95 protein-coding genes, 6 tRNA genes, 1 rRNA gene, 2 pseudogenes and 2 riboswitches (2 of these 106 running past the window's edge) are annotated in these 115,343 nt (G+C 44.2%); of the genes and pseudogenes, 84 read left to right on the forward strand and 20 right to left on the reverse strand.

The features are described from left to right. A 23S ribosomal RNA gene (locus tag CCC17_RS03005) occupies positions 1-1,116 on the forward strand; it begins 1,773 nt to the left of the window's first position. A 466-nt stretch (positions 1,117-1,582) separates the two neighbouring features. Then, a complete protein-coding gene (locus CCC17_RS03010) occupies positions 1,583-2,194 on the forward strand; it encodes an ECF transporter S component (RefSeq protein WP_129976152.1) in 612 nt (203 codons plus the stop codon). 239 nt (positions 2,195-2,433) lie between these two features. Here CCC17_RS03010 and CCC17_RS03020 read toward each other — a convergent pair whose 3' ends face one another. Then, complete coding sequence (locus tag CCC17_RS03020; protein ID WP_287082490.1) at positions 2,434-2,736, reverse strand: helix-turn-helix transcriptional regulator; 303 nt, start codon at positions 2,734-2,736, stop codon at positions 2,434-2,436. A 309-nt stretch (positions 2,737-3,045) separates the two neighbouring features. Between CCC17_RS03020 and CCC17_RS03025 the strand changes: the two genes are divergently transcribed. Further along, on the forward strand, positions 3,046-4,452 hold the full coding sequence (locus CCC17_RS03025) for an MATE family efflux transporter (RefSeq protein ID WP_144095119.1): 1,407 nt from the start codon (positions 3,046-3,048) through the stop codon (positions 4,450-4,452). Here CCC17_RS03025 and CCC17_RS03030 read toward each other — a convergent pair. The 3 genes from CCC17_RS03030 to CCC17_RS03040 form a co-directional block, all read right to left on the reverse strand. Continuing rightward, complete coding sequence (locus CCC17_RS03030) at positions 4,434-5,576, reverse strand: RluA family pseudouridine synthase (protein WP_173734578.1); 1,143 nt, start codon at positions 5,574-5,576, stop codon at positions 4,434-4,436. The genes CCC17_RS03025 and CCC17_RS03030 overlap by 19 nt on opposite strands. A gap of 65 nt (positions 5,577-5,641) precedes the next feature. Further along, the gene (locus CCC17_RS03035) at positions 5,642-6,262 is read right to left on the reverse strand and encodes a response regulator (RefSeq protein ID WP_173734577.1); all 621 of its coding nucleotides are present in this window, start codon (positions 6,260-6,262) and stop codon (positions 5,642-5,644) included. Positions 6,263-6,395: 133 nt separating this feature from the next. Beyond that, positions 6,396-7,577, reverse strand: a complete 1,182-nt coding sequence (locus CCC17_RS03040) for a sensor histidine kinase (RefSeq protein ID WP_173734576.1) — start codon at positions 7,575-7,577, stop codon at positions 6,396-6,398. 346 nt (positions 7,578-7,923) lie between these two features. On the opposite strand from CCC17_RS03040, the gene CCC17_RS03045 reads away from it, so the two are divergent. The 8 genes from CCC17_RS03045 (at position 7,924) to CCC17_RS03075 (ending at position 14,447) form a co-directional block, all read left to right on the forward strand. Beyond that, on the forward strand, positions 7,924-8,853 hold the full coding sequence (locus CCC17_RS03045; protein WP_059086850.1) for an ABC transporter ATP-binding protein: 930 nt from the start codon (positions 7,924-7,926) through the stop codon (positions 8,851-8,853). Positions 8,854-8,865: 12 nt separating this feature from the next. Beyond that, a complete protein-coding gene (locus CCC17_RS03050) occupies positions 8,866-9,990 on the forward strand; it encodes an ABC transporter permease (protein WP_147603481.1) in 1,125 nt (374 codons plus the stop codon). Then, positions 9,977-11,122 (forward strand): ABC transporter permease, encoded by a 1,146-nt coding sequence (locus tag CCC17_RS03055; RefSeq protein WP_287082491.1) that lies wholly within the window; start codon positions 9,977-9,979, stop codon positions 11,120-11,122. The genes CCC17_RS03050 and CCC17_RS03055 overlap by 14 nt, the downstream gene beginning before the upstream one ends. Before the next feature lie 71 nt (positions 11,123-11,193). Next, on the forward strand, positions 11,194-12,165 hold the full coding sequence (locus tag CCC17_RS03060) for a D-2-hydroxyacid dehydrogenase (RefSeq protein ID WP_278604092.1): 972 nt from the start codon (positions 11,194-11,196) through the stop codon (positions 12,163-12,165). Positions 12,166-12,194: 29 nt separating this feature from the next. Next, positions 12,195-12,794 (forward strand): NUDIX hydrolase, encoded by a 600-nt coding sequence (locus CCC17_RS03065; protein ID WP_287082492.1) that lies wholly within the window; start codon positions 12,195-12,197, stop codon positions 12,792-12,794. A 48-nt stretch (positions 12,795-12,842) separates the two neighbouring features. Beyond that, positions 12,843-13,037 carry a PF20097 family protein gene (locus tag CCC17_RS15160; RefSeq protein ID WP_442859762.1) on the forward strand — a complete coding sequence of 65 codons (195 nt, stop codon included), beginning with the start codon at positions 12,843-12,845 and terminating at the stop codon, positions 13,035-13,037. Positions 13,038-13,190: 153 nt separating this feature from the next. Beyond that, positions 13,191-13,982 (forward strand): uridine phosphorylase, encoded by a 792-nt coding sequence (gene udp / locus CCC17_RS03070; protein WP_059085420.1) that lies wholly within the window; start codon positions 13,191-13,193, stop codon positions 13,980-13,982. A gap of 36 nt (positions 13,983-14,018) precedes the next feature. Then, positions 14,019-14,447: a cytidine deaminase gene (locus CCC17_RS03075; protein ID WP_015524321.1), complete on the forward strand. Its 429-nt coding sequence runs from the start codon at positions 14,019-14,021 to the stop codon at positions 14,445-14,447. A gap of 172 nt (positions 14,448-14,619) precedes the next feature. On the opposite strand, the gene CCC17_RS03080 is transcribed toward CCC17_RS03075, so the two are convergent. Both CCC17_RS03080 and CCC17_RS03085 read right to left on the reverse strand, forming a co-directional pair. Then, positions 14,620-14,690 (reverse strand) — tRNA-Trp (locus CCC17_RS03080). 128 nt (positions 14,691-14,818) lie between these two features. Continuing rightward, positions 14,819-14,906, reverse strand: a tRNA-Ser gene (locus CCC17_RS03085). 156 nt (positions 14,907-15,062) lie between these two features. On the opposite strand from CCC17_RS03085, the gene epsC reads away from it, so the two are divergent. The 3 genes from epsC (at position 15,063) to CCC17_RS03100 (ending at position 16,255) form a co-directional block, all read left to right on the forward strand. Then, entirely contained in the window at positions 15,063-15,983 is a 921-nt protein-coding gene (gene epsC / locus CCC17_RS03090) for a serine O-acetyltransferase EpsC (protein ID WP_015524322.1), read from the forward strand. Positions 15,984-16,108: 125 nt separating this feature from the next. Beyond that, positions 16,109-16,179, forward strand: a tRNA-Gly gene (locus tag CCC17_RS03095). A gap of 3 nt (positions 16,180-16,182) precedes the next feature. Then, positions 16,183-16,255 (forward strand) — tRNA-Gly (locus CCC17_RS03100). Positions 16,256-16,360: 105 nt separating this feature from the next. Here the strand turns inward: CCC17_RS03100 and CCC17_RS03105 are convergent. Further along, positions 16,361-16,576, reverse strand: a complete 216-nt coding sequence (locus CCC17_RS03105; protein ID WP_015524323.1) for a DUF378 domain-containing protein — start codon at positions 16,574-16,576, stop codon at positions 16,361-16,363. Between the two features lie 211 nt (positions 16,577-16,787). After that, positions 16,788-17,951 carry a DUF5067 domain-containing protein gene (locus tag CCC17_RS03110; protein ID WP_244095926.1) on the reverse strand — a complete coding sequence of 388 codons (1,164 nt, stop codon included), beginning with the start codon at positions 17,949-17,951 and terminating at the stop codon, positions 16,788-16,790. A gap of 240 nt (positions 17,952-18,191) precedes the next feature. Between CCC17_RS03110 and CCC17_RS03115 the strand changes: the two genes are divergently transcribed. From CCC17_RS03115 to CCC17_RS03125, 3 genes are all read left to right on the forward strand, one after another. Beyond that, complete coding sequence (locus tag CCC17_RS03115; RefSeq protein ID WP_022426630.1) at positions 18,192-19,130, forward strand: alpha/beta fold hydrolase; 939 nt, start codon at positions 18,192-18,194, stop codon at positions 19,128-19,130. Positions 19,131-19,227: 97 nt separating this feature from the next. Next, on the forward strand, positions 19,228-20,772 hold the full coding sequence (gene malQ, locus CCC17_RS03120; RefSeq protein ID WP_118609046.1) for a 4-alpha-glucanotransferase: 1,545 nt from the start codon (positions 19,228-19,230) through the stop codon (positions 20,770-20,772). Positions 20,773-20,809: 37 nt separating this feature from the next. Further along, positions 20,810-21,238: a hypothetical protein gene (locus CCC17_RS03125; protein WP_092071388.1), complete on the forward strand. Its 429-nt coding sequence runs from the start codon at positions 20,810-20,812 to the stop codon at positions 21,236-21,238. 129 nt (positions 21,239-21,367) lie between these two features. Here CCC17_RS03125 and CCC17_RS03130 read toward each other — a convergent pair whose 3' ends face one another. Next, positions 21,368-21,898, reverse strand: coding sequence for a VanZ family protein (locus tag CCC17_RS03130; RefSeq protein ID WP_022426633.1), 531 nt, complete (start codon positions 21,896-21,898; stop codon positions 21,368-21,370). Positions 21,899-22,122: 224 nt separating this feature from the next. Here CCC17_RS03130 and thyA point away from each other — a divergent pair, with 224 nt between their 5' ends. Together thyA and CCC17_RS03140 are read left to right on the forward strand one after the other, a co-directional pair. Next, positions 22,123-22,971 carry a thymidylate synthase gene (gene thyA / locus CCC17_RS03135; RefSeq protein ID WP_092071400.1) on the forward strand — a complete coding sequence of 283 codons (849 nt, stop codon included), beginning with the start codon at positions 22,123-22,125 and terminating at the stop codon, positions 22,969-22,971. A gap of 23 nt (positions 22,972-22,994) precedes the next feature. Beyond that, on the forward strand, positions 22,995-23,489 hold the full coding sequence (locus CCC17_RS03140; protein ID WP_015524334.1) for a dihydrofolate reductase: 495 nt from the start codon (positions 22,995-22,997) through the stop codon (positions 23,487-23,489). 146 nt (positions 23,490-23,635) lie between these two features. Here CCC17_RS03140 and CCC17_RS03145 read toward each other — a convergent pair whose 3' ends face one another. Beyond that, positions 23,636-24,661 carry a branched-chain amino acid aminotransferase gene (locus CCC17_RS03145; protein WP_118609044.1) on the reverse strand — a complete coding sequence of 342 codons (1,026 nt, stop codon included), beginning with the start codon at positions 24,659-24,661 and terminating at the stop codon, positions 23,636-23,638. 149 nt (positions 24,662-24,810) lie between these two features. On the opposite strand from CCC17_RS03145, the gene CCC17_RS03150 reads away from it, so the two are divergent. The 6 genes from CCC17_RS03150 to CCC17_RS03175 all read left to right on the forward strand — a co-directional run bounded on the left by CCC17_RS03150 (position 24,811) and on the right by CCC17_RS03175 (position 35,784). Further along, entirely contained in the window at positions 24,811-26,046 is a 1,236-nt protein-coding gene (locus CCC17_RS03150; RefSeq protein ID WP_118609043.1) for a 5-bromo-4-chloroindolyl phosphate hydrolysis family protein, read from the forward strand. 71 nt (positions 26,047-26,117) lie between these two features. Beyond that, the gene (locus CCC17_RS03155; RefSeq protein ID WP_118609042.1) at positions 26,118-27,266 is read left to right on the forward strand and encodes a toxic anion resistance protein; all 1,149 of its coding nucleotides are present in this window, start codon (positions 26,118-26,120) and stop codon (positions 27,264-27,266) included. Between the two features lie 84 nt (positions 27,267-27,350). Further along, on the forward strand, positions 27,351-28,415 hold the full coding sequence (gene ispG / locus CCC17_RS03160) for a flavodoxin-dependent (E)-4-hydroxy-3-methylbut-2-enyl-diphosphate synthase (RefSeq protein WP_287082494.1): 1,065 nt from the start codon (positions 27,351-27,353) through the stop codon (positions 28,413-28,415). Further along, on the forward strand, positions 28,415-32,908 hold the full coding sequence (locus tag CCC17_RS03165; RefSeq protein WP_287082495.1) for a PolC-type DNA polymerase III: 4,494 nt from the start codon (positions 28,415-28,417) through the stop codon (positions 32,906-32,908). Before ispG ends, CCC17_RS03165 begins: the two co-directional genes overlap by 1 nt. Positions 32,909-33,006: 98 nt before the next feature. Next, positions 33,007-34,965 (forward strand): fructose-bisphosphatase class III, encoded by a 1,959-nt coding sequence (locus CCC17_RS03170; protein ID WP_021651819.1) that lies wholly within the window; start codon positions 33,007-33,009, stop codon positions 34,963-34,965. 60 nt (positions 34,966-35,025) lie between these two features. Continuing rightward, positions 35,026-35,784, forward strand: a complete 759-nt coding sequence (locus CCC17_RS03175) for a hypothetical protein (RefSeq protein ID WP_049947001.1) — start codon at positions 35,026-35,028, stop codon at positions 35,782-35,784. 105 nt (positions 35,785-35,889) lie between these two features. Here the strand turns inward: CCC17_RS03175 and CCC17_RS03180 are convergent, their stop codons facing one another. Then, positions 35,890-36,105 carry a helix-turn-helix domain-containing protein gene (locus CCC17_RS03180; protein ID WP_287082496.1) on the reverse strand — a complete coding sequence of 72 codons (216 nt, stop codon included), beginning with the start codon at positions 36,103-36,105 and terminating at the stop codon, positions 35,890-35,892. Positions 36,106-36,325: 220 nt separating this feature from the next. Between CCC17_RS03180 and CCC17_RS03185 the strand changes: the two genes are divergently transcribed. From CCC17_RS03185 to CCC17_RS03235, 11 genes and pseudogenes are all read left to right on the forward strand, one after another. Further along, positions 36,326-37,861, forward strand: coding sequence for a YifB family Mg chelatase-like AAA ATPase (locus tag CCC17_RS03185; RefSeq protein WP_227945533.1), 1,536 nt, complete (start codon positions 36,326-36,328; stop codon positions 37,859-37,861). A gap of 25 nt (positions 37,862-37,886) precedes the next feature. Next, positions 37,887-38,774: a DNA-processing protein DprA gene (dprA, locus tag CCC17_RS03190; protein WP_110103465.1), complete on the forward strand. Its 888-nt coding sequence runs from the start codon at positions 37,887-37,889 to the stop codon at positions 38,772-38,774. Between the two features lie 75 nt (positions 38,775-38,849). Then, positions 38,850-40,922: a type I DNA topoisomerase gene (gene topA / locus CCC17_RS03195; RefSeq protein WP_021651815.1), complete on the forward strand. Its 2,073-nt coding sequence runs from the start codon at positions 38,850-38,852 to the stop codon at positions 40,920-40,922. 146 nt (positions 40,923-41,068) lie between these two features. Then, a pseudogene (codY, locus tag CCC17_RS14970) lies at positions 41,069-41,853 on the forward strand (GTP-sensing pleiotropic transcriptional regulator CodY). Between the two features lie 297 nt (positions 41,854-42,150). Next, positions 42,151-42,435: a co-chaperone GroES gene (gene groES / locus CCC17_RS03205; protein ID WP_021651813.1), complete on the forward strand. Its 285-nt coding sequence runs from the start codon at positions 42,151-42,153 to the stop codon at positions 42,433-42,435. A gap of 47 nt (positions 42,436-42,482) precedes the next feature. After that, the gene (gene groL, locus CCC17_RS03210) at positions 42,483-44,102 is read left to right on the forward strand and encodes a chaperonin GroEL (protein WP_021975898.1); all 1,620 of its coding nucleotides are present in this window, start codon (positions 42,483-42,485) and stop codon (positions 44,100-44,102) included. A gap of 117 nt (positions 44,103-44,219) precedes the next feature. Beyond that, positions 44,220-44,723 (forward strand): DUF6106 family protein, encoded by a 504-nt coding sequence (locus CCC17_RS03215; protein WP_021975899.1) that lies wholly within the window; start codon positions 44,220-44,222, stop codon positions 44,721-44,723. 67 nt (positions 44,724-44,790) lie between these two features. Beyond that, positions 44,791-46,245, forward strand: a complete 1,455-nt coding sequence (gene guaB, locus CCC17_RS03220; protein WP_021975900.1) for an IMP dehydrogenase — start codon at positions 44,791-44,793, stop codon at positions 46,243-46,245. A gap of 112 nt (positions 46,246-46,357) precedes the next feature. After that, positions 46,358-47,074, forward strand: coding sequence for a peptidoglycan recognition protein family protein (locus CCC17_RS03225; RefSeq protein WP_044961668.1), 717 nt, complete (start codon positions 46,358-46,360; stop codon positions 47,072-47,074). Between the two features lie 97 nt (positions 47,075-47,171). Next, a riboswitch (ZMP/ZTP riboswitch) is annotated at positions 47,172-47,253 on the forward strand. An 86-nt stretch (positions 47,254-47,339) separates the two neighbouring features. Beyond that, complete coding sequence (locus tag CCC17_RS03230) at positions 47,340-48,053, forward strand: IMP cyclohydrolase (RefSeq protein ID WP_015524355.1); 714 nt, start codon at positions 47,340-47,342, stop codon at positions 48,051-48,053. A 38-nt stretch (positions 48,054-48,091) separates the two neighbouring features. Beyond that, positions 48,092-49,276 carry a phosphoribosylaminoimidazolecarboxamide formyltransferase gene (locus tag CCC17_RS03235; protein WP_110103451.1) on the forward strand — a complete coding sequence of 395 codons (1,185 nt, stop codon included), beginning with the start codon at positions 48,092-48,094 and terminating at the stop codon, positions 49,274-49,276. A gap of 164 nt (positions 49,277-49,440) precedes the next feature. Here the strand turns inward: CCC17_RS03235 and CCC17_RS03240 are convergent. Together CCC17_RS03240 and CCC17_RS03245 are read right to left on the reverse strand one after the other, a co-directional pair. Beyond that, positions 49,441-49,513 (reverse strand) — tRNA-Gly (locus CCC17_RS03240). A gap of 166 nt (positions 49,514-49,679) precedes the next feature. After that, positions 49,680-50,369, reverse strand: a complete 690-nt coding sequence (locus tag CCC17_RS03245; protein WP_287082498.1) for a lysozyme family protein — start codon at positions 50,367-50,369, stop codon at positions 49,680-49,682. A gap of 162 nt (positions 50,370-50,531) precedes the next feature. Here CCC17_RS03245 and CCC17_RS03250 point away from each other — a divergent pair, with 162 nt between their 5' ends. Then, the gene (locus CCC17_RS03250) at positions 50,532-51,611 is read left to right on the forward strand and encodes a 3D domain-containing protein (RefSeq protein ID WP_287082499.1); all 1,080 of its coding nucleotides are present in this window, start codon (positions 50,532-50,534) and stop codon (positions 51,609-51,611) included. A gap of 104 nt (positions 51,612-51,715) precedes the next feature. Here the strand turns inward: CCC17_RS03250 and CCC17_RS03255 are convergent. Continuing rightward, positions 51,716-51,788 (reverse strand) — tRNA-Phe (locus CCC17_RS03255). Positions 51,789-51,918: 130 nt separating this feature from the next. Next, the gene (locus tag CCC17_RS03260) at positions 51,919-53,103 is read right to left on the reverse strand and encodes an iron-containing alcohol dehydrogenase (RefSeq protein ID WP_092071430.1); all 1,185 of its coding nucleotides are present in this window, start codon (positions 53,101-53,103) and stop codon (positions 51,919-51,921) included. Positions 53,104-53,415: 312 nt separating this feature from the next. Between CCC17_RS03260 and CCC17_RS03265 the strand changes: the two genes are divergently transcribed. The 3 genes from CCC17_RS03265 (at position 53,416) to CCC17_RS03275 (ending at position 56,593) form a co-directional block, all read left to right on the forward strand. Next, on the forward strand, positions 53,416-54,318 hold the full coding sequence (locus tag CCC17_RS03265; protein WP_021651805.1) for an NAD(P)/FAD-dependent oxidoreductase: 903 nt from the start codon (positions 53,416-53,418) through the stop codon (positions 54,316-54,318). A 49-nt stretch (positions 54,319-54,367) separates the two neighbouring features. Next, positions 54,368-54,667 carry a thioredoxin gene (gene trxA / locus CCC17_RS03270; RefSeq protein WP_021651804.1) on the forward strand — a complete coding sequence of 100 codons (300 nt, stop codon included), beginning with the start codon at positions 54,368-54,370 and terminating at the stop codon, positions 54,665-54,667. A 102-nt stretch (positions 54,668-54,769) separates the two neighbouring features. Continuing rightward, positions 54,770-56,593, forward strand: a complete 1,824-nt coding sequence (locus tag CCC17_RS03275; protein ID WP_118752499.1) for a DUF6020 family protein — start codon at positions 54,770-54,772, stop codon at positions 56,591-56,593. Here CCC17_RS03275 and CCC17_RS03280 read toward each other — a convergent pair. Then, positions 56,590-57,270, reverse strand: coding sequence for a Crp/Fnr family transcriptional regulator (locus CCC17_RS03280; protein ID WP_021651802.1), 681 nt, complete (start codon positions 57,268-57,270; stop codon positions 56,590-56,592). The two genes, CCC17_RS03275 and CCC17_RS03280, sit on opposite strands and share 4 nt — an antisense overlap. 223 nt (positions 57,271-57,493) lie before the next feature. On the opposite strand from CCC17_RS03280, the gene CCC17_RS03285 reads away from it, so the two are divergent. The 3 genes from CCC17_RS03285 to trmL all read left to right on the forward strand — a co-directional run bounded on the left by CCC17_RS03285 (position 57,494) and on the right by trmL (position 60,468). Beyond that, on the forward strand, positions 57,494-59,179 hold the full coding sequence (locus CCC17_RS03285; RefSeq protein WP_118752500.1) for a B12-binding domain-containing radical SAM protein: 1,686 nt from the start codon (positions 57,494-57,496) through the stop codon (positions 59,177-59,179). A 104-nt stretch (positions 59,180-59,283) separates the two neighbouring features. Next, complete coding sequence (locus CCC17_RS03290; protein WP_243874182.1) at positions 59,284-59,895, forward strand: AIR synthase-related protein; 612 nt, start codon at positions 59,284-59,286, stop codon at positions 59,893-59,895. A 72-nt stretch (positions 59,896-59,967) separates the two neighbouring features. Beyond that, a complete protein-coding gene (trmL, locus tag CCC17_RS03295; RefSeq protein ID WP_015524365.1) occupies positions 59,968-60,468 on the forward strand; it encodes a tRNA (uridine(34)/cytosine(34)/5-carboxymethylaminomethyluridine(34)-2'-O)-methyltransferase TrmL in 501 nt (166 codons plus the stop codon). A gap of 101 nt (positions 60,469-60,569) precedes the next feature. On the opposite strand, the gene CCC17_RS03300 is transcribed toward trmL, so the two are convergent. Genes CCC17_RS03300 through CCC17_RS03310 form a run of 3 tightly spaced genes read right to left on the reverse strand, consistent with a single transcriptional unit; the run spans position 60,570 to position 65,074 of the window. Further along, entirely contained in the window at positions 60,570-61,979 is a 1,410-nt protein-coding gene (locus CCC17_RS03300; RefSeq protein ID WP_287082500.1) for a sensor histidine kinase, read from the reverse strand. Beyond that, positions 61,976-62,677: a response regulator transcription factor gene (locus CCC17_RS03305; protein ID WP_015524367.1), complete on the reverse strand. Its 702-nt coding sequence runs from the start codon at positions 62,675-62,677 to the stop codon at positions 61,976-61,978. The genes CCC17_RS03300 and CCC17_RS03305 overlap by 4 nt, the downstream gene beginning before the upstream one ends. A 15-nt stretch (positions 62,678-62,692) precedes the next feature. Then, entirely contained in the window at positions 62,693-65,074 is a 2,382-nt protein-coding gene (locus CCC17_RS03310; RefSeq protein WP_287082502.1) for an endonuclease MutS2, read from the reverse strand. 307 nt (positions 65,075-65,381) lie between these two features. On the opposite strand from CCC17_RS03310, the gene CCC17_RS03315 reads away from it, so the two are divergent. From CCC17_RS03315 to CCC17_RS03425, 23 genes and pseudogenes are all read left to right on the forward strand, one after another. Next, positions 65,382-66,329: a 3'-5' exoribonuclease YhaM family protein gene (locus CCC17_RS03315; protein WP_022426377.1), complete on the forward strand. Its 948-nt coding sequence runs from the start codon at positions 65,382-65,384 to the stop codon at positions 66,327-66,329. Positions 66,330-66,332: 3 nt separating this feature from the next. Then, positions 66,333-67,703 carry a 23S rRNA (uracil(1939)-C(5))-methyltransferase RlmD gene (rlmD, locus tag CCC17_RS03320; protein ID WP_173723180.1) on the forward strand — a complete coding sequence of 457 codons (1,371 nt, stop codon included), beginning with the start codon at positions 66,333-66,335 and terminating at the stop codon, positions 67,701-67,703. Between the two features lie 246 nt (positions 67,704-67,949). Then, positions 67,950-68,225, forward strand: coding sequence for a helix-turn-helix domain-containing protein (locus CCC17_RS03325; protein WP_334295243.1), 276 nt, complete (start codon positions 67,950-67,952; stop codon positions 68,223-68,225). 44 nt (positions 68,226-68,269) lie between these two features. Next, positions 68,270-68,437, forward strand: a complete 168-nt coding sequence (locus CCC17_RS03330) for a hypothetical protein (RefSeq protein ID WP_161206374.1) — start codon at positions 68,270-68,272, stop codon at positions 68,435-68,437. Positions 68,438-68,445: 8 nt separating this feature from the next. After that, complete coding sequence (locus CCC17_RS03335; RefSeq protein WP_129975646.1) at positions 68,446-69,102, forward strand: type I restriction endonuclease; 657 nt, start codon at positions 68,446-68,448, stop codon at positions 69,100-69,102. A 12-nt stretch (positions 69,103-69,114) separates the two neighbouring features. Then, the gene (locus tag CCC17_RS03340) at positions 69,115-69,696 is read left to right on the forward strand and encodes a hypothetical protein (protein WP_173723178.1); all 582 of its coding nucleotides are present in this window, start codon (positions 69,115-69,117) and stop codon (positions 69,694-69,696) included. Positions 69,697-69,983: 287 nt separating this feature from the next. Next, a complete protein-coding gene (locus CCC17_RS03345; protein WP_129975648.1) occupies positions 69,984-70,712 on the forward strand; it encodes a hypothetical protein in 729 nt (242 codons plus the stop codon). Further along, positions 70,709-71,128: a hypothetical protein gene (locus CCC17_RS03350; protein WP_278635594.1), complete on the forward strand. Its 420-nt coding sequence runs from the start codon at positions 70,709-70,711 to the stop codon at positions 71,126-71,128. The genes CCC17_RS03345 and CCC17_RS03350 overlap by 4 nt, the downstream gene beginning before the upstream one ends. Before the next feature lie 272 nt (positions 71,129-71,400). Beyond that, positions 71,401-71,757: pseudogene (locus CCC17_RS03355) on the forward strand (23S rRNA (uracil-5-)-methyltransferase RumA); the annotation flags it as partial. Positions 71,758-71,957: 200 nt separating this feature from the next. Beyond that, positions 71,958-72,449 carry an IS110 family transposase gene (locus CCC17_RS03360; RefSeq protein WP_161215699.1) on the forward strand — a complete coding sequence of 164 codons (492 nt, stop codon included), beginning with the start codon at positions 71,958-71,960 and terminating at the stop codon, positions 72,447-72,449. A 289-nt stretch (positions 72,450-72,738) separates the two neighbouring features. Further along, positions 72,739-72,829, forward strand: a riboswitch (cyclic di-GMP riboswitch). Between the two features lie 232 nt (positions 72,830-73,061). Beyond that, on the forward strand, positions 73,062-76,268 hold the full coding sequence (locus tag CCC17_RS03365) for a hybrid sensor histidine kinase/response regulator (RefSeq protein ID WP_129974421.1): 3,207 nt from the start codon (positions 73,062-73,064) through the stop codon (positions 76,266-76,268). A 180-nt stretch (positions 76,269-76,448) separates the two neighbouring features. After that, complete coding sequence (locus tag CCC17_RS03370) at positions 76,449-77,549, forward strand: glycerol dehydrogenase (protein ID WP_044961632.1); 1,101 nt, start codon at positions 76,449-76,451, stop codon at positions 77,547-77,549. Positions 77,550-77,710: 161 nt separating this feature from the next. Beyond that, positions 77,711-78,646 carry a helix-turn-helix domain-containing protein gene (locus tag CCC17_RS03375; protein WP_287082503.1) on the forward strand — a complete coding sequence of 312 codons (936 nt, stop codon included), beginning with the start codon at positions 77,711-77,713 and terminating at the stop codon, positions 78,644-78,646. An 87-nt stretch (positions 78,647-78,733) separates the two neighbouring features. After that, positions 78,734-79,246 (forward strand): hypothetical protein, encoded by a 513-nt coding sequence (locus CCC17_RS03380; RefSeq protein ID WP_021651763.1) that lies wholly within the window; start codon positions 78,734-78,736, stop codon positions 79,244-79,246. A 320-nt stretch (positions 79,247-79,566) separates the two neighbouring features. Further along, positions 79,567-80,856: an ABC transporter substrate-binding protein gene (locus CCC17_RS03385; protein ID WP_015524390.1), complete on the forward strand. Its 1,290-nt coding sequence runs from the start codon at positions 79,567-79,569 to the stop codon at positions 80,854-80,856. 90 nt (positions 80,857-80,946) lie between these two features. Beyond that, on the forward strand, positions 80,947-81,846 hold the full coding sequence (locus CCC17_RS03390) for a carbohydrate ABC transporter permease (RefSeq protein WP_129974422.1): 900 nt from the start codon (positions 80,947-80,949) through the stop codon (positions 81,844-81,846). Further along, positions 81,839-82,669, forward strand: coding sequence for a carbohydrate ABC transporter permease (locus CCC17_RS03395; protein ID WP_173723223.1), 831 nt, complete (start codon positions 81,839-81,841; stop codon positions 82,667-82,669). Before CCC17_RS03390 ends, CCC17_RS03395 begins: the two co-directional genes overlap by 8 nt. 181 nt (positions 82,670-82,850) lie before the next feature. Then, complete coding sequence (locus CCC17_RS03400; protein WP_129974423.1) at positions 82,851-84,875, forward strand: beta-galactosidase; 2,025 nt, start codon at positions 82,851-82,853, stop codon at positions 84,873-84,875. An 88-nt stretch (positions 84,876-84,963) separates the two neighbouring features. Continuing rightward, entirely contained in the window at positions 84,964-86,079 is a 1,116-nt protein-coding gene (locus tag CCC17_RS03405; protein ID WP_015524392.1) for a phosphotransferase enzyme family protein, read from the forward strand. A 33-nt stretch (positions 86,080-86,112) separates the two neighbouring features. Further along, positions 86,113-88,275, forward strand: a complete 2,163-nt coding sequence (gnpA, locus tag CCC17_RS03410) for a 1,3-beta-galactosyl-N-acetylhexosamine phosphorylase (RefSeq protein WP_092072880.1) — start codon at positions 86,113-86,115, stop codon at positions 88,273-88,275. Positions 88,276-88,612: 337 nt separating this feature from the next. Then, a complete protein-coding gene (locus CCC17_RS03415; RefSeq protein ID WP_287082504.1) occupies positions 88,613-89,473 on the forward strand; it encodes an alpha/beta hydrolase in 861 nt (286 codons plus the stop codon). Positions 89,474-89,556: 83 nt separating this feature from the next. Next, positions 89,557-90,546 carry a Guanosine polyphosphate pyrophosphohydrolases/synthetase gene (locus CCC17_RS03420; RefSeq protein ID WP_015524396.1) on the forward strand — a complete coding sequence of 330 codons (990 nt, stop codon included), beginning with the start codon at positions 89,557-89,559 and terminating at the stop codon, positions 90,544-90,546. A gap of 11 nt (positions 90,547-90,557) precedes the next feature. Continuing rightward, complete coding sequence (locus CCC17_RS03425; RefSeq protein WP_110103020.1) at positions 90,558-91,889, forward strand: MATE family efflux transporter; 1,332 nt, start codon at positions 90,558-90,560, stop codon at positions 91,887-91,889. Between the two features lie 125 nt (positions 91,890-92,014). On the opposite strand, the gene CCC17_RS03430 is transcribed toward CCC17_RS03425, so the two are convergent. Then, on the reverse strand, positions 92,015-92,506 hold the full coding sequence (locus CCC17_RS03430; protein WP_110103019.1) for a DUF2798 domain-containing protein: 492 nt from the start codon (positions 92,504-92,506) through the stop codon (positions 92,015-92,017). Positions 92,507-92,994: 488 nt separating this feature from the next. Between CCC17_RS03430 and eno the strand changes: the two genes are divergently transcribed. From eno to CCC17_RS03520, 18 genes are all read left to right on the forward strand, one after another. Then, positions 92,995-94,290, forward strand: coding sequence for a phosphopyruvate hydratase (gene eno / locus CCC17_RS03435; RefSeq protein ID WP_287082505.1), 1,296 nt, complete (start codon positions 92,995-92,997; stop codon positions 94,288-94,290). A 139-nt stretch (positions 94,291-94,429) separates the two neighbouring features. Continuing rightward, positions 94,430-95,206, forward strand: a complete 777-nt coding sequence (locus CCC17_RS03440) for an ABC transporter permease (protein WP_059086856.1) — start codon at positions 94,430-94,432, stop codon at positions 95,204-95,206. A 12-nt stretch (positions 95,207-95,218) separates the two neighbouring features. Beyond that, on the forward strand, positions 95,219-95,956 hold the full coding sequence (locus CCC17_RS03445) for an ABC transporter ATP-binding protein (RefSeq protein WP_092072899.1): 738 nt from the start codon (positions 95,219-95,221) through the stop codon (positions 95,954-95,956). Between the two features lie 149 nt (positions 95,957-96,105). Further along, complete coding sequence (larB, locus tag CCC17_RS03450; protein WP_022426321.1) at positions 96,106-96,849, forward strand: nickel pincer cofactor biosynthesis protein LarB; 744 nt, start codon at positions 96,106-96,108, stop codon at positions 96,847-96,849. Next, the gene (larC, locus tag CCC17_RS03455) at positions 96,850-98,226 is read left to right on the forward strand and encodes a nickel pincer cofactor biosynthesis protein LarC (RefSeq protein WP_129974426.1); all 1,377 of its coding nucleotides are present in this window, start codon (positions 96,850-96,852) and stop codon (positions 98,224-98,226) included. Positions 98,227-98,364: 138 nt separating this feature from the next. Then, the gene (locus CCC17_RS03460; protein WP_022426319.1) at positions 98,365-99,393 is read left to right on the forward strand and encodes a LacI family DNA-binding transcriptional regulator; all 1,029 of its coding nucleotides are present in this window, start codon (positions 98,365-98,367) and stop codon (positions 99,391-99,393) included. A gap of 407 nt (positions 99,394-99,800) precedes the next feature. Beyond that, positions 99,801-100,835 (forward strand): 5-dehydro-2-deoxygluconokinase, encoded by a 1,035-nt coding sequence (gene iolC / locus CCC17_RS03465; RefSeq protein ID WP_015524405.1) that lies wholly within the window; start codon positions 99,801-99,803, stop codon positions 100,833-100,835. An 18-nt stretch (positions 100,836-100,853) separates the two neighbouring features. Continuing rightward, positions 100,854-102,785 (forward strand): 3D-(3,5/4)-trihydroxycyclohexane-1,2-dione acylhydrolase (decyclizing), encoded by a 1,932-nt coding sequence (iolD, locus tag CCC17_RS03470; protein ID WP_256163685.1) that lies wholly within the window; start codon positions 100,854-100,856, stop codon positions 102,783-102,785. Positions 102,786-102,801: 16 nt separating this feature from the next. Beyond that, a complete protein-coding gene (locus CCC17_RS03475; RefSeq protein ID WP_147603457.1) occupies positions 102,802-103,587 on the forward strand; it encodes a 5-deoxy-glucuronate isomerase in 786 nt (261 codons plus the stop codon). Positions 103,588-103,682: 95 nt separating this feature from the next. Beyond that, positions 103,683-104,834 carry an iron-containing alcohol dehydrogenase gene (locus CCC17_RS03480; RefSeq protein WP_270389032.1) on the forward strand — a complete coding sequence of 384 codons (1,152 nt, stop codon included), beginning with the start codon at positions 103,683-103,685 and terminating at the stop codon, positions 104,832-104,834. 119 nt (positions 104,835-104,953) lie between these two features. Beyond that, a complete protein-coding gene (locus CCC17_RS03485; RefSeq protein WP_287082507.1) occupies positions 104,954-105,901 on the forward strand; it encodes a substrate-binding domain-containing protein in 948 nt (315 codons plus the stop codon). A gap of 305 nt (positions 105,902-106,206) precedes the next feature. Next, on the forward strand, positions 106,207-107,574 hold the full coding sequence (locus CCC17_RS03490; RefSeq protein WP_287082509.1) for an MFS transporter: 1,368 nt from the start codon (positions 106,207-106,209) through the stop codon (positions 107,572-107,574). Positions 107,575-107,708: 134 nt separating this feature from the next. Continuing rightward, the gene (locus CCC17_RS03495; RefSeq protein ID WP_287082511.1) at positions 107,709-109,448 is read left to right on the forward strand and encodes a cache domain-containing sensor histidine kinase; all 1,740 of its coding nucleotides are present in this window, start codon (positions 107,709-107,711) and stop codon (positions 109,446-109,448) included. Next, positions 109,448-111,034 carry a response regulator transcription factor gene (locus CCC17_RS03500; protein ID WP_287082513.1) on the forward strand — a complete coding sequence of 529 codons (1,587 nt, stop codon included), beginning with the start codon at positions 109,448-109,450 and terminating at the stop codon, positions 111,032-111,034. Before CCC17_RS03495 ends, CCC17_RS03500 begins: the two co-directional genes overlap by 1 nt. Positions 111,035-111,049: 15 nt before the next feature. Further along, positions 111,050-112,093: a LacI family DNA-binding transcriptional regulator gene (locus CCC17_RS03505; protein ID WP_287082515.1), complete on the forward strand. Its 1,044-nt coding sequence runs from the start codon at positions 111,050-111,052 to the stop codon at positions 112,091-112,093. Positions 112,094-112,949: 856 nt separating this feature from the next. Continuing rightward, positions 112,950-113,963: an inositol 2-dehydrogenase gene (iolG, locus tag CCC17_RS03510; RefSeq protein WP_015524414.1), complete on the forward strand. Its 1,014-nt coding sequence runs from the start codon at positions 112,950-112,952 to the stop codon at positions 113,961-113,963. Positions 113,964-113,989: 26 nt separating this feature from the next. Further along, the gene (iolE, locus tag CCC17_RS03515; protein WP_021650721.1) at positions 113,990-114,889 is read left to right on the forward strand and encodes a myo-inosose-2 dehydratase; all 900 of its coding nucleotides are present in this window, start codon (positions 113,990-113,992) and stop codon (positions 114,887-114,889) included. Between the two features lie 160 nt (positions 114,890-115,049). Continuing rightward, a protein-coding gene (locus CCC17_RS03520; RefSeq protein ID WP_015524416.1) for a class II fructose-bisphosphate aldolase crosses the window boundary here: on the forward strand, positions 115,050-115,343 show its 5' portion. It continues 552 nt past the right edge of the window; 294 of the gene's 846 nt are visible here — the first part of the coding sequence; it begins with the start codon at positions 115,050-115,052; the stop codon falls past the right edge of the window.

Here is a 115,343-nt window from a genome sequence, read left to right on the forward strand (position 1 = left end):
AAAACACAGGTCTATGCGAAACCGAAAGGTGAGGTATATGGGCTGACGCCTGCCCGGTGCTGGAAGGTTAAGAGGAGAGGTTAGCAGCAATGCGAAGCTTTGAATTTAAGCCCCAGTAAACGGCGGCCGTAACTATAACGGTCCTAAGGTAGCGAAATTCCTTGTCGGGTAAGTTCCGACCCGCACGAAAGGCGTAATGATTTGAGCGCTGTCTCGGCAATACATCCGGTGAAATTGAAGTGCCAGTGAAGATGCTGGCTACCCGCGCCAGGACGGAAAGACCCCATGGAGCTTTACTCCAGTTTGGCACTGGGGTCCGGTGTTGCATGTACAGGATAGGTGGGAGGCTGAGAAACGGTAACGTCAGTTGCCGCGGAGCCGCTGTTGGGATACCACCCTTGTGATATTGGGCTTCTAACCAGCCGCCGTGAACCGGCGGTGGGACAATGCCAGGCGGGGAGTTTGACTGGGGCGGTCGCCTCCGAAAGGGTATCGGAGGCGCCCAAAGGTTCCCTCAGAATGGACGGAAACCATTCGAAGAGTGCAAAGGCAGAAGGGAGCTTGACTGCGACACCGACGGGTGGAGCAGGTACGAAAGTAGGGCTTAGTGATCCGGTGGTATTAAGTGGGAATGCCATCGCTCAACGGATAAAAGCTACCCTGGGGATAACAGGCTTATCACTCCCAAGAGTTCACATCGACGGAGTGGTTTGGCACCTCGATGTCGGCTCATCGCATCCTGGGGCTGTAGTAGGTCCCAAGGGTTGGGCTGTTCGCCCATTAAAGCGGTACGCGAGCTGGGTTCAGAACGTCGTGAGACAGTTCGGTCCCTATCCGGCGTGGGCGCAGGATATCTGAGAGGAGCTGTCCTTAGTACGAGAGGACCGGGATGGACGGACCGCTGGTGGACCGGTTGGCTTGCCAAAGCCATGGCCGGGTAGCCAAGTCCGGAAGGGATAAACGCTGAAGGCATCTAAGCGTGAAGCCCCCCTCAAGATGAGATATCCCATTCTTATGAAGTAAACCCCCTTGAAGACGACGAGGTAGATAGGGCAGAGGTGGAAGTGTGGTAACACATGGAGCTGACTGTTACTAATCGGGTGAGGGCTTGACCAACCAGCCGAGGAAGCGGGCAGGATGTAACAGAAATGGGGCGGAACAAGCTTGCTTGTGGAGAATCATTTATGGTACAGACTGGACATTTGCGAAGCAAATGACATCGAGCAACGGAGTTGCGAGATGACCCCCGCTGGAGTAGCCTACAAAACAGGCGATGCAGCTTTAGCTGCGAGCCCGTGAAAAAAGGCGAATCGGTACGCAGGTTAAAATTGATTCAACAAACGATTAATGATTATCAACAAAACATGTATGTAGTTTTGAATATACAATCATGAAAGAGTGGCTTAAACAGCCACTTTTTTATTACCCATAAAAACTGTCCCCTAAAAAAACATAAAAATTGCCCCTTGTAATATACCCAAACAAGCGGTACTATAACATCCAAGTTATTACATTCCTACATTAATACAATCATACATTAAAGTAATAACAAAGGTAATAACGAAACGAGAGGGGAATCATTATGAACACACAGAACAACACAGTAGTTAAACTTGCAGAAACTGCGTTATTAGCAGCTTTATGTTATGTATCCTTCACATTTCTGCAGATTAAGATCCCGGTGCCGGGCGGAGACGCAACATCCATTCATATCGGAAATGCTTTCTGCGTACTTGCAGCACTGCTTCTGGGTGGCGTATATGGCGGACTTGCCGGAGCTATCGGAATGGGAATTGCAGATATCATGGACCCTGTTTATATCACAGGCGCACCGAAAACCTTTGTACTGAAATTCTGTATCGGTCTGATCGTAGGTCTTGTGGCACACAAGGTTGCAAAGATCAATGAGAGTACAGATAAAAAATATGTTTTCAAATGGAGTGTGATCGCATCTGTCGCAGGACTTGCATTTAACGTAATTGCAGATCCTATCGTAGGATATTTCTACAAACAGTACATTTTGGGACAGCCACAGGAACTGGCACAGGCACTTGCAAAAATGAGTGCGGCGGCAACCTTTATCAATGCAGTTGTATCTGTAATTTTGGTAGCGATCATCTATAATGCAGTACGTCCGGTACTGATCAAAAGTCATCTGATCACAGTTACCAACAACAAAAATCAGGTTGCGTAAAACGACATACTAAAAAAATAATAAAAAACAAGAAATAACACAAGACAGCGAAATGGAAGTTAAAATTCATTTCGCTGTTTTTTTATGCGTGTATAGGATCATTTTTTATATGGTTATCCTCACATAGAAAACAAATTTCGGAACAACCAAGATCTGTTTTGACGTATCCATGGCAGTGATTGCTGCGGTACTTTCCTTCGTATTTGCGGGAAGACTGGATGGTGTAAGAGAAGGTACTGTTATTTCCGCATATTCTCCCGCATCTTCGTAGGTGTGCACCCGAAGTGCTCCTGGAACATCCGTCGAAACAGCTTATAATTGGTGAACCCATGGCATTCTAGGATCACATGCACGGGGTCTTTCGTATTGATCAGATTTTTGTAGATAAAAGAAAGTCTGTATTCATTCTGATATTCCAGAAATGTAACCCCCATCTTTTTCTTGAAAAAACGGCAGAAATATCCAGTCTGGAGATAAGCAACACCTGCGATCTCATCCAGAGAAATAGGCCGTTTGTAATTCTCAGAAATATAATTCAGCACCAGATTCAGTCGGTCCAGATCTTTTTTCTGCCGGCTTAGATCACTTTGAAAAATTTTGACACTGAAATTGTGACACAGCTGGAACAAAAGTTCAAAGATCAGGATATTGCAGACGAGAGTCGTATGGTGGAGTAAAAAGATACAAAAAAAGCGGAGATTTATCGTTATAAAGACTATTGAAAATAAAAGAAGTTTGTAGTAAGGTAGTAGCTACAACGCTTACGAAAGGGAAGAATGTTTCAGGTGGGCAGTCTCCTTTTTGTGGAGAATTTTGGATGAAGGAAAACGAAAAACAAGGGGGAAGAATTTATGGAGAAGGTAAAAGAGAAATCTTCTTTTTTCCGAAAGTTCGTAGGAGATAAGAGGTTTTATCTGATGGTCCTGTCTATTGCAGTACCGATCATGGTACAGAACGGGATCACAAATTTTGTCAGTCTTCTGGACAATATTATGATCGGTCGTATCGGTACCGAACAGATGTCTGGAGCGGCGATCGTCAATCAGCTGATCTTTGTATATAATCTATGTATTTTCGGCGGGGTGTCCGGAGCGGGAATTTTTACAGCACAGTATTTCGGACAGAAGGATCATGAGGGTGTCCGCCAGACACTTCGTTATAAACTGTGGATGGCAGTGATTCTGACAGCGATCACCATTATACTGTTTCTGACAGCAGGGGGTTCACTGATCAGCATGTATTTAAAAGGTGACGGAACCGCACAGGAGATCAGGGATACTCTTATTTATGGGAAACAGTATTTATGGATCATGCTTCTGGGACTTCCGCCATTTATGATGGTGCAGGTCTATGCAAGTACCTTACGTGAATGCGGTGAGACCGTACTTCCAATGAAGGCCGGGATCGTGGCAGTGCTGATCAATCTGATATTTAATTATCTTCTGATCTATGGAAAATTCGGATTCCCGGAAATGGGAGTAAGAGGTGCGGCTGTTGCCACAGTGCTCTCCAGATATGTGGAAGCCTGCATTGTCTTGAGTTGGACACATAAGCATACAGAAAAGAATATTTTTGCACAGGGTCTGTATTCAACATTAAAGGTTCCGGCGAACCTGACAAAGAAGATACTTATTAAGGGAACCCCGCTGCTTCTGAATGAGACTTTATGGGCAGCCGGAGTGGCCATGCTGACACAATGTTATTCAGTCCGTGGACTGAACGTGGTTGCGGGATTAAATATTTCCAATACCATCAACAATGTATTTAATATCATATTTATCGCACTTGGAGATTCGGTAGCCATTGTTGTAGGACAGCTTCTGGGGGCAGGTAAGATGAAGGAAGCCAGAGATACGGACAACAAGATGATCGCATTCTCTGTGTTCTGCTGTACCTGCGTGGCAGCTGTGATGTTTGTAATGGCACCACTGTTTCCAAGGCTTTACAATACCAATGCTGAGGCACGTACTCTGGCGAAATATTTTATTATGCTCACAGCATTTTTCATGCCGCAGAATGCATTCTTGCATGCAACATATTTTACTTTGCGTTCCGGTGGAAAGACCATCGTTACATTTCTGTTTGACAGTGTGTTTATCTGGGTGGTAAGTGTAACGATCGCATTTACCTTAAGCCGTTTTACAGGTCTGCCTGTACTTGTGATCTACGCAATGGTCCAGGCAGCGGATATGATGAAATGTGTCATTGGATTTATCCTTGTAAAAAAAGGCGTATGGCTTCAGAATATCGTTTCATAGAATTTTTTGAAATCTTCCGGGAGGGGTGCTTCCAGGGAGATTTCTTTTTTGGCATTTTTGTCATGATGCATGGAAGCCCGGGTGTCGGAAGCAGATTCATCAATTGAAAATGGAAGTTGAAATTTAAGCTTCCATGCGTGGAGTGCAGCCCGGGAAAACGGATTCGATATGTCCGATAAACAGTACAGAGAATCACCCAGAAGAGGATGCCCGAGAGATGCCATGTGTACACGGATCTGATGGGTACGGCCGGTTTTCAGACGGAGCATTACAAGAGAAGCCGGAGCTGCTACGTCAGGGCCGGTAGATTTCAGAACAGAATAAAGGGTTTCTGCATGTTTGCTTCCGGGAAGCGTGCCATCTGTGGATACGACCATTTTCAGACGGTTATCCGGGTCAGGTGCAAGGGGAACGGAGATCCTGTGAAAAGCTCCATCTTCATCCACAGGCATGAAACCGGAAACTGCAGCCAGATAGGTTTTCTCTGAAATCCCTTCTTCACGCTGGTTCTGTAATCTGGCGGCAGCAGTCTGGTTCCTGGCAAAGAGCAGGATACCGGAGGTTTCTTTATCCAATCGTCCGATAGACCGGACTTTGGTAGGCTCTCCTTTGGAACGGAAATAGGAAGCCACCTGGTTGGAGAGACTGTCACTGTAGTGAGAACCGGAAGGGTGAGTGACAATCCCGGCAGGTTTATTTATGGCGAGGATATCCTGGTCTTCGTATATAATCGCCAACTCAGGAAGAAACTGTGACGTTGCAGACAGTGAATGATAAATGTGAGAATTGACATCAGAACCTGCAAATTCTGAAGTTGCGGAATCAGAATATGAAATTGCGTCTGCGGAGAACTGGAAATTGTGATTGGACAAATTGACAGTAAAGGATGAAGATTCCAGCTGGGTAGAATCCACATCGTCCGCTTCCAGGCATACTATGATCTGATCCCCGGGATAAGCGGTTTCCGTTACCCGGCACTGTTGTCCGTTTTTTCGGATACCACCGGGACGAAACTTCGCCTGGCTGATCTGCTTTTTTGTAAGACCTGCCTGCGTGCGAAGAAAGCGGGAGACAGGTGCCGGAACAGCTGTTTTCGGGATATAGATAGTAAGATAGCGGTTCATTGTGAGGAATCCTCCGATTCTATTAAATTAATAAATATTTACAGGAATTTGGATGCAGGAGATTTTTACTTATGCTGATAATAAAAAACAGCAACTTGAGTCCGATCCCTCAGCTGCAGTTTATCCAGAATGGAACTGAGATAATTTCGTACCGTTCCCTCACTGAGAAACAGTTCTGCGGCAATCTCCTTATTACTGTATCCGTTGGCGATCAGCCGGATGATATCCAGCTCCCGTTCGCTAATGTTTCTGGAAGCATAATCAAATCCGTCGGAAGACTGCAGGAGTTCAGGGATTTTGGATATGATCTCTGTGCCGAATACGGTCTGGCCGGAGTAAACCGCCTGAAGAGCCGGAAGAATGCTGGTATGTTCCTGCTTCAGAAGATAACCCTTTGTGCCGAGGCGGAGGGCTTTTACAATATATTCATCATCGGAAAAAGTAGTCAGAAGAAGAATTTTTGCCTCCGGAAATTCGCCCAGGATCTTTCTGGAAGCTTCCAGTCCGTCCATTCCTTTCATACGGATATCCATCAGAAGAATATCCGGAAGATACTCTCTGTACAGAGAGCAGGCTTCTTCACCATCAGAGCCGGTGGCAGTCACTTCGATATCCGGGTTTGCCTCAAGAATGGTTTTTAGTGCTCCTGCAACCAGGCAGTCGTCGTCTACGATTATAATTTTCATGTCAAAATCTCCTGTTTATGAGTTATAAAAAATAAATTTACAGATCAGAAAAAACAGACGGATCTAATATGCCGGGAAAGTACTTTGATCAAATCAGGAAGGTTTCCGGCAAAGTGAGAAATATCTGTCTGATTCAATTAGAAACAGATTTCGGGATCGTCACAAAGATCCGAAAACCGTTCTCCTGCGTAATCTGGACCGTACCGCCCAGCGCCTTTGCACGGTCACGGATATTGGACAGTCCCATACCACTGGAAATATTTTTGGCCTTATTGCTGTCTGATCCAGTTTGAATATCCGGAATTCCATTTTCCGGTGTCCCATTATCCTCAATGCACAATTGATAAAGTGCAGGATGCTCCCGCAGAAGAATATTCACAGAATCCGCATTACTATGCCGCATCACATTGGAAAGCCCTTCCTTTGTAATACTGATCAGACTGTATTTCACCTCTCTTGGAATATGCCTGGACATATCATAAGTAAGATTCACCGGGCAGAAGGTGAAATCCTTTACAAGTCTTTTTATGGCATCTTCCAGATCTATCGCATCGTCATGAAGATCATGTACACTGGAACGGATGCTGTTCATAGCACCGTTCAGGGATTCTTCCAGATTTCCAAGCAGAGGATCAAGAGAATCATTTTTGTTGATGGTTTTGCAGGCAGCAGTCATAAGGATAGAACGGGATAGTACATGTCCCACATTATCATGGATCTCTCTGGCAATTCTGTTTCGCTCGCGCAATGTAGCAGCATAAATCTCGTAATCCTGTTTTTCCAGAAGTGCCTTGTTTTTTTCAGAAAGAAGAAGCGTATGTTCCTCACTGTCATCCCGGATTTGATGAAAATCCTGGTAAAGAGCCTGATATTTTCCGGCATAGAGCCAGAGAAAAAATGAGAGAACGAAACCAAAAATCCCAAGCAGACAAAGAACTGCCGGAAATCTATTGATCTGAAAAACCAGAAATCCCCAAAGTGGAAGCGCAGCCACTGCCAGAGGAAAAAGCCCAGCAGATAAGGTCTGATACAGCAGCAGCGGGAAAAATAGAAGAAGATCCGAAAACCACAGGGAACATAATCCAAAGATCACATAGCTTCCTGCAAGAACCGGAATGATATTTCCGGCGGGTTTCAATACTGGCAAAGAATTGTGTGAACAGGATTCTGTTTTACATACCCTGCACAGATAAGTAATGCAGCAAAGGATCACCGCAAAAAGGAGGGCAAACACAAGAGCCTGATCTGCAGGCACATAAAAAAATGTTAAAGTACTGTATAAAAGCAATAGTATGGAATCTGTAAAATAACGCATAAAAAATATACCCTCCTTTCTCAGAATTACAGCATTTTCCGAAAGTCAGGCAGATAACCGGCTAAAATTATCGTATCCTGTTCCGGGAGAACCCCTTTTGCTGCACAAATTTCTGAAATCAATGTGCCTTTATTATAATATACCGGTTCCTTCCCTGCAAAGAAAAATCTATCCTTCTGAAAAAGACATGACATTTGTCATTCGCAGGTGGTGACATTCAACACTTGGAGCAGACAGAAGAAAAGGATATAATGTCATCATCGAAGAAATATGAATTTCTGCGAAAAAGACATAAAAGTCCTGCTTAACGGACTGTAAAAAAGGAGGAAAACATATGCCACAGAGTATGGTCCACATAGAAAATCTGGTAAAACGATACGGTGATCTTACCGCACTGAATCATCTGGAATTGGATATCCGGGAGGGTGAGATCTTCGGATTACTTGGCCCCAACGGATCGGGAAAGACAACGGCCATCAGCTGCCTCTTGTCACTTCTGAAATATGACAGAGGTGAAATAAAGATATTCGGAGAAGAGATGAAGCCGGACAGCTATAAGCTCAAGGAACAGATTGGGATCGTGCTTCAGAATGTAGCCGTTTTTGATGAGCTGACAGTGCAGGAAAATATCGATTATTTCTGCGGCCTTTACATACGGGACAGGAAACGGAGAAAAGAGCTGGTGGAGGATGCCATTGAATTTACAGGTCTTGAAGATTTTCGCAAAATGTACCCGAAGAAGCTTTCCGGGGGCCTTTTACGAAGATTGAACATTGCCTGCGGGATCGCCCACAAGCCAAGACTGATCATTATGGATGAGCCGACGGTAGCTGTAGACCCACAGAGCAGAAACAAGATCCTGGAAGGGATCCAGACGCTGAACCACCAGGGCTCCACCATTATCTACACATCCCATTACATGGAAGAAGTGGAGCAGATCTGTACCAGGATCGCCATCATGGATCACGGAAGAGTCATCGCTCAGGGAACAAAGGAAGAATTGAAGCAGATGATCAAAACAGGAGAGACCATTACCGTAGAAGCCATTGCCCTGGAAGAAAAAAATCTCCGGGATATCCGCACACTGGAGCATGTGTTTGATGTGCAGTATGAAAAACAGGTGCTGGTCGTGCGCTGTACCGATGCGAAGCATAACCTGATCCGTCTTCTTAATTATCTGCAAAGCCAGGATATTTCTTTTGGAAGAGTCTTTTCCGAACTGCCTACATTAAATGATGTCTTTCTGGAGATCACCGGAAAACAGCTGAGAGATTAGGAGGGATGGGAGATGTTGCATTTACTGAAATACAGTTTTCTTTCCAAGATCCGGAATTTTAACATTGTATTCTGGCCGCTTGTCTTTCCGCTTGTGCTTGGAACTTTTTTCTATTTTGCATTCGGAAATATCAATGAGGCAGATTTTCAGACGGTTCCGGTGGCAGTGGTGAAGGAAGCTTCTGCGGATACGTTTTTTATGACCTATCTGGATGAAGTGGAAAAAAGCAGTCCGGATCTTTTAAAAGCAGAAGAAATGTCGGAAAAGGAAGCGCTGGAAGCACTGCAGGATAAAAAAGTAGAAGGGATTTATTATGTGGGAAAAGAGCCTTCCCTTACAGTAGCAGGAACCGGAATAGAAGAAAGTATCCTTCAGACAGTTCTCGACAGCTGCGAAAACACCAGAACGACCATCACCAATATCATGAAAAAAAATCCGCAGATGGATATGGAAACCATGAAATCCTTGTTAAGTTCCGACAGCCTGGTAAGGGAAGTCTCCCTTGGTGGCCGGACCATTGACGGAAATGTGCAGTTCTTTTACGCACTGATCGCCATGGCCTGCCTGTATGGATGCTTTATCGGATTTGGTTCTGCGATCGGGATCCAGGCCAATATCACACCTCTGGCAGCCAGACGGTGTGTAACGCCGACCCACAAGCTGAAGCTGATCCTTACAGACCAGCTGACATCTTTTGCTCTGGGCTATGTGGACGTGATCATTCTGATCCTGTATCTCCGGTATATTCTCAATCTGGATTTTCAGGGACAGATGGGAAAAATGCTGGTGGTATCTTTTTTCGGAAGTCTTATCGGTGTATCTATGGGAATGTTTATAGGCAGCTTCGGAAAAATGCAGGAAGGCGTCAGAATCGGGCTCATGCTTGGAATCTCTATGGTAAGCAGCTTTCTTGCCGGACTGATGAACGGAAATATGAAGGATATCGTGGAAAAAAGTGTTCCGTTTGTGAACCGGATCAATCCTGCATCACTGATCTCAGATGCGTTTTACTGTATCAATGTATATGATGATATGACCAGATACTATAGAAATCTGATCACACTGGCGGTAATGTGCGTGGTGCTGGTGACGGCATCCTTTTTCATGGTCAGGAGGGAACGTTATGACAGTATTTAAAGGCTATATGAGGATCATGAAAAAAAATACAGGTCTGATCCTCCTGTATCTGGGCATTTTTTTCGGAGTGACAATGGCACTTCAGGCAGCGGCCGGTAAGGAAACTTATACCAGCTATGAAAGCGAAAAAATAAAGATCGGAGTGGTGGATAAAGACAACGGACCACTTGCAGAAGGACTGGTAAAATGGCTTGAAGGTACGCATCACGTGACCATGCTGGAGGATAACAGGGAGAAGCTTCAGGAAGAGCTTTTTTACAGAAATGTAGAGTACATCGTGGTGATTCCTGAGGATTTTTATGAGAGCTGTATGGTAAACGGCGAAAGTATTTCTGTGACCAAGGTGCCCGGATCTTATTCGGCATATTATGTGGATCAGCAGCTTGAGAGCTGTCTGAATACAATGCGGACATATCTGAAAGCCGGTTTTTCCCAGAAGGAAGCGGCAACAGCGATCCTGGATAAAAAAAGAGGAGAAGTCACTATGCTGGATACAGATGAAAACAGTGGTACGTCCGGATGGCTCTATTATTTCCGATATATTCCATATCTGTTTCTTGCATTACTTTGCTATGTGATGGGATATGTTCTGATGGCTTTCAAAAAAGACGATATACCAAAGAGAATGCAGGCATCTGCGATCTCTGCAAGACGACAGAGTCTGGAAGGGCTTCTGGCCATGTTTATCATGGGCGGGGGCTTATGGGGAATCGGTATGGCTGGAGCCATCCTTATGTATGGAAAAACATTTCTCGGTTCAGAAAATTTAGGATACTATGTACTGAACACTCTGGTAATGATGGCAGTGGCACTTTCACTTTCCTATCTGATCGGTCTTTTTGTAAAAAACAGCAATATGTTAAGCGGGATCGCAAATATCCTGTCGCTTGGAATGTGCTTTCTGTGTGGTGTGTTTGTTCCCATGAATATTATGGATAGAAACGTCCTGAAGGTGTCTCAGTTTCTTCCTGTGTACTGGTATGAAAACGTAAATGAGACTCTTGGAAGTTATAGCCACCTAACAGGTGAGGCAGCTGTATCGGTGTGGAAAGGCATTGGACTGGAAGCTATGTTTGCGGTAGTTTTTGTCTGCATGATCCTGGCAGTGACCAGGTATCAGCGGCAGAAATAACAGAAAATAATAGCAGATGGCTGTTAATTATGGTAGGATATAGCTGATAAAGATGATTTGCGGAGAAAAACATGAAAAAAATACAAGTTTTACTAAAACCACAATGCAATGCAGAAATTCAAAATCAGTTTGCAACAAAATTCGGAGATCAGTGCGAATTTACATTTCAGGGCAAAGAAACTGAGGATGCGATCGCAGCAGCAGAAGTAGTGATTGGAGAGCCAGAGGAAGAAGAAATCCTGAAAGCAGAAAATCTTCGCTGGATCCAGCTGACTTGGGCCGGTGCGGACAAATATACAAAAATGAAAGCATTCCCGACAGGAGTTACATTAACCAATGCTTCCGGCGCTTTTGGAAAGATCATATCAGAATATGTGATCGGGAATATCATTGCGCTGTACCGTGAACTTCCGAACTACTGGAAGAACAAACAGAAACACCTCTGGGTACAGAATCGATCATCAGAAACCATATATGGAAAAAACATTCTCATCCTGGGAACCGGGGATATAGGAAGAAATATTGCCCATAGAATGAAAGCGTTTGAAACGCATGTGACTGGAATAAAAAGAACTGCAGTCCCGGAGCATTTGCAGCAAATGAAAGAGTTTGATGAGGTATATGATCTGACAGCGCTGGATCAGCAGCTTCAGAAAGCGGACATTGTGATCGGCTGTCTCCCGGGAACACCGGAAACAAAAGGCCTTCTGAATTACGAACGGCTGTATTCCATGAAAAAAGATGCAATTCTGGTTAATGTAGGAAGAGGAAGCCTCATTCCAACAGAAGACCTGATCAGAGTACTGGAGGAAGGCCACTTAAAAGGAGCGGTCCTGGATGTATTTGAAACAGAACCATTGCCGGAGACATCACCTCTTTGGAATATGGAAAACGTCCTTATCACTCCACACATTGCAGGACCGAGTTTCGGTGGAAACGCTGAAGTCCAGGATATGATCTGGAACATCTGCATGGAAAATCTGGAACGATATCTGAATGGAAAAAAATTAAAAAATATTGTCCGGTTAAAGGACGGGTATTAAATAAATTTAAGAAAGAGGCAGAGCGCATAATGATAACACGCCAGAAACTGATCGATCAGATAGAAAAATACAAGCCATATAATGAGCAGGAAGAAAAAGATAAAATCCTGATCCTGGACTGGATCAGAAATAATGAGAATGCTTTTTTCAGGGAAAATGCAGTAGCCCATATGACAGCTTCTGCCTGGGTAGTAAACAGAGAACGGACGAAAGTCCTTATGGTATATCACAACATATACAATTCCTGGTCCTGGCTTGGAGGACATGCAGATGGTGAGACGGATTTACTGTCCGTTGCTGTCAGAGAAGTAAAAGAAGAGGCAGGGATTTCCAATGTTCATCCGGTGTCAGAAGAGATTTTTTCCCTGGAATCCCTGACTGTAGACGGCCATGTGAAAAAAGGAAAATATGTATCCAGCCATCTGCACTTTAACCTAACATATCTCCTTGAGGCAGATTCAGAAGAGGCTGTTTCCATAAAAGCAGATGAAAACAGCGGTGTAGCCTGGTTTTCACCGGAAGAAGCATTGATGAGATCAACAGAACCGTGGTTTGTGGAACATGTTTATATTAAGCTTTTGAAGAAAATGAATCTATGTTATAATGGGATAAAGACAAAAGAGGTTTGACATTGACTGAGTAAATACGAAAAGCCGGAGGAGGCATAGAAAAATAAGATGAAATGTCCATATTGCGGAGGCGAAATGTGTGAAGGCCAGATCCATTCCTTCAATTCAGGAATAGAATGGAGGAGCAGAGGTGAATCTATGCGATTAAACACCGAAAAAGGTCTGTCGAAAATGCTATATGGTGATCGGATCGGGGCTTATCGCTGCGAGCATTGTAAGAAGATCCTTATATCTTATGAATGATCTTCTTATTGTAATGCAGGATATAGTTTTGCAGGGATCGACGGGAAGCAAGGTTAAAATAAAAGAATAAAGGACTGGATTGTATGAAAATGCAGTCTTTTTTTTATTCATAAGGAACAGGGAAACTGTTAGCTGAGAAAGGGGGAAACAAACATGAAAAATTATTCAGAGGATGCGGACAGACAGTATCACATTCAGGTAGCAAAAGGAGAAGTGGGACGTTACGTTATTTTACCGGGAGATCCGAAACGCTGCAAAAAGATCGCACAGTATTTTGATGATCCGGTTTTGGTAGCAGATAACCGGGAATACGTAACATACACTGGAACACTGGACGGAGTGAAGGTAAGTGTGACATCTACTGGAATCGGCGGACCGTCCGCTTCTATCGCAATGGAAGAGCTTTATCGGTGCGGGGCTGATACATTTGTACGCATCGGAACCTGCGGTGGAATGCAGCCGGAGGTAAAAAGTGGTGATATTGTTGTTGCAACGGGCGCAATCCGTATGGAGGGCACCAGCAAAGAGTATGCACCTATTGAATTCCCGGCAGTGGCAAATCTGGAAGTGATCAATGCACTTGTGGAAGGAGCAAAGAAAGAAGGATGTGAATTCCACACAGGTGTGGTACAATGCAAAGATTCCTTTTATGGCCAGCATGAGCCGGAAACCAAGCCGGTCAGCTATGAACTGATGAATAAATGGGAAGCGTGGAAACGTCTCGGCTGTCTTGCGTCGGAGATGGAATCCGCTGCTCTTTTTATAGTGGCAAGCCATTTAAAAGTACGTGTGGGCTCCTGCTTCCTGGTGCTTGCAAATCAGGAAAGAGAGAAGCTGGGTCTGGATAATCCTGTGGTACATGATACCGATAAGGCAATCCAGGTTGCAGTACAGGCGATCCGTGAACTGATCCGTGCAGATCAGGCACAGAAAAAAGAAGAATAACGTATACATGCCTGATTCAGGAAAGGTGGGAAAATTATGGAAGAAAAACAGATCAAAGAAATGATCGATCTGGCGATCAGACAGATGGACTATTCCTATGCGCCATACTCACATTTTCATGTAGGGGCGGTACTTCTTGCAAAAAACGGTACCTATTATACCGGATGTAACATAGAAAATGCTGCCTATACTCCAACAAACTGTGCGGAAAGAACTGCTTTTTTCAAAGCGGTCAGTGAAGGCATGAGAGACTTTCAGGCAATCTGTATCGTTGGCGGCAAGGATGGTGTTCCTACAGAGTATGCAGCACCCTGTGGAGTATGCAGACAGGTTATGATGGAGTTCTGTGATCCGGAAACCTTTCAGATCATACTGGCAGTCAGCAGAGAAAAATATGATATCTTTACGTTAAAGGAACTGTTGCCATTTGGATTTGGACCGGATAATCTGAAGAAACTGAAGTGATAAGCGCATGTGGATACGTGCAGAGATTTTCACGATATGAATGCAGTGAGAAGTAAAATATTGAAAAGTGATCGCCCGGATGTTGATATGACAGGCCGGGCGATCACTTTTTCTGCCATACAATAAAAAACGCTGAAAATCCTTAACTAAGATTTTTCAGCGATTCTAATAGCAGGGGATGAGAGAATCGAACTCCCACCAAAGGTTTTGGAGACCCCTATCATACCATTTGACCAATCCCCTATATTAAATTGTGTTTTCATCACTGTTGCAATTATACATATAAAATATACAATTGTCAAGGGATGAGAGTGCTTTTTGTATAATAAAATATAAATAAAAATTCTTCCTGTCATAAATCGGCAGAAAAGCGGAGATGGAGGGATTTGAACCCTCGCGCCGGTTGCCCGACCTACCGCATTTCGAGTGCGGACCCTTCAGCCACTTGGGTACATCTCCGGATGCAAACCTTTATTATTATATAAGGTATCAGGAGAAAGGTCAATCTTTTTTAAAACTTTTCTTTTTTGTATTATTGACGAATCTTCCAGACTATAATATGATAATGAGATAAAGTGTACAGACAGAAGTGGATGTGCAGAAATGGAGGGAATTATGAGCGATAAGAAATCAGCGATTCTCAGAGTGGCGAAGGGTCTTACTGAGAATTATGCTTCAGAAGAACTTTTTATGCCGAAGAGCGGTAGACGTCTGCCGAACCGTTCGGTGATCATTGATATAGTAAGAGATCTGAAATCTATTGTATTTCCGGGATATTTCAGTACGGATACCAGTGCTACCGTATTTCCGGAGTATTATGTGGGACACAGACTGAATGATCTTTATGACAGATTGAAGAATCAGATCGAGATCGCACTTCTTTATCACGGAGAGGAACCGGAAGAAGCAGCAGCTCATGCAGACAGAACTGCCTGTGGATTTTTTGAGCAGCTTCCTGAGATCCAGAGACTGCTTCTGACAGATGTACAGGCTGGTTTTGATGGTGACCCCGCAGCCAAGAGCAAGGAAGAGATCATTTTTTCATATCCGGGATTATTTGCTATCTACGTGTATCGTCTGGCACATGTTCTTTATAAAGAAGAGATCCCATTTATCCCGCGCGTGATGTCGGAATATGCTCATGGCCGTACAGGAATCGATATCAACCCGGGAGCGACCATCGGAGAGTATTTCTTTATCGATCATGGTACCGGTGTGGTTGTAGGTGAGACTACAGAGATCGGAAATAATGTAAAACTGTATCAGGGAGTGACACTGGGAGCGCTTTCCACAAGAAAGGGACAGCAGCTTGCCAATGTAAAACGTCATCCGACGATCCGTGATAATGTAACGATCTATTCTAATTCCACAGTGCTCGGTGGTGAGACGGTTGTAGGAGAGAATACGATTATAGGTGGTAATACCTTTATCACAGAATCCATTCCTGCAAATACCAAGGTCAGTGCCAAAAGTCCGGAGCTTGTGATCAAGAAACCGAAGGCCCAGGTTTCTGCCACAAATGTATGGGAGTATTGATAAAAAATCCAATAAATAAAAAAATTAAAAAAAATAAAAAAACCTGTTGACAAATAAAACAGCATGCTATATACTAATCATCGTTGCAGCGGTCAAGCGATCGGTAATCACCGAAGCGACGATGCGCGGGTGTAGTTCAATGGTAGAACACCAGCCTTCCAAGCTGGATACGTGGGTTCGATTCCCATCACCCGCTTATGCGATAGTGGCGTAGTTGGTAACGCGCGACCTTGCCAAGGTCGAGACCGCGGGTTCGAGCCCCGTCTATCGCTCTTCGGAACTCTGAGGATGATCAGAGTTCTTTTTTATTGCGAAAAAATCCTCTGCTTTATTTTTATGCAGCAGAGGATTTTTCGCGTTATGTGTTACTGCGTAGCTTATTCAGTTGTTTCACCCTGATCGATCAGAGTATAGAAGGTCAGAAGATAAAGCCCGCATAAGCCTACAAGTCCGTAGATGATCCGGGAGAGCCAGCTCATGCTTCCGAACAGGAATGCTACCAGATTAAAATTAAAGAAGCCGATCAGACCCCAGTTTATGGCACCGACCACAGCAATGGTCAGGGTGAAGTACTGCAGACATTTATTTGACATAAGTCACCATCCTTTCGTTATACAGGAAATAGTTTTTCATGGAATCGAAAAAATATACACAGGAATGAGAAAAAGAAAAACGGAAATTTCTGCCAGCCATGAAAAAATCATGAAGGAGAAATTTCCGTTTTCTTTTCATATGCAAGATAAAATGTAAATTTCCGGTTTATCGAATTTGGATCGTAAATATCCGCCAGGCGATTCCGATATCTTACTTCAGCTTCAGAATCTGAGAGGTTGTCTGTCCGCCGCTTACATTCAGAGTTTCTTTGCCCTGAAGCGTTACATCACTGGTAGTATCCTTCAGAAGAAATACCTGGCATACAGTGACGGTTTTTCCGGGATCAATGGTGCTCATGTAGTTATCTACAGCATCATCGCTGGCTTCCGGATAAGTTCCTTCCAGAACTTCTCCGTTCTGGGAAGCCTGCAGGGTGAAGTCTACAAATGCACTGGACTGGGAATCGCCGGAGTTTGTATAGTCGTAGTAGATCATCAGACAGGGATTTCCGCCGTAGTCCTTGGAAATCGCAAACTGTTTGAAACGGACGGAGAATTTGTCAGTTGTAATATCAATGGATGCACTTGTGCCCTCAGCAGAGGCCGTGCTGCCTGGGGTGGAAGAATCCTCTGCAGCGGCAGAACTGCTATCTGTGCTGTCATCCGTAAGCTGGGATGATATTTCGTCTTTTACGCTTTTGAAGTTTGCGCACATAACCTTGACTGTGGTGTCATCCAGAGAAACGATCTTCCAGTCGCTGCCGATTTTGATCAGAGGATAGGTAATATCGATCTCACTGTATTTCTCATCAGCTGTGGAAGCATTTTCGGCAAGAAGTGCAGCGAGCATTTCCTGGATATCATCCTGTGTCATTTCCTTTCCGGCATAGGCTGCGACAGCAACCTTACGGGTGTATTCCTGAATAGTTGCTGCATAGATATTGGTTCCGTCAATATATTTCATGTGAACCGTTATCCTGGCAGTTCCGTTCTGGATGTCAAATTTGTTTTTGGTGATCTTGTAGGTCATTTTTTTGTTGACGGTAGTGAAGAAATCTGTGTAAGCAGAATCACGGATATCTGCATCATCCAGAGCGCTGAGATCATGACTCTGGAGAAGGTTCTCCATTGTGGTAAAATCCATGTTCTGCATTCCTGTGAGAAATTTTTCTGTGGCTTCTACCGGTTTATGGCGCTGCATCATATACCAGGCGGTTCCGCCGGCTGCGGCAGCGATCAGAAGGATGATCAGACAGATCACGAGAGGCTTTTTGCTTTTTTTCTTTCTGTGGGGAGTGTCGCCTTCAAAATCATTGGAGATCAATGATCTGGAGAGCTCATCGTCATAAAAATCATTATTGTCTTCTGTATTCATTATTCCTCCTTACAATAAGTCATTCTGGTTTTCGGGTGGGTAAGTCAGAGGATATCTGTTTGCATTTGCGGGCAAACAGCATCACCCTGTGTTACCGTAACGATTATATCATAGGTTTACTGTTTGAGAAACCCCCTGTGTTATGATATACTGGAAGACACAGAAAAAGTGGTTGAGTACAGGTGACAAAGCGGAATGCGAATGCCCGCTTTATGCAGCAGAAAAGGTGAGGTGAAATATATGTTACGGACAATTCAGTATTCATTTCCTTCAAAAGCAGACGGATTGGAAATTTCCTGCCTGGCAGTAGTGCCGGAGTTGGAACGTAATGAGAAATACCGTGGGATCATACAGATCGTTCACGGAATGAGTGAGTACAAGGAACGCTACATTCCTTTTATGGAATATATGGCAGAGCGAAAATATATAAGTGTGATCCATGATCACCGTGGCCATGGGAAAAGCGTACGCAGTAAAGAGGATCTTGGGTATATGTACGGTGGTGGGGCGGATGCCATGCTGCAGGATATCCATACGGTGAACTGCTTGATCAAGGATCATTTCCCAGGTATTCCGCTGATCCTTTTCGGACACAGCATGGGCTCTCTGGCAGTTCGTGCCTATGCAGCTCATCATGACAGCTGTATGGATATGCTGATCGTCTGCGGCTCACCCAGCTATAATGTATTTCGTCCGGTCGGAGTAGCTCTGGCAAAAGCGGGAAAGACTGTTTTCGGGCCTAAACACAGTGCGGGTCTGATCGAGATGATGTCTTTTGGAAGCTATGCAATGCACTTTAAAAAAGAAAAAAACCGTTTTTCCTGGATCTGCTCTGATCCGCAGGTTGTGCAGGATTATTCGGATTCAGAATACTGTGGATTTACCTTTACGGATGATGCATATCTGGCACTTTTTGACCTGATGAAAAGAGCCTATGATGTGAAGCACTGGAAGTGTACAAAGCCGGAAATGCCGGTGCTGTTTATTAGTGGGGCGGAGGATCCCTGCATGGGAAATGTGAGACAGTTTGCGAAGTCTGTCCGTGCCATGCGTTGTGCAGGATACCGGGATGTCCGGGGAAAATTATATCCGGGAATGCGCCACGAGATCCTGAATGAGAAAGACAGGGAAAAGGTTTATCATGATATATTTACATATATCTGCAAAAAAGGACTTTGAACGCTCTGTGACAGAGTGATATAATAAAAATCTGAGTGCTCCTGCAGACATCTGTGAGAGGGCGCAACTACTGAGAAAACAGGAGGATTCGTAAATTATGAGAGCAAGTGGGATTTTACTTCCAGTGTCCAGTCTGCCATCGAAATATGGGATCGGATGCTTTTCTGAGGAAGCATATGAGTTTGTAGACCAGCTGGCAAGAGCAGGACAGAAATACTGGCAGATTCTTCCTCTCGGACCTACCGGATATGGAGATTCACCATACCAGTCTTTTTCTACCTTTGCGGGAAATCCGTATTTTATTGATCTGGAGGCTTTTGTAAAAGAGGGATATCTGGATAAAAGTGATTGCGAGGACTGTGACTGGGGTACAAACGAGAGCTATGTGGATTATGAGAAGATTTATAATTCCAGATTTCGGCTTTTGAGAAAAGCCTTTGAAAATTATGACTGTGAGACAGACCAGGAGTACCGTAAGTTTGTAAAAGAAAATGCTGCCTGGCTGGAAGATTACAGCCTGTATATGGCAATCAAGGACAGCCTGAATGGGATCAGCTGGATCGAATGGCCTACGGAACTTAAAAACAGAGAAAAAGCTGCATTGGCTGAAGAAAGAGAGAAGCTTGCAAAAGAAGTGGGATTTTACTGTTTCCAGCAGTTCTGCTTTTTTAAACAGTGGACAGCACTGAAAGCTTATGCAAATGCTAAGGGAGTGGAGATGATCGGAGACATCCCGATCTACGTTGCGTTTGACAGTGCGGATGCCTGGGCACAGCCGGAATTGTTCCAGTTTGATAAGGAAAATATTCCGATCGGCGTTGCCGGATGTCCGCCGGATGCTTTTTCCGCCACAGGGCAGCTCTGGGGAAATCCGCTTTATGACTGGGAATATCACAAGAAAACAGGCTATGCATGGTGGACACGCCGAATGGCAAATTGTATGAAGCTTTATGATGTGGTAAGGATCGACCATTTCAGAGGCTTTGATGAGTATTATTCCATTCCGTACGGAGATAAAACTGCCCAGTTCGGTCACTGGGAAAAGGGACCGGGAATGGATCTGTTCCGTGCGCTTGAAAAGAATCTTGGAAAGCTGGATGTGATCGCAGAGGATCTTGGTCTCCTTACAGACAGTGTGATCGAGATGGTGGAAGAATCCGGATTCCCGGGAATGAAGGTATTGCAGTTTGCTTTTGACGAGAATGAGGACAGTCCGTATCTGACGCACAGATATGAAAGGAATTGCATTGTTTACACAGGTACTCATGACAATGAGACAACAAGAGGATGGTTCCGCAATCTGAGCCAGCATGACCGAAATTTTGCCAGGGCCTATATTGGCTGTGAGGGCAAGCATGAGACTGCGGCAGTGTGGAGCATGATACGTGCGGCGATGTCCAGTGTTGCAGATCGCTGTGTGATCCCGGTACAGGATTATCTCTGCCTTGGAAATGAGGCAAGGATCAATGAACCGTCAACTCTTGGTGACAACTGGAAGTGGCGTATGAAAAAAGGCCAGCTCAATGAAACAATTATTCAGAAGATTTATAAAATGACAAAGCTTTATGGAAGACTTGTAAAAGAAGAAACGGAAGAGAAGGAAAAAACAGAAGCTGACAGGGAAAAGATATCTGACAAATAGAGAAATATAAGGATATCAGAAAGGACAGAAATACATCATGGAAGAACAGAAAAGAGAAAATAAGGAAGAGCTGCAGCAGGAAACTGCTGAGGAAAAGAATTCCGGACAGGGAAATTCTTCCACAAGAAGCAGTCTTCTGTGGATCTTTGCAGGAGGCTATCTTGTGTATACAGGATATCGTCTCTGCGCCAGTGTCATAAGCGGAGCAGAAGACTCCGGTGTGGTATTTCTGGCAGCGGGAGGTATTTTTGTTGTGATCGGAGCAGTGCTTTTGATCATGGCGATCCGTAATCTTGCAAAGGCTGGCGCACAGAAACATGAGCTGGAAGAAGCTGCTGCGAAAAAAGCGGCAGAGGAAGCTTCTCAAAATCCGGAAACCGTGGCAAAGAAAAAAATGTCAATTGCGGAGCGGGCGCATCTTGCGGAAAATCTGGATGACGCACCGGAGGAGAAAGACGAAAAATAAAACTGGATGCAGGTGAGAGTAAAATGCCTGCTGAGATATGACGATTAGTAATAGCAAAAACGGAACATCATAAGGCCCAAAAATCCTTATGTATGTTCCGTTTTTTAGATCAGGCAGATCGCAAAACAGTTATCTGCGTCTTTGCGCGTTTCTGCGTTTTTTTCGAGATTTTTTTCTGTTGGGGGTATGTAAGGTAGACCAGCAGAATGCCTGTACCAGCAAAATTCCGATCATTGCTCCGCAACTGTCGATCCCTACATCCCTTACGGAAGGTCCGCGGGCCTCTACAAAAGACTGATGGTATTCATCCAGTCCAGCAAATCCCACACATACAAATCCGGCAAGGAGCATCAGCCAGATTCCCCGAACTCCGTATACATAGAGGGGGAAGGAAATAGATATGGCCAACAGGCAGTATTCTGTCATGTGAGCAGCCTTACGGACATAAAATTCGATACCTGCAGCTTCCTGGGAAAGCTGTTCCAGGCTTTTGCCGGAAGCTAATATTTCGTTTTTGGTTTCTACGATCTGGTAGCTGATCTTATAGCTCAGGGCACCGGAAACATCTCCGGTCTGTGCGGAAAAAGAGTAGATCACGCACATCATCAGGATCGCAGGTGCAAAAGAAAAAGGTTTTAATAATGTAATCAGTATTTTCATGGCTCTTAATATAGCACTCCCGCATGGAAAAGTCCAGAAAAATACAGAAAAAGAACAGGGAAAAGGAAAAACAGGGAGAGAAGGTTAAATGGGATAGGAGGTTAAAGGGGAAGTGGACAGTAAGGACTGAAATGTGTTAGAATATAAAATAAATTTCAGGGGCATTTTTAAGAAAAAAGCAGCCCGGGATCGAATAGAAGAAAATTACAGGAGGAAATCAACAAATGAGTCTTGCAGATAATATATTCATTGACATGTGCAAAGATGTCATAGAAAACGGAACCAGCACAGAAGGTGAGAAGGTACGTCCTGTGTGGGAGGATGGAACTCCGGCTTATACCATCAAGAGATTTGGTGTTGTGAACCGTTATGATCTCCGGAAGGAGTTTCCGGCACTGACTTTAAGAAAAACAGCGTTAAAGAGTGCAATGGATGAGATTCTATGGATCTGGCAGCAGAAATCCAATAATATCCATGATCTTCACAGCCACATCTGGGACAGCTGGGCAGATGAGAAGGGCTCCATCGGAAAAGCCTACGGCTATCAGTTAGGTGTGAAGCATCAGTATAAAGAGGGAATGATGGATCAGGTAGACAGAGTTCTTTTTGATCTTAAGAACAATCCGTACAGCAGAAGGATCATGACCAATATTTATGTACATCAGGATCTCCACGAGATGAATCTTTACCCATGTGCCTATTCCATGACTTTCAATGTAACCAAGGAACCCGGAAAAGACAAGCTGGTCCTTAATGCGGTGCTGAACCAGAGATCGCAGGATATCCTGGCTGCAAACAACTGGAATGTGTGTCAGTATTCTCTTCTTCTCATGATGATCGCACAGGCCTGCGATATGGAAGCCGGAGAGCTTGTTCATGTGATCGCAGACTGCCATATTTATGATCGTCATATTCCGGTAATTAAAGAACTGATCTCCAGAAAACCGTATCCTGCACCGACAGTAAAACTGAATCCGGAGATAAAGGATTTTTATAAATTCACCACCGATGATCTGATCGTGGAGAATTATGAGACATGGCCACAGATCAAAAATATTCCCATTGCAGTATAATTGCATAAAGAAAGGAAGAAAGAATGAATATTATTGTTGCAGCAGATAAAAACTGGGGAATCGGAAGAAATAATGAACTTTTGGTAAGTATTCCGGCAGATATGAAGATGTTCCGTGAGGAAACTACAGGAAAAGTGGTTGTTATGGGAAGAAAAACACTGGAGTCTTTTCCAAACGGACTTCCTCTGAAAAACAGAACCAACATTGTGATCACCGGCAACAGGGATTATCAGGTAAAAGGTGCGGTGATCGTTCACAGCATCGAGGAAGCACTGAAGGAAGTGGAGAAATATCCGGCAGAGGATGTGTACTGTATCGGCGGAGACAGTATTTACAAACAGATGCTCCCGTACTGTGATACAGCTCATGTGACAAAAATCGATTTTGCATATGAAGCGGATGCGTATTTTCCAAACCTGGATGAGGACCCGGACTGGGAGATCACAGCGGAGAGTGAAGAACAGACATACTTTGATCTGGAATATGCGTTTGTAAAATACGAGAGAAAAGATAGGTAATGTGAGCACAGATCATAAAGCAGAATGAGAATGCCCGCTTTGTACAGAAAAACAATGAAGAAATAATAAAAAAACAGACCACCGAAAAAAATACGGCGGTCTGTTTTTTGTACTTAATGTTATGTATAATGACGAAAATCTGGTAATTACTCGATTACGTGGATCCATCCCTTCGGTGCTTCGATGCGTCCCATCTGGATACCGGTCAGTGTGTCGTACAGCTTCTGGATAACCGGTCCCATCTTCTCCATTCCGCTTGGGAAGCAGATTTCCTTGCCGTGATCATTGATCTTTCCGACAGGAGAGATAACTGCAGCAGTACCGCAAAGACCACACTCTGCAAAATCTTTAACCTCATCGAAGTAGACCTCACGCTCTTCAGCTTCCAGTCCAAGGTACTCCTTTGCAACGTAGATCAGAGAACGACGTGTGATGGAAGGAAGGATGCTGTCAGACTTCGGTGTTACAACCTTGCCGTCTTTAGTAACGAAGATGAAGTTTGCTCCGCCTGTCTCCTCAACTTTTGTACGAGTCTTGGGATCAAGGTACATGTTCTCATCAAAGCCCTGTTTGTGAGCATCTACGATAGCATGAAGGCTCATTGCGTAGTTCAGGCCAGCCTTGATGTTACCGGTTCCGCAAGGTGCGGCACGGTCATAGTCGCTGACACGGATCGTGATCGGTTTGGCGCCGCCTTTAAAGTACGGACCAACCGGTGTTGTAAGGATACGGAACTGATATTCGTCAGCCGGTTTAACACCGATCACGGCGTTGGAACCAAACATGTACGGGCGAAGATAAAGTGTTGCGCCGGAACCATATGGCGGAACCCATGCAGCATTTGCCTTAACAACCTGCTCAACAGCGTCGATAAATCTTTCCTTCGGGAATACCGGCATTTCAAGTCTTGCTGCAGATGCAGCAAGACGCTCTGCGTTCAGGTCAGGACGGAAAGTAACGATATGTCCGTCTTCTGTTGTGTATGCCTTCAGACCCTCGAATACACTCTGAGAATACTGAAGCACACCAGCACACTCATTGAGTACGATATTAGGGTCTGTGCTTAAAGTACCCTCATCCCATTTTCCATCTTTAAAATTAGACACGTATCTGTAGTCGGTTGGCATGTAAGCGAATCCGATGCTGGACCAGTCGATGTTCTTTTTTTCCATAACGATTCCTCCGTTTACAATTTTTACTTTTTACCATTGTAAAACTTTTACGTGATGACTTCAATAGTTTTTTGTTCCTTTTTTTCATTTGCTTGTAATTTTAATATGATTTCGATATAATAAAAATTATCTATGGACTGGAGGGAAAAATGGACAATCACGAATTTGAAGACCTTGGAAAAAAGATTCAGGATATTGTAGATAATGCAGTGAATTCAAACAGCTATCACGAATTAAGCCATACGATCAACCAGACAGTAAATAAGGCCATTGATTCCGGAAGCGAAGCGCTGAAAAATGCGCTGAATTCCGTGTTTGATCCGGGTGCTGATCCGGAATTCCGTAAGAAAAGCTATACATACCAGAGCCCTTATTACGGAAGAAGCAGAAAAGCAAAGCAGCAGGCTGCAAGGAAACAGTCGGAACTGCTCTACGGAAAGACTACCGGTGAAAATCTCAAAGGCATGATGATGGCAGTTTCCGGTGGGATACTTTTAAGTGGCATGGGGCTTGGAGCCATGGTGCTTCTGATCTGGATGGGCATTGGACACAGCGGTGCACTTGCAGCAGGTGTGCTTGGAGTGATGTGTGCAGGCGCAGCAGGTGGCGGTGCTCTTTTGGGAGCAGGAACAAGCCGTCTCGGAAGACTGGGACGTTTCCAGAAATATATCCGTGCGCTGGGAGACCACACCTACTGTAATTTTCAGAAGCTTGCCCAGGCAGCAGGAAAGAACGAGAAATTTGTAAAAAAAGATATCAGCAGAATGATCCAGAAGGGCTGGTTTCTGGAAGGCCATGTGGATGAGCAGGGAACCTGTCTGATCACCAGTAATGAGACCTATCAGCAGTATCTGGAAACACAGAAGCAGCTGGAGCTTCGTAAACAGGAAGCAGATCCTAAGGTTCAGCTGGAGGAGAATATGAGTCCGGAAGCCCAGGAAGTCCTGAGAAAAGGAAATGAATTTCTGGTAAAGATCCGTGAGAGCAATGACGCCATTCCCGGAGAAGAAATTTCTGCAAAGATTTCCAGGATGGAAATGATCGTTCAGAAAATTTTTGAGCGTGCAGGAGAGCATCCGGAGGTGATTCCGGATCTTAAGAAAATGATGGACTACTATCTGCCTATGACTGTGAAGCTTCTGGATGCTTATGAGGATATGGATGGACAGCCTGTACAGGGTGAGAATATCACGGCTTCCAAGAAAGAAATTGAAGAAACCATTGATACACTGAATATTGCATTTGAGAAACTTCTGGATTCCATATTCCGGGATACCGCGTGGGATGTATCCACCGATATTTCTGTGCTGCATACGGTTCTGGCACAGGAGGGGCTGACAGAGGATGATTTCAAAAAAATGAAACAGAATGCGGAAATGAAATAAGTACAACGAGCAGATAAGAAGCTGGAATACAGACATCTGCCGGAAGGTACAGCTGATCAAGGAGAATGCTTATGGGAGAAGAATTTAAAGACTTTGAGGTAGAAGCACCGGTGCTGACTCTGGAACCGGATCTCACGGAAGAAAAAGAAGAAATTACAAAAAAAGAACCGGAGAAACCCCAGGAGCCGGCAGTAGAGGAACCGGTGTTATCTCCCCAGGAACAGAAAATCGTAGAAGATTTTGCAGCAAAGATCGATATTGAAAATACAAACCAGATCCTGCAGTACGGAGCCGGCACTCAGAAGAAGATGGCAGATTTTTCTGATGCAGCGCTGGTAAATGTGAAGACACAGGATCTTGGGGAGGCAGGGGAGCTTCTTGCAAATGTGGTAGGAGAATTGAAGGATTTTGATGCCACAGAGGAAAAGGGATTTTTCGGCTTTTTCAAAAAACAGACAGCGAAGGTGGAAACTCTGAAAAACCGTTACACAAAGGCCGAGGGAAATGTGACGAAGATCACGGAAGCTCTGGAGCAGCACCAGATGCGTCTGATGAAAGATTCTGCCGTGCTGGATAAAATGTATGAGCAGAACCTTGCATACTTTAAAGAACTTTCCATGTACATTCTTGCGGGTAAAAAGAAGCTTAGGGAAGTCAGAGAAGGCAAGCTCAACGAATTGCATCAGAAGGCAGCGGCAAGCGGACTTCCGGAAGATGCACAGGCTGCCAATGATCTGGAAAGCAAATGTGACCGCTTTGAGAAAAAGCTTCATGATCTGGAGCTTACCAGAACCATTTCTATGCAGACTGCACCGCAGATCCGCATGATCCAGAACAATGATACGACGATGATCGAGAAGATCCAGACAACCATTGTAAATACCATTCCTCTCTGGAAAAGCCAGATGGTGCTGGCTCTAGGGATCGCGCACTCCACAGAAGCCGCACAGGCACAACGGCAGGTTACGGATTTTACCAATGAACTTCTGAAGAAAAATGCGGAAACGCTTCACCTGGCATCTGTGGAAACGGCAAAGGAATCCCAGCGTGGTATTGTAGATATTGAAACTTTGAAAAAAACCAATCAGGAACTGATCCAGACACTGGATGATGTGATGAAAATCCAGCAGGAAGGCCGTGAAAAACGTCAGGCAGCAGAGGCAGATATGAGACGTATGGAAAACGAACTGAAAACAAAGCTGCTGGAGATCCGACGTTAGGAGTAAGAGTAAAAAGATAGTTCGGAAAGGAAAGGCAGGGCGTTTGAAGACACCTGCCTTTCAGGATTCATAAAGGAGATTTTTATGTACAGAGATCATACAAAAGTAATAAAAATTGGAAATCGTGTTATCGGAGGAGGAAATCCGATCCTTATCCAGTCCATGACCAATACGAAAACTGAAGATGTGGAAGCAACGGTTGAGCAGATCCTTTCACTGGAAAAAGCAGGCTGTGATATTATCCGCTGCGCAGTTCCTACTATGGAAGCTGCGAAGGCTTTATCCCAGATCAAAAAACAGATCCATATTCCGCTGGTTGCGGACATCCATTTTGATTATCGCCTTGCCATTGCAGCCATGGAGAACGGTGCGGACAAGATCCGTATCAATCCGGGAAATATCGGTTCCAAAGAGAGAATCCAGGCAGTTGTGGATACAGCAAAGGAACGGAATATCCCTATTCGTGTAGGAGTAAACAGCGGTTCCCTTGAAAAAGAACTGGTAGAAAAATATCACGGTGTTACAGCCGAAGGACTTGTGGAGAGTGCTCTTGATAAGGTGCACATCATTGAAGAGATGGGATATGACAATCTTGTGATCAGCATCAAATCTTCTGATGTTCTCATGTGCGCCAGAGCCCATGAACTGATCGCAGAAAAAACACAGTATCCTCTTCATGTGGGAATTACAGAAGCAGGAACTCTGTATTCGGGAAATATCAAATCAGCTATCGGACTTGGGATCATCCTGTATCAGGGAATCGGAGATACCATCCGTGTTTCTCTGACAGGCGCGCCGCTGGAAGAAGTGAAATCAGCCAAAAGGATCCTGAAAACGCTGGGACTTCGCAAAGGAGGAGTGGAGGTTGTTTCCTGTCCGACCTGCGGAAGAACAAAAATCGATCTGATCGGCCTTGCAAACCAGGTAGAGACCATGGTACAGGATATTCCTCTTGATATTAAGGTTGCAGTTATGGGCTGTGTGGTAAATGGACCGGGAGAGGCGAAGGAAGCAGATCTTGGAATTGCAGGAGGCGATGGTGTTGGTCTTCTGATCCGGCATGGAGAGGTTGTAAAAAAAGTACCGGAAACGGATCTTCTGGATACACTTCGTCAGGAACTTCTTACCTGGAATGAGCAGGAGTCATAATGGAGAAAGATTTTTTTGATGTATTTCCGCATCTTAAAGTGAAGAAAGAGCTGGAAGAACTTCTGGACATGGTATTTGTGACAAAGGTTTCCATGAACCCCGGAAGAACTCATCTGAGGGTTTATATTGAAAGCAGCCGCTGGATACACAAGAAGAATATTTTTGCGCTGGAGGATGAGATCGAACGGCAGTGCTTTCCGGGGATTCCCATGACTGTAACAGTTGTGGAAAAATTTCATCTTTCCGAGCAGTATACACCGGAGAACTTTCTGGAAAGCTACCGTTCCAGTATGGAGATGGAGCTGCGCAACTATAACATGCTGGAGTACAATCTGTTCCGCAGATCAAAAATCATTTTTACAGGAAAAGATACCTTGCGTATGGAGCTTCCGGATACGGTTATTTCCAGACAGAAAAGCGAAATACTTGTTGAATATTTTCATAAGGTTTTCTGTGAACGCTGCGGTATGGATCTGAAAGTGGAACTGGATTTTGTGGAAGTGAAAGAGAGTAAATACCGGAAAAATGCTGCACTTCAGATCAAACAGGAAGTGGAAAATGTCCTGAAGCATGCCAAACTCAGCGGGGATCAGGAAAGTGAACCGAAGCAGGAGGATACAGCCAAGGAAGAGACAAAGAAAACCTCAGGAGATAAGAAGGGCGAAAAGACAAACGAGAAGAAATCCGTTGACAAAAAACAGCAGAAGGTTCAGAAGGGAGATTTCCGCGGCAGCTTCGGATTTCGCAGGGACAGCAATCCGGATGTGGTTTACGGCAGAGATTTTGATGGAGAAACGATTCCGCTGGAGAGCATTACCGGTGAGATGGGGGAGGTTATCATCCGATGTCAGGTTATGGATGTGGAAGCTCGTGAGATCCGAAATGAGAAAACGATCCTGATCTTCCCTGTGACCGATTTTACGGACAGTATTGTTGTGAAGATGTTTCTGCGTAACGAGCAGGTTCCGGAAGTGATGGAAAGTGTAAAAAAAGGCGCATTCCTGAAGCTGAAGGGAGTTACCACCATTGACCGTTTTGACAGTGAGCTTACTATTGGAAATATTACAGGTATCAAGAAAATCGCCAATTTTACTAGCACAAGAATGGATACCAGTCCTCAGAAGCGTGTGGAGCTTCACTGTCACACCAAGATGAGCGATATGGATGGTGTCAGCGATGCAAAGGCATTGGTAAAACGTGCCTATGAGTGGGGACATAAGGCTATCGCTATCACGGATCATGGCGTGGTGCAGTCCTTCCCGGAGGCAAATCACTGCTTTGATGCCTGGGGCGGTTGTGTTCCAAAGGAGTCTGATTTTAAGGTGCTCTATGGAATGGAAGCGTATCTGGTAGACGATCTGAAGGGTATGGTCACCAATTCCAAAGGGCAGCGGCTGGATGGAGATTTTGTTGTTTTTGATATTGAGACTACGGGATTCTCAGCACTAACCTGCAGGATCATTGAGATTGGCGCGGTAAAAGTGGAAAAAGGACAGATCACAGATCGTTTTTCCACCTTTATAAACCCGGAAGTGCCCATTCCGTTCCGTATTGAGCAGCTGACAAGCATCAATGATTCCATGGTCCTGGATGCACCTGTGATAGAGGAAGTACTGCCGAAATTCCTGGAATTCTGTGAGGGCTGCGTAATGGTGGCCCATAATGCGGACTTTGATATGAGCTTTATTATTGAAAACTGTAAACGGCAGGGGATTTCGGATGATTTTACTTATGTGGATACCGTTGGTATGGCTAGATTCCTTCTTCCTGCCCTGAACCGTTTTAAACTGGACACGGTAGCCAAGGCAGTAGGTGTTTCTCTTGATCATCACCACAGAGCTGTGGATGATGCGGCATGTACCGCAGAGATTTTTGTGCGGTTTGTAAAGATGCTGGAAGAAAGAGATATTTTTGATGTGGATGAGATGAACAGGCAGGGTGCGGTTTCACCGGATACCATCCGAAAGCTGCCCACATACCATGCTATTGTTTTTGCAAGAAATGAGACCGGAAGGATCAATCTGTACAAGCTGGTAAGCCAGTCCCATTTAAAGTACTATCACAGAAGACCAAGGGTTCCCAAAAGTGTGCTGGAAAAATACAGGGAAGGCCTTCTGGTGGGAAGTGCCTGCGAGGCAGGAGAGCTTTATCAGGCACTTCTTCGCAATGCACCGGATCAGGAGATCGCCAGACTGGTAAATTTTTATGACTATCTGGAAATCCAGCCTCTTGGGAACAATGCGTTTATGCTTGCGGATGAAAAACATGATATGATCAATTCAGAGGAAGACTTAAAAGAGATAAACCGGAAGATCGTAAAACTTGGAGAACAGTTCAAAAAACCGGTGGTTGCCACCTGTGATGTGCATTTTATGGATCCTCAGGACGAGGTTTACCGACGGATCATCATGGCAGGAAACGGATTTTCTGATGCAGATAACCAGGCCCCGCTTTATCTTCGTACAACGGAGGAAATGCTGGAGGAATTTTCCTATCTGGGAAGTGAAAAGGCGGAAGAGGTGGTGATCACCAATACCAATAAGATCGCGGATATGATCGAGAAGATATCACCGATTCATCCGGATAAATTTCCACCGGTCATTGAGAACTCCGAGCAGGATCTTAAGAATATCTGTTTCACGAAGGCCCACGAAATGTACGGAGATCCGTTGCCGAAGATCGTGGAGGACCGCCTGGACAGGGAGCTGAATTCTATTATCTCCAATGGTTATGCGGTAATGTATATCATTGCACAGAAGCTTGTGTGGAAGTCCAATGAGGACGGCTATCTGGTTGGATCCCGTGGTTCTGTAGGTTCTTCTCTGGCAGCGACCATGTCCGGTATCACGGAGGTAAACCCTCTGCCGCCTCATTATCTCTGTCCGAATCCGGACTGTAAATACAGTGATTTTGATTCCCCTGAGGTGAAAAAATACGCGGGTATGGCAGGATGTGATATGCCGGATAAGATCTGTCCGAAATGCGGTGCCAGGATGAACAAGGAAGGCTTTGATATTCCTTTTGAGACATTCCTTGGTTTTAAAGGTGATAAGGAGCCGGATATCGACCTGAACTTTTCCGGTGAATATCAGGCCAATGCCCACCGGTATACGGAGGTTATCTTCGGAAAAGGGCAGACCTTTAAGGCGGGAACCATTGGTACCCTTGCGGAAAAAACCGCATTTGGTTATGTGAAGAACTATTATGAGGAACGGGGGCAGCACAAGCGTTACTGTGAGATCAACCGTATCGTGAAGGGCTGTACCGGTGTCCGCCGTACCACTGGCCAGCATCCGGGAGGTATCATCGTACTGCCTATGGGTGAGGAGATTGAGAAATTTACACCTGTGCAGCACCCGGCCAATGATGTGAACAGTGATATCATCACCACACATTTTGATTACCATTCCATTGACGGAAATCTTCTGAAGCTTGATATACTTGGACACGATGATCCGACCATGATCCGTATGCTGGAGGATCTGACCGGCATCAGTGCAAGAACAGTTCCGCTGGACCAGAGAGATGTCATGTCCCTGTTTGCGGGAACGCAGGCTCTGGGGATCAGTCCGGAGGATATCGGCGGCTGCAGGCTGGGATGCCTCGGGATCCCGGAGTTTGGTACAGACTTTGCCATGCAGATGTTGATCGATACCAAGCCGAAATATTTTTCCGACCTGGTACGTATTGCTGGACTTTCCCACGGCACGGATGTATGGCTTGGAAATGCCCAGGTATTGATCCAGAATGGTACAGCTACCATTTCCACAGCAATCTGTACGCGAGATGATATTATGATCTATCTCATCGGAAAAGGAGTGGAAAGTGGTCTGGCGTTTACCATCATGGAGAGTGTCCGTAAGGGAAAGGGTCTTCGTGAGGAATGGATCCAGACTATGAAAGAGCATGATGTTCCGGACTGGTATATCTGGTCCTGTAAGCTGATCAAGTACATGTTCCCGAAAGCCCATGCGGCAGCCTATGTTATGATGGCGTATCGTATCGCCTGGTATAAAGTGTTTCATCCACTGGCTTATTATGCAGCATTTTTCAGTATCCGTGCCACTTCCTTTTCCTATGAACTGATGTGCATGGGAAAAGAACGTCTGGAATATTATATGGCGGAGATCCGGAAAAAAGGTGATGAGGCATCCAAGAAGGAACAGGATACACTGAAGGATATGAGGATCGTACAGGAAATGTACGCCAGAGGTTTTGATTTTGTGCCGATCGATCTTTATAAGGCAAAGGCACACCGGTTCCAGATCATCGGAGATAAACTGATGCCTGCTCTGGATACCATAGAGGGTCTTGGAGATAAGGCAGCAGAGGCAGTTGTGGATGCTGCCGCAAAAGGCAGATTCCTTTCCAAGGATGATTTCCGTGATCGTACCAAGGTCAGCAAGACCGTTATCGATCTGATGGATGATATGGATCTTTTTGGAGATATCCCGCAGTCCAATCAGATGTCACTGTTTGATTTTACGGGTTGATATATGATACCGGAAGGGCTTACAATAAATAAAAAATACTGCCGTTTATCCTGAAGGCTGATCTGGCAGTGAGAACTCCCAGGAGGATACCAGATACTATGAAAAAAGAAGAATTAAGATACCTGCAGCGACTTGCGGAGCTATATCCTACTATAGCAAAGGCTTCAACAGAGATCATCAATCTGCAGTCTATATTAAACCTTCCGAAAGGTACCGAGCATTTCATGTCGGACATTCATGGAGAATACGATGCGTTTTCCCATGTTCTTCGGAATGGATCAGGGGCTGTACGAAAAAAGATCGATGATGTATTCGGACATACCTTAAGCAACAGCGACAAACGTTCTCTTGCCACACTGATCTATTATCCGAAGGAAAAGATGGAGGTTGTAAAAAAACAGGAAGAAGACATGGAGAACTGGTACAAGATCACACTTTATCGTCTGATCGAAGTATGCAAGACAACGGCATCCAAATATACCCGTTCCAAGGTCCGTAAGGCACTTCCTGCAGACTATGCATATGTGATCGAGGAGCTGATCACAGAGAAAGCGGAAGTTCTGGACAAAGAAGCATATTACGATGCCATCGTCAATACGATCATTGAGATCGGCCGGGCAGAGAATTTTATCATTGCCCTGGCAGAACTGATCCAGCGTCTTGTTGTGGATCATCTTCATGTGCTGGGAGATATTTATGACAGAGGTCCGGGCCCGCATTTCATCATGGATCGTTTGATGAAATATCATTCGCTGGATATCCAGTGGGGAAATCATGATGTGGTCTGGATGGGAGCTGCTACAGGACAGAAAGCCTGCATTGCAACGGTGATCCGGAACAGCATCCGTTACCGAAATATGGATATTCTTGAGGATGGATATGGGATCAATCTCATGCCCCTGGCAACCTTTGCAATGGAGGCTTATAAGGATGATCCATGTACTGCTTTTGAGATGAAGGGAGATGCCAATAACTATAGTATTCTGGAAGAAGAGCTTGGACGGAAAATGCACAAGGCTATTGCCATTATCCAGTTTAAGCTGGAGGGGCAGCTGATCCGCCGGCACAAAGAATTCCATATGGAAAATCGTTGTTTGCTTCATAGGATCGATCCGAAAAAGGGAATGATCACACTTCCGGACGGAAAAGAATATCCGCTGACCGATACATATTTTCCTACTATTGACTGGAAAAAGCCATATGAACTTACTACAGAGGAAAAGGATGTAATGGAACGCTTGGATTCCGCGTTCCGAAACTGCGAGAAACTGCAGAATCATGTCCGGCTTCTTCTGGACAAGGGAGGCCTTTATAAAACTTATAATGGAAATCTTCTGTTCCATGGAAGTATTCCGCTTAATGAGGATGGAAGTCTGAAAGAAGTCCAGATTTATGGAAAAACCTACAAAGGAAAAGAATTGTACGATGTTCTTGAGACTTATGTGCGCCGGGCGTTTTTCTCTGTAAATGAGGATGAAAAGCGTAAAGGCAGAGATATTATGTGGTATATCTGGGCAGCTCCGAATTCACCGCTGTTCGGAAAAGACAAGATGACCACCTTTGAGCGTTATTTTATTAAAGATAAGGAAACACATAAAGAAACTAAAAATGCCTACTATCATCTTCTGGAAAATGAGGATGTTGTAGATGATCTGCTCCGTGAATTCGAACTGGATCCGGAAAAAGGTCACATCATCAACGGGCATGTGCCGGTTCACCAGAGTGAGGGAGAGAGTCCTGTAAAATGCAATGGCAAAGTTCTTGTGATCGACGGCGGTTTTTCCAGACCATATCAGAAGGTTACGGGGATTGCCGGTTATACACTGGTTTATAATTCCTACGGGCTGATCCTGTCTGCTCATGAGCCTTTTACTTCTGCGGAAGAAGCGGTAGCCAAGGAGCAGGATATTGTTTCCAACAGGGTGGCAGTTCACTACAATAACAAACGTACTCTGGTCGGTGATACCGATACCGGAACTGCTCTGAAGGAAAGGATCAGTGAGCTGATCCAGCTTCTGGAAGTTTACAGAAAAGGTATCATCAAAGAGAAAAAATAAGCAGAATTGAGAAATACAAGAAGGGTTTCCTGTATGCTATAGTAAACAGAGGTAATGCAGATGAGAAAAAACAAAAGAAGAAAAAAACGGCTGAGAGCAGTTCTGATCCTGTTGATCATTCTGTTTATTCTGGCAGGACTGGGAGGGATGCTGTATGTTTCCCACAGGGATAAAGTGGAAAAAGAACAACGAAGAGAGGCCGCATTGGCTGCATTGGACAGTATTCCGGAGGTGACAGCAACTCCGGCAGCAACAGCAACACCGGTTCCGACAGCGACGCCGACACCGTCATTGACACCGGTCCCGACAATCCTTCCGGCATTTGAACCGGAAAATTATCAGGGAATCTGGTACAGCGAAGACGGGCTGACAACGATCGATATTTATGATATCAGTCTGAAATCTGTTTCCTTTACCTATAAGAGAGTGAATGGAAAAGATCCTTCCATGACCGCAGAAGCAGATGTGACTGCAGAGGTAGCAGGAAATGCCACACAGTTCCGTTTTAAGGATTCCGAAGGGAATAAGGCAAAAGGAGAGTTTGTTTTCGATAAAAGTGGTGAGCTTTATGTGAAGGTAAAAACATATGAACGGGGAGATGGATCTCTGACCTATCCGAAAACAGAGTCTATTATGACCCGGCAGGAGCCATCCCTGGAAGTATCCGAAAATTCCGAAGAAGATGCTTCCTATAATGAAAGCAACGAAAGTTCCTATGAACAGGAATCCTACAGCGAAAGCAGTGAAGATTCTTCTGATGAAAATACAGAAGAATATGAGATTCCCTACGGAGAAGAAGAAACCTATTATACAGAATGATCAAAAAAAATAAAACACGGTAAAATAAAGAATCCCCGGATTTTGGCAATCAGGGAATCCCGATACAGGAATTCCCGAAACTGTTCCACATTTCCGGGGATCTCTTTATTTGATCATTTTTTTGCGGTCTGTGCGGCCGACGAGATAATCGATGCTGGTGTCGTAATAATTTGCCAGCAGGATAAGCATTTCGATAGGAATATTACGGGATCCCGTTTCATAATGGGAATAAGAACGCTGACTGATATGAAGAATCTCACTTAATTCTCTCTGGGACAGATCCGCGTCTGTACGTAAATCCTGAATACGCTGAAATTTCATTGTGCTCACCTCTTCTTTCTATTGAAAGTATAAAACAGAACGAAATGCACCCTTGCAAAAGAGAGCAAAATGGACTATACTAAATTTATTATCTTCTAAAATTCAGAAAATGTCTATCTGAAAATTCCCTTGTTTTTAACCAATGCGGATTTCGAATATCCGCCTGACCTGAAAAGACGAAAAGATGGAAGATCGGGATCCGTTTTTTTCGCAGAAAGGAATGTATTTGTTTGCGAGTGTTTTATCAGCAGCGATCTACGGAATGGAAGTACGTGAGATCCAGGTTGAGGCAGATGTCAGTGATGGTCTGCCTTCTTTTGCTATGGTAGGATTTCCCTCTGCCCAGGTGAGAGAGGCCCAGGAAAGAGTCCGGACTGCATTTAAGAACAACCGGCTTTGTCTGCCACCAAAAAAAGTAACTGTAAATTTTGCACCTGCCGATATGAAAAAGGAAGGAGCCGGTTTTGACCTGCCTGTGGCGGCTGCAGTACTTGCGGCTGCCGGAATTCTGGAACCGGATCTTCTGGAAGGAGTTATGATCGTAGGAGAGATCAGTCTGAATGGAGAGATCCATGGGGTTGCCGGAGTTTTGCCACGGGTGATCCGCGCAAGAGAGATGGGCTTACGCTTTTGCGTTATTCCGGAGGAAAATATCCGGGAGGGGAATCTGGTGAAGGATATGCCGGTGTTTGGAGTAAAAAGTCTGAATGACATGATCCGATGTCTGAGAGACCCAAACACTTATACAAATGAGTATCAGGAAAAAGAAAAAACAGAAAATAAACCGGAAAAACCAAATGTTGATTTTGCGGACATCTGCGGGCAGGAAGGAGCCCGGCGCGCGGCCGAGATCGCAGTGAGCGGTTTTCATAATATTCTTTTTATCGGACCGCCAGGATCCGGAAAGACCATGCTGGCAAGACGTCTGCCTACTATTATGCCGGAGATGACATTTGAGGAAAGCCTGGAAATCACCAAGGTATACAGTGTGGCAGGACTTCTCACGGAAAAAGATCCGCTGATCCGGCAGAGGCCTTTTCGAAGTCCGCATCATACCAGTTCCCCTCAGGCTCTGGCAGGTGGCGGCAGGATACCGGGACCGGGGGAGATCACTCTTGCACACAGAGGTGTGCTTTTTCTGGATGAGATGCCGGAATTTTCCAGAAAAAGCCTGGAGATCCTGCGTCAGCCGCTGGAAGATAAGGAGATCCATCTGTCCAGAGCTGCCGGAACTTATATTTTTCCGGCCAGTTTTATGCTGGCGGCAGCGATGAATCCCTGTCCCTGCGGATTTTACCCGGATATGAACAGATGTCGCTGTACATCAGGGGAGATCACGCATTATCTTGGAAAGATCAGCCAGCCTCTCCTGGAGCGTATTGATATCTGCACGGAAGTTCCGGCAGTGAGTTTTTCAAAAATGAAAAAGAAAATTGCAGGGGAATCCTCTGCTCAAATAAGAAAGAGGGTGGAAGCAGTACAGGAGATCCAGAGAGAACGTTACAAAAAGGAAAAATTTTGCTTCAATGGGGAGCTTGACGGAAGAAAACTGGAGAAATACTGTGTAATGACGGGAGGGGCAGACAAACTTCTGGAGCAGGCATATGAGCAGTTTCAATTCAGTACCAGAGCATATCATAAGATCCTGAAAACGGCCAGGACCATCGCGGATATGGAATCTTCCGAAAAGATAAAGGAAGAACATATCTGCGAGGCGTTGGCTTACCGGGCATATGACAAGAAATACTGGTCATAAAACAGAAAAAAGGAAGGTATTTTATATGGAAGAAATACAGCAAACAAGGATCCGGTGTGCCCGGAAGGACAGTAGTGTTTATCCGGCAAGACTTAAGGAACTTCCCGGTATGCCAAAACAATTATATTACATTGGAAGCTTTCCGGATGATGCCAAACCTACAGCGGCGATCGTGGGAGCAAGGCTGTGCAGTCCTTACGGACGGATACAGGCCTTTAATTACGGAAAATTCTTAAGCGAACATGGTGTACAGGTGATCAGCGGTATGGCGGCCGGCATTGATGCTGAGGGCCACAAGGGTGCTCTGGAAGGTGGTACCCCGACCTTTGCCGTGCTGGGAAATGGTGTGGACATCTGTTATCCTTCATCCAGCAGAGGTATTTACCGGAGGATCCCCGAAAAAAACGGAGGGATCATCAGCGAATATGAACCAGGTACCAAAGGCAGGGCATATTATTTTCCGGCAAGGAACCGGATCATCAGCGGACTGGCAGATCTGGTGCTTGTGGTGGAAGCAAAAGAAAAGAGCGGATCACTGATCACAGCTGCCTGTGCACTGGAACAGGGGAAGATGGTATACGCCATTCCAGGAGCGGTAAATGATGCGCTGAGCAGAGGCTGTCACAAGCTGATCTACGACGGAGCAGGAATTGCATACTCTCCGGAAATACTTCTGGATGAGTGGGGATTATCTGTGAAAAAAAAGACAAATTTGTCTGAAAAAAGCAAGTTAGGACTTGCAACGGATTTGGATTTGGTGTATAGTTGTCTCGATTTACGACCAAAAAATCTGGATCATATTATCAGAAAAACCGGTTTTTCACCGGGAAAAACAGCCGGGATCCTGGGACAGCTTATTTTGATGGGGCTTGTGAAGGAAACCGGGAGACAGTATTATATCAGACTTGAATAAATGCTTTTTTGCCCGGAGATTTAGCAGGAGTTTTTAAGCCGGACAGGAAGGCAGAATGAGATTAGGAGAGGTAAAATGGCCAAAAATCTGGTGATAGTAGAGTCACCTGCTAAAATGAAGACAGTAAAGAAATTTCTGGGGGCAAATTATACAGTAGAAGCGTCCAACGGTCATGTGAGGGATTTTCCCAAGAGCCAGTTTGGTATTGACGTGGACAATGATTTTGAACCGAAGTATATTACAATACGGGGAAAGGGTGAGCTTCTTGCAAAACTTCGTAAAGAAGCAAAAAAAGCAGATAAGATCTATCTTGCAACTGACCCTGACCGTGAGGGAGAAGCAATTTCCTGGCATCTGATGCAGGCTTTGAAGACAGATACTGCAAAGATGCACAGGATCACATTTAATGAAGTAACAAAAACAGCAGTTAAGGCGTCCATCAAGCAGGCCAGGGAACTGGACATGAATCTGGTAGATGCACAGCAGGCCAGGCGTATGCTGGATCGTATGGTAGGTTATACCATCAGTCCGCTGCTCTGGGCCAAGGTAAAAAGAGGCTTAAGTGCAGGCCGTGTACAGTCTGTGGCACTGCGTATCATCTGTGACAGAGAAGATGAGATCAATGCATTCATTCCTGAAGAATACTGGAGCCTGGAGGGTGAATTTCAGGTAAAGGGTGAGAAGAAACCGTTGACAGCCAAGTTCTATGGAACAGATAAAAAACTTCCGATCAGAAACCGTCAGGAAATGGATGAGATCCTGAAAAGTCTGGAAGACTGTAAATATGAGATCACAGAAGTAAAAAAAGGTGAGAGGATCAAAAACGCTCCCCTTCCGTTTACCACAAGTACTCTGCAGCAGGAAGCTGCCAAGACACTGAATTTTTCTACGCAGAAGACTATGCGCCTGGCACAGCAGTTATATGAAGGTGTGGATGTAAAAGGCAGTGGTACGGTAGGTCTGATCTCCTATCTGCGTACAGATTCTACTCGAATTTCAGAGGAAGCAGATGCAGCAGCAAGAACTTATATTTCTGAGCAGTATGGTTTGGATTATGTTTCTCAGACAGAGAAGGCGATCAAAAACGGACAGAAGATACAGGATGCTCATGAGGCGATCCGTCCTACAGATATTGCGAGGACACCAGTTCTGGTGAAGGAATCCCTGACCAGGGATCAGTTCCGTTTATATCAGCTGATCTGGAGACGTTTTGCGGCGAGCAGAATGGCACCGGCACGTTATGAGACCACGTCTGTCAAGATCGGAGCAGGTGAGTATGTGTTCACGGTTGCAGCATCCAAGGTTGCCTTTGATGGCTTTATGTCTGTGTACACAGAAGAGGGCGATGACAAAAAGGGCAATGTTTTAAGTCAAAGTCTGGAAAAGGGTATGGAGCTGAAGCTGAAAGAACTGAAGCCGGAGCAGCATTTTACACAGCCGCCGGCACATTACACAGAGGCTTCACTTGTAAAGACTATGGAAGAGCTTGGAATCGGACGTCCAAGTACGTATGCGCCGACCATCACAACGATCATCAGCAGACGCTATGTATCCAAGGAACAGAAAAATCTTTACGTCACAGAGCTTGGAGAGGTTGTTAATAATATTATGAAACAGGCTTTTCCAAGTATTGTGGATGTAAACTTTACAGCAACTATGGAGGGACTTTTGGACTGCGTGGAAGCAGGTACCGTACAGTGGAAAACGGTTGTACGTAACTTCTATCCGGATCTGAAGCATGATGTGGATGAGGCTGAGAAAGAGCTTGAGAAAGTTGATATACAGGATGAGGTTACGGATGTGATCTGCGACAACTGTGGCCGCAACATGGTGATCAAGTACGGTCCTCATGGAAGATTTCTTGCATGCCCCGGATTTCCGGACTGCCGTAATACAAAACCATATTATGAGAAGATCGGTGTTGCATGTCCGAAGTGCGGCGGCGAAATTGTCATGAAAAAAACGAAAAAAGGCAGAAAATATTACGGATGTGAGAATAATCCGGAATGTGATTTTATGTCCTGGCAGAAACCTTCTGCAAAGAAATGTCCGAAATGTGGTAATTATATGCTCGAAAAGGGAAATAAGCTGGTTTGCAGCCAGGAAACCTGCGGATATGTGGAACAAAAACCAAAAGATGAAGATTGATTGAATAAATGCTTTTCTATTAATTTTCAGAAAATCCCGTTAAAAATAAAAAAAATATAAAAATGTCTTGTAAATTTCCAGAATAACGTGTAATATTAGACTAGAAAAACGATTTCTTTCAAGGTACGAAAGTGAAAGGAGGAAAAATGAGCGTTCAGTTGCTAGATAAAACTAGAAAAATCAATAAGCTTCTGCATAACAGCAGCTCAAGCAAGGTAGTGTTTAACGATATTTGCCAGGTGCTCATGGAAACCTTAAGTTCCAATATCCTGGTACTCAGTAAGAAAGGTAAGGTTCTGGGAGTCAGTATCTGCCCGGGTGTGGATGAGATCACAGAGCTGATCGATGACAAGATCGGCGGACATATCGACCCGTTATTGAATGAGAGATTTCTTGGTGTTCTTTCCACAAAGGAGAATGTCAATCTCCAGACACTTGGCTTTGAGCATGTACCCGGAAATTATCAGGGAATCGTGAATCCGATCGATATTGCAGGTGAGAGACTGGGAACGTTATTCATGTACCGCAATGATCATCCCTATGATATTGAGGATATTATGTCAGCGAGTATGGTACAACAGTTGTTGGCCTGGAAATGATGCGTGCGGTTCATGACGAGAACGCAGAAGAAGACAGAAAACAGCAGATCGTTAAATCGGCATTCAGTACACTGTCCTTCTCAGAACTTGAGGCGATCATCCATATTTTTGATGAGCTGGATGGTGATGAGGGTATCCTGGTTGCCAGCAAGATCGCTGACCGTGTAGGTATCACCAGATCCGTGATCGTAAATGCACTGCGTAAATTCGAGAGCGCAGGTGTGATCGAATCCCGTTCGTCCGGTATGAAGGGAACTTACATTAAAGTTCTTAATGAAGTGATCTTTGATGAGCTTGAGGAGATAAAAGCACAGAGAAGCAAGAAGGCATAATGTGATCAGCACTGTCAGATGCTTGATATAAGATAAAGAACGTGACAAAAGAGACTTCCCGCTAGCGTGGGAGTCTCTTTTTTGTCTGTTTCATAAAATCAAAATAAATAATGAAATTGAGAAAACAAGAGAAAACAAGAGTATAAAAGAGATAAAATCAGAATAATATAGAAAAACCATATCTTAAAAGGGTTGCGAAAATATGTGAAATTCACTAATATAGCCATAGTGATTAGCACTCGTATAAAGTGAGTGCTAGCAGACGAAGATGGAACTTATAAAGGAGGAACATAGATCATGAAGTTAGTACCTTTAGGCGACAGAGTAGTATTAAAACAGGTTGAAGCAGAAGAGACAACAGCATCCGGAATCGTACTTCCGGGACAGGCACAGGAGAAACCACAGCAGGCAGAAGTTATCGCAGTTGGTCCTGGCGGAGTTGTAAATGGCAAAGAAGTAAAGATGGAAGTAGAAGTCGGAAACACTGTTATTTACTCCAAATATGCAGGAACAGAAGTTAAGATGGATGGTACGGATTACATCATTGTAAAACAGGAAGATATCCTGGCAGTTATTAAATAATATAAACATCTTATCGTATATCAATATAAATAGGAGGTCATTTTATCATGGCAAAAGAAATTAAATATGGCGCAGAAGCAAGAGCAGCACTTGAAGCTGGTGTAAATAAACTTGCAGATACAGTAAGAGTAACACTTGGACCGAAAGGAAGAAACGTAGTACTTGACAAATCTTTCGGTGCTCCGCTTATCACAAACGATGGTGTTTCCATCGCAAAAGAGATCGAGCTTGAGGACGGATTCGAGAACATGGGTGCTCAGATCATCAAGGAAGTTGCATCCAAGACAAACGATGTAGCAGGTGATGGTACTACAACAGCGACTGTACTTGCTCAGGCAATGGTTCATGAGGGAATGAAGAACCTGGCAGCAGGTGCCAACCCGATCATCCTCAGAAAAGGTATGAAAAAAGCAACAGATGTTGCAGTAGAAGCGATCAAGAACATGAGCCAGGCAATCAACGGCAAAGAGCAGATCGCTAACGTAGCAGCAATCTCTGCAAGTGATGAGCAGGTTGGACAGCTTGTTGCTGATGCTATGGAGAAAGTTTCCAAAGACGGTGTTATCACTGTTGAGGAGTCCAAGACCATGCATACAGAGCTTGACCTTGTAGAAGGTATGCAGTTTGACCGTGGATATATTTCCGCATACATGTCCACAGATATGGAGAAAATGGAGGCAACTCTTGATGATCCGTACATCCTGATCACAGACAAGAAGATCAGCAATATCCAGGAGATCCTTCCACTTCTTGAGCAGGTTGTTCAGGCCGGTGCGAAACTTCTCATCATCGCTGAGGATGTTGAGGGTGAGGCCCTTACAACTCTGATCGTCAACAAACTGAGAGGAACCTTCCAGGTAGTAGCTGTAAAAGCTCCTGGCTATGGTGACAGAAGAAAAGAGATGCTTCAGGATATCGCGATCCTGACAGGCGGACAGGTGATCTCCGATGAGCTTGGTCTTGACCTGAAAGAAGCTAAGATGGAGCAGCTTGGACGTGCAAAATCTGTTAAAGTTGCAAAAGAGAACACAGTTATCGTTGATGGTCTCGGTGACAAAGATGCCATTGCAAAACGTGTTGCACAGATCCGTGCGCAGATCGAGGAGACAAAATCCGAGTTCGATAAAGAGAAACTTCAGGAGAGACTTGCAAAACTGGCTGGCGGCGTAGCTGTTATCCGTGTAGGTGCTGCTACTGAGACAGAGATGAAAGAAGCAAAACTTCGTCTTGAGGATGCTCTTGCAGCAACAAGAGCAGCTGTTGAGGAAGGTATCATCGCAGGTGGCGGATCTGCTTACATCCATGCTTCCAAAGAGGTTGCAAAACTTGCAACAACACTTGAAGGAGATGAGAAGACAGGTGCTTATGTGATCCTGAAAGCTCTTGAGGCTCCGCTGTTCCACATCGCTGCAAACGCAGGACTGGAAGGCGCTGTTATTATCAACAAAGTAAGAGAGTCTGAGATCGGTACAGGCTTCGATGCTCTCAATGAGAAATACGTAAACATGGTTGAGAACGGAATCCTTGATCCGGCTAAGGTTACAAGAAGTGCTCTTCAGAATGCTACAAGTGTTGCATCTACACTCCTTACAACAGAGGCTGTAGTTTCCACAATCAAAGAAGATACTCCGGCTCCGGCTGCAAACCCGGGAATGGGAATGATGTAATTATCAGCTGAGCAGGTGAAATAATTAATTCACAAAATGAGAGGGCCTGCGCCATAGACGCGGCTCTCTTTTTGTGTTATAATCAAAAAGTCAGTAAATTACGAAAGGAAGAAACAAATGAGTGACTTATATTCAGAGCTTCTGGTAAAAAAGAAGCAGACAGCGAAAGATCTGGTTGTGAAATACGGTCTGATAGCGCTGACGGTGATCATGGTCCTGGGAGGCCTTGTGCTGAATGTACTTTTGCTGGTACCGGCTATTGCACTTGGTATTGCATGTTATTTTGTAATACCGAAGACAGATCTGGAGTACGAGTATCTGTTTGTTAACGGAGAACTGGACATTGATATGATCATGTCAAAATCAAAAAGGAAAAGAGTGAAATCGCTCCAGCTTGCGGAGGCAGACCTTGTGGCACCATTAAAGTCCCACAGAATGGACTATTATAATGGCAATCAGAAGATGAAAGAGTATGATTTTTCATCAGGAATTGAGGATCATAAACGCTATGCAATGATCATAAGAGACAGTGGAGAAACCTGCAAAGTGATCCTGGAACTGGATGACGCACTTGCAAATACCATGAAAAATTCTGCACCAAGTAAAGTTTTTTTGGATTGACATGAATCTTGTTTTTTGTTACACTAGTTCACAAATTTAAAATATCTTACACAAGGGAGGAAATGCAATGGGTACTATTATTGGTGAAGGCATTACGTTTGATGACGTCCTTCTGGTTCCGGCTTATTCTAAAGTGATTCCGAATCAGGTAGATGTTTCAACGTATTTAACCAAGAAAGTAAAGCTGAATATCCCCATGATGAGTGCGGGAATGGACACAGTTACAGAGCACAGAATGGCAATTGCCATGGCCAGACAGGGTGGTATCGGTATCATCCACAAGAATATGTCCATCGAAGCACAGGCAGAAGAGGTTGATAAGGTTAAACGTTCTGAGAACGGTGTTATTACAGATCCATTTTATCTTTCACCGGAGCATACACTGAAAGATGCCAATGATCTGATGGCGAAATACCGTATTTCCGGTGTTCCGATCACAGAAGGCAGAAAGCTTGTAGGTATTATCACAAACCGTGATCTTAAATTTGAGACAGATTTCAGCAGAAAGATCAAGGAGTGCATGACTTCTGAAGGACTGATCACAGCCAAGGAAGGAATCACACTTGAGGATGCCAAGAAGATCCTTGCGAAATCCCGTAAGGAGAAATTACCCATTGTAGATGACGACTTTAATTTAAAAGGACTCATTACCATCAAGGATATCGAGAAACAGATCAAATATCCGCTTGCAGCCAAGGATGCACAGGGACGTCTTCTCTGTGGTGCGGCAGTTGGTATCACAGCCAATGTACTTGCACGTGTAGATGCACTTGTGAAAGCGAATGTGGATGTAATCGTAATTGATTCCGCACATGGTCATTCTGAGAATATCTTAAAAGCAGTCCGCGAGATCAAGGCTGCATATCCGGAACTTCAGGTTATCGCAGGTAACGTTGCAACAGGAGCAGCTACCAAGGCACTGATCGAAGCTGGTGTAGATGCAGTTAAAGTTGGTATCGGACCTGGATCTATCTGTACCACACGTGTTGTTGCAGGTATCGGTGTACCGCAGGTTACTGCTGTTATGGATTGCTATGAAGTAGCCAACAGCTACGGAATCCCGATCATCGCAGATGGTGGAATCAAGTATTCCGGAGACATCACCAAGGCTATCGCGGCAGGCGCCAATGTCTGCATGATGGGCAGCATGTTTGCTGGATGCGATGAGAGCCCGGGAACATTCGAGCTCTATCAGGGAAGAAAATATAAAGTATACCGTGGAATGGGATCTATTGCAGCTATGGAGAACGGCAGCAAGGATCGTTACTTCCAGGAGAACGCCAAGAAGCTTGTTCCAGAAGGTGTTGAAGGACGTGTTGCATACAAAGGACACGTTGAGGATACCGTATTCCAGTTAATTGGCGGTTTAAGATCCGGTATGGGTTACTGCGGAGCAGAGAACATTGAGAAGCTGAAAACAACAGGCAGATTCATTAAGATCTCCGCTGCATCTCTCAAGGAGTCACATCCACATGACATCCATATCACAAAAGAGGCTCCAAACTACAGTGTAGATGAATAATAAAGGAAAAAAAGGTAAGACCGGTAAAAAGTCACCCAGGCCGTCCCATAGCGGGCGGCCTGTTTCCGTAAAGAAAACTTCCTCCGGGTCTTCCAGAAGAAAAAAGAAGTCTTTGAGAAAAAAGAACCCGATCAAGATCCTGCAGAGGATTGTGCTGATATGTATCATTGTGATCGTTGCTTTTGCTGCGTGTGCGTTAGGATACGCATTTTTTGAGATGCGCATGGAACAGAGTGAAACTCAGTCCGGACAGGAAGAAATATCCGGGAATGCCAGCGGAAATGGCGGACCGGAACAATGGCAGGCAGAAGGAGCACCTTTTATTGATGTGGAGCTTCTGACACCGAATTCCTATTCCAGACCACAGATTTCTATCGAACAGGTAAATTATATAGCCATTCATTATACGGCCAATCCGGGATCTACTGCCATATCCAACCGGAATTATTTTGAAAATCTTGCGACAACGCAGGACAACAAAGTCAGCAGTCATTTTGTGATAGGTTTGGAGGGAGAAGTGGTACAATGTATTCCCACTTCAGAAATATCCTATGCCACAAATTCCAGAAATGTAGATACCATATCCATTGAATGCTGCCATCCGGATGAAACAGGGCAGTTTAATACAGCAACCTATGATTCGGCGGTAAAGCTGACAGCGTGGCTTTGTACACGCTTTGGACTGACTTCGGATCAGGTGATCCGTCATTATGATGTCACAGGTAAAGACTGTCCGAAGTATTACGTGGAAAATCCCGATGCATGGATCCAGATGAAATCAGACATTGCAGCACAGATCCAGACAGATTATGCATTACAGGGGAAATAAAGTGTTATTGTTTATTTTGTGAGCAACAAGAAGTCTGGAAAAATAATTTCTGAAAATAGGGGCTTGAAAATTAAGAAGAAGTATTGTAGTATAACAGCAGAAGCTGCATGACTGGCGGAAAGTAGGATTACCTACAGGGAGTGCAGTGAAGTGAGAAGCCGACCGCCTGGGCAGCCTGATAAGGGGTGTCCAGGCGGTTTTTTGTTACCGTTCATATCCTGGGATAAGCCCCGGGCCTTACATTAGACAAGGAGGACTGTGAAAAATGACGACATTTTCACTTGAAAAAGAACTGAAAGAAAATTCCTATCCGGGAAGAGGAATTGTGATCGGACGTTCCGCTGACGGGAAACATGCAGTTACTGCATATTTTATTATGGGAAGAAGCGAGAACAGCAGAAACCGTATTTTTGTTGAGGATGGGGAAGGAATCCGTACACAGGCTTTTGATCCGTCCAAGCTTACAGACCCGAGCCTGATCATTTATGCACCGGTACGTGTCCTTGGAAATAAGACCATCGTAACAAACGGTGATCAGACAGATACGATCTATGAGGGAATGGACAGACAGCTCACCTTTGAACAGTCTCTCCGCAGCAGAGAGTTTGAGCCGGATGCGCCGAACTATACACCTCGTATTTCAGGTGTTCTTCATGTTGAAGACGGTAAATTCAATTATGCGATGTCTATTTTAAAGAGCAATAACGGAAATCCGGATTCCTGTCTTCGTTATACATTTGCCTATGAGAATGCGGCGGCAGGACAGGGACGTTTTATCCATACTTATAAATGCGATGGAAATCCACTTCCAAGTTTCGAGGGAGAGCCGAAGCTGGTAGAGATCCCAAGCGATATTGATGAGTTTACGGATCTCCTCTGGAAGAGCCTGAACCAGGATAATAAAGTTTCTCTCTTTGTTCGTTTTATTGACATTGAGACAGGAAAATATGAATCCAGGATCGTAAACAAGAATAAATAAGAAAATAGGGATATCACAGAGAACGGAGGAGCTTTTTCATGAAAGAATTACAGTTAAAATACGGATGTAACCCAAATCAGAAACCATCAAAGATCTATATGGCAGATGGAAGTGAGCTTCCGATCCAGGTACTCTCCGGAAGACCAGGATACATCAACTTCCTGGATGCCTTTAATGGCTGGCAGCTGGTACGTGACCTTAAGAAAGCAACCGGACTTCCGGCAGCAACTTCATTTAAGCATGTATCTCCGGCAGGTGCTTCCATCGGACTTCCGCTGAATGAGACACTGGCAAAGATCTACTGGGTAGGTGATATGGACTGGAAGAATTTTTCCCCGCTTGCATGTGCGTATGCAAGAGCAAGAGGTGCAGATCGTATGTCATCATTTGGTGATTTTATTTCTCTTTCTGATGTCTGCGACAAAGATACCGCAATGCTGATCAAGAGAGAGGTTTCTGATGGTGTGATCGCACCAGGATATACAGAGGAGGCTCTTGAAATTCTGAAGCAGAAGAAAAAAGGCAATTACAATGTGATCCAGATCGATGAAAACTATGTTCCAGAACCTTTGGAGCACAAACAGGTATTTGGAGTCACCTTTGAGCAGGGCCGCCAGGAGCTGGCAATTGATGATGCGCTGATCTCCAATATTGTAACAGAGAATAAAGAGCTTACGGAAGAAGCCAAGAGAGATATGAAGGTTTCTCTGATCATCCTGAAATATACACAGTCCAATTCTGTATGCTTTGTTAAGGACGGACAGGCTATCGGCGTTGGTGCAGGACAGCAGTCCCGTGTACATTGTACACGCCTTGCAGGTCAGAAGGCAGATAACTGGTATCTCCGTCAGTGTCCGAAAGTACTGGAGCTTCCGTTTAAAGACACGATCACACGTGCGGAGAGAGATAATGCCATTGATGTTTACATTGGTGAGGAATATATGGATGTCCTTGCAGATGGTGCATGGGAAAAGACATTCACAGAGAAGCCGGAAGTGTTCACAAAAGAAGAGAAGAGAGCATGGCTGGATGGTCTTACCGGCGTGACACTGGGATCCGATGCATTCTTCCCATTCAGTGATAATATCGAGCGCGCATATAAGAGCGGTGTAAAATATATTGCAGAGCCGGGTGGATCTGTACGTGATGACGCAGTTATCGATACATGTAATAAGTATGGAATGGTGATGGCATTTACAGGAATCCGCCTTTTCCACCACTAAAAGATGCATGCCTTGGCCATGATATGCAGCTGAAATAAAAGATAAAAAATATAAAGTCCCGAATCTGAATTTCTGGAAAAAAGAGATCAGACCCGGGACTTTTTGATCGAAAAAGGATAGTTTTAAAAATAAAAAAGAACTCTGAAAAACTCAGAGTTCTGAAGAGCGATAGACGGGGCTCGAACCCGCGGTCTCGACCTTGGCAAGGTCGCGCGTTACCAACTACGCCACTATCGCATATGTCTTATCGTTTCAAGTGTTTCCCTCAGCGACAAGACATATATTAGCATAGATTTTATATTCTGTCAAATGTTTTTTGGAATTTTTTTGAAATTATACACAACATATAAAGTTTATTCCAGACGTCTGAAATAGAACTTGTATATGACAATATTTCGGTGGTTTATGAGTTATTGTCTAAGTGGTAATAGCGCAAAACATGATCCGGATAGTATTGGTCACCATAGTCCCATGGACCGGCAGGATCATGAAGGGGATCATCTTCATCACGTTGTGTGCCGCCGCTTGCCATCTGAGCAAAGGCCTGAGCACTTTGGGCCGTCCACACAGTCTGACCGTTTTCTTCCAGATAAGCAAAATAGGAATCGGCTCCGAAATTGTATGCCTGCAGAGCCAGACGGATTTTGGAAAGATCAGTCGGACCGGTACAGACGGCCTTTTCCAGAGCATATTTCAGTTCCTGGATGCCACAGGAAATAGAGTAAGAAGGATCTGTGATACCATTGGGCTGCTGAGGATATCTGGTGTTGTAGGCTCCTTCTGAGGACTGCATGGGATCGGTACCCTGTCCGGAGCTTTCCTGCATCATCACAGCCAGGATCAGGTCTACATAGTCGGACATATCATATTGTGCTGCTTCGCTGGAAACCTCATCGCGATAAGCTTCACAGGCTGCATTGATCTGATGGGTTTCCTTCTGCCTGCCGGAAAATTTGGAAAAACGCAGAAGGATACAGCCCACGATCAGCAGAAAAAGACATGTCAGAAAGATCTTCTGCCTTCGCACCTGCTGTACACGGAGTCTGTGGCGCTGTTTTTTAGTAAGGGTTGGTTTCTTGTGTTTTGTATTCATATAAGTATTGTATCCGTTACGGATAGATTTGACCAGTTAAAAAATATGATCTTTTTGTTAAAAATTTCTGAAGACTGTCCTGTGAAATTGCAAAATACGATCTGATATGCTATGATAGTCGGGACAAACCGTAGAATGTCGGAAAAAAGGAGGCAAGATTTCATGCGAAAAAAGCTTCTGGCAGTTATTTTATGTGCTTCTATGCTTTTCCCTGCATCCGTATCAGCAGAGGTACTGGGATATGAAGCAACAATGGATACATATACACAGGAGAAAAAATCACCTCAGCAGTTTCAGATCGATGATGGGGCGGGAAATACAGTAAATGCTCTGGCGAAGAGTGATACGCTTTATGTTACAGCGAAAAATACGGAAATCCGGTCCAATCCGGGAGACAGTGGTACAGAGCTGCGTTCTGTGATCTTGGGAACGAAACTTGAAAGAGTTGCAGTCTGTGACAATGGCTGGAGCAAGGTGACCTTCCAAAAGAAAGGTGAGGACAAGATCATCGGTTATGTTTCGGACAGCGTGCTCAGTGATACGGAGATCGTAAATAAATTTACGGATACAGTTACAGCGGCACAGGACAGTGATATCCTGGATTATCCCGGCAAGAAGGACGGAGAGGTTGTAGGAGAGGTTCTTCAGGATGATGAGCTGAAAAGAACAGGTACGGTAGATGCTATCTGGAGCAGGATCGTTTACACAGATGACAGTGGTTCAGATCACGTCGGCTATATTCCGACCAGCTGTCTGGAAGGTTATCAGGCTACGGAAGTGGCCAAGGCAGAGCAGGAAAAGAATACAAAAGCAGGATCCCTTACTAAGAGTTCCGGGGAGGGCGTTTTTGCGGATGCGGTGGATGGTGTAACTTCCACAGGTGGTTCCGGAAGTATCGCAGCTGGCGTACAGATCGGAACGCCGGTATCAGTATCTTCTGACGCGACCCTGAAACCACTGGGAACATTCCGGATCACGCATTATTGTCCGTGCAGCATCTGCTGCGGACCATGGGCGAATGGAATTACTTCCACAGGAGTAACGGCCACTACCAACCGTACGATCGCAGTGGATCCGAGTCAGATCCCATACGGCTCCAAAGTAGTGATCAATGGACAGGTTTATGTTGCAGAGGACTGTGGAGGAGCGATCCGGACCAATTGCATTGATGTATATGTGGCAACACACTCCGAAGCAGAGCAGAAGGGCGTGTTTTATACAGAAGTTTATTTGCTTCAGTGATCAGAAAAAGACTGCTGTAGATTCCACAAGGGATTTGCAGCAGTTTTTTGTATAAAAAAACTCTGACCAGCAGAGGCTATTCTGCGATCAGAGTAAAAAAATAATGCCCAGAGCCGGAATCGAACCAGCGACACGAGGATTTTCAGTCCTCTGCTCTACCAACTGAGCTATCTGGGCATGTCTCTTTCGAGTACTTTGTTACTTTAACACATTTATGTAGAGAATGCAAGGAAAAAATAAAAAAAGCAGATGTTTTTCTGAAAAATCTGATTTTCAAAAAAACATCTGCAATATTATGGCTACAGATTTATCTGGCAGCAAGATAGATTTTTTCCATATCTTTCATGTTCAGCTGTTTGAACACACCGATGGTACGGGTGTCTTCAAAGCTGCATTTAAACGCCAGATCATGAATCTCCTTTTCTGTAAGATCAAGACCAAGCTCATGAAGGCTGGTAGGCATCTGGATGGAACGGAAATAATCTTCCATGGCTTCTATGCCGGCAAGAGCAGTTTTGTTGAAGTCGGTACTGCAGGGAATGTCAAAGATATTGACTGCAAACTGGGCAAAGCGTTCCGGATTTGCATCATAAACGTAACGTGCCCAGCTTCCCCACAAAGCGGCAAGACCGGCTCCGTGAGCCACATCGTAGGTGCCGCCCAGTTCATGCTCCAGCTGGTGACAGGCCCAGTCACCACCGCCGGTTCCGCAGCCGGTAAGTCCATTGTGGGAAAGGCTGCCGGCCCACATGATCTCTGCCCGTGCAGTATAATTATCCGCCTCCTTCATCAGGATCCGGGAGTTATAGATCACGGTTTGCATCAGAGATTCGCTGATACTGTCAGTGATCTCCATGGTTTCGATATTTACAAAGTACCGTTCCATAGTATGCATCAGGATATCCACACAGCCGCTTTCGGTCTGATATTGCGGCAGGGTATAGGTGAGGCGGGGATTTAAAATAGCAAAACGTGGGCGGCACAGATCGTTGCGGGCACTACTCCGTTTCAGCCAGCCCTCTTCATTGGTGATCACACAGGATCCGCTCATTTCACTTCCGGAAGCTGCGATCGTCAGGATAACGCCTACAGGAAGACAGGCTTTTGGGGTTTCGGTGCGGAGAAAAAAGTTCCATACATCTGTATCCGGATTGGCAAGTCCATAGCCGATGGCCTTACAGGAATCAATAACGCTGCCACCGCCAACAGCCAAAAGAAAATCAACCTGTTCTTTGCGGCAAAGCTCAATACCTTCACGTACCTTGGAGAGACGGGGATTGGGAACCACACCGCCAAGAGTGACATAGGAAATTCCAGCTTCATCCAGAGAAGATCGGATCTCATCGATCAGACCGGAGCTTACTGCACTGTGGCTGCCATAATGGATCAGTACTTTGCTGCAGTTCTGCTCTTTTAGAACAGTGCCGATCTTAAGGTGTGTATCTTTTCCGAAAATAACCCGGGTAGGGGTAAAATATTCAAAATTTCTCATAGAGATTAGGCTCCTTTTTATGATTCATGATCTATTGATAAATATAAGGAATCTGTTTCCTTACAGGTTAAGCAGATATTTATGATCCCGCAGGGGTATCATCTTGATTCATTTAATTGGTTTAAAGTCGTTATAATAATAGCATAGAAGAGAAACAGACGCAAATAAAAGCTATTGAAAAAAAGGTGTAATTTTTGGGGAATGTGGTATAATGACTTCTGTGAAGGAAAAGTGACCTGATCACAGAAACAGACCAATGCGAAGCGTATATTATAGAACAGATCCAAACGAAGAAGAAAGCAGGTGTCTGAAATGGAGAATATCATTATCATAGGAGCAGGTCCGGCCGGGATCTCGGCAGCACTTTATGCGGCAAGAGGAAATATGGATCCGCTGATCATAAATACAGGGATCGGTTCACTGGAAAAAGCGGAGAAGATCGAGAACTATTACGGACTGGAGCAGCCGCTGTCCGGCAGAGAACTTTTCGAAAGAGGTCTTGCCCAGGCAAGAGCACTTGGAGTACGGATCCTGGATGCCCAGGTTGTGGGAATGGGTGGTTTTGATACTTTTGAGGTGAAAACTACCGCAGGAGATTTTGAGGCACGCAGCGTGATCCTGGCAACTGGAAGCAGGAGAGCTTCTGCCAGGATTCCGGGAGTAAAGGAATTTGAGGGAAAAGGTGTCAGCTACTGCGCAGTATGTGACGCATTTTTTTACAGAGGAAAAGAAGTGGCAGTGCTTGGAAACAGTGATTTTGCTCTTCATGAAGCAGAAGAACTTTCTCATACCGCTTCCCGTGTGACGATCTTTACAGATGGAAAGAAACCGGAATTTTCAAGAGAAAATCCGCTTCCGGTTAACACCATGAAGATCCAGGCGATCGAAGGGGATGAGCGGGTTTCCGGCATCCGCCTGAAAAGTGATGTGTCCATGCAGGAAGCAGGTACCGGAGCAGATTCTTTTGTGCCGGCAGAGGGAGTCTTTGTAGCACTTGGTACAGCCGGAAGCTCGGAGATGGCTCGCCAGATCGGAGCGGAACTGAATGAAAAAGGAAATATCCGGGTCAATGAAGAGATGGAGACTACAGTTCCGGGACTGTATGCAGCAGGTGATTGCACCGGTGGACTTCTCCAGGTGGCAAAAGCTGTTCATGACGGTGCCCAGGCAGGACTTTCCGCCTGTCAGTATGTGCGGAAGCTTCTGAAGGCGTAGGCATAAGCTGATACTAAAAATAAATACAGGATCAAGGAGGAATTTTATCATGGCAAAAGTTTTTACAACAGACAATTTTGAAACTGAGGTATTAAAGGCAGAAAAGCCGGTACTGGTAGATTTTTGGGCAACCTGGTGCGGACCATGCAGACGTCAGGCTCCGGTCGTGGAAGAGCTTGCAGAAGCCGGATATGAGGTTGGCAAGGTTGACGTAGACAAAGAGCCATCACTGGCACAGCAGTACAAGATCATGAGTATCCCCACACTGCTGGTATTCAAAGAAGGAAAAGAGACCGCACGTTTTGTGGGACTGACATCAAAGACAGAGCTTGAGGCAGCGCTTCAGTAACCAAAACAGAAAACAGAAAAAACAGATACAGCTCTGGGAACCGAAATGGTTTCCGGAGCATTGTTGGTTTACTGAAAATTTTAGACAAGGGTTAATAAAAATATGGATGAGAAAATAATAAAAAAGAATGCAGTGCCTGTGATCGCGGCAATGATCACAGCGCTGGCCTTTTCTTTTACGGGCCTTCCAATGGATGGAAATACTTCTGTAGAAAAAATGAGCGATGTTTATAATGGATTGGGATGCATGAGCTTGCTTGCATGGATCCTGCTTCTTATTTTATACGTGAAAGGATGGGAGGGCTACCGGAAATACAGAAACTGGCAGGCACATGTTTTGGCAGTGATCTTTTCGGCGGGAATGCTTCTTGGAACTTCTTATTTTACAAATGGAAGCTGGGATTTTCTGTTTGGCGCAAAGAAACAGATCCTGATCTCAGCCGGATGCTTTATAGGATTTTATATTATCTGTGATATGGGAATCACTTATTTCTGGAGGATTCCTGAGATGGAGTTTTTCCGAAAGGCCTGCGGGCGTATCCCGGCCAGAGAGGAAGAAGTAATGTGGTTCCGCCTGGCAAAGATATCTATGATCATTGGATGGACACCGTTTATCCTGGCATTTCTCCCAGGTTCGATCCCGGCAGATGGATTTCGGCAGCTGGATGTATTTTTGGGAGCTATGCCGCTGGACAATCATCATCCATGGGTCCTGTCGATGATCATGGGTGGACTGCTGACACTTGGAAAAACTATCTGGTGTTATAATTTTGGAGTATTTTTGATCGTCATTGTGTTTACTTCTGTGGAAATCTGGTGTTACAGTGCGGTAGTCCGCTATCTGTACAGATGGAAGGCTCCAAAATGGATACTTTTTGGTACTGTTCTGCTGTTTGCATTTGTTCCCATATTTGGAAGCTATGCCCAGGCAGTGATCAAAGACGGATTGTATACGGCAGTCATTACTTTGTATTTTGCAGTGTATATAGATATTTGTCATTCCTTTTCCAAGAGAAAGGCAGTATATTTATTTCTTCTGGGAATCAGTGTTTGTCTTACCCGAAATAATGGCATTCATCTGGTCCTGCCTTCTTTGATCCTTTTGTTTTTCTTCCTGGTAAAGGGTGCGAGGAAATATGCATTTATTGTGGCTGTCTGTGTTTTTGCCTGCTATCTGGGCGTAGAAAAGGGGGCAGCACCTGCCCTTGGCGTGGCACCTGGATCCCGATGTGAAATGCTTTCGGTACCGTTTCAGCAGACTGCCCGATATCTGAGAGAATATCCGGATGATGTAACCGCAAGTGAGAAGAAAGCGATCAACAGGATCCTGGATTATGATGTTCTTGCCGAGAAGTATAATCCGGAACTGTCGGATCCTGTGAAAATTACATTCAGGTTCAGAGATGATGATAATGATCCTAAATTGGATGGATACATGAAAGATTATTTTAAAGCCTGGTTTGCCATGTTCCGTCGTCATCCGGGAGTATATATCCAGGCGACATTGAATAATATCTACAGTTATAATGATCCGTTCCATATGGGAAGAGGACAGCAGGGCGTGTACCGGTTTTACATAGATAAACTGTATCAGAAAAAATCCGGGATCGATGTCAGCTATGTGGGCCCAAAAAAGATCCAGTATCTATTCAGGCTTTATGATGAATTATGGATGCGTGCACCTGGGCTGGGACTTATCTTAAGTGCAGGAACGTATACCTGGCTTACTCTGTTGCTGATGGGGTATCTTCTGGTGAAGAAGCAATGGAAAAAACTTCTGATCTTTGCCATACCGGTGCTGAATATACTGATATGTCTTGTGTCTCCTGTAAATGGGATGATCCGTTATATGTGGCCAGTAATGACTATTATGCCGATGCTGTTCTGGTGGATCCTGCAGCCGGCACCTAAAACATCTTCAAATTAAAAAGTATTCATCATTTCATAAAGACGTCTTTTATCCAGAATACGGATCGATCCCCGTGAGATCTGGATAGAGCCGTCTTTATTCATTTTTTTAAGGCTGCGGCTGACAGCTTCTCTGGCACTTCCGATGGAGCGGGCGATGGCTTCCTGTGTGAGAGCGAGCTCATCGGAACCGGTATCTGCAGCTTCATCCAGAAGAAAGGCTGCGATTCTCTGAGTCAGGGTCATAAAAAATGTCCGTTCGATTCCTGCGATCACATCTGAGAAATGTTCAGTTGTCCGTTTGTAGATGAAATTTTCCAGATAGATATTGTTTTTCATCAGCCGGGAAAAAGGAACTGCCGGAAGCAGAAGCAGATCACAGTCTGTTTCTGCATCGATCTGTACATCAAATGTAATGGCAGAAAGCATGCAGGAGGCGGAAAGAGTGCAGATGTCACTGTCCCTTAAACGGTACAGGGTTGCCTCTTTTCCCTGAGCGGACAGTAGATAAACACGGAGAACTCCCTTCAGAAGAAAAAGAGTTCCCAGGCACTGGCGCTCTTCAGACTGTATGGCAGCACCTGCCGGGTAATGAAGCTCGCGAATGTTATCAAGAAGAAAATTCCGATCTTCTTCCGTCATATGTTCCCAGAAGGGAAACGCCTGAAAATAATTCAGACAGCTGTTTCGATCCATAAAAAGATTACTCCTTTATAAAAATATATAGTACTCATTTTAACGCTGTTTGGATGGAAATACAACAAAAACGGCATTTTTGCGGCAGGAGGGAAATCCCTGTTTTTCTATTTACATCCGGTGGCGGGAACGTTATAATCATAAAGCGAAAAGGATCAACAGAGAAATAATGAAAACTGCCGGGGAAAGAAATTATCCGACAGAAGTTAGGAGAATATAAAATTTGAAAATCTTACTTGCAGCATGCAATGCAAAATATATCCATTCCAATCTTGCGGTATATAACCTGAAATCCTGTTCCGGAGAATACAGCTCCAGGGTTGTGGTCAAAGAGTATACGATCAATCAGATCAGGGATGACATTTTAAAAGATATTTATCTGGAGCAGCCGGATGTGGTCTGCTTTTCCTGCTATATCTGGAATATTTCTTTTGTCAGGGAGCTGGTGCCGGATCTTAAGAAAATCCTTCCACAGGTGGAGTTTTGGGCAGGAGGCCCGGAGGTATCCTACGATGCGGTGGAATTTCTGAAAAAGAATCCTGCGTTTTTTGGAGTGATGGTGGGAGAAGGAGAGGAAACCTTCCATGAACTGGCAGGTTATTATATAGAAAGAAAACCGGAAACTTTGAGCGGGATCCGCGGAGTGGCTTTTCGTGATGAAAACAAAGGCAGGGATATTGTACACACGGGCTGGCGGGAATTGATGGATTTAAGTAAAGTTCCGTTTGCATACAGCAATCTTACAGAGTTTAAAAACCGCATTATTTATTATGAGAGCAGCAGGGGATGCCCCTTTTCCTGCAGTTACTGCCTTTCTTCCATAGATAAGAAGCTTCGGTTCCGTGATATTGAGCTTGTAAAAAAGGAATTGCAGTTTTTTATTGATAATAAAGTTCCTCAGGTCAAATTTGTGGATCGTACCTTCAACTGCAAGCATGACCATGCCATGGAGATCTGGAGGTATATTACGGAGAATGATAACGGGATCACCAATTTTCATTTTGAGATTTCAGCAGATCTTCTCCGTGCGGAGGAGCTGGCGCTGATGAAAACCATGCGTCCGGGCCTGATCCAGCTGGAGATTGGTGTACAGTCCACCAATCCTCAGACCATCAAAGCCATTCGGAGAACCATGGATTTTGAAAAGCTGAAAAGGATTGTAGAGCAGATCCACAGCTTTGGAAATATCCACCAGCATCTGGATCTGATCGCAGGACTTCCCTATGAGGGATACGACAGCTTCCACAAGTCCTTCTGCGATGTTTACGCACTGCGTCCGGAACAGTTTCAGCTTGGTTTTCTGAAGGTGCTGAAGGGATCATACATGATGGAAATGACAGGGGAATATCAGATTCTTTACAAGGATCGGGAACCCTATGAGGTACTTTCCACAGCCTGGCTGACCTACGGGGAGATTTTAAGGCTGAAAATGGTGGAAAGTATGGTGGAAGTGTATTATAATAGTGGGCAGTTCAAAAATACCCTTGTATTTCTGGAGAAGTATTTTGACGATCCTTTCCGGATGTATGAGGCACTTGGCAGATTTTATGAGAAAAAAGGATACTCGGAGATCTCTCATTCCAGGATGAGGCGCTATGAGATCCTTATGGAGTTTGCCGGAGAACAGAAAGAGATTCCGTCGGAAGCACTTTCCGATGTAATGCTCCTGGATCTTTATCTTCGAGAGAATTTAAAGAGCAGACCATCCTTTGCTTCAGACCAGAAGCCGTATGAGCGGCTGATCTGGGATTACCGGAAAGCGAAAAAAATCCCGAAAACCGCCCATATCGAGGTGTTCCGGGATGGAAAGAAGCTTCTTTTTGATTATACAGACAGGGATCCTTTGACCAACAATGCGCAATTAACGGATATTACAGATGAGGTGAATGATAATTATGGGAATGTTTGATCCGAAAAAAAGAAAAGTGATCACAGCGATCATCGCAGTTATTCTGGTACTGGCAATGGTAGTTCCGACTGTGCTTTCGCTTATCATTTATTAAGGCGGCAGTTATGAAACTTGGAAAAAAAGCACTGGAGGCGCTTCAGGCAGAGATAGACGGACGGCTTATGCCGGGAGACGAGCTGATCGTGGCAGGTCCTGTGGCAGCAGAAGGAACTGCATGGATCACAAAGAATTATTATGACAGGCTGCGGGAGTTTTTTGCAGAACGGTTTCTCGAGGATGCTGTAAAGCTTCCTGAGGTTTACGGAACAGGAACAGAGAATGATAAAATTTGGAAAATGGCGGAAGAGTCCGGAGCCAGTGCCCGATATCGGATGGGAGAAGGCGGCTTTCTTGCTGCCCTCTGGAAAATGGCGGAGGCATCCGGAGTAGGTCTTAGTGCAGATCTTCGAAGTGTGCCCATCCGACAGGAAACCATAGAGATCTGTGAGATCCTTGATGTGAATCCGTACAAGCTGCTTTCCGGCGGAAGTATTCTTATGGGAATCCATGGCGGTGATGCGTTTGTGCAGCAGTTGCGGCGAGAGGGGATCATGGCAGCAGTGATCGGGCAGACCGATTCCGGAAATAACAGGCTTCTTTACAGCGGCGGAAATGCCAGATATCTGGAACGCCCGGCAGAAGATGAGACCAAAAAGCTTGGCTTTTTGATCTCATGAGCAAGCAGCGAAGCGGATTGCGAATGCATATTTTGTATATTTAATGCTATGTAGAAAAGAGGAAAAAAATAAATGGGAGTTTTGAATATTGTGCTCCATGAGCCGGAAATTCCGGCAAATACAGGAAATATCGGCAGAACCTGTGTGGCAACAGGAACCAGGCTGCATCTGATTGAACCGCTTGGTTTTCGCCTGAATGAAAAGGCCATCAAGCGTGCAGGTATGGATTATTGGGAACATCTGGATGTGACCAGATATCTGGACTATGAGGATTTTCTCAAAAAGAATCCGGGAGCAAAGATTTATTATGCAACCACCAAGGCACCTCAGACTTATACAGATGTGCAGTATGAGGATGACTGTTTCATTATGTTTGGCAAGGAGAGTGCGGGAATCCCGGAGGATATCCTGGTAAACAATCAGGAAACCTGCGTGCGGATCCCGATGATCGGAGATATCCGTTCCCTGAATTTAAGCAATTCAGTTGCCATTGTGCTTTATGAGGCGCTGCGACAGCATAATTTTACGCATATGAATCTGGAAGGCCATCTGAGAAATTACGACTGGAAATAAGCCTGCAAAGAGTAAATAAAAACCTCTGATCCGGAAATACTGTAGGAGATATTGAGAGATATTTCTTTTACAGCCTTCCGGATCAGAGGTTTTTTGATGTTTTATTTTGCTTTTTCCAGTGTAAAGATAAATTCTGTTCCAACACCTACGGTGCTGATCACATTGATATTCTGCTTATGAGCGTTGATGATTTCTTTTACAATGGCAAGGCCAAGCCCGGTACCCTTGCGGTCTTTTCCACGGGAGGCATCAATCTTATAGAAACGATCCCAGATCCTGGAAAGACTTTCCTTTGGAATTCCGCTTCCATGGTCTTTGACTGAGACAAAAACCTTGCCATGATTGACTGTGGTTTCCAGTGTGATAGAAGAATTGTCGCTGCTGAATTTTACTGCGTTGTCCAATAAATTGTACAGTACCTGCTGGATCTGTTCCATATCTGCACGGACAAAAAGCTCTTTTCCAGCAAGGAGGAGCTCCAGACGGATGTTTCGTTCCGAACAGGTTCCCTCAAAGGTGGCGGCTGTGGTACGGATCGTTTCATTGATATCAAAACGCCGCATATGCATCATACGCTTTTTGACATCCAGTTCGTTTAAGGTAAGGAGACTTCGGGTAAGCTTCTCCAGACGGGTGGATTCAAAAGCAATGACTTTCAGATAACGTTCCTGCATTTCCGGTGGGATGGTACCGTCCAGCATGGCTTCCACATAGCCTTTGATGGAGGTCAGAGGCGAGCGGAAATCATGGGACACATTGGAAATGAATTGTCGTTGATACTCTCCGTTTTTGTTCAGCTTGTCTGCCATGTAATTCAGGGAGTGGGAAAGATATCCCATCTCATCTTCAGAATCTACGGGGATCGTGTAGGTAAGATTTCCGTTGGCAAATTCCAGGGCACCCTTTAAGATTTCTTTCAGAGGTTTGTGGACCCTGTAAAAATAGATCAGAAGAAAACTGAAAAACAGTGCATAGATCACAATAAAGATCAGGACCATAACCTCTACGATATTGCTGCGGCTTTCGTAGAGGTTTTTCATAGGGTAGTGGATCACCAGATAACCAGTCACCAGATCCGTATCTTTTATGGGAACGACTGTGCTTAGCTGTGTGGTTTTTAATGTCCCGTAAAACGTACCGGAGGAATAGCAGGTATCTTCGTAATCTTCCGGTCGGAAGTTCCTGACGGTGATATCACCGGAATCAGAGGACTGCTGGTTTGTGTTTATCAGAACGTTCCCATCTGTATCCATAACCCAGAAATCTGCATTTTGAAAGGCTGCTGCAGAGGAAAGAGCCAGGGTGAGGGATTTGTTTTTGGGGCTTTTTACAGCCTGACGAAGTTCATTTTTGGAAACCAGCTGGCTGGCAGTGCGGTAAAGGGACTCTCCGGTAGAGCGCTCCAGCCTTTTTTCTACCAGGTAGGAGGCACCGGAGGAAAGCAGCAGAAAGCAGATTCCGCCCAGCATAAAGTACAGGATCAGCAGTTTAGTATAAAGATGCTGTTTCATGAATCCTTTACCTCAAATTTGTAGCCGATCCCCCAGACTGTGGAAAGAGCCCAGTTTGGGTTATCCTTGATCTTTTCACGGAGACGTTTGATGTGAACGTCTACGGTTCTGGTATCGCCAATGTATTCATAGCCCCAGATGTGATCCAGAAGCTGTTCTCTTGTGAAAACCTGATTGGGAGAAGCTGCCAGGAAATAGAGAAGCTCCAGCTCCTTTGGCGGCATATCGATCTGGTGTCCCATATAAGTTACAGAATAGTTGGTCAGGTTGATCACCAGATCCGGATAGGAAACACATTTTTCCTTTGGCGCGGCAGACGGAGATTTTACATGAAATCTGCGCAGTACCGCACGGACACGTGCCACCAGCTCTTTGGAGTCAAAAGGCTTGATGATGTAATCATCTGCTCCAAGTTCCAGTCCCAGGACTTTGTCAAAGGTTTCTCCCTTGGCGGAAAGCATAATGATCGGTACATCGGAGGTGTGACGGATCTCGCGGCATACCTGGTATCCGTCAATGCCCGGAAGCATGAGATCCAGAAGGATCAGATCCGGGTGAAAAATATGGAACTGCTTCAGGGCTTCCTCGCCGTCATTTACGATCTTAGTCTCAAAGCATTCTTTTGTGAGATAGAGAGCAACCAGCTCTGCAATGTTGTTGTCATCGTCAACAATGAGGATTTTCTGTTTTGTAGCCATGGCTTCAGCTCCTTTTTATTTCTTGAATTCTACAATGGTCACGCCGGCATCGCCTTCTCCGAATTCGCCGAGACGGAAGGAAGCTACGTGCTTTTGGCGCTTCAGGTAATTGTGGACACCTTTGCGGAGGGCACCGGTACCTTTTCCGTGAACGATACGGACGGATTTCATGTGTGCGATATAGGCGTCATCCAGATATTTATCCAGCTCTGCAACTGCCTCATCTACGGTTTTTCCCAGAAGATTGATCTCTGTGGAAATGCTGGCTGCCTTGGACATACGGATCTTTCCGGCGCCGGTACGCTGCATGGACGGAGTGGTGATCACCGGCTCGTCCACAAGCTCCAGATCGGAGATATGAACCTTGGAACGGATGATACCCATCTGCACAAAGAGATATCCTTTGGAATCCGGATGACTGGAAACTGTTCCTTTCAGATTCAGGCTGAGCACCTTTACGGTATCGCCAAGAGAAAGATCGGATGGCTTCAGCTGTTTCTTTGGCTTTTGCTTCTGCTGTCTGGAAGACATTCCATTTTCGGCTTTTGACATACGTTTTTTCAGGTTCTGGCGCTCTTTTTCTACGGAAGCGGTATCTACGTGATCCTTCTGGAATTTATGGAAAAGCTTCATGGTCTGATCTGCGTATTCCTTGGTATCGCGGAGAATCGCATGTGCCTGTTCATTGGCTTCTCTGAGAATCCGCTCTTTACGTTCATCCAGCTTTTCTTCTTTTTCCTGAAGAGATTTTTTCAGATCTTCTACCTGTTCTTTGTAACGGGCAATTTCAGCACGCTCGTTTTCGATGGTGACACGGCTCTGCTCCAGGGATGTCAGAACATCTTCAAAAGATTCATCCTGCTCGCTGATCTGTTCCTTTGCTTTGTCGATGATGAAATCCGGAAGCCCCAGCTTGGAAGAAATGGCAAATGCGTTACTTTTTCCCGGAACACCGATCAGAAGGCGGTAGGTCGGACGTAAGGTCTCCACATCGAATTCACAGCAGGCATTTTCCACACCTGGAGTGGAGAGGGCATAGATCTTCAGTTCGCTGTAATGGGTGGTTGCCATGGTACGGATACCCTGCTCGTGAAGATGTGACAGGATCGCAATGGCAAGAGCGGCACCCTCTGTAGGGTCCGTACCTGCACCAAGCTCATCGAAGAGGACCAGGGAATCCTGATCTGCGGATTTCAGGAAGGAAACCACGTTTGTCATATGAGAGGAGAAGGTACTTAAGGACTGTTCAATGCTCTGCTCATCTCCGATATCAGCATAAACCTCGTGGAAAAGTGCAAGTTCGGAACGATCCAGCGCCGGGATATGGAGACCCGACTGTCCCATCATGGTAAGAAGACCTACGGTTTTCAGAGAAACAGTTTTACCACCGGTGTTTGGTCCGGTGACAACCAGGAGGTCAAAATCATCCCCGAGACGGATATCAATAGGAACGGCTTTTTTCTTATCGATCAGTGGATGACGGGCCTGGCGAAGCCGGATCCGGCCTTCTGTGTTGAAAACAGGTTCACTGGCGTTCATGTCCATGGCAAGTGCGGCACGGGCAAAAATAAAGTCCAGCTGTACCATGATGGAAAGATCTGCGTGAATAGCCTCCAGCTCAGCAGCTACCTGCTGGCTTAAGGATGCAAGGATCACTTCGATCTCTTTCTGCTCTTTCAGCTCCAGCTCGCGGATGTCGTTGTTCAGCTTGACAACAGCCATAGGCTCAATGAAAAGAGTGGAACCTGTGGCAGACTGGTCGTGGATCATACCGGGAACCTGGCCTTTATATTCAGCCTTTACCGGGATACAGTAGCGGCCGTCGCGCATGGTGATAACGGAATCCTGAAGATAATTCCTGGCACTTCCTGCAACCAGAGAAGAAAGCTGGGTGTGTATCCGGTCATTGGTGGCTTTGATGCTGCGGCGGATCTGGCGAAGCGTGCTGCTGGCATCGTCACTGATCTCATCCTCAGAAAGGATACAGCGGCGGATCTCTGTGCTGAGTGGTGTCAGTGGTTCCAGTGCCGCAAACATTCCGTCAAGGGAATCGGTCATTCCGTCATCACGGTCACTTCTGGAATAGGCCTTTACACGACCGGTATTCTCAAGAAGACTGCAGACAGAAAGCAGCTCTGGTGCATTCAGGGCGCTGCCAACAGTAAGACGTTTTAATGTGCCGCGGATGTCCTTGACGCTGCCGAAGGAAATGCCGCCTTTTTTGAACAGGCGTGCAAGGGCATCGTGTGTCTGCAGCTGCATGGACCGGATCTCCTCAATGTCTGTGGAAGGGGTAAGCTTTCGACAGAGATCTTTTCCCATGGGGGAGGAGGCCTTGTCTGTGAGCAGATCTATGATTTTATAGTATTCAAGTGCTTTGTATGCTTTTTTGTTCATTGTTGCTATAGTTACTCCTTTTTGTTACTTCTGTTGATTCTGTGCTTTTCTGCGTAACACAAGATATGCAAAAAAACACTTCGTTTCCTATTTTACATGATTTCCATAGCAAAGGAAAGTAAAATGTGTTATGATACTGAATAAAGCCCGGAAGTAAGTGGAAACTGTGCAGAAATGCCAGAAAGCCCGGACCGGGATGCGGCCAAAGATCATAAAGAAAGTCTGGCTATGAATGCAAAGTGTGAAGCGGATGTGTTCGTGAGTATGTCTGCTTTGAAAGTAAAAAGAACAGAAAGGCAAGAATTTTATGCGTTTTTTAAATGAATTACATGAAGGAGACAGAGTAAACGGGATCTATCTCTGCAAACAGAAACAGGCAGCTACAACGAAGAATGGCAAGCCTTATGAGAATCTGATCCTTCAGGATAAAACAGGTGTGATCGATGGTAAGATCTGGGATCCCAATTCTCTGGGAATTGATGAGTTTGATGCGCTGGATTACATTGAGATCATGGGAGATGTGACAAGCTTTGCAGGCGCCATGCAGCTGAATATCAAGAGAGCACGCAAGGCAGGAGAAGGGGAGTATGATCCGGCAGATTATCTTCCTACCAGTGAGAACAGTGTGGATGATATGCAGAGCCAGCTGCGAGAGCTTATCAACAGTGTGAAGAATCCCTATCTTTCCCAGCTCCTAAAGAAGCTTTTTGTGGAAGATCAGGAATTTATGAAGATATTTGAGGGACATTCTGCAGCCAAGACCGTACATCACGGCTTTATCGGCGGACTGATGGAGCACACTCTTGGAGTGACACGTCTCTGCGATTATATGGCGAATGCATATCCGCTATTGAACCGAGATCTTCTGATCACAACCGCACTTCTTCATGATGTGGGCAAAACGAAGGAGCTTTCTGCTTTTCCGATGAATGATTATACAGATGAGGGACAGCTTCTTGGACATATTGTGATCGGGGCACAGATGGTACATGATCTTGCAAAAGAGATCCCGGATTTTCCGGAGAAGCTTGAAAATCAGGTGATCCACTGTATTCTTGCACATCATGGTGAGCTGGAGTACGGTTCTCCCAAGAAGCCGGCACTTGCGGAGGCAGTTGCCCTGAATCTGGCAGACAATACAGATGCAAGGATGGAGACACTGACAGAAATTTTCCACGCAGACAAAGGCAAAAAAGAATGGCTTGGTTTCAACCGGCTTTTTGAGTCCAATTTAAGAAGAACAGGAGATATTTAATACATGGAATTCCGTAAAAACGATATACTCACTTTAGATATAGAGGATTGCGGAGTTGACGGTGAAGGTATCGGGAAAGCCGATGGCTTCACCGTTTTTGTGAAAGACGCCGTGATCGGAGACCGGATCAAAGCCAAGATCATCAAGGCAAAAAAGAACTATGGCTATGGCCGCCTGATGGAGGTGATCACACCGTCTCCATACCGTGTGAAACCTGCCTGCTCCATTGCCCGCCAGTGCGGAGGATGCCAGCTTCAGGCATTATCCTACGAGCAGCAGCTGAAATTTAAAGAGAAAAAGGTTCGTGGACATCTGGAAAGAATCGGAGGTTTTCAGAATCTTGATATGGAACCGATCATGGGGATGGAAGACCCCTATCATTATCGAAACAAGGCACAGTTTCCGGTAGGAAAAAATAAAGACGGAAAGATCATCACAGGCTTTTATGCAGGAAGAACCCACTCCATCATTGATAACCGAGAATGTATTCTGGGAGTGAAACAGAATAAAGAGGTTTTGGACCGTGTGATCGGACACATGGAAAAATATCATGTACAGCCCTACGATGAGGCCACGGGAAAAGGTCTTGTACGTCATATTATGATTCGTTATGGCTTCCATACAGATGAGATGATGGTCTGTCTGATCTTAAACGGAGATAAGATCCCTGCAGAAAAGGCTCTTGTGGAATCACTCTGTGAAATTCCGGAAATGACCAGCATTACCATCAATGTTAATAAAAAACGGAACAATGTGATCCTGGGTGATCAGCTTCGCCTCCTTTGGGGACAGTCCTATATAACGGACAGCATCGGAGATATTTCCTATCAGATCTCTCCCCTGTCCTTTTTCCAGGTCAATCCCATCCAGACCGAAAAACTGTATGGAAAGGCTCTGGAGTACGCCGGCCTTACGGGAAATGAAACTGTCTGGGATCTGTACTGCGGAATCGGAACTATCTCCCTGTTCCTGGCCCAGAAAGCAAAATTCGTCCGCGGCGTGGAGATCGTACCACAGGCCATTGACAATGCAAGAGAGAATGCGAAGCTCAATGGCATTGAGAATGTAGAGTTTTTTGTCGGAAAAGCAGAGGAAGTGCTGCCGAGAGAGTATGAGAAGAATGGCGTTTATGCAGACGTTATCGTGGTAGACCCGCCACGGAAGGGCTGTGATGAGGTACTTCTGAATACGATCCTTAAAATGAAGCCGGAGAGGGTTGTGTATGTGAGCTGTGACAGTGCGACACTGGCGAGGGATCTGAAGGTGCTGTGTGCGGAGGATTATGAACTGGTGCGGGTTTCTACTACTGATATGTTTCCGCAAGGAGTCCATGTGGAGACGGTATGCTTACTCTCTAAGAAATGCCCAGTTTAAGCGGGTTTGAGAGCTATTTTTAAGGAAACATATCATAGAAATTTAATGAATAAAAATGTGCATGAAAAAATAAATTGAATATATGCACAAGGGCGAAGTACCTTTTAGCGAGAAAATACATCTGCTTGCTAAAAGGTATTTTTTATATAAATTTGTACGCGGTAGAGTATAGATTGTTCGCGGATAAATAATATTGAAAATAATTGATATTCGGCGCTTGACCGCTTATCATATAGGAGGAGTATTTTGGCACTTTATAGAACAAAAATGGAGAGAAAATTTATGGAATTTATGACTGTAAAAGAAGCAGCCACAAAGTGGGGATTGTCAGAGAGAAGACTTCAAACTATATGCAATGAAGGAATGATTCCGGGGGTTATAAAATTTGGGCGATCATGGGCAATTCCAGTAAATGCGCAAAAACCTGTTGATAAAAGAATCAAGTCGGGAAAGTACGTGAAGTCCTGTTTTTGGGACATTTGTTATGAGAAAATTATGTCTGGGTATCGAATACTGGTATAAATTATTGTGCACTTGGATTATGTCAAGAAGGAGGCAGATTTTATATGAATGCAGGTTTTTTAGAAATAATAAACCATGGTCAGGAAGAAAAAATCAGACTTTTGCAAAATAAAGTTGATCTATATAGTGCTAATTTAGAACAATATAAACAGAAGTCATATAATGAAACTCAGGTTAGAGTTGATTTTGTGAATTCCTTTTTCAATTATTAGGTTGGGATGTGCTTAATGAAAATGGTTTGCCTCAACATTTGAGAGAGGTTACGCATGAGGCTAATGTAACTGTTGAAGAAGATGGGGAAAGTAAAAATAAAAAACCAGATTACGCATTTAGAATAGGTACAGAATTATTGTTTTATTTAGAGACGAAGAAACCAGCCGTGGATATCACATCAGACATTCTTCCAGCTTTTCAGTTAAGAAGATACGGATGGAGTGGTAATCTAAAAATTTCTGTTTTAACAAATTTTACAGATTTGTATATTTATGATTGTAGTGTAAGACCAGTTGAAGATGATGATATAGGTGTAGCTCTTATCGCGCATTATAATTATACAGAATATGTTGAAAAGTTTAATGAAATATATGGAATGCTTTCAAAAGAAGCTGTTATCACGGGAGAATTTGAAAAGAAGTTCGCGTTGCTTTTAGGACCTTATAGAAGAGAACCGTTTGATGAGTATTTTTTAAAGCAGATTAAGGAATGGAGATTAGTATTTGGAAACAGCATAATGAAAAATAATCCATCAATTAATATAAATACATTGAATATTGTTGTTCAGAGAATTCTTAATAGGATTATTTTTTTGAGAATATGCGAAGATAGAAGTTTTGAAGATTATGAAACATTAAAACATGTAATGAATGATAATAAATAGAGGTGAGCCTTGATGACAACTGAAAATTACGTCTATAAAAAAGAAGTAGACTGGTCTTTGTTGCAGGAAGGGCTCACTTTGCCCTTTGACAATCAGGTTATATTTGGGCAGGTAATGGGGCGTTTTTTAAATAGAGGTGAGTCTAAAGATATCACGCTTTATCTGAATGGAAAATCTTATAAGGCTCAGATTAGAAATGTGAATTTTGATCCAAAATTTAAGAGAAAAAAGGACACATTGCAAATACGATATTCTAAGAATGGTGAACTTGCAAAGGCGTTGCAGACATACTTTTCAAAGAGCTATCAGTTTATAAAGACCACACGAGAAATGCGTGAACCAGGTGACAGAACAATGATAAGGTTGCCTGAAGAGTGTAAGGAATACCTTGCAATATATACAACAGAATATGATGATTCTTACGTATTAGAGACCATTGTTGCGGATGATATTGTTTCTTTAAGGCAGACAGTTTCTGGTCAGAAAGAACGAATCATGGAAGCAGAATTTAACTATGATGTAGAGGACTCAACATCCACAATTCTTGAAATAGAGAGGATTGTAAAGATTAGAAAGCTTAACAAGAAGATTTGAGACAATTTAAAGCTTTTATATGGTTACAGATGCCAAATCTGTGGTCAATTGATTGGTGAGGAGTTTGGCTCACATATTGTGGAGGCAATCACATCGATTATTTTGTATCAAGCCTTAATAATGATGCGAGTAAACAGCTTATTGTGTGTCCAAATCATCATAGCATAATACATGACACAAATCCGGTATTTGATAGGCGTAGGTTACTATACATATACAAAAATGGGTTTGAACAGAAGCTAGTTTTGAATCAGCATTTATAGATTAGACGAGGAGATGATTAGTAAATGGATTTGGTATCAGCAATTGGATTGATTAGCTCTTTTGTCACTTTAGAAGAAGCGGGAAGAAGCTGGATATTAATTATTAAGGACAAGATAAAAAGAAAAGAAATTGATATCAATAATTGGGATTCAGATGATCCTTTAGTTCAGGTTTGTCTTGATAGATTTAAAACTGATATGGGGGATAAATATAAGGATCATATTTTTTCAGAGGAAGAAATCCAAGATATCATTCTGGGCTTTTTTGAGCAGAATAGAGAGCTGCGTATAGGGCATGAGGAACAGAAGCAAATGACTCAGATTATTGAGGATATTTTATACGCATATAATGAGTATGCGAAGTCCCTTATGTCGAGCGGCGAAAGAACACTACATAATACGCTATCATCGGATTTTTCCAAGATAATGGATAAGCTGGGGGTGATAGAAGAACAGCCTCGTAAGGAAAACATTAAGAAGTTTTTGCATGCGATTGAAGTAAGTAAAGAAATTGAACTTGAAAATATTGAAGAGCTTATTAACGGTGAATATGAAATTGACAGGTCAGAAATTATAGAAACAATACAGGCAGCACGAGAAAAATTAGTATCAATACAGGGAAATGCTGGTTCGGGTAAATCAGTTGTATGCAAAAAACTATTAAAGGGAAAAGAATACGTATTAGTAACGAGAGCAGAGAATTTGTCCACTGGAAAGAAAATGCACTTGTCAGGGCCAATTATAACGATTTGAAAAATGGTGTTCATGAAACAACCGAGTATTTGGAATTGTTTTTAAGAAATTTATTGTTGGATGAGAAGAATGAACTTCATAATCGTACGATGCACATTAGTGGAAGGTTTGCAGAAGTGGACATTGAAAGAGTAAAAGTGGACATTAAGAGTGGAGAAGTGGACATTGAAAGCACAAAAGTGGACATTCGAAATAAATTACTTTCTTTCTCAGATACGATTTCAGAAAAAACAATAAATCATACAGTAGAAATATTTTCAAAATGTGGAAAAGAAAATTGTTTCGGAAGAACGATAGTTGAAGAAATTACTGGATTAAAGCCATCAAGAGCTTCCAAGTTAATAAAACTGTTGGTTGATAGTGAGGTAATCGTACCTGTAACAGGACATGGAAAAGGAAAATATCGGTTTCAATAAAAGTGAACATTGAAAGGGTGTTAATGCCATTCGCAAAAATGCCCAAAACAAATCGGCGTACTGATATATTACCAAATATGGTAGCAGTATTTAGAATAATTTTGTATTATAAAAGTGTTACAAAATATCGGCGTACCCGCCACACGTTTACAAAGTCAAACGGTCTGTACGCCATGTCTTAACCTTATGATTGCAGATATTAGCAACCTGTCAAAGGGTGTAAAAACTCAGTAACTATGCGGGTTCGCGTACTGTTAAAGCAGTGAAAAACGACACCGCATGTGGAGACGGTAGTACTGCTTTCCCACAAAAAGCCAGACGGACATATCAACGTAAAAGTTGAGTTTGGCGAGGGTGAGGGAAAAGTTCCACTTGATAATATTGCTAAAAGAGCGGAAAGCTATAAGTCCAAAGAACGAGTGACCTACAAAATGATAAAGGAGTACATAGAAGCTAAATACGGCTTCAAAGTACATACCGCATATATTGCAGAGGTAAAGAGAGATTTAGGCTTGCCGATGTACGATGCTCCTAATGCGGTAGAGAAATTGAAACAGCCGAGGAAGCATCCAACTCCAGAGAAGGTTGAAGCAATAAAGGATGCATTGAAGCATTTTGAAGTGATTTAATAATGATGAGCGTATCATTAAAATAGTGGTACGCTTTTCTTTAAAATATTTGGGAAGCAATATATAAGTGCTGAATATGCTTGAAAGGAGCATTCCTGTAATTCATTAAAAGCGCCAATTGAATAAAAAAGAACCTCAAGGTATGATTGAGTTGCATCTTGGCGGATGTAAACAAAACAATCAAGCACTGGAGGTTCCAAATGAATTATACACAGAATGAAAAGATTGAGCAAGTAACAGATTCAACAATGGTTGTCGGAGTTGATATAGGAAGCCAGATACATTATGCAAGAGCTTTTGATAACAGAGGACGCGAACTTACAAAACGTATTTTTTCTTTTCATAACGATCTGGAAGGGTTCAATTCTTTCAACCTTTGGGCAGAGACACTTAAGACTGAGAATAAAAAGACTGCAGTTCTGATCGGCTGCGAGCCAACAGGTCATTACTGGTTTGCGTTTGCGAAGTATGTAAATGATCATCAGAAAAGATTAGTAATGGTCAATCCATTCTCGGTTAAGAAGATCAAGGAACTTGATGATAACAGTCCAAAGAAAACAGATTCAAAAGATCCAAAAACAATCGCAAAACTAGTTGTGGATGGGAGATATTCAATCTCATACATGCCAGAAGGCATTTATGCCGAAATAAGAGACCTGGTATACAGCCGTGAGCCTATATGGATAATCTGAGGCATAAGTGTCGTGAAGAGCCGTATGCCTGAATTGGGCACGTACGGATCTGTGGGGGATATACCTAGTAATAGGTGTTTCTACCCGACAATTTAGGACTCGTCAGAGGATGGTGATCCTGGTAGACATGAGAGGTTAGTTACGAGAGGTCCTCACCCACTGCTTATTGCTTTTCGCAACCTCCACAGGGGAGTTACTTGATTCGGTTAAAATATATGTAAATTTTCCACCAAAATATTATTGACGTAAGAAAAACCACATGGTATTTTATTTTTGGAAAAAATGAAAATTATTTTAAAGGCAAACCTGTTGAAAGGCAGGGTCGCAAAGCCAGAAGGGACTAAAGTCAGAAAGTTTGACCATGTCAGCCGGTTGCCACTGTTTCCATATCATCATAATATATGGAAAAGATGTTTGAACAGGAGAGATTCCGATACCTTTTATACTATATAGATGTGTGATTTTAAAGAATATAGTAGGGACACTGGCAGATTTTGGCAGATGTCCTTTTTGTATGCAAAAATGGGTAACAAAACTAGCAGGGACAGGTTTTCTGTATACAGATAAAAGCAGGATGAAGAAGGCATAAGACGGAGAGAGGACTTTTATAAAATGAAAAGTTATGAAGACAAAATATATTCCTTAGGTGAGACTGTAACGGGGCAGACACAGGCCATGTCACAGGCCGTACAGAAAACACTGGAAAATAATGGCGGGGTAGGTATAATGACAGGATCTTATGACCAAAACCTGTCTATTTTGTCTGTGGATAATCTGCTGTTGCATAGTACAGGATATACATTCGATACTTTCATGGAACAGACAAAAGGCTCATTGAGAAATTTCTTTTATGACGAGGAAGATATACTGGAGCGAGACCGTTTTTTGCAGCTTCACGGAACAGGGGAAGCACAGATCCTTGCAGCAGACGGTACAGTGAATAATGTACGGCTTTGTAAAGAGGATGCGACAGATGAGGCGGGCAGACAGATCTGGGTTATGTCCGTACAGGTCAACTGGGATCATGTAAATCTGGCACTGCTCAATGAGGCTATCTATTCCGGCTTCTGGTATTTTGACTGTGACGAAAACAGTGAGATTGTGAATGCAAACTGGAGTCATGAATTCCGAAAAATGCTTGGCTATCATGACACCCTGGACTTTCCGAATAAACTGGAATCCTGGTCAGATCTTCTGCATCCACAGGATAAAGAAAGAGTGATGGTGCAGCTTCAGGCGGCAATTAAGGATAAGACGAACCAGATAAAATACCAGGTAGAGTATCGTATGAGAATGAAGGATAATCAATACCAGTGGTTTCGGGCATCGGCAGAAGTAATACGCCGTCTGGATGGTTCTGCCAGCAGGATTGCCGGGATTTTTATTAACATTGATGGGGAGAAAAAAGAAATCATGCAGGCACAAAAATCTGCTGCTTTCCACCGGGCTTTTACGAAAGCAGATTTGTGCGAGTATTATGTGAATCTGGAAGCGAATACTTTTGATACCTTTAAGGTTGAACCGTCCCTGATGACAGTCTTTGAACAGAGTCATACGTGGGATGAATTGATCCGGCATTTTGTGGATTCCTATGTTGTGGAGACAGATAAGAAGGCGGTATCCTCTTTTTACGACCGTGGTTATATTGCAGAAAGGCTGAAGGGGCTGGAAACCGAATTGGCTTTAGAGTGCCGTATCACTCTGAATGGAGAAGAACGATGGGTCCGCAATGTGGTCATACGTGGCGAAATAGAGGATTCAGAATATGCCATGATCTTTCTGCGTGATATCACAGAGACAAAGGTAGAGAGCGCACGGCATCTGCAGATGGTAGCAGATAATGCTTCCATGGAGCAGCTGATCCAGAGCATAGTGCGTCTGGTTGACCGCTTTGTTGTCTGTGATCTGGAAAATGACAGATATGAATTCTACAATCTGAATGGACAGATGATATATAAACCTCTGGGATTTTATCATGATTTTCAGATGCAGGTTCTTGAAAAATATAAGACACTGGAACCATTGGAAGCTATAGATATCCTGATAGCCCCGGATAATATTCGGAAAAAACTGAAAAGTGAAAATGATATTTATAAGTTTGAGTATTGCAGCCTGGATGAAAAGACTTATAAAATCGCTTCTTATATTCCCTTGGAATGGAAGAATGGAAAGCTGGAAAAGGTATTGCTGGCATCCATGGATGTGACACAGGAGAAGAAAGCAGAGATTGAATCCCGTCAGGCACTGAAAGAGGCTTACCGGTCCGCAGAAAATGCAAATCGTGCGAAAACAGAATTCCTTTCCAATATGTCCCATGATATCCGGACACCAATGAATGCGATTGTGGGTCTGACAGCAATCGCAGGAGCAAATGTTGAGAGCCAGGACAGAGTCATTGAATGCCTCGGCAAGATCACAGAATCAAGCCGCCATCTGCTGGGGCTGATCAATGAAGTATTGGATATGGCACGTATTGAAAGAGGAAAAATGACACTGGCACAGGAAGATTTCAATCTGTCAGAGCTGGTAGATAATCTTATTACACTCACGAAACCGGTGCTTGATGAACATAAACATAATTTTGATATACACATCAATCATATTGAACATGAGGCTGTCTGTGGTGACAGCTTGAGAATTCAGCAGGTATTTGTGAATCTGATGAGTAATGCGATCAAGTATACACCGGATGGCGGGAATATTATTTTTTCCATAGAGGAAAAGCCAAATGGATTTTCAGAACTTGGATGCTATGAATTTACGATTGAGGATAATGGAATCGGTATGTCACCGGAATTCCAGAAAATCATGTTTGAGCCGTTCAGCCGCGCGGATGACCACCGGACAACCAGAGTCCAGGGAACTGGTCTGGGAATGGCAATCAGCAGAAATATTGTGAACCTGATGAATGGCACTATTAAAGTGGACAGTACCTTGCACAAGGGAACTAAAATCACAGTAACAATTTATCTGGAGCTTCAGGAAAAAGAAAAAGAACAGGACAGAGATCTGATGAATCTGCCGGTCCTGGTTGTGGATGATGATAGGACATGCTGTGAAAGTACAGTTGCAACATTAAAGGAAATCGGTATTATGGGTGAATGGGTTCTCTCTGGCAGGGAAGCGGTTGAGCGCTGTTATGCACGGCATGAGTTGAAAGATGATTACTTTGCTGTTATTTTAGACTGGAAGATGCCGGAGATGGATGGTATAGAAACTGCCAGACAGATCCGGAAACGGATAGGAAAAGAGATCCCCATCATTGTACTGACATCCTATGAATTCAGCGAAATTGAAGAAGAAGCAAAGGCTGCAGGTGTAGATGCTTTTATTGCAAAACCGCTGTTCCGTTCCCGGCTGACGGCAACACTGCGGCAGTTTACTTCAGGAAGAAAAGAAAAAATAGCAAGAAATTATCTGGAGAAGCTGTCAGAATCAGACTACACGGGAAAAAGGATTCTGCTGGTTGAGGATAATGAGTTGAACAGAGAAATTGCTGGTGAAATTTTACAGATGACAGGTGCAAAAGTGGAAACGGCAGAAAATGGGAAAATTGCAGTTGAAAAAGTGGAAGCTTCTCCGGAAGGATTGTATGATCTTGTTTTTATGGATATCCAAATGCCTGTCATGAATGGTTATGAGGCAACTGCAGCAATCAGGAGCCTTCCGGGTGAAAAGGGAAAACTGCCTATTGTTGCCATGACTGCCAATGCTTTTGCAGAAGATGTACAGCTGGCCAAAAATACAGGCATGAATGGACATATCGCGAAACCGCTGGATATGAATAAGCTGAATGATGTTCTGGAAAGCTGGCTGTAACTGATTTTCATGTGATCACAAAGTATATTACTAGGAACAGAGTGAACAGTAACAGTAACTCAGGTGATGCTGCATAAATCCTCAAATACTCCTTGCAATAAAAAAATACAGCAATTATAATATAAATACAAAAGCCGGATGCGGAGGCTGACTTCTGAAAACAAAGAAAGGAAGTATAAAATGGCGAAAATTTTAATCAGTCCGTCCAAATATTTACAGGGTGCGGGAGAAATGAAGAATCTTGGAACTTATGCTGCAAAGAGCGGAAAAAAAGCGTTGGTTCTGATCAGTAAAGGCGGATATAAAAGAATCGGTAAAACGATCGAAGAGAGCTTTGCTGAGAGTACCTGTGAGGTGGTTTTTGATTATTTTAACGGAGAATGCTGTAACAGTGAGATTGATCGTCTGGTAAAGATCGTAAAAGATGAGCAGTGTGATCTTACCATTGGTATTGGTGGAGGAAAGATCTTTGATACAGCGAAGGCAGTTGCATACTATGCGGGAACACCGGTATTTATCTGTCCGACGATCGCATCTACAGATGCCCCTTGCAGTGCTTTGTCTGTTATTTATACAGAAGAAGGAGTTTTTGAAAAATATCTGTTTCTTCCGGCGAATCCGAATCTTGTTCTGATGGATACAGATATCATCACCAAATCGCCGGTTCGTCTTACTGTGGCTGGTATGGGAGATGCACTGGCAACATATTTTGAGGCAAGGGCATGCAAGAGAAGCGGAGCAACTTCCTGTGCAGGAGGTAAGACAACAGAGGCTGCCATGGCACTGGCTGAACTTTGTTTTAATACCTTGATGGATGAGGGCGTAAAAGCTAAGATAGCTCTGGAAGCAGGCGTATGCACACCGGCAGTTGAGAAAGTGATTGAGGCTAATACACTTCTTTCTGGAATTGGTTTTGAAAGTGCAGGACTTGCAGGTGCACATGCGATCCATAACGGATTTACTGTACTGGAAGAATGCCATCATATGTATCATGGAGAAAAAGTTGCATTCGGAACCATCACACAGCTGGTACTGGAGAATATTCCCCAGGAAGATCTGGAAGAGATCATCTTATGGTGCATTGAAGTAGGACTTCCTGTTACTCTGGCAGAGCTTGGAGCTGGGAAAGTAACTGATGAGCAGCTTATGGAAGTTGCCACAACTGCATGTGCGGAGAATGATACACTTCACAACATGCCATTTGAAGTTACACCGGAAACTGTATTTGCAGCAATCAAAGCGGCAGATGCATATGGAAGATATTACCTGGATGAGGAATAAACAGATAAAAAGTAAATAGCTGATATAAATAAAAATTGCAATCTGCAGAAACAAGAGTTATCAAGTATTGTTATCCTGCAGGTTGCTTTTTTTTATGTATGGCTGTAATATAACAGAAAGATCAGTAAATATTGGAACAGAAAACATACGGAGGAATATTTGTGGCAAAAAAACGAAAACCCAAAATGGAGTTTCGATATTATAAGATGCCGGAGGGGAGCCCCATCCTTGCATTGCTTGGACAGAAGTGGGTTCAGAATTATGGGAACGATATCGATTATCTCCATTTTCATAATTATCTGGAAATCGGATTCTGCTATGAAGGACAGGGATTTATGATACTTGGAGAGGATAAGGTACAGTTTCATGACCGGGATTTTACGGTGATCCCATCCAATTATCCACATACCACAAACAGTGATATTGGAACTATCAGCCGCTGGGAGTATCTTTTTATTGATGTAGAAGGATTCCTGGATAAATTTATTAATAATTCGGTAAAAAAAGAAAAAATCGTTCAGCGGATCAACTCCAGATCACTTTTTCTGAATGAAAAAGAAAACCGATCCATGGCAGGTAAGATCCTTAAGATCCTGGATATCATGCGGGATGGAGAGGAATTTTATCTGGAAGAAGCTAAGGGAGTTTTGGCATCGCTTCTTGTGGAAATCGCAAGGATAAACCGGGATTCAGGCGAAGAACGTTACAGCGAAGGCAGAGGAAAAGTCATGGATATGATATCCAGGTTCCAGGATTATATTTCTGATCATTACATGGAGGATCTTCGTATTGACGAACTGGCAGAATACTGTCATATCAGTGAAACTCATTTGCGCCGGATATTTACGACTTACATGAAGATGAGCCCGCTGGAATACATCAATACGATCCGTATCCAGGCGGCCTGTGATTATCTGAAAAAAACAGATCAGCCAATTGCAGATATAGCACATAAGTGTGGCTTTACCACCAATTCCACATTTAATCGGAATTTTCGTCAGGTTACGGGAATGACACCGCTGGAGTGGAGAAAACGTCCGGAGAACTATGAACAGCAGCTTCTTAAGTTTGACATCCATTCAGAGGAAGGCTGGTAAAACAACAAAACCAGATCTGTGGATCTGTCACGACAGAATAGAAATATCAGACTGTATGCGGATCAGGCAGATAGAAAGAGGTAAGAAATGTACGATTACAGGATTGTGGAGCAGGTCTCCAGAAAAAAGAAACATATGTCAGGAGCTCTCAGAAAAGTAATGGTGATCTTTGCGGCAATTTTTGTACTGATGGGTATCACGATCTCTCAGGCATTCATGCTTCCGGGATTTCTTCTGGCGCTGCTTTACTTTGCTTATGACATATTCAGCCAGAGAGACTATGAATATACCATGGAAAACGGACAACTGACCATAGATGTGATCTATGGTAAAAAATATCGTAAAACAGCTCACGTGCTGAAGCTTGAGGAGATGGAAGTGACAGCACCTCACTATCATGAAAAAGTGGCAAAATATAAAAAGAATACCGGAACGGAGAAACTGAAAAAATACGATTATACCTCTTATGAAGATGATGTGCCTTACTATACCATGATCATTCAGGAAGATGGACGTAAAATAAAACTTCTTCTGGATCTGACAGAGGAAATGCTGCATACGATGAAAACGCAGTTTCCTGAAAGGGTTTATTTTGCATAATATGCAGAAATGTTTGTGAAATATGTATGAAAAACAACATAAAATTTTATGAAATAGAAACAAAAACCTTCTTTTTTGACAAAAAATGTTCGCACAATGTCAAAAAAGAAGGTTTTTTTGGGGCATCCTGACGAATGTAAAAAGAAAAAATCCTCAAAGTGCATATTTTTTGTAAAAATATAGCGTGACAATAGTGCACAATCAATAAAATAGTTGAAATTGCACATTATATGAACAATTCTGCAAACTATAGAGGAAATACGTATGCTATAATCCATTCATAAGCAAACGGGAAATGCTTAATAAAGGAGGAAAAGTAAATGAAGAAAAAATTACTCGCAGTATTAATGACAGGTATCATGGCAATGTCTTTTGCTGCAACTACTACAGCAGTATATGCAAAAGGTGATGACGATAACACCCTGACTGTATGGGCATGGGATCAGAACTTCAACATCAAGGCTATGAATATTGCAGGTGAGCAGTATGCAAAGGATCACGAAGGATTCAAGGTTGATGTAGTTGAGACATCTTCTGATGACTGCCAGACCAAACTTACAACAGCAGCAAACGCCGGAGATTACAGCACACTTCCGGACATCGTTCTGATGCAGGACAACAGCTATCAGAAGTATCTGAAGAGTTATCCGGATGCTTTCACAGATCTGAAGGATATGGATATCAACTGGGATGATTTCGGAAAACTGAAACAGTCCTACTCCATGGTAGATGACACACATTACGGAGTTCCGTTTGATAACGGTGCAACAATTGCCTGCTATCGTACAGATATCCTGGAAGAAGCAGGATATACCATTGATGATCTTACAGATATCACATGGAGCAAATTCATGGAGATCGGAAAAGACGTTCACGAAAAAACAGGTAAATATCTCCTTACAAGTGAAGCAACAGGTGGCGATACTCTGATGATGATGATCCAGTCCTGTGGAGCAAACTTCGTAAATGATGACGGAGAGGCTTATATCGTTGGCAACGATGTAGCAGAGAAATGCGTAGATCTTTATGTGGATCTTGTAAAGAACAATGTTGTTAAATTAGTAAATAACTGGGATGAGTACATCTCCACAATCACAGGCGGAGAGGCTGCCGGTATCGTTAACGGTAACTGGATCACAGCTACACTGATGGGAACAGAGGATCAGAAGGGTCTGTGGCAGATCACAACAATGCCGAAAGTTGACGGCGTTGATACAGCTACAAACTATGCAAACAATGGCGGATCTTCCTGGTACATTACATCTAACTGCAAGAATGTAGAGCTTGCTGAGGACTTCCTTGCAAGTACATTTGGTTCCAGCACAGACTTCTATGATGCAATCCTTCCGGAAACAGGTGCAATTTCCTGCTACCTGCCGGCTGGTGAGTCTGAGGTTTACAATGAGCCAAGCGAGTTCTTCAATAACCAGCCGATCTTCTCAACAATTGTAGAGTACTCTTCACACATTCCGGAATTTACAAAAACTCCGTACCACTATGAGGCAAGAGAGTGCATCAACACAGCTGTTGTTAATATTGTAAACGGCGCAGATAAAGAATCTGCACTTCAGGAAGCACAGGATACACTGGCATTCAAGATGACAGAGTAAAGCTGAAATATTAATGAAATACAGAGCAGGGGACTGCATGCAGTCCCTTGTCTTATGTAAAGGTTTAGATGTTTGAAAGGAGGAGTTCCTGTGAATTCCAAAAAAAGTGGCATGTCTCTGGTAGCGAAACAAAGAGCGGCCGGCTGGATCTTTCTGGCACCGGCAACCATTATGATCGCTGTCATGAGTTTTTATCCGATGATCCGCGCATTTATCATTTCTTTACAGACAGGTGCCGGAGCAAACATGAGGTTTGCGGATCCGATCTTCAGTAACTATAAACGTATTATGGTGGATAAGGTATTCCAGCAGTCCATTGTCAATACATTTCTGTATCTTATTATCCAGGTGCCGATCATGCTGGTCCTTGCGATCCTGCTCGCACAGCTTCTGAATAACAAAGATCTGAAATTCAAAGGATTTTTCCGTACATGCGTATTCCTTCCATGTGCGACATCTCTTGTATCTTATTCCCTGATCTTCCGTTCCATGTTTGCAACAGATGGCCTGATCAACAGTATCCTGATCAAACTTGGAATTTTAACAACCGGTTATAACTTCCTTGGAAACTCCACAAGTGCAAAGATTGTTATTATCATCGCGCTGATCTGGAGATGGACTGGATATAACATGGTATTTTATCTTGCGGGACTTCAGAATATCGAATATTCCGTATATGAGGCAGCAAAGATCGATGGAGCCAATGGCTGGAAGACTTTCTGGAAGATTACAGTACCGCTTCTGAAACCGACGATCATCATGACATTCATCATGTCTATTAATGGTACACTGCAGTTGTTCGATGAGTCTGTCAACCTGACAAAAGGTGGCCCGGCTAACTCAACCATCACAATGTCTCACTATGTTTACAATACATGTTTTATTAATGTGCCAAACTTCGGATATGCTGCAGCAATGTCATTTATCATATTTATCATGGTAGCTATCCTGGCCTTTATCAACTTGAAAGTAGGTGATACACGTGACTGAGAAAAAGAACAAATCCGCGATCCAGAGAAGATTGATCCCTACATATATTTTCCTGATCATCGTATCATTTATCTCTGTATTTCCGTTGTACTGGATGATCTCCGCAGCAACCAATACATCCACAGATGTATCCAGAGGCCGGATTCTTCCGGGTACATATTTCATGCAGAACTTTAAGAACCTGACAGCACAGCAGCCGCTGTGGAGAGCACTTGGAAACTCTCTGTTTTATGCGGTTCTGACTACTGTTATCTGTCTTCTGATCTGCTCTATCGCAGGTTATGGATTTGAGGTATATCATGACAGATGGAAAGACAGACTGTTCTCCATCCTGCTTCTTGCAATGATGGTTCCTCAGGTTGCCACAATGGTTCCGTTATTTAAGATGTTCTCCAAAGCAGGCCTCTTAAATACAGCGGTAGGTTTTATCCTTCCGATCATCTCCACGCCATTTATGATCATGATGTTCCGTCAGAATGCAAGAGCATTCCCGATCGATATCATTGAAGCAGCTCGTATTGACGGATTAAGTGAGGTAAGGATCTTTTTCCAGATGTTTATCCCGACTATGAAATCTACTTATGCGGCGGCAGCAGTTATCACATTTATGAATGCATGGAATTCCTATCTGTGGCCGAAGGTAATCATGACAGATAATAAGGCGATGACCATGCCGATGTTGATCGCCAATCTGATCACAGGATATGTAACGGATTACGGCATGCTGATGTGCGGCGTATTATTCTGTTCCATTCCGACTATGATCGTATTCTTCGTATTACAGAAACAGTTCGCAGAGGGTATTACTGGAGCTGTAAAATAATTTTAAAACAAAAAGGATGCTGCTGAAATCTTTAGGTATATTGTATAATATGCTTTAACTGGATCACGCAGCATTCTTTTTATACCAGATCAACTGTGGATCAGTTGCCTGGTATAAAGCTTCGTAGCGGAGCGGATGACTTTGTCCGCTTGATGCGAATAAATCATAAGGAGATAAAAAAATGGCAGAGCAGATCAGATACGGCCATTATCTGCACGGCGGCGATTACAACCCTGAGCAGTGGCTGGACAGACCGGATATTCTGAAAAAAGATATCGAATATTTCAAAAAAGCCCATATCAATACCGTTTCCATGGGAATGTTTTCCTGGGCAGTGCTGGAGCCGGAAGAGGGGAAATATAACTTTGACTGGCTGGAAGAAGTGATCGATAATCTGTATAAAGAAGGAATTTATACGATACTTTCCACACCATCCGGAGCAAGACCGAAATGGATGGCAGATAAATATGAAGAAGTTCTTCGCATGGATCCGGATCGCACAAGAAGATTTTTCGGTGGAAGACATAATCACTGTTATACTTCTCCAGTATACAGGGAAAAAGTCTACAATATTAATAAGAAGCTTTCTGAACGTTTCGGAAAACATCCCGCAGTGCTTTTGTGGCATATTTCCAATGAATATGGTGGAGAATGCCACTGTCCTCTGTGCCGGGAAAAATTCCGGGAATGGCTGAAAGAAAAATACGGGACCATCGAAAATTTAAATTCCAGCTGGTGCACAACGTTTTGGAGCCATACCTATAACAGCTTTGATCAGATCGAAAGTCCTTCGCCAAAGGGGGAAAATGCTCTTCATGCACTTACCTTGGACTGGAAACGTTTTGTTACAGACAGGACTGTGGATTTTATGAAGCATGAGATTTCTGCGATCCGTGCAGGTGGTTCCGAGCTTCCGGCAACCGCCAATCTGATGTATGACTACAACGGACTGGACTATAAAAAATTTAAGGATGTTATGGATATTGCATCCTGGGATAATTATCCAAGCTGGCATAAAAAAGACAATTATACCACAGCGTTGGACGGAGCCATGCAGCATGATCTTATGCGAAGCATCAAGAAAGCACCGTTTCTTCTGATGGAATCCTGTCCCTCTGCGACCAACTGGAAGCCTATCAACAAGCTGAAAAAACCAGGAATACATCTGGCTGCCTCTCTGCAGGCAGTTGCTCATGGTTCAGACAGTGTTCTGTATTTCCAGCTTCGTCAGAGCCAGGGAGCCTCTGAGAAATTCCATGGTGCGGTGATCGATCACTACGGTGGGGATGATACTCGTATTTTCCGCGAAGTGACAGAGGTAGGAGAAGCGTTGGAGCAGATCCGGGAAACTGCTGGAAGCGTGACGAAGTCTCCGGTGGCTGTTCTCTATGACCGGGAAAATGACTGGGCGCTGAAGGATGCGCAGGGACCTCGAAACGAGGATATGCATTATCAGGAAACTGTACTGAAACAGTATCGTGCTCTCCGAAGAAAAGGCTATAATACAGATATCATCAATATGGAACATGAGCTGTCCAGGTACCGTTTGGTAACGGCACCGATGGCCTACATGTTTTATCATGGATATGCCGAAAAGCTTCGCACTTTTGCAAAAAACGGTGGTACTTTGGTAATTTCCTACTGGTCCGGACTTGTAGATGAAACAGATAAATGCTATCTGGAGGGAACCCCTCACGGACTGATGGAAGCAGCTGGTATCCGTACGGAAGAGATCGATGCACTTTATGACTGGGAAGAAAACGTAGGTATCCCGGAAACAGGAAATCATCTCAGAATTACAGAAAGCTATACCTGCAAAAATCTCTGTGAGCTTGCAAAGGTTTCCGATGCGGAAGTACTGCTGCGTTATGGAAGGGATTTCTATCAGGGGTATCCGGTACTGACTCACAAGAAATACGGAAAGGGCCATGTTTATTATGTGGCGGCAGATATGGAAGCAGCCTTTTATGAGGATTTTCTGGGAAGGGCAGCAGAGGAAGCAGGCGTGAAGATGCCGCTTACATTTATACCGGAAGGTATTTCTGTGACAACCAGAGAAAATGAGGATACGGAATATCTGTTTATCCAGAACTTCGGAGAAAAGACAGAAACAGTTTCTGTCTCGGGGGATTACGAAGTTCTCTACGGATCAACAGATGAAAATATTGCTCCGCTTGCCACCAGGATTTTAAAGCGGAAAAAATAATCACAGTAAAAAACACAGCAAAAAGTATAAAGCATATTTGTTTTCGGACGGTATGCTTTTTACTGCTGTCTGGGAAAGAGAAGGTAAAATGGCAGGTACACCAAAAGAAGAGATAAAAAGAATAGCGGATCAGTTTGCATTTACCGGAGAACTGGTTTCCTGCGGCCCCTGCGGAAGCGGGCATATCAACGAAACCTATATGCTTAGATATCGGATCGGAGAGATGGGGTCCATTAAGGTGATCCTTCAGAAGATCAATCGGGAGATCTTTCAGAAACCGGAAGAACTGATGGAGAACATTGCCGGAGTCACCGGGCATCTGAAAAAGAAAGTTCTTCAGAAGGGAGGAGATCCGGAACGGGAGGTTCTGAACCTGATTCCGACAAAGGACGGGAAGGCATTCCTGACAGATGAAAACGGAGAATGCTGGAGAGCTTATATTTTTATTACCGATGCAGTAAGCTATGATCTGGCAGAAAAACCGGAGGATTTTTATGAAAGTGCAGTTGCATTTGGAAAATTCCAGGAAATGCTAGCAGATTACCCGGCAGAGACTCTGCATGAAACGATAAAGGATTTCCATGATACAAAGAAACGTTTTCAGACTTTGAAAAATGCCATAGAGAAGGACAGCCGCCATCGTGCTGCATCCGTAAAAGAAGAGATCGCATTTGCGTTTCAGCATGAGTATCTGGCAAATGTATTCGGTGAGCTTCTGGCAAAAGGTGAGGTGCCCCTTCGGGTAACGCACAACGATACGAAGCTGAATAACGTTATGATCGACTTGGAAACAGGAAGGGGAATCTGTGTAGTGGACCTGGACACGGTTATGCCGGGACTTGCCATGAATGATTTTGGAGATTCCATTCGTTTCGGGGCCAGCACTGCATTGGAGGATGAGAAAGATTTAAGCAAAGTTTCCTGTGATATGGAGCTCTATGAAATCTATGTAAAAGGCTTTCTGGAAAGCTGTGGAGATAAGCTTAGTGCAAAAGAGATCGAGATGCTTCCCATGGGAGCTAAGGTGATGACTTATGAATGTGGCATTCGCTTTCTTACCGATTATCTGGAAGGAGATCATTATTTTAAGATCGACCGGGAAGAACACAATCTGGACCGCTGCCGCACACAGTTTAAGCTGGTGGCTGATATGGAACAGAAATGGGATACTATGCAGACGATCGTGAAAAAATATCAGAAATAAAAAAACAGGGATTTTTACAATGGAGGTAAAGTGATGAGCGAAACAAAAGGAAGAGTGACCATTCCGACAGATCTGGATGTGATCCCGGAGACACTGAAAATGCTGGATGAGTGGGGTGCAGATGCCATCCGTGACTGTGACGGAACGGAATTTCCAGCAGAGCTGAAGAAAACCGGCGCAAAGATTTATGCAACTTATTATACCACCAGAAAGGACAATGCCTGGGCAAAGGCCCATCCGGAAGAAATCCAGCAGATGTATATCATGACATCCTTTCACACGGCAGTGTCGGATACTCTGGAAATCCATCTGATGGATCATCTGTATCCGGATATGCTGGCTGTGAATACAAGAGATGATATCAGAAGATGGTGGGAAGTCATTGACCGGACTACAGGGGAAGCTGTCAGTACAGAGGAATGGTCATACGATGAAAAAAACGGAAATGTTGTGATCAGGCCGGCGAAAGAGTTTCATGAGTATACGGTAAGTTTTCTTGCATATATCATGTGGGATCCGGTACATATGTACAATGCAGTTGTCAATGACTGGAAGGATGTAGAGCCTCAGATCACTTTTGATGTGCGTCAGCCCGCAACACGTGCACATTCCATGGATCGCCTCCGCAGATTTCTGGATTCCCATGATTATGTGAATGTAGTACGATTTACTACATTTTTTCACCAGTTCACACTGATCTTTGATGAGATGGCACGGGAAAAATATGTAGACTGGTTTGGATATTCCGCTTCGGTGAGCCCCTATATTCTGGAACAGTTTGAGCAGGAAGTGGGATATAAGTTCCGTCCGGAGTTTATCATTGATCAGGGATATATGAACAACACCTACCGTATCCCATCAAAAGAATTTAAAGATTTCCAGGCTTTCCAGAGACGGGAAGTGGCGAAGCTTGCAAAGGAAATGGTAGACATTGTCCATGAATACGGAAAAGAGGCCATGATGTTCATGGGCGATCACTGGATCGGTATGGAGCCCTTTATGGATGAGTTTGCTTCCATCGGGCTGGATGCGGTAGTGGGAAGCGTCGGAAACGGAGCGACCCTACGTTTGTTCAGTGATATTAAACATGTAAAATATACAGAGGGAAGATTTCTGCCGTACTTTTTCCCGGACACCTTCCATGAGGGCGGGGATCCTGTAAAAGAGGCAAAAGTAAACTGGGTGACTGCAAGAAGAGCTATCCTTCGAAGTCCGATCCAGAGAATTGGATACGGCGGTTATTTGAAACTGGCTCTGGAATTTCCGGATTTTGTACAGTATATCAAGGAAGTCTGCCAGGAATTCCGTGTGCTCTACGACAATATCCAGGGAACCACACCATACTGTGTAAAACGTGTGGCTGTTTTAAATTGCTGGGGAAAAATGCGCTCCTGGGGCAACCATATGGTACATCATGCCATCTATTACAAGCAGAATTATTCCTATTTCGGAATTATCGAGGCATTAAGCGGTGCGCCTTTTGATGTGTCCTTTATCAGCTTTGATGATATCCGTCAGGATAAAGATCTGCTGAATGATTTTGATGTGATCATCAATGTAGGTGATGCGGATACTGCACAGTCCGGTGGTGAGAACTGGGCAGATCCGGAAATCCTTACAGCAGTGCGGAAATTTGTCTATAATGGCGGCGGATTTATTGGCGTCGGTGAACCGGCAGCTCATCAGTGGCAGGGAAAATTCTTCCAGCTGGATGACATCCTTGGTGTAGAGGAAGAAAGAGGATTTAATCTTAATACCGATAAATACAACTGGGAAGAGCATAAAGATCATTTTATCCTGAAGGATACAGATGGAACCGTAGATTTCGGTGAGGGGAAAAAGAATATCTTTGCACTTCCGGATACGAAGATCCTTATCCAGAAAGATCAGGAAGTCCAGATGGCAGTAAAAACCTTCGGAAAAGGCCGGGGCGTTTATATCAGCGGACTTCCGTACAGCTTTTGCAACAGCCGTATTCTTTACAGAGCCGTACTCTGGTCAGCGGCAGCGGAAGGTGAGCTTCACCGTTGGTTTTCTTCCAATTATAATGTGGAAGTACATGCTTATGTGAAAAATAAAAAGTATTGTGTGGTAAACAACACCTATGAGCCACAGGACACTACGGTTTACACAGGGGATGGAAAGAGCTTTGACCTTCATCTGGAAGCTAATGAGATCCGCTGGTATCAGATCTGAGAAAGCAGGATACAGGTTTACTGATAAAGAAAAGCTGTGAAATTGTCTGAGGGCGTTGACAGAGAAAAAAACTTATAATATAATAAATCCATTCCAAAAGTAGGAAAACAAAGCTGTTGTAATAGAGAAAATCTATTATAACAGCTTTTTGTTATTGCTGACAAACAATTTTACTTACAAAGAGGAGGGATTTATGAACAAAAAGATCAAAACCCTGTTTTGCAGAAAAAGAGTGCTTTTTCTCCGGAAAATAAAAGCAGAAAAAGCAGTATTGTGATAAAATAAAAGAAAAATATTTCAAAGATAAAATGATCAGAAGAAAAGAGGCAGATAGATTATGACAAAAGCAGAAAAAAAGACACTGAAGCTTCCAGCAGAGAAGCCTCAGTATATTACAGTAAATGATATTACTTACGCACAGGTGGACTCCTGGTTCGGACATTGCAGGCGGGATCTGAAACTGGATATAATCTATCCAGAAACAAAAGATGGAAAAATCTATCCCTGCATCCTCTGGATCTGCGGAGGCGCATGGCTGATGATGGATAAATCCGCACATAATCTTTATCTGAGCAGACTGGCATCCAGTGGTTTTGTAGTGGCAAGTGTGGAGTATCGTACTTCCAATCAGGGCCCGTATCCCATGCCGCTGCAGGATGTAAAGGCAGCTATCCGTTATCTGAAAGCCCATGCAGACCGGTTCCGCATCAACAAAGAGCAGATAGGAGTTATGGGAGAGTCTGCCGGAGGATATCTTACCTGTATGGCTGCGCTGGACAATGATCCGGCTCTGGATGTGGGAGAGTATCTGGAAGAATCCAGTAAGGTACAGGCTGCCTGCCCATGGTATCCGCCTACGGATCTTTCCGCATTTCCGTGTGAATCTGCAGAAAAATGTGCTTCTTCCGCAGAATCCCTTCTGCTTGGATTTAATTCCATGTTAAATAAAGAAAAGGCATACCAGAGCAGTCCGGTTTCCAAGGTTACGAAGGATGCACCGCCATTTCTGATCATCCATGGCAACTGCGATCAGGTCGTTCCTTATGTTCAGTCGGAAACTTTATACGGACTTCTGGAGAAAAAAGACTGTGATGTTACTTTGCTGACACTGGATGGTGCAGACCATGCAGATATCCAGTTTTTCCAGGATGAGGTATGGAACCGGATCGCAGATTTTTTCCATGAAAAACTGAAATAAATAAAAGACAGGAGCACAGATCATCCAGCAGTTGTTGTAAATATGTGATCTTGAAAAGACTAAAATAGAAAAGAGAAACACAAATGATAACATTAAACGATTATCTGTATTCCGGAGATACTCTTCTCCGGATACTGAAGAAATACATTCGGGATCTTAGGATAGAGGCGAAGGAAAAACACAATGAGATCGATCTGGTACACTGTAATTTTTTGATCCAGATCCAGGAGCTTCTGGAGCATAATGATTTCCTCACTGCCCAGTCTCAGAAGATTCGGGAATTTTATAAATATATGGCAGGGGAATATCCGTTTCTGGCGTTTACCTTCAAGGGAAGAATCAAATCCCTGATCCGTGCGGAGGAAAAATTTAACGGATATGTAGTAGAATTTATTTATGACTACTATAAAGAATATGGGGAATATCCTTCTGTATCCCAGATCAAGGAACGGTTAAGCTGTTTCCGCGATTTTATTGCCTACAGGATCGTTATCGCCATGCCCAGATGTCATCTGAAAAATGGTGAGAATGTCAGAGAAGAAGAGCTTCGTTATCTTTATGAGATCGCCAATATACTTCCGGGATTTCTGGAAGAAAGAGGATTTACCGCAGAGCCGGCCAGAGGAGTGCAGGAAAGTACATCGCCACTGCTCAGCAGAGAAGCAAAGCCTTACTATAGGGATTACATCTGTAATAACAGTGAGGATGATTATCAGTCTCTGCATATCACGTTTTATGATAACAGTTCCCGAAGCTATATGGAAGTACAGCTGCGGACCAAAGAAATGGATGATGTTGCGGAGATTGGTTCCGCCAACCATTTAAGCTATGAGAAAAAACAGGAAAGTGAACGCAGGAGAAGGGACGCGGTTCCCCAGGGGGAATGTATCTATTTTGACGAGGCCTATGAGCGGGGTATGCGGCTTCTTGGACTGGATCTTGCTGCGCTGGACGTTAATATGTTTGGTGCGGTAAACAACAGCCTGATCAATGATGGCTGCGGACTGTTCCGCGGAAGGATGATCCTTCCTTATGAGCATCTTTCCCGTTTTCAGAATGATATCGTTGACTGAGGGAGGATGACATGAAAGACTTGACAAAAGGGAAGCCTTCCACATTGATCCTGTCCTTTGCGCTTCCTGTATTTCTGGGAAATCTCTTGCAGCTGACGTACAGCCTGGCAGATACCCGGATCGTGGGAAGCTTTCTTAAAGAAGATGCGCTGGCGGCAGTAGGGGCCACCAGTCCTTTAAGCGGTCTGATCATCGGTTTTCTGATGGGCCTTGCAAATGGATTTGCCATTGTTACCGCACAGAAATTCGGTGCCGGAAACCGGGAAGAAGTACGAAAATCTTTTGCGCTGTCTCTTGTAATGGGCAGCGTGATTTCTCTGATCCTGACTGTTTTGGGACTTTTGTTTCTGCATCCGATCCTGAGGTTCCTGAATGTTCCGGATCATTTGACGGGAACTGCCAGGCAGTATATCTTTATTATTATCGCAGGTATGCTGGCAACGTTTCTTTATGATACCTGCGCGGCATCTCTGCGCGCACTTGGGGATACGGTGACGCCTCTTGTGATCCTGGCAGTGTCTGTAACTTTAAATATCGCAGGAGATCTGTTTTTTATTCTGGTAGTAAAAGCAGGAGTTCAGGGAGCTGCCGTTGCCACGGTACTTTCACAGACGCTGGCATTTCTTATATGCTGGTTTTACATGATCCGCAGGTATGAGATCCTACGGCTGAAAAAAGAGGATTTTTTCGGTCTCGAAAGAAATATGATGAAAAATATGCTGAGTGCCGGACTTTCTATGGGACTTGTAAGCTCTCTTGTAAATCTTGGTACACTGGCACTTCAGACCTCCATCAATCGGCTGGGAAGAGATATCATTGTGGCACATACAGCAGCTCGTAAGATCACAGAGATGTTTATGATCATGTTTGGCGTGTTCGGCCAGACCATGGCGATCTTCTGTGGCCAGAACGCAGGTGCAGGGAGAATGGACCGGGTACGCTATGGAATTGGTCTTGCAGTTCTGTATACCTGTATCTGGTCCGTGATGACTGTGATCTTCAGTTTTACCATTGGAAAACAGCTGATCTATCTGGTCACAGGAAGCCATAATGAAACGGTGATCCGCAATGCCGCCAATTATCTTAAATTTGATACGATCTTTTATTTCGTAACGGCTGTGATCAGTGTCCTCAGAAATGCTATGCAGGGCCTTGGAGAAACGGTGATCCCTCTGGTTTCCAGTGCGCTGGAGATGATCGGAAAAGTAGTGATCGCGGTGACTCTGGTGCCACTTCTCGGATATACCGGCGTGATCGTAGCAGAACCGATAGTCTGGGTCATTATGGTGATCCCGCTGATCGTGAAGATACTTAAGATGCCGGAATTAAAGAAAACAGTCTGAGAGATTCGAAGATCCGATGAGAAAGATTCGCGTGAAAAATAAAAAGCACATTGTATGGAATGAGCCGCCACCGGAAAGTATGACTTTTGGGGTGGTTCAACCATAGCAATGTGCTTTCTTTAATTTTACATAGTTTCTGTCGCTTCTTTTACGTTTTCCTTTTCAGGAAAGATATGTCTGAAAATAAAACGTACGATCGGACCTGCATAGATTAGCTGCCAGAAGAATGCCATCGGGAAGTTGAATGCGGTTGTCTGAAGCCATACAGCTACAAACTGATTTCCTGCATCCTTAAAGAGAATGGTTGCCGCGAGGCTCATTAACGGGCACATGAAAGCAACGGAAGGAACGGAGATCGCAAGGATCCTGCTGAACGGATGGCAGCTTTTGAAATCTACCATGCGCATTGCACAACCAAAAGCAAGCTTGGATACAAGGAAGAAGTCAAGGATAAATGCGATCGGTCCCATGATCACCAGTTCATGAAAAGCGTCAAGGAACACACGGTTTGTCATACTCCCTGTGTTCAGGGAAATGTTGTAGCAAATCATGGCGTAAACCATGAAAAATACCATGATAAGGGTAAAGATAACTTCCTGAAATTTGTTTTTTGGCATAAAAAATCCTCCTTTAAAATGATTAAGTGATAATGTAAAACCTCAGAGCATGTGTTGTTCGTTAATCATTCAGGAGAATGTGCGTTTCCAATATATGACAGGATTTTGTCATAAACCATATTCGGTTTTTTGACCAAATCAAACTGCGAAGCAGTTATTTGGCTGTAAGCAGGCAGCAGAGCGGTTTACGAATATCCGCTTGATACCGGCGGTTATGATATCATAAGTAGTAAAGCCTTGTCAATAAGTAAAATTCGCAACATCCTGCGGAATGTTCTGAAAAAACATGGAAATATCAGAAGAGTAATTGAGAAAAAAATGGCAATAACTCCTCTTGACCGTTAAAGTTAGATATAGTAAACTTGTAAACAGTTAGCGGATTCTAACTAATGCGTAAAATTTGTGGCGGGCCGTATCCCCTGACAAAATGCGGCCTGAACAGGAGTTACGGACAGGGCGAAAAGACCAGACAGGAGGATAAATATCAAATGGATTATTTAGAGATTGAGAAGGTCATTGGAAGAGAGATCATTGATTCAAGAGGAAATCCGACCGTAGAGGCAGAGGTTTATCTGGCAGATGGAACGGTCGGAAGAGGAGCAGCACCAAGCGGAGCGTCCACAGGAGAATTCGAAGCACTTGAGCTGAGAGATCAGGATAAAAGCCGTTTTGGAGGAAAAGGTGTTTCGAAGGCCATTGAAAATATCAATACAGTAATTAATGATGCGCTGGCAGGAATGGATGCATCTGATATTTATGCAGTGGATGCTGCCATGCTCAAAGCAGATGGAACAAAGGACAAATCAAAACTGGGCGCAAATGCCATTCTTGCGGTTTCTATTGCGTGCGCACGTGCGGCTGCGATTTCTCTTGACATCCCCCTTTACAGATTTTTTGGTGGGGTGAACGGAAACAGACTTCCGGTTCCGATGATGAATATCCTAAACGGTGGTGCACATGCTGCGAATACCGTTGATGTTCAGGAATTCATGATCATGCCGGCAGGAGCACCAAGCTTTAAAGAGGGACTTCGCTGGTGTACGGAGGTATTCCACGCTCTTGCTGCACTTCTGAAAGAAAAAGGCCTTGCAACAAGCGTTGGAGATGAAGGTGGTTTTGCACCAGACCTTGGAAGCGATGAGGAAGCCATTGAGTACATCCTTGAAGCAGTGAAAAAAGCAGGATATGAGCCTGGAAAGGATTTTGTACTTGCCATGGATGCTGCATCCAGTGAGTGGAAAGGAAACAAAAAGGGGGAGTATGTTCTTCCGAAATGCGGAAAGAAATTTACATCTGCGGAGCTTGTTGATCACTGGAAAAATCTGATCGAAAAATATCCGATCTACTCTATTGAGGATGGCCTTGATGAGGAAGACTGGGAAGGCTGGCAGATCATGACAAAAGAACTTGGAGGAAAAGTACAGCTTGTAGGTGATGACCTGTTTGTTACAAATACAGAGCGTCTTGAGAAAGGTATCAGCCTTGGCTGCGGAAATTCTATTCTGATCAAACTGAATCAGATCGGTTCTGTATCCGAGACTCTGGAAGCCATCAAAATGGCACATAAAGCTGGCTATACAGCGATTTCTTCCCATCGTTCCGGAGAGACAGAGGATACAACCATTGCAGATCTTGCAGTGGCACTGAATACCTGCCAGATCAAGACAGGAGCTCCTTCCAGAAGCGAACGTGTGGCAAAATATAATCAGCTTCTCCGTATTGAGGAAGAGCTTGGAGATGCAGCAGTATATCCGGGATTCCGGGCATTCAATATCAAGAGATAAGATCATAACTAACACATTTCTCAAAAAGGTACGCTTTGGCGTGCCTTTTTTTGGCGAAAATAAGGTTGCCAGATTTCTCAAAATAGTATATTATGATTTACAGCCGTGTGAAAAAATAAAATTGAATATTGGAGATGCTATGAAAGAATACGTAAATACTTTTATACGTTACAGGTTTCTTCTGGGAGAGCTTGTAAAAAAAGGAATCAAACTGAAGTACAGACGTTCCTATCTTGGTATCATCTGGTCTCTTCTTGAGCCGTTGCTTACCATGATCGTACTGACGATCGTATTCGGTACCCTGTTTGGAAACAAGGATCGGACATTTCCTGTATATATCCTGACAGGACGTCTTTTGTACACATTCTATTCCAGTGCCACAAAAGCGGCATTGAAATCAGTAAGAGCGAATTCGGCAATGATCAAGAAAGTTTATGTGCCAAAATATCTCTATCCGCTGTCAAGTGTACTTTTTAACTATGTGATCTTCCTGATCTCACTGATCGTGCTGGTTCCGGTAGGAGCAGTACTTGGTGTGGAGCCGACACTTTATATGTTCCAGATCCCGATCGCGCTGATCCTGGTATTTCTGTTGTCTTATGGTTGTGGAATGATCCTTGCTACGATTGGCGTTTTTTTCAGAGATATGGAATATCTGTGGTCAGTAGCGCTGATGCTGATCATGTATACCTGTGCGATCTTTTATTATCCGTCCAGACTGCTGAAAAGTGGTTTTTCATGGATCCTGAAATATAATCCGCTGTACTGTACCATCGATGTTTTTCGTTCAGGAATGTTCGGAGAGCCGATGAACCTGCATTATGCGGCATACGCACTGGTATTCAGCCTTGTGACGATCGCCATCGGAATGTTCTGTTTTAAGAAGAAACAGGATGAGTTTATCCTTTATATTTAACAGGAGAAAAATATGGAAAAACCTGCAGTAGTTGTAGATAATGTAAGTATGAAGTTTAATCTCAGTAAAGAAAAGGTAGACAGCCTGAAGGATTACGTGATTAAATTCTTAAAAAAAGAAATTAAATATAATGAATTCTGGGCTCTTCAGAATGTTGATTTTGAGGTAAAAAAAGGTGACCGTGTAGGAATCCTGGGACTTAATGGAGCGGGAAAAAGTACTCTGCTCAAAGTAATTGCCGGTGTATTCAAGCCTACCGAAGGCAAGGTGGTCCGAAACGGACGTCTGGTCCCTCTTCTGGAACTGGGAGCCGGTTTTGACTCGCAGTATACAGGACGTGAGAATATTTTTCTGTATGGTGCGATGCTCGGATATTCCAAGAAGTTTCTGGAATCGAAATTTGATGAGATCGTTGAGTTTTCTGAACTGAAGGAATTTATCGATGTCCCTATTAAGAATTATTCTTCAGGTATGAAGGCAAGACTTGGATTCTCCATTGCCACACTGGTATCACCGGATATCCTGATCCTTGATGAAGTCCTTTCTGTAGGAGATGCCAAATTCCGGAAAAAGAGTGAAAAGAAAGTCTTAAGTATGTTTGATAAGGGAGTTACGGTACTGTTTGTATCCCATTCCCTGGAACAGGTACAGCGCCTGTGCAATAAAGCAATGATACTTGAAAAAGGAAAACTGATCGCATATGGAGATATTGATGAGATCTCGGCCAAATATGCGGAGATGATCAGATAAAGAACAGAAGGCGGCCCAGGCAGTCGCATAAATAAAAAGAACCGGACAGTGAACGGTTTGAATAGCAGATAGCCAGACGATTTGCGGAAATGATGCAAATGTCTGGCTATTATGTTATTATATTACGAAGAAAACAGGGAGGCAAAAAGATGACTTTACAGCAGATCCTTGAAAAGGTAAAAAAAGGCCAGCTCTCTGTGGAGCATGCAGAGGACCTTCTGAAAAAAGAGGGATATGAAGAAATGGATTATGCGAAGCTGGATACTACCCGAAAAGCGCGGACCGGTTTTGCGGAGGTAGTTTACTGTGCGAGAAAAGCAGACGAACATCTTTTGAATATCTATCAGAAGCTTTATGAGGAAGATGGAGAGGTCTTTGGAACAAGGGCGTCAGAACATCAGTATGAACTGGTAAAAAAGGTTCTTCCTGATGTGGTTTATGACCCGGTTTCCGGAATTTTGAAGATTGAAAAAGAGAAGGAGCATATCGGAAAGGTGGCAGTGTGTACAGCCGGAACAGCAGATATTTCTGTTGCGGAGGAAGCTGCCCAGACAGCAGAGTATTTCGGCACACATGTGGAGAGGATCTATGATGTGGGAGTCAGTGGTATGCACAGACTTTTTTCCAGGCTGGATACCATCCAGGAGGCTAACTGTGTGGTTGCGGTAGCAGGAATGGAGGGTGCGCTGGCAAGTGTTATGGGCGGTCTTGTGAAACGTCCGGTGATCGCGGTACCTACTTCTGTGGGATATGGCGCCAGCTTTCATGGATTGTCAGCGCTTCTGACAATGATCAATTCCTGTGCCAACGGAATTGCAGTAGTAAATATTGACAACGGATTTGGGGCAGGATATCTGGCAACCCAGATCAATCGGCTTGCGGAGGGAAAATAAATGAGAAACAAATTATATCTGGAGTGTACCTCCGGGATCAGCGGGGATATGACAGTTGCGGCTCTTCTGGATCTGGGTGCAGATCAGAAAAAACTGGTGAGAATTCTTAAAAGTCTGCCGGTAAAAGGTTTCGACATAAAGATCAGCCGTGTGATGAAATCAGGGATCGATGCCTGTGATTTTGATGTACTACTGGATCATGAGAATCATGATCATGATATGAAATATCTGTATGGGCATGATGGAGATTCTCACAGCCAGGATCATGAGGAACATCATTATCAACATAGTCATGAAGCCCATGAGCATCCCCATTCTCATGAACATCATGTACAGGAAACCCATGGAAACAGTCATATATATACAGAAACGATGCATTCCCACCACGGACACCATCACCATGAACACCGTGGCCTTAACGAGATCATGGAGATTATCGACCATGCAGATATGACAGATCGTGCAAAATCCTATGGAAAAAGAATTTTTAAGATTCTTGCCGAGGCAGAAGCAAAAGCCCATAATGTACCGGTGGATCAGGTCCATTTCCATGAAGTGGGTGCAGTGGATTCCATTGTGGATATTCTTTCTGTTGCAATCTGTATGGATGATCTGGATGTGGAGGAAGTGATCGTTCCAAGACTTTGTGAGGGTAGCGGAACGATTCGCTGTCAGCACGGAATCCTTCCGGTGCCGGTACCGGCGGTAAGTAATATTGTAAGTGCTCATCAGCTGAAGCTGCATATCACATCGGTGCAGGGTGAACTGATAACGCCTACAGGAGCAGCCATTGTGGCGGCATTCCTTACATCAGAAAAACTGCCTGAAGATTTTACGGTGGAGAAGATCGGTATCGGAGCAGGCAAGCGCCAGTATGAGTGCCCGGGAATTCTCCGTGCCATGCTGATCCGGGAATCCGAGGAGGAGGCTTCAGGCAATGATACTTGTACGGAAACAGACACCATTATAAAGCTGGAATCCAACATTGATGACTGTACAGGAGAAACGCTTGGCTATGTTATGGAGCTTCTGTATGAGGCAGGAGCCAGAGAGGCCAATTACATGCCTGTATTTATGAAGAAAAACCGTCCGGCATGGCTGCTTACCGTTCTATGTAAAAAAGAACAGGTTTCAGCGATGGAGCAGATTATTTTCAGAGAAACGACAACCATTGGGATTCGTCGCCAGGAGATGGGGAGAACCATTTTGAAAAGAGAGAAAAGAACGGTTACAACCCCGCTGGGAAATGTAGAAGTGAAGGTCTGCACTTTTGACGGACAGGAATATTATTATCCGGAATACGAAAGCGTAAAAAAACTTTGTGAAAAAACAGGGATTTCTTATAAAGAAGTATATCATATGGCTGTGCGGGGATAAGATCGGGTTGGTTGCCTTGTATAATGCACTTACATATTGACACCTTTTCGAAAAAACTATATAAATGTATATAGAAAGATTATTGCCGGACGGAACAGCTGGCAATGATACAGTAAGGCAGAGGCAGGAGAAGGATTTATGGCGGTAACAATACAGCAGATTGCAGAACAGGCAGGGGTTTCCAGGGGAACCGTGGACAGAGCATTGAACCACAGAGGACGGATCAATCCGGAGGTGGCAGAGAGAATCTGCCGTCTGGCGGACGAGATGGGATATGTACAGAAAGAACGGAAACATTCCAGAACAGCTAAAGATGAAAGACTGAAGATCGGAGTGGTGACACAGCTTGCCAGATCTTCTTTTATGCAGGAAGTAAACCGTGGTATTGAGAAGGCAGCCGTGGAACTGAAAGAAAAAGGGATCCAGCTGATCCTGAAAGAGGGTCTTTCCGTTGATGAAGAGGAACAGCTGCAGGCCATTGAGGAACTGGAACAGGAAGGAATCCGGGGACTTGCGATCATGCCGGTAGACAGTGAGACTGTCCGGGAGAAACTGAATGCTTTGATCGAAGAGAAGAATATCCCAGTAGTAACCTTTAACTCTGATATTGTAGGAACGAGAAGAACCTGTTTTGTGGGAATGGATAACCGCAAGAGCGGACGTACCGCAGCCGGACTTCTTGGAATGCTGACAAGAGGAAATGGAAAGATCCTGATCATCACCGGATATTTCAGCAATCATGTTGACAATCAGCGAGTGGATGGCTTTGTGGAGGAAGCCAAGCGGGCTTTTCCACATCTGGAGATCGCCGGTGTTCACGGAAGCTTTGATGAAGCAGCTGAGGTGGAGCACATTATAGAAAATGCCATGATGAGTACTTCAGGGATCAGCGGGATCCTGGTGGTATCCGGAGGCCAGGCAGGAGTGGGTAAGGCATTTGAAAAGCTGAGACTTGACCGCAGGCCCTACGTTGTGATCTACGATCAGACTCCGAAGAATGAACGGGCACTGAAGAATGATCATGTGGATTTTCTGATCGACCAGAATGGATATGTCCAGGGGTATGAACCGCCAAGGATCCTGGCGGATATCCTGACAAAAGGACAGGAGCCGGAGAGAGAATATCTCTTTACAGATATCAAGATCAAAACAAAATATAACCTTTGAACATGTATTGTGCAAAGTATCATATAAAATAGTCTGCAGAATGAAAACTGCAGGCTTTTTTATATTACAGGAAATCTGTAAGATACTACGATATGAAATATAGATTCCAAGAAAACGACTGTCTGGATACATTTGATCGCGTGCTAAAAGCGTGCTAAAAAATCAACACGCAAATGCACATGTAGATAATAGCTACTTTGAACAAAACAAAACTACAAAAATTGTATAGAATAACTGAAAAAAAGAAAAATGAAAAGAAGTACATGCCCAAATTGTAAAACGGTGCTATATTAACATCATAAGAAACACGCAAGAAAGCACGCTAAATAAAAGAAAAAGCACGCAAATCAAAAAAGCACATAAAAAAGAAGTAAAAAATAAACCATCAAACAAACGGAGGTAAGATCATGAAGTATATCGAATTTGATGAATCCAGACCAATGGACCTGGTGCTCCTTGGAAGAGTTGCCATTGATTTTAATCCTGCTTACAACGATCAGGTAAAGGAGGAGTTCAAACCCCTGAAGAAGGTACATATGTTTGAGAAATTTGTAGGAGGATCTCCTGCAAACATCGCTGTAGGTGTTACCAAGCATGGCCTGAAAGCAGGATTTATCGGAAAGGTTTCGGATGATCAGTTCGGTGAGTATGTTGTAGATTATTTTGATGAGAGAGGAATCGATACATCACAGATCACAAAATGTACAAACGGAGAGAAGCTGGGACTTACCTTTACCGAGATGCTTTCTCCAAAGGAAAGCAGTATCCTCATGTATCGTAACCGTATCGCAGATCTGCAGCTTCATGTAGACGACATCCACGAGGATTATATCAAAAATGCAAAAGCGATCCTCATTTCCGGAACTGCTCTTGCAGAGAGCCCTTCCAGAGAAGCAGCGATCAAAGCGGTTATGCTTGCTAAGAAAGTAAACACAAAGATCATTTTTGATATTGATTACAGAGAGTACAACTGGAAGAATGCAGATGAGATTTCCATCTACTATTCCATCGTAGCTAAGGAAGCTGACATCATCATGGGCTCCAGAGAAGAGTTTGACCTTACAGAGAAACTGATCAAAGAAGGCATGACTGATGAGGAGAGTGCAGCTTACTGGCAGGCAAAAAATGCAAAGATCGTTGTCATCAAACACGGTATGAAGGGTTCCACAGCCTACACAGTTGACGGACAGAAGTTCAGCATCAAGCCATTCCCGGTTGAGGCAAGAAAAGGCTTCGGCGGCGGCGACGGATACGGCTCCGGATTCCTGTATGGACTGTATCAGGGCTGGGAGATCATTGACTGCCTGGAGTTTGGTTCTGCTGAGGCATCCATGATGGTTAAAAGCAACAACTGCTCCGATTCCCTTCCGGGACCGGATGAAGTTCACGCATTCATTAAAGATGAAAAAGAAAAATTCGGCGAAATGATCGCAAGAGTATAAAGAAAAGGAGTGGAAAAAATGTCAAAGACAGTAAGAATGACAACTGCACAGGCAATTGTAAAATTTCTGGATAATCAGTATGTTTCCATGGACGGAGTGGAGACAAAATTCGTAGAAGGATTTTTCACGATCTTCGGACACGGTATTGCTGTAGGACTTGGTGAGGCACTGGATACAAATCCGGGACAGCTGAAGGTTCTTCAGGGAAGAAATGAGCAGGGTATGTGTCACGTTGCTACCGCTTTTGCAAAACAGAGCAACCGCAAAAAAATCATTGCATGCGCTTCCTCCATCGGACCTGGAGCTGCAAACATGGTAACAGCATGTGCAACAGCAACTGTAAATAATATTCCGCTTCTTGTATTTCCGGCAGATACTTTTGCATCTCGCCAGCCTGACCCGGTTCTCCAGCAGCTGGAGCAGAGCAGCAGCCTTGCCGTCAGTACGAACGATGCATTCAAGCCAGTCTGCAAATACTGGGATAGGATCACAAGACCGGAGATGGTCATGACCGCTCTGATCAATGCAATGAGAGTTCTTACAGATCCGGCTGAAACAGGTGCATGCTGCATCGCACTTTGCCAGGATGTTGAGGGTGAGTCCTTTGACTTCCCAGAGTACTTCTTCAAGAAGAGAGTGCACAGGATCACAAGACCGGTTGCAGTAGAGGAAGAGCTTGAGGATGTGGCAGAGGTCATCGCAGGAGCGAAGAAACCGCTTATCGTTGTTGGTGGTGGTGTCCGTTACTCAGAAGCCGGAGAAGCTGTTGAGAAATTCTGCGAGGAATTCAAGATCCCATTCGGCGAGACACAGGCCGGAAAGAGTGCCTGCCAGTCCGGCAATCCGTACTGTCTTGGCGGTATCGGTGTAACAGGAACCTACGCTTCCAACATCATCGGTAAAGACGCAGACGTGGTAATTTCTATCGGTTCCAGAATGTCTGACTTTACAACAAGCTCCAAGCATCTGTTCCAGAATGAGGATGTTCAGTTTGTAAGTATCAACAACTGCAGATTCCACGCATACAAGATGGATGCAGTAAAAGCAGTGGGTGATGCAAAAGCTACCGTAGAAGCACTAGCAGAAAAGCTTCGTGCAAGAGGATATAAATCTGCATACACAGATGAGATCGAGAAAGCAAAAGCTGCATGGGATAAAGAGATGGAGCGCCTTGGAAGCATTGAGTACACAGGAGATGATTTTGAGCCGCTGATCAAGGCAAGAGATCCTCGTACGATCCCGGAATATGTAAAACTTACAAACGGAAAGATCACACAGACAGCAGCACTTGCAGCGATCAACAGAACTATCGACAAAGATGCAACCATCATCACAGCAGGCGGTTCCCTTCCAAGCTGTATGCAGCGTATGTGGAGAACAGACAAACGTGGCGGATATCATGCAGAGTACGGATATTCCTGTATGGGATATGAGGTTGCCGCTACCCTCGGCGTGAAATTTGCTGAGCCGGATAATGAAGTATACTGCGTAGTTGGAGATTCCAGCTTCCAGATGCTCCACAGTGAGATCATGACTATCATGCAGGAGAGACAGAAAGTCAATATCATGGTATTCGATAACTGCGGATTTGGCTGCATCAACAACCTTGAGATGAACCACGGAATCGGAAGCCTTGCAACAGAGTTCCGTTATACAGACGGCAAGAAACCGACCGGAGATCTGATCCCTGTAGATTATGCAAAGATCGGCGAAGGCTATGGTCTGAAGACCTATACCTGCCGCACCATCCAGGAATTGGTAGACGCTCTGGAAGATGCCAAAAAGCAGGAGATCGCATGCCTCTTTGATCTCAAAGTTATCCCGAAGACCATGACAGACGGATATGAGTCCTGGTGGGATGTAGGAATCGCAACAACATCTGAGAAAGAAAGCGTAAGAAAGGCCTGCGAGGGAGTTATGAAAGGCCGTGAAGAGGCAAGACTGTACTAATCTGGGAGGTAAGAAAATGAGTAAAGTATTTGGTTATCCGGAATATGACGAAAAAGGTGAAAAGATTCTTACAACATACGATAATGAGTACAAGGCCATGATGATGGACATCCGTGTTTACCGTATGAAGGCAGGGGAGACAAGAACATTTTTAAGAGAGGGTGAGGAGACAGCAGTTCTCCTCCTCTCCGGAAATATCACCTATAAATGGAACGGAAACGAAGCAGCAGCAACCAGAAAAGATGTGTTCACAGAGGGACCTTGGTGTGTTCATGGATGTACAGGAACTGAGATCGCAGTTGTGGCAAATGCGGAGTCACAGATCCTTGTCCAGTGTACAAAGAATGAGAAAGATTTCGGTGCAAGGCTTTACAAACCGGAAGACGCTCCATGGGGATATTCCTGCGTAGGAAAATTCGGAAACGTGGCAAAGAGAAGAGTAAATACGATTTTTGATCACGACATTTCACCGGAATCCAATATGGTACTTGGTGAGGTTCTCAATGACAGAGGAAACTGGTCCGGATACCTGCCGCACAGACATCCGCAGCCTGAGACATACTTCTTCAAATTTGATCATCCGGAGGGATTCGGAGCAAGCTTTGTCGGTGACCAGGTATTTAAGAGCACAGATGAGAGCTTTTCCGCGATTCCAGGAGGAGAGCTTCATCCGCAGGCAGTTGCACCTGGATATCAGATGTATACATGCTGGATGATCCGCCACATTGACGGAAATCCATGGCTGCAGACAGACCGTTGCGAGGATGAGAGATATACCTGGCTTCATGACGCCGAGTTTTAAGGATTCGGAGATACTGATACTGGATTGTAAATAGCAGGCAGCAGACCTGCTGCTATTATGAAAAAAATTGTACTGACTGAAGGGAGATTTTGACAATGGCAAGAGAATTTATTGTACCTGGAGAAATTATTTCCGGTTCCGGAGCACTGGACATGGCAGAAGACGCACTGAAACTCCTTGGTAAAAAAGCTCTGATCGTAACCGATAAAGTAATGATCGACCTGGGAAACTGTGCAAAAGTTGAGAAGGCGCTGACAAATCAGGGCATTGCATACAGCATTTATTCTGACATCTGCGGTGAGCCGACAGATACCATGATCGAAAAAGGCTTACAGATCTATAAAGATGAGAATTGTGACTTCCTGGTAGCTCTGGGAGGCGGAAGCCCCATTGACTCTATGAAAGCCATCGGCTCATTGGTAGTAAATGGTGGAAGCATTTCCGACTATATGGGAAAAGTGATCGATGTAAAGATGCCGCCAATGGCAGCGATCCCTACCACAGCAGGAACGGGATCTGAGGCAACACAGTTCACGATCATCACGGATACCAAAAAAGACATCAAGATGCTTCTTAAAGGCAAAGTTCTCATGCCGGATCTTGCAATTATCGACCCGCAGTTTACTATGACTGCACCTCCAAAGATCACAGCAGCAACAGGTCTTGATGCACTTTGTCACTGTGTGGAAGCTTATACATCCAGAAAAGCACAGACACTTTCCGATACTTTTGCAGTATCTGCAGTAAAGAGGATCTTTAAATATCTTCCGGTTGCATACAAAGACGGAAAGAATGAAGAAGCCCGTGTACAGATGTCTGTCGCTGCTCTTGAGGCAGGAATCGCATTTAACAATGCATCTGTTACCATTATCCATGGAATGAGCCGTCCGATCGGAGCACTGTTCCATGTAGCACACGGACTTTCCAATGCCATGCTTCTGAAGGAGTGCCTTACCTTTGCGCTTCCCGGAGCATACGACAGATTCGGAGCGTTGGGACGTGATATTGGTGTGGCGGATGCAACTGATTCTGATCAGGAAGCGGCTGAGAAATTCCTGAAAGCAGTAGAGTCACTTGTAAATGAACTGGATACTCCGACTCTGGAGCAGTTCGGTATCAATAAAGAAGAGTTCTTCAACGTCATCGACAAAATGGCACATGATGCCATGGACAGTGGAAGTCCTCAGAATACCATGCGTGATGTAACAGAAGAGGAAGTAAAAGAAATCTACAGAAAACTCTGGTAAAATGTAAATGTAAACCCTGCATTGCCAGATAGGAAAAGACTCCGGACCGGAGAAAAAGGCTCCGGAGTCTTTTTTCCCGTGGCAAATATAGCTGCAAAAGAAAAGGAGGCATATCCTTCATGAGAAAAAAGTATATCTGTATTCTGGTGGCAGTCATAGGAGTTTGCAGCCTTTCCGGATGCTCTTCTTCTGCAAGGAAAACAGAAGAAGAGCAGGTAACGATCGGTGTTGTTACAAAATCTAAAAGCAGTGAATATTGGTTGTCTGTCTGCGACGGGATGAAAGATGCGGCAGAAAAATATCATGCAGATGTGGTGATTCTGTCCCCGGATTCCGAAACAGAAGAAGAGGTTCAGAAAAATATGATCCGGGATCTTCTGAAAACCGATATCCAGGCGATGGCAGTTTCTCCTATAGATTCCTATGAATGCGAAGATTATTTAAATTTCGCAAGAGAAAAGGGGATTTCTGTATATGCCTGTGATACTCCCATAGAGGATTCAGAAATTCCTTATATTGGAATTGACAATGAAAAACTAGGCTATGAGCTGGGCGAGCAGCTTGCAAAGGCTCTGGATCATAAAGGAAAGATTGGCGTGATCGCCGGTGATTTTAAGCAGGCTGGACACCGGATGCGTGTTGCCGGATTTGAAAAATATATGGAAAAAGAGCCTGGGATCACCATTGAAATGGTTCGGAACGGATACAGCAATATGCGGGTTTCCCAGAAGGATGTGGATGAGATCCTGGTGAAGTATCCGGATCTTAATGGAATCATGACCACAAGTGCGGTGACGGCTCTGGGACTTTCAGAGGCAACTGAAGGATGGGAGATTTCTATTGTTTCCGTAGATGCTCAGGAAGATGCCTTGAAAGCGGTTCAGGATGGGCGTATCGTGGCGCTTGGCGCGCAGTCCGGTTATCAGATCGGTTATGAAACCATCCGGTATATTGTGAAGGATCTGGAGGGAGAGGGAACAGGAGAAGATGAGATTCTGGATTCCCAGGTGCTTACCGAAGAAAATATTGATACATATATGAAGGATGACGGACATTCTCATCCCTGATACAAGCAGGTTTCCATCCGCTGCTTATTATTTTTTACAATCCGGCAGAGGCATTGACTGATTCGGTAAAAAGTCAGGCTGGTATCCAAAAATAAAACACAAAACATAAAAATAGGACAAAAGAAGGATGTAGAGATATCAGAACCAGAAAAACTTTGGTACAGATTTAACAGTCAGGTAAAAATAATACCGAAAAAACTAAAATTTCTCATACTTTGATAATCCCGTATTTTCGATAAAATAGAATCATCAAAAGGAAAGCGAAAATAAAAAAACGAAAAGAAATGAAAGGGCGGGATAATAAGATGGAGAAGAAAAAACTTTCGGTATCAACAGGGCTGTGTTATGCTGGAGGAGATGTAGGGTGTAATATCGTGTTCGGAATGATCGGAACACTGCTGACGCTGTTTTACACAGATTATGTGGGGATAAGCGCAGCAACAGTAGGACTGGTAATGTTACTTTCCAGATGCTTTGATGGATTTTCCGATCTGGTCATGGGTGTCATTGTAGAGAGGACCAATTCCAAATGGGGAAAATCAAGACCCTGGCTTCTGTGGATGAGCATTCCGTTTGCGCTGTCAGCAGTACTGCTTTTCACAGTGCCGCGTACAACAGGGATGCTTCAGTTTCTGTATCTCTTTGTAACCTATAACTTCTGTACGACCATATGCTATACAGCGATCAATCTTCCATATGGAAGCCTTTCTTCAATGATGATCCGCGAATCATCAGAGAGAGATAAACTCAGTGTATTGAGAATGGGACTGTCACCTATCGGAAAGATCGTTGCAGCAACCTGTACACTGCCGCTTGTAAAGCTTCTTGGAAATGATCAGGCTGCATGGATCAAGGTTATGAGTGTATGGGCAGTGCTTGCACTTGCACTTCTGCTTCTCTGCTTCTTCAAATGTGAGGAAAAGGTTCAGATCGAAGCAAGAAAGAAAGATGAGAAGCTTCCGATTCCGACAATGCTGAAGGCACTTTTTGCAAATCAGTATTTCTGGGCAGTAATGCTTCTGTGGACAGTACAGAGTGTATCCTTTACGATCACAGGAACCATTCTTCCGTACTACTGCAAATATATTTTCAACAATGATACATGGATGTACAGCGCACTGTTCCTTACAGAAACCCTGGTTCTGGTAGTGGGAATCTTCATCTGCTCACCGTTGATCAAGAAATTCGGAAAAAGAAATATCGCATTTGTCGGCGGATTTGTTGCACTTGGCGGACAGGTTCTGTTTTTCCTGAATCCATACAGCTTCGGCTTCATGGTTATGAGCTGTGTCACACGTGCCATCGGACTTGCTCCACTGAACGCAGTTGTATTCAGTATGGTTGGTGATGTAGTAGAGTTCGGACAGTGGAAAAACCATATCCGTCAGGAAAGCCTGATCTTTGCAGGCGGTTCCATCGGAACAAAAGTTGGCGCAGGTCTTGCCTCCGCAGTGATCACAGGTCTTTTAAGCAGTTCCGGATATGTAAGCTCATCTGCAGGAATAACTGCACAGCCGGAAACAGCACTGGAGATGATCGTTTCTCTTTATAAATTTGGACCGATCCTCATTGCAGCAGTGATCATTGTAACGCTTTTTGGATATAAGCTTGACAAAATGTATCCGGCGATCATGCAGGAGCTTACCGAGCGCGAGGCACACGGACAGTTATAAATATTTTATTGTAAAACATATATTCAACCGCAAACAGGAAATCAGGCAGGGGTAGGATACTCCTGCTGTTTCCTGCGTTTATGGGCATATAGCATAGAGAGGCATATATCCGCTTTACAGAAGGGAGGAGTTCTATGTTAAAAAGTATCCGGGCAAAGATATTACTGGCGATCCTGACAGTAACCATGTTTACTGCCTGTTCTCTTACAGGGGTATTTTATTTTCGGGCAGCAGGGATGATCGAAGAAAATTATTCCGGGATCCTGTATGGACGGATGCAGCAGACTATAAAAGATCTGGACGAATCCCTGAAAGAGATTTATTATGTGAATACGAGAACTGCCTGGGATACAGATATACGGAATAATGCGAAGGAATACAGCTGTACAGGAAATGAAAACAGCCTGGAAAAAATGGCCGGGCTTCTCCGGGAACACAGTCGGGAATATAAAGATATCAACTCCCTTTACTTTGTCTTTCCAGACAAAAAAATGGCTGTGACTTCTGAGGAATTTCCGGTAAACAAGCAGGGGATTTCAGGAGAACATATCGAGGGATTGGAAAAAATACAGGAACTGGATTCCTTTCCGGTTCTTGTGGAATCTCCAATCCATGAAGGCGGTAGCTTTCTTTCTGTGATCCAGAAGGTAGAGGATGATAACGGAGAGATTCTGGGGTATGTTGTCGCAGATATCAGGGAACGGGCAATTTATTACGAATATCTGGAAGCTGTCAATGATGAAAAGATCACCAGAATAGTTCTGGTAGACAGAAATGATGAAATCGTGACATCCGGAGACTACAGTGACATTGGAAAAACATTTCCGGAGATTACAGAGCAGAATGTTCCAAAAATGGAAGGCTATGCAGAAAAAAACGGTGTGATCTCTTTTTTCAGCAGAGGTAGCTTTTCAGACTGCGGCTTATATCTGGAGGTACCGAAAAAAGAAGTTTTAAGCGGACTTTCCCGGATGCGGCTCTTTCTGATCGGAATATTTGGTGCAGTTTTTGTGGCAGCTGTGCTGCTGGCACTGTGGCTCTCCAGAGTAGTCTGCGGACCGCTCAGATCCATGACTGGCACGGTTGAGAAGGTTGGTGAGGGAGATCTGAGCCTCCGTACAGAAGTGACTACTGCTGATGAGATCGGAACCCTCGGAAAAGAATTCAACCACATGCTGGATTATATCGAAGCTCTGATCGCCCAGGTGATCGAAGAGGAACAGCAGAAAAAAGATGCAGAGCTGGAAGCACTGCAGTATCAGATCACACCGCATTTTATGTATAATACATTGAACTCCATCAAATTTGCGGCATTTCTGAAAGGGGAAAAAGAGCTGGCAGGGCTTATTGGAGATTTCGTGGAGCTTTTGCAGGCCAGTATCAACAAAAAGGGAAGCTTCCTTTCTGTTGCCGATGAGATCCATATACTGAAAAATTATATCCATCTGCAGGATTTTCGCTATCAGGGAAGCTTTCAGGTGAAATATGAGATCTCTGAGGAAGCATACCGGTGCTATATTCCGAGACTGATCCTTCAGCCGCTTGTGGAGAATGCGCTTCTTCACGGGATCGACATCAAGCGGCAAACAGGAAAAATCTGGATCAGCGGAAACGTAAGTGAAGGAAAGCTGATCCTCATAGTAAAGGATAACGGCAGAGGAATGACAAAAGAGCAGATCCGAGATCTTTTTAACAGTCATGCAAAAAAAACAAACGGACTTTCCGCAGTGGGGATTCCTAATGTAAAAGAACGCCTGGAGCTTTATTACGGGACACAGGGAGGAATGGAATACGTAAGCAGTGGAAATGGTACGGAGGTCACGGTATTTCTGCCTGCGATCTATGATATGCCTGAAGAAGGGAGAAAAAATTAATGTACAGAACACTGGTGGCAGATGATGATTTTCTTGTAAGGAGCTATCTCAAAACCCTGGATTCCTGGGAAAAAGCAGGATATGAGATCGTGGATGATGCAGAAGACGGGGAGGAAGCTTATGGATTTCTTCAGAAAGAAAAAATCGATGTTCTTGTGACGGATCTTACCATGCCTGTGATGGATGGAATTGAGCTGATCAGAAAGATCCGTGAGGAAAACAGAGATATCTATATTATCGTGCTCAGCTGTCACGATGATTTTGAATATGTAAAAGAAGCCATGCGTCTTGGGGCGGATGAATATGTATTAAAGAACAGTCTGGATGAGGACAGTCTTTATGACACTCTGGAAAAATCAGCCCGACTGATCGAGAACCGCAGAAAAAAAAGCCAGGAACAGGCCCGGACGAGAAAGCTGATCCATCTGGGAAGTCACGCTCTGAAGTATTATTTTTTTAACGGACTGATCTCGGGAATGCTGAAAAATCAGGCACGTGAGGAAAAGCGTGTGGAAGCCGGAATCGCCGGGAAATATTTTAACAGTGCTGTGATCTGTATGTTTATGGAGAACTGGGCAGAGAGGGAAAGACAATGGACGCCGCTGGAAGTGGAACAGTATTCCCATCATTTCCGTCACAGACTGCTGGAACGTACGGAGGAGCTTCTTGGGACAGAAAGTGAATTTACGGAAGTGGTCTATCTTGGCGCAGGGATTTTTTGCTGTTTTCTTGATCTTTCCGGAGACTGCAGGACATCGGCTATGCAGCAGAGACTGACTGAGGCAGCAGCGATCTGCTACCGGCACTGTCAGGAGGATCTTTGTGATTTTGGTATCAGTGTCAGCAGTGTCTGCATGGGAGAGGATGGGATCCGCCAGGCTTATCAGCAGGCCAGAGAAATGATGAAGCTGCATTTTTATGAGAAAAAAGAGATCCTTTATTTTGAAGGACGGAAGAAAGCGGACAGTGTTTTACCGGAAAGTGCTGAGAAGCTGGAAGGGCAGATTTCCAGGCTGAAGGCAGGGAAAGACCGAAAGAAAGCGGAGGAGCTTTGGACACAGGTTCTCGCTGACTGTCAGGATCGTTATACCGACGGAAGACTTCTGGTACAGTGGCTTAAGAAATTGAATCAGACAGCCGGAATTGAGAAAGAGCCCATCTGGTATGGAGATATCGAAAGCTTTGAGAAATTCAGGGAAAAGGGCAGTGCCTGTATTTCACAGCTTTTTGTAGGGGAAGAGGATGCTGTTCCGGAGGGGACCTCTGCTGCTGTGAAAAAAGCTCTGGAGTTTATCCGGGAACATTATGAAGCGCCGATCAGCCTTCAGGATGCAGCAGATGCGGCGGAGGTGAATCCTGCTTATCTCAGTTATCTTTTCAAACAGGAGATGAAGATCGGTTTTTCCAATTATGTGCAGGAGCTTCGGATCGACTGTGCAAAGAAGCTTCTTTCAGAGACGAACTGTAAAGTTAAGGATGTGGCGTTGCGTTCCGGGTTTGGAGATTATCATTATTTTTCCAAGATATTTAAGAAGTTTACGGGCTTAAGTCCTGCGGAATACAGAAAAGAATCCGGATTATCATAGAAAGAGGTGCTGAGTATGGGAGTTACTATAAGGCAGATCGCGGAAGCTGCCGGTGTTTCCAGAGGTACTGTTGACAGAGCGTTAAATAACAGGGGCAGGATCCGTCCGGAGGTTGCTGAGAGGATCCGTGCCATCGCTGAGGAGATGGGGTATAAGCCGAATCAACTGGGCCGTGCTCTATCCATGAGCAGAAATAATATTAAGATCGGCGTGATCCTGCAGGGTGCGGAAACACCTTTTATGAAAGAAGTTCTGAAGGGAATCCAGGAGGCGTGCGCTGAGGTGGATAATCTTGGTGGTACAGTCCTGGTCCATAAGATCGAGCATCAGAATGCGGAGGATGTTATTCTCGCCATGGAGAAGATGCGGATGGAAGAGGTTCGTGGTATTGCCATGGTTCCTTTGGATGAGGAACGTGTGAAAAGGGAAATTGACCGGTTTGTGGAGGAATTTCGGATCCCGGTGGTGACGTTTACTTCGGATGTGGAGGATACGAAACGGCTTTGCTTTGTAGGGCAGAACGGTGTGCAGTGTGGCCGTGCGGCTGCGGGGATTATGGGGGAGCTGACCGGTGGAAAAGGAAAGGTTGCTGTGATTTCCGGCTATAGTACCAATACTTCTTTGAGCAGCAGGGTGGTTGGATTCCGTGAGGAAATTGCGCGGAAGTATCCTGGGATTGAGATCATTGGGCCGGAGTATTGCTTTGAGGAGAATGGCCGGGCCAGGGAGATTACGGAAGGGATATTTAAGGATGTTCCGGATCTTGACGGGATATATCTTACTTCTCATGGTGAGGAGGGGGTGTGTGAGGCAATCGCCGGAGCGGGGAAAGCTGGTCGGGTGAAGATGGTTGCCAATGATTTTATGGGGCGGAATTATGAGCTGATGAGGGGAGGATTTATTCATTTCCTGATCGGGCAGGATGCCAGGATACAGGGGTATGAGCCGGTGATGATTTTGTTCCGGCTGCTGTTTAATGGGGAAGCGCCGGAGAGGGCGAAGATTTTTACGGAAATATATATAAGGAATGAGTATACGATTCCGGAGGGGAGACACTGAAGTGGGGTGTCTCCTTTTTTGTGCGGAGGGACGCCGCGGAAGGGGATGCTGTCTGGTCTGCGGCTTCGTCGGGGGCTGGCTTCTAGGACGCCGGAAATCTGCTAAAAGCGTTTTTCAAAAGTCCGAACTCGCGGCCTGCTGCCGCTCAGACAGCGGACTTTTGAAAAACAACGCAGATTCCCGCCGTCCAAGAATCAGCTCCCCTCCTGCAGAAGCAGAGCCAGACAGCATCCCCTTCCGCGGCTGGTGTTTCCAGCGAGAAAAAATGTCGTTTGACGATAGGTTATGGGTCGTCAGCGCTGCGCTGGACGACTGCAAGGGCTGAGTTTGCGCCTGTTTGCCGGGAGAGTTGTGGGCATCGGCGCTGCGCTGGATGCTTGAAGGGATGTAAGCTGTGATGCTGTGCAGGATGTTTGAGGGGATGTGAGCTGTGATGCTGTGCAGGATGCTTGAGGGGATGTGAGCTGTGATGCTGTGCTGGATGTTTGAAGGGATGTAAGCTGTGATGCTGTGCTGGATGCTTGAAGGGATGTGAGCTGTGATGCTGTGCTGGATGCTGGAAGGGATGTGAGCTGTGATGCTGTGCTGGATGTTTGGAGGGTGGTGGGGTGTGGGAGATTTGGGACGATTGTGTGGGAATGTGTTGGAAATGTTTTCGGTGAAGTTAACCTAAAAATATTACATATTGTGGCTAAAAATAGTTCTCGTCATTTTTAATAGAAAAAAGATGGTAATATTGTACAATATTAGGGGTTGCGATTTGTGCGTTGCGATGATATTATATTAAGCATAAAGAGCGTGTTCGGACACGCAAAGAGATTACATTGGGAAAATAAATCAAAAGGAGATCAAAACTATGATTAAAGTTGGTATTATCGGAGCAGGTAGAATTGGTAGAGTTCATATTACCAGTATCACAACAAGGGTGCCGGATGCGGTGATCAAGACGGTTGCAGATCCTTTCTTAAATGATGAGACTGCTGCATGGGCTAAGAGTATGGGTGTTGAGCACACGACTAAGGATTATAAGGAGATCATCAACGATCCTGAGATTTCCGCAGTTCTGATCTGTTCTTCTACAGATACTCATTCTCCGATTTCTGTAGAGGCTATCAAGGCTGGCAAGCATGTTTTCTGTGAGAAACCGATCGATCATGACATTGCCAAGATCAAAGAGGTTATCGATGCTCTTGAGGGCACAAATCTGAAATATCAGGTTGGTTTTAACAGAAGATTCGACCATAACTTTGAGTCTCTTCAGCAGGCTGTTGCAGCTGGTAAGGTTGGTAAACCGGAGATCATCAAGATCACTTCCCGCGATCCTGAGCCGCCTAGCATTGATTATGTTAAGGTTTCCGGTGGCATGTTCCTGGATATGACAATTCATGATTTCGATATGGTTCGTTATCTTGCAGGCTGCGATGCTACAGAGGTTTATGTTCAGAGCGCAAATCTGGTTGATCCGGCTATTGGTGAGGCTGGGGATGTTGATACAGCTGTTATCACTCTTCAGATGGAGAATGGCGCTATTGCTGTTATCGATAACTGCAGAAGAGCTTCCTATGGCTATGATCAGAGAGCTGAGGTTTTCGGTTCTGATGGTATGGCTGCTATTTCCAATGACAGCCAGTCTTCCACAGTGATCAGCAATGCTGAGGGTGTTACAGGCGAGAAGCCGATGTTCTTCTTCCTTGAGAGATACATGGACGCTTATGGTAAAGAGGTTGCAGCATTTATTGATGCGATCGTTAATGACAAAGAGACACCTCTTAATGTTTATGATGGTCTGAAACCGGTATTAATGGGTCTTGCAGCTAAGAAATCCAGTGAGGAGCACAGACCGGTTAAGATTTCTGAGATTATGGAATAATTCAAATAAAAAAGGAGAATTGACCAATGTTTGATAAGAATAAAGTAAAGCTTGGTATTGCACCAATTGCATGGACAAATGATGATATGCCGGATCTTGGCAAAGAGAATACTTTTGAGCAGTGCGTCAGTGAGATGGCTCTTGCCGGTTTCACAGGCTCCGAGGTGGGTAACAAGTATCCGAAGGATCCTGAGGTTCTTAAGAAGGCTCTTGAGCTTCGTGGTGTTGAGATCTGTAACCAGTGGTTCTCAAGCTTCCTGATCACCAAACCGTTTGAGGAGGTTGAGAAGGAGTTCCGTGCACAGCTTACTTTCCTGAAAGCTATGGGTGCGAAAGTGATTGGCGCATCTGAGCAGAGTCACAGTGTTCAGGGCCAGATGGATACTCCGGTTTTCGGACATAAATATGAGATGAATGACGAAGAGTGGGATATCTTCTGCACAGGCATGAACAAGCTTGGTAAGATCGCAAAAGAGGAGTATGGTATTGCTCTTACTTTCCATCATCATATGGGTACTGTTGTACAGAGTCTTGCTGAGGTTGACCGTATGATGGAGAATACAGATCCTGAATATGTAAGTCTTCTTTTTGATACCGGTCACTTTACATACTGTGGAGAGGATCCTCTTGAGGTTGTAAAGAAATATGTTCACAGGATCAAACATGTTCATCTGAAGGATATCCGTCCGGAAGTTGTTGAGCAGGTTAAGAAAGAAAACATGAGCTTCCTTGCAGGCGTAAGAGCCGGTGCCTTCACGATTCCGGGAGATGGATGCATCAACTATGATCCGATCTTCAAGGTTCTCGAGGATGCAGGCTACGAAGGATATATGGTTGTTGAGGCTGAGCAGGATCCGGCTAAGGCTAATCCACTTGAGTATGCGATCCGTGCAAGAAAATTTATTGCTGAGAAGACAGGCTTATAATTACGGCAGGGAAATAGGTGCATGCTGATGTACAGTTAAGCGGAATAAAGATGTCCGCTTTGCATAGAAAAAGCGGTATCAGCCAGTAGTGCTTTGACACCGCTTTTTTCTGTAAGAAGATGCAAACAGTGTACGATAAACAGGACGGGAGGGCCGAATCATGGCACTTGTGAAAATGAAAGATCTGCTGAGACGTGCCGAAGAGAAAAATATTGGCTGCGGTGCTTTCAGTGTTGGTAATATGGAAATGGTAAGAGGTGCGATCCGTGCAGCAGAAGAACTGGATACTCCGATCATCCTTCAGATCGCGGAGGTGCGTTTGAAAAATTCTCCGCTTCACCTGATGGGACCGATGATGGTACAGGCTGCAAAGGAGGCTAAGGTGGATGTGGCTGTCCATCTGGATCATGGTCTTACTTTTGAGACGGTTGACAAGGCTCTGGAGCTTGGCTTT

It is taken from the genome of Blautia sp. LMAG:36, assembly GCF_008680535.1.
In the GTDB taxonomy this organism is placed as follows: domain Bacteria; phylum Bacillota; class Clostridia; order Lachnospirales; family Lachnospiraceae; genus Blautia_A; species Blautia_A fusiformis.

What these genes read in the sequence shown, in the direction of transcription:
- guaB (WP_021975900.1), top strand. Translation starts at nt 44,791, where the DNA reads ATGGGTACTATTATTGGTGAAGGCATTACGTTTGATGACGTCCTTCTG.
- CCC17_RS03400 (WP_129974423.1), top strand. Translation starts at nt 82,851, where the DNA reads ATGGCAGAGCAGATCAGATACGGCCATTATCTGCACGGCGGCGATTAC.
- CCC17_RS03340 (WP_173723178.1), top strand. Translation starts at nt 69,115, where the DNA reads ATGACAACTGAAAATTACGTCTATAAAAAAGAAGTAGACTGGTCTTTG.
- CCC17_RS03290 (WP_243874182.1), top strand. Translation starts at nt 59,284, where the DNA reads ATGAAACTTGGAAAAAAAGCACTGGAGGCGCTTCAGGCAGAGATAGAC.
- CCC17_RS03420 (WP_015524396.1), top strand. Translation starts at nt 89,557, where the DNA reads ATGATAACATTAAACGATTATCTGTATTCCGGAGATACTCTTCTCCGG.
- CCC17_RS03125 (WP_092071388.1), top strand. Translation starts at nt 20,810, where the DNA reads ATGGAAGAACAGAAAAGAGAAAATAAGGAAGAGCTGCAGCAGGAAACT.
- CCC17_RS03130 (WP_022426633.1), bottom strand. Translation starts at nt 21,898, where the DNA reads ATGAAAATACTGATTACATTATTAAAACCTTTTTCTTTTGCACCTGCG.
- CCC17_RS03360 (WP_161215699.1), top strand. Translation starts at nt 71,958, where the DNA reads ATGAATTATACACAGAATGAAAAGATTGAGCAAGTAACAGATTCAACA.
- eno (WP_287082505.1), top strand. Translation starts at nt 92,995, where the DNA reads ATGGATTATTTAGAGATTGAGAAGGTCATTGGAAGAGAGATCATTGAT.
- CCC17_RS03300 (WP_287082500.1), bottom strand. Translation starts at nt 61,979, where the DNA reads ATGAAACAGCATCTTTATACTAAACTGCTGATCCTGTACTTTATGCTG.
- CCC17_RS15160 (WP_442859762.1), top strand. Translation starts at nt 12,843, where the DNA reads ATGAAATGTCCATATTGCGGAGGCGAAATGTGTGAAGGCCAGATCCAT.
- groES (WP_021651813.1), top strand. Translation starts at nt 42,151, where the DNA reads ATGAAGTTAGTACCTTTAGGCGACAGAGTAGTATTAAAACAGGTTGAA.
- CCC17_RS03150 (WP_118609043.1), top strand. Translation starts at nt 24,811, where the DNA reads ATGGACAATCACGAATTTGAAGACCTTGGAAAAAAGATTCAGGATATT.
- trmL (WP_015524365.1), top strand. Translation starts at nt 59,968, where the DNA reads ATGGGAGTTTTGAATATTGTGCTCCATGAGCCGGAAATTCCGGCAAAT.
- CCC17_RS03315 (WP_022426377.1), top strand. Translation starts at nt 65,382, where the DNA reads ATGCGTTTTTTAAATGAATTACATGAAGGAGACAGAGTAAACGGGATC.
- iolG (WP_015524414.1), top strand. Translation starts at nt 112,950, where the DNA reads ATGATTAAAGTTGGTATTATCGGAGCAGGTAGAATTGGTAGAGTTCAT.
- CCC17_RS03485 (WP_287082507.1), top strand. Translation starts at nt 104,954, where the DNA reads ATGAGAAAAAAGTATATCTGTATTCTGGTGGCAGTCATAGGAGTTTGC.
- CCC17_RS03165 (WP_287082495.1), top strand. Translation starts at nt 28,415, where the DNA reads ATGGAGAAAGATTTTTTTGATGTATTTCCGCATCTTAAAGTGAAGAAA.
- CCC17_RS03430 (WP_110103019.1), bottom strand. Translation starts at nt 92,506, where the DNA reads ATGCCAAAAAACAAATTTCAGGAAGTTATCTTTACCCTTATCATGGTA.
- CCC17_RS03330 (WP_161206374.1), top strand. Translation starts at nt 68,270, where the DNA reads ATGAATGCAGGTTTTTTAGAAATAATAAACCATGGTCAGGAAGAAAAA.
- CCC17_RS03475 (WP_147603457.1), top strand. Translation starts at nt 102,802, where the DNA reads ATGAGTAAAGTATTTGGTTATCCGGAATATGACGAAAAAGGTGAAAAG.
- CCC17_RS03170 (WP_021651819.1), top strand. Translation starts at nt 33,007, where the DNA reads ATGAAAAAAGAAGAATTAAGATACCTGCAGCGACTTGCGGAGCTATAT.
- CCC17_RS03145 (WP_118609044.1), bottom strand. Translation starts at nt 24,661, where the DNA reads ATGGAAAAAAAGAACATCGACTGGTCCAGCATCGGATTCGCTTACATG.
- CCC17_RS03040 (WP_173734576.1), bottom strand. Translation starts at nt 7,577, where the DNA reads ATGCGTTATTTTACAGATTCCATACTATTGCTTTTATACAGTACTTTA.
- CCC17_RS03415 (WP_287082504.1), top strand. Translation starts at nt 88,613, where the DNA reads ATGACAAAAGCAGAAAAAAAGACACTGAAGCTTCCAGCAGAGAAGCCT.
- CCC17_RS03230 (WP_015524355.1), top strand. Translation starts at nt 47,340, where the DNA reads ATGACGACATTTTCACTTGAAAAAGAACTGAAAGAAAATTCCTATCCG.
- CCC17_RS03155 (WP_118609042.1), top strand. Translation starts at nt 26,118, where the DNA reads ATGGGAGAAGAATTTAAAGACTTTGAGGTAGAAGCACCGGTGCTGACT.
- malQ (WP_118609046.1), top strand. Translation starts at nt 19,228, where the DNA reads ATGAGAGCAAGTGGGATTTTACTTCCAGTGTCCAGTCTGCCATCGAAA.
- CCC17_RS03065 (WP_287082492.1), top strand. Translation starts at nt 12,195, where the DNA reads ATGATAACACGCCAGAAACTGATCGATCAGATAGAAAAATACAAGCCA.
- iolC (WP_015524405.1), top strand. Translation starts at nt 99,801, where the DNA reads ATGAAGTATATCGAATTTGATGAATCCAGACCAATGGACCTGGTGCTC.
- larC (WP_129974426.1), top strand. Translation starts at nt 96,850, where the DNA reads ATGAGAAACAAATTATATCTGGAGTGTACCTCCGGGATCAGCGGGGAT.
- CCC17_RS03405 (WP_015524392.1), top strand. Translation starts at nt 84,964, where the DNA reads ATGGCAGGTACACCAAAAGAAGAGATAAAAAGAATAGCGGATCAGTTT.
- larB (WP_022426321.1), top strand. Translation starts at nt 96,106, where the DNA reads ATGACTTTACAGCAGATCCTTGAAAAGGTAAAAAAAGGCCAGCTCTCT.
- thyA (WP_092071400.1), top strand. Translation starts at nt 22,123, where the DNA reads ATGAGTCTTGCAGATAATATATTCATTGACATGTGCAAAGATGTCATA.
- CCC17_RS03235 (WP_110103451.1), top strand. Translation starts at nt 48,092, where the DNA reads ATGAAAGAATTACAGTTAAAATACGGATGTAACCCAAATCAGAAACCA.
- CCC17_RS03495 (WP_287082511.1), top strand. Translation starts at nt 107,709, where the DNA reads ATGTTAAAAAGTATCCGGGCAAAGATATTACTGGCGATCCTGACAGTA.
- CCC17_RS03175 (WP_049947001.1), top strand. Translation starts at nt 35,026, where the DNA reads ATGAGAAAAAACAAAAGAAGAAAAAAACGGCTGAGAGCAGTTCTGATC.
- CCC17_RS03010 (WP_129976152.1), top strand. Translation starts at nt 1,583, where the DNA reads ATGAACACACAGAACAACACAGTAGTTAAACTTGCAGAAACTGCGTTA.
- CCC17_RS03265 (WP_021651805.1), top strand. Translation starts at nt 53,416, where the DNA reads ATGGAGAATATCATTATCATAGGAGCAGGTCCGGCCGGGATCTCGGCA.
- CCC17_RS03060 (WP_278604092.1), top strand. Translation starts at nt 11,194, where the DNA reads ATGAAAAAAATACAAGTTTTACTAAAACCACAATGCAATGCAGAAATT.
- CCC17_RS03370 (WP_044961632.1), top strand. Translation starts at nt 76,449, where the DNA reads ATGGCGAAAATTTTAATCAGTCCGTCCAAATATTTACAGGGTGCGGGA.
- CCC17_RS03105 (WP_015524323.1), bottom strand. Translation starts at nt 16,576, where the DNA reads ATGTCAAATAAATGTCTGCAGTACTTCACCCTGACCATTGCTGTGGTC.
- udp (WP_059085420.1), top strand. Translation starts at nt 13,191, where the DNA reads ATGAAAAATTATTCAGAGGATGCGGACAGACAGTATCACATTCAGGTA.
- CCC17_RS03115 (WP_022426630.1), top strand. Translation starts at nt 18,192, where the DNA reads ATGTTACGGACAATTCAGTATTCATTTCCTTCAAAAGCAGACGGATTG.
- CCC17_RS03050 (WP_147603481.1), top strand. Translation starts at nt 8,866, where the DNA reads ATGTTGCATTTACTGAAATACAGTTTTCTTTCCAAGATCCGGAATTTT.
- CCC17_RS03460 (WP_022426319.1), top strand. Translation starts at nt 98,365, where the DNA reads ATGGCGGTAACAATACAGCAGATTGCAGAACAGGCAGGGGTTTCCAGG.
- gnpA (WP_092072880.1), top strand. Translation starts at nt 86,113, where the DNA reads ATGAGCGAAACAAAAGGAAGAGTGACCATTCCGACAGATCTGGATGTG.
- groL (WP_021975898.1), top strand. Translation starts at nt 42,483, where the DNA reads ATGGCAAAAGAAATTAAATATGGCGCAGAAGCAAGAGCAGCACTTGAA.
- CCC17_RS03275 (WP_118752499.1), top strand. Translation starts at nt 54,770, where the DNA reads ATGGATGAGAAAATAATAAAAAAGAATGCAGTGCCTGTGATCGCGGCA.
- CCC17_RS03365 (WP_129974421.1), top strand. Translation starts at nt 73,062, where the DNA reads ATGAAAAGTTATGAAGACAAAATATATTCCTTAGGTGAGACTGTAACG.
- CCC17_RS03500 (WP_287082513.1), top strand. Translation starts at nt 109,448, where the DNA reads ATGTACAGAACACTGGTGGCAGATGATGATTTTCTTGTAAGGAGCTAT.
- CCC17_RS03215 (WP_021975899.1), top strand. Translation starts at nt 44,220, where the DNA reads ATGAGTGACTTATATTCAGAGCTTCTGGTAAAAAAGAAGCAGACAGCG.
- CCC17_RS03480 (WP_270389032.1), top strand. Translation starts at nt 103,683, where the DNA reads ATGGCAAGAGAATTTATTGTACCTGGAGAAATTATTTCCGGTTCCGGA.
- CCC17_RS03140 (WP_015524334.1), top strand. Translation starts at nt 22,995, where the DNA reads ATGAATATTATTGTTGCAGCAGATAAAAACTGGGGAATCGGAAGAAAT.
- dprA (WP_110103465.1), top strand. Translation starts at nt 37,887, where the DNA reads ATGGAAGAAATACAGCAAACAAGGATCCGGTGTGCCCGGAAGGACAGT.
- CCC17_RS03280 (WP_021651802.1), bottom strand. Translation starts at nt 57,270, where the DNA reads ATGGATCGAAACAGCTGTCTGAATTATTTTCAGGCGTTTCCCTTCTGG.
- iolD (WP_256163685.1), top strand. Translation starts at nt 100,854, where the DNA reads ATGTCAAAGACAGTAAGAATGACAACTGCACAGGCAATTGTAAAATTT.
- CCC17_RS03305 (WP_015524367.1), bottom strand. Translation starts at nt 62,677, where the DNA reads ATGGCTACAAAACAGAAAATCCTCATTGTTGACGATGACAACAACATT.
- CCC17_RS03030 (WP_173734578.1), bottom strand. Translation starts at nt 5,576, where the DNA reads ATGAACCGCTATCTTACTATCTATATCCCGAAAACAGCTGTTCCGGCA.
- CCC17_RS03385 (WP_015524390.1), top strand. Translation starts at nt 79,567, where the DNA reads ATGAAGAAAAAATTACTCGCAGTATTAATGACAGGTATCATGGCAATG.
- CCC17_RS03490 (WP_287082509.1), top strand. Translation starts at nt 106,207, where the DNA reads ATGGAGAAGAAAAAACTTTCGGTATCAACAGGGCTGTGTTATGCTGGA.
- CCC17_RS03045 (WP_059086850.1), top strand. Translation starts at nt 7,924, where the DNA reads ATGGTCCACATAGAAAATCTGGTAAAACGATACGGTGATCTTACCGCA.
- CCC17_RS03185 (WP_227945533.1), top strand. Translation starts at nt 36,326, where the DNA reads ATGTATTTGTTTGCGAGTGTTTTATCAGCAGCGATCTACGGAATGGAA.
- CCC17_RS03380 (WP_021651763.1), top strand. Translation starts at nt 78,734, where the DNA reads ATGTACGATTACAGGATTGTGGAGCAGGTCTCCAGAAAAAAGAAACAT.
- CCC17_RS03440 (WP_059086856.1), top strand. Translation starts at nt 94,430, where the DNA reads ATGAAAGAATACGTAAATACTTTTATACGTTACAGGTTTCTTCTGGGA.
- CCC17_RS03445 (WP_092072899.1), top strand. Translation starts at nt 95,219, where the DNA reads ATGGAAAAACCTGCAGTAGTTGTAGATAATGTAAGTATGAAGTTTAAT.
- CCC17_RS03075 (WP_015524321.1), top strand. Translation starts at nt 14,019, where the DNA reads ATGGAAGAAAAACAGATCAAAGAAATGATCGATCTGGCGATCAGACAG.
- CCC17_RS03055 (WP_287082491.1), top strand. Translation starts at nt 9,977, where the DNA reads ATGACAGTATTTAAAGGCTATATGAGGATCATGAAAAAAAATACAGGT.
- CCC17_RS03025 (WP_144095119.1), top strand. Translation starts at nt 3,046, where the DNA reads ATGGAGAAGGTAAAAGAGAAATCTTCTTTTTTCCGAAAGTTCGTAGGA.
- CCC17_RS03260 (WP_092071430.1), bottom strand. Translation starts at nt 53,103, where the DNA reads ATGAGAAATTTTGAATATTTTACCCCTACCCGGGTTATTTTCGGAAAA.
- CCC17_RS03250 (WP_287082499.1), top strand. Translation starts at nt 50,532, where the DNA reads ATGCGAAAAAAGCTTCTGGCAGTTATTTTATGTGCTTCTATGCTTTTC.
- CCC17_RS03425 (WP_110103020.1), top strand. Translation starts at nt 90,558, where the DNA reads ATGAAAGACTTGACAAAAGGGAAGCCTTCCACATTGATCCTGTCCTTT.
- CCC17_RS03310 (WP_287082502.1), bottom strand. Translation starts at nt 65,074, where the DNA reads ATGAACAAAAAAGCATACAAAGCACTTGAATACTATAAAATCATAGAT.
- iolE (WP_021650721.1), top strand. Translation starts at nt 113,990, where the DNA reads ATGTTTGATAAGAATAAAGTAAAGCTTGGTATTGCACCAATTGCATGG.
- rlmD (WP_173723180.1), top strand. Translation starts at nt 66,333, where the DNA reads ATGGAATTCCGTAAAAACGATATACTCACTTTAGATATAGAGGATTGC.
- CCC17_RS03245 (WP_287082498.1), bottom strand. Translation starts at nt 50,369, where the DNA reads ATGAATACAAAACACAAGAAACCAACCCTTACTAAAAAACAGCGCCAC.
- trxA (WP_021651804.1), top strand. Translation starts at nt 54,368, where the DNA reads ATGGCAAAAGTTTTTACAACAGACAATTTTGAAACTGAGGTATTAAAG.
- CCC17_RS03180 (WP_287082496.1), bottom strand. Translation starts at nt 36,105, where the DNA reads ATGAAATTTCAGCGTATTCAGGATTTACGTACAGACGCGGATCTGTCC.
- CCC17_RS03110 (WP_244095926.1), bottom strand. Translation starts at nt 17,951, where the DNA reads ATGAATACAGAAGACAATAATGATTTTTATGACGATGAGCTCTCCAGA.
- epsC (WP_015524322.1), top strand. Translation starts at nt 15,063, where the DNA reads ATGAGCGATAAGAAATCAGCGATTCTCAGAGTGGCGAAGGGTCTTACT.
- CCC17_RS03035 (WP_173734577.1), bottom strand. Translation starts at nt 6,262, where the DNA reads ATGAAAATTATAATCGTAGACGACGACTGCCTGGTTGCAGGAGCACTA.
- CCC17_RS03505 (WP_287082515.1), top strand. Translation starts at nt 111,050, where the DNA reads ATGGGAGTTACTATAAGGCAGATCGCGGAAGCTGCCGGTGTTTCCAGA.
- ispG (WP_287082494.1), top strand. Translation starts at nt 27,351, where the DNA reads ATGTACAGAGATCATACAAAAGTAATAAAAATTGGAAATCGTGTTATC.
- topA (WP_021651815.1), top strand. Translation starts at nt 38,850, where the DNA reads ATGGCCAAAAATCTGGTGATAGTAGAGTCACCTGCTAAAATGAAGACA.
- CCC17_RS03345 (WP_129975648.1), top strand. Translation starts at nt 69,984, where the DNA reads ATGGATTTGGTATCAGCAATTGGATTGATTAGCTCTTTTGTCACTTTA.